Annotated in this window: 107 protein-coding genes, 1 other RNA gene and 2 pseudogenes (2 of these 110 cut by a window edge); 99 read left to right on the top strand and 11 right to left on the bottom strand. The window is 41.6% G+C overall.

Annotation, left to right across the window (positions count from 1 at the left end; translation table 11 throughout):
• The 12 genes from DXB39_RS00315 to DXB39_RS00370 all read left to right on the top strand — a co-directional run.
• Positions 1-82: the 3' portion of a phosphatase PAP2 family protein gene (locus DXB39_RS00315; protein WP_158561831.1), read on the top strand. The gene continues 620 nt to the left of window position 1, outside the view; the window shows 82 of its 702 coding nt (coding positions 621-702); the start codon falls outside the window, past its left edge; it ends in the stop codon at positions 80-82.
• Complete coding sequence (locus DXB39_RS00320) at positions 72-1,112, top strand: lysylphosphatidylglycerol synthase transmembrane domain-containing protein (protein ID WP_117842021.1); 1,041 nt, start codon at positions 72-74, stop codon at positions 1,110-1,112. Before DXB39_RS00315 ends, DXB39_RS00320 begins: the two co-directional genes overlap by 11 nt.
• Before the next feature lie 8 nt (positions 1,113-1,120).
• A complete protein-coding gene (locus tag DXB39_RS00325; protein ID WP_117842020.1) occupies positions 1,121-1,804 on the top strand; it encodes a CDP-alcohol phosphatidyltransferase family protein in 684 nt (227 codons plus the stop codon).
• A 112-nt stretch (positions 1,805-1,916) separates the two neighbouring features.
• The gene (locus DXB39_RS00330; RefSeq protein WP_117842019.1) at positions 1,917-2,801 is read left to right on the top strand and encodes a phosphatidylserine decarboxylase; all 885 of its coding nucleotides are present in this window, start codon (positions 1,917-1,919) and stop codon (positions 2,799-2,801) included.
• Positions 2,780-3,535 carry a nickel pincer cofactor biosynthesis protein LarB gene (gene larB, locus DXB39_RS00335; RefSeq protein ID WP_117842018.1) on the top strand — a complete coding sequence of 252 codons (756 nt, stop codon included), beginning with the start codon at positions 2,780-2,782 and terminating at the stop codon, positions 3,533-3,535. Before DXB39_RS00330 ends, larB begins: the two co-directional genes overlap by 22 nt.
• The gene (larC, locus tag DXB39_RS00340) at positions 3,522-4,838 is read left to right on the top strand and encodes a nickel pincer cofactor biosynthesis protein LarC (RefSeq protein WP_117842017.1); all 1,317 of its coding nucleotides are present in this window, start codon (positions 3,522-3,524) and stop codon (positions 4,836-4,838) included. Before larB ends, larC begins: the two co-directional genes overlap by 14 nt.
• A gap of 27 nt (positions 4,839-4,865) precedes the next feature.
• Positions 4,866-6,212, top strand: coding sequence for an MATE family efflux transporter (locus tag DXB39_RS00345; protein ID WP_117842016.1), 1,347 nt, complete (start codon positions 4,866-4,868; stop codon positions 6,210-6,212).
• Positions 6,209-7,195: a Gfo/Idh/MocA family protein gene (locus tag DXB39_RS00350; RefSeq protein WP_117842015.1), complete on the top strand. Its 987-nt coding sequence runs from the start codon at positions 6,209-6,211 to the stop codon at positions 7,193-7,195. Before DXB39_RS00345 ends, DXB39_RS00350 begins: the two co-directional genes overlap by 4 nt.
• Positions 7,196-7,413: 218 nt before the next feature.
• Positions 7,414-7,629, top strand: coding sequence for a hypothetical protein (locus DXB39_RS14715; RefSeq protein ID WP_117842014.1), 216 nt, complete (start codon positions 7,414-7,416; stop codon positions 7,627-7,629).
• Positions 7,630-7,677: 48 nt separating this feature from the next.
• Positions 7,678-8,970: a C40 family peptidase gene (locus DXB39_RS00360; protein ID WP_117842013.1), complete on the top strand. Its 1,293-nt coding sequence runs from the start codon at positions 7,678-7,680 to the stop codon at positions 8,968-8,970.
• A 94-nt stretch (positions 8,971-9,064) separates the two neighbouring features.
• Positions 9,065-9,514: a winged helix-turn-helix domain-containing protein gene (locus tag DXB39_RS00365; protein ID WP_117842012.1), complete on the top strand. Its 450-nt coding sequence runs from the start codon at positions 9,065-9,067 to the stop codon at positions 9,512-9,514.
• Positions 9,504-10,886 carry an MATE family efflux transporter gene (locus tag DXB39_RS00370; RefSeq protein ID WP_158565928.1) on the top strand — a complete coding sequence of 461 codons (1,383 nt, stop codon included), beginning with the start codon at positions 9,504-9,506 and terminating at the stop codon, positions 10,884-10,886. Before DXB39_RS00365 ends, DXB39_RS00370 begins: the two co-directional genes overlap by 11 nt.
• Before the next feature lie 21 nt (positions 10,887-10,907).
• Here the strand turns inward: DXB39_RS00370 and DXB39_RS15145 are convergent, their stop codons facing one another.
• The gene (locus tag DXB39_RS15145; protein ID WP_022244007.1) at positions 10,908-11,042 is read right to left on the bottom strand and encodes a hypothetical protein; all 135 of its coding nucleotides are present in this window, start codon (positions 11,040-11,042) and stop codon (positions 10,908-10,910) included.
• A 222-nt stretch (positions 11,043-11,264) separates the two neighbouring features.
• Here DXB39_RS15145 and DXB39_RS00375 point away from each other — a divergent pair, with 222 nt between their 5' ends.
• The 3 genes from DXB39_RS00375 (at position 11,265) to DXB39_RS00385 (ending at position 16,284) form a co-directional block, all read left to right on the top strand.
• The gene (locus DXB39_RS00375; protein WP_117842010.1) at positions 11,265-12,053 is read left to right on the top strand and encodes a peptidoglycan recognition protein family protein; all 789 of its coding nucleotides are present in this window, start codon (positions 11,265-11,267) and stop codon (positions 12,051-12,053) included.
• Between the two features lie 86 nt (positions 12,054-12,139).
• Positions 12,140-13,618 (top strand): methyltransferase, encoded by a 1,479-nt coding sequence (locus DXB39_RS00380; protein WP_117842009.1) that lies wholly within the window; start codon positions 12,140-12,142, stop codon positions 13,616-13,618.
• Between the two features lie 5 nt (positions 13,619-13,623).
• The gene (locus DXB39_RS00385; protein ID WP_117842008.1) at positions 13,624-16,284 is read left to right on the top strand and encodes a sensor domain-containing phosphodiesterase; all 2,661 of its coding nucleotides are present in this window, start codon (positions 13,624-13,626) and stop codon (positions 16,282-16,284) included.
• Between the two features lie 56 nt (positions 16,285-16,340).
• Here DXB39_RS00385 and DXB39_RS00390 read toward each other — a convergent pair whose 3' ends face one another.
• Positions 16,341-17,096 (bottom strand): exodeoxyribonuclease III, encoded by a 756-nt coding sequence (locus DXB39_RS00390; protein WP_022244011.1) that lies wholly within the window; start codon positions 17,094-17,096, stop codon positions 16,341-16,343.
• Between the two features lie 117 nt (positions 17,097-17,213).
• Positions 17,214-17,456, bottom strand: coding sequence for a hypothetical protein (locus tag DXB39_RS00395; RefSeq protein ID WP_117698055.1), 243 nt, complete (start codon positions 17,454-17,456; stop codon positions 17,214-17,216).
• A gap of 283 nt (positions 17,457-17,739) precedes the next feature.
• Between DXB39_RS00395 and DXB39_RS00400 the strand changes: the two genes are divergently transcribed.
• The 3 genes from DXB39_RS00400 (at position 17,740) to DXB39_RS00410 (ending at position 20,543) form a co-directional block, all read left to right on the top strand.
• The gene (locus DXB39_RS00400) at positions 17,740-19,296 is read left to right on the top strand and encodes a phosphate--AMP phosphotransferase (RefSeq protein WP_117842007.1); all 1,557 of its coding nucleotides are present in this window, start codon (positions 17,740-17,742) and stop codon (positions 19,294-19,296) included.
• 93 nt (positions 19,297-19,389) lie between these two features.
• Complete coding sequence (locus tag DXB39_RS00405) at positions 19,390-19,851, top strand: LytTR family DNA-binding domain-containing protein (protein WP_117842006.1); 462 nt, start codon at positions 19,390-19,392, stop codon at positions 19,849-19,851.
• Complete coding sequence (locus DXB39_RS00410) at positions 19,848-20,543, top strand: LiaF transmembrane domain-containing protein (RefSeq protein WP_117842005.1); 696 nt, start codon at positions 19,848-19,850, stop codon at positions 20,541-20,543. Before DXB39_RS00405 ends, DXB39_RS00410 begins: the two co-directional genes overlap by 4 nt.
• Before the next feature lie 58 nt (positions 20,544-20,601).
• Here the strand turns inward: DXB39_RS00410 and DXB39_RS00415 are convergent, their stop codons facing one another.
• The gene (locus tag DXB39_RS00415) at positions 20,602-21,945 is read right to left on the bottom strand and encodes an MATE family efflux transporter (RefSeq protein ID WP_117842004.1); all 1,344 of its coding nucleotides are present in this window, start codon (positions 21,943-21,945) and stop codon (positions 20,602-20,604) included.
• 459 nt (positions 21,946-22,404) lie between these two features.
• On the opposite strand from DXB39_RS00415, the gene DXB39_RS00420 reads away from it, so the two are divergent.
• The 48 genes and pseudogenes from DXB39_RS00420 to DXB39_RS00655 form a co-directional block, all read left to right on the top strand.
• Positions 22,405-22,719, top strand: coding sequence for a metal-sensing transcriptional repressor (locus DXB39_RS00420; protein WP_117842003.1), 315 nt, complete (start codon positions 22,405-22,407; stop codon positions 22,717-22,719).
• Between the two features lie 14 nt (positions 22,720-22,733).
• The gene (locus DXB39_RS00425) at positions 22,734-25,367 is read left to right on the top strand and encodes a heavy metal translocating P-type ATPase (protein ID WP_117842002.1); all 2,634 of its coding nucleotides are present in this window, start codon (positions 22,734-22,736) and stop codon (positions 25,365-25,367) included.
• 224 nt (positions 25,368-25,591) lie between these two features.
• Positions 25,592-26,899: an alpha-amylase family glycosyl hydrolase gene (locus DXB39_RS00430; protein ID WP_117698062.1), complete on the top strand. Its 1,308-nt coding sequence runs from the start codon at positions 25,592-25,594 to the stop codon at positions 26,897-26,899.
• Between the two features lie 58 nt (positions 26,900-26,957).
• Positions 26,958-28,292, top strand: coding sequence for a methyl-accepting chemotaxis protein (locus DXB39_RS00435; protein WP_117842001.1), 1,335 nt, complete (start codon positions 26,958-26,960; stop codon positions 28,290-28,292).
• A 91-nt stretch (positions 28,293-28,383) separates the two neighbouring features.
• Positions 28,384-29,127 carry a DUF6062 family protein gene (locus tag DXB39_RS00440; RefSeq protein ID WP_117842000.1) on the top strand — a complete coding sequence of 248 codons (744 nt, stop codon included), beginning with the start codon at positions 28,384-28,386 and terminating at the stop codon, positions 29,125-29,127.
• A gap of 78 nt (positions 29,128-29,205) precedes the next feature.
• A complete protein-coding gene (locus DXB39_RS00445; protein WP_117841999.1) occupies positions 29,206-30,801 on the top strand; it encodes a potassium/proton antiporter in 1,596 nt (531 codons plus the stop codon).
• A 350-nt stretch (positions 30,802-31,151) separates the two neighbouring features.
• A complete protein-coding gene (locus DXB39_RS00450) occupies positions 31,152-31,661 on the top strand; it encodes an RNA polymerase sigma factor (RefSeq protein ID WP_117841998.1) in 510 nt (169 codons plus the stop codon).
• A 65-nt stretch (positions 31,662-31,726) separates the two neighbouring features.
• Complete coding sequence (locus DXB39_RS00455) at positions 31,727-33,865, top strand: beta-propeller domain-containing protein (protein WP_117841997.1); 2,139 nt, start codon at positions 31,727-31,729, stop codon at positions 33,863-33,865.
• Between the two features lie 631 nt (positions 33,866-34,496).
• Positions 34,497-35,675 carry an aldo/keto reductase gene (locus DXB39_RS00460; RefSeq protein ID WP_117841996.1) on the top strand — a complete coding sequence of 393 codons (1,179 nt, stop codon included), beginning with the start codon at positions 34,497-34,499 and terminating at the stop codon, positions 35,673-35,675.
• Between the two features lie 159 nt (positions 35,676-35,834).
• Positions 35,835-36,842, top strand: coding sequence for a deoxyguanosinetriphosphate triphosphohydrolase (locus DXB39_RS00465; protein ID WP_117841995.1), 1,008 nt, complete (start codon positions 35,835-35,837; stop codon positions 36,840-36,842).
• A 3-nt stretch (positions 36,843-36,845) separates the two neighbouring features.
• Positions 36,846-38,627, top strand: a complete 1,782-nt coding sequence (gene dnaG, locus DXB39_RS00470) for a DNA primase (protein ID WP_117841994.1) — start codon at positions 36,846-36,848, stop codon at positions 38,625-38,627.
• Between the two features lie 136 nt (positions 38,628-38,763).
• Positions 38,764-39,876, top strand: coding sequence for an RNA polymerase sigma factor RpoD (rpoD, locus tag DXB39_RS00475; RefSeq protein WP_117842067.1), 1,113 nt, complete (start codon positions 38,764-38,766; stop codon positions 39,874-39,876).
• A 3-nt stretch (positions 39,877-39,879) separates the two neighbouring features.
• The gene (locus DXB39_RS00480) at positions 39,880-40,674 is read left to right on the top strand and encodes a tRNA (adenine(22)-N(1))-methyltransferase (RefSeq protein ID WP_117841993.1); all 795 of its coding nucleotides are present in this window, start codon (positions 39,880-39,882) and stop codon (positions 40,672-40,674) included.
• Positions 40,671-41,456, top strand: coding sequence for a Nif3-like dinuclear metal center hexameric protein (locus DXB39_RS00485; protein ID WP_117841992.1), 786 nt, complete (start codon positions 40,671-40,673; stop codon positions 41,454-41,456). The genes DXB39_RS00480 and DXB39_RS00485 overlap by 4 nt, the downstream gene beginning before the upstream one ends.
• A gap of 28 nt (positions 41,457-41,484) precedes the next feature.
• A complete protein-coding gene (locus DXB39_RS00490) occupies positions 41,485-43,179 on the top strand; it encodes a nucleoside kinase (RefSeq protein WP_117841991.1) in 1,695 nt (564 codons plus the stop codon).
• 223 nt (positions 43,180-43,402) lie between these two features.
• Positions 43,403-45,097, top strand: coding sequence for a GspE/PulE family protein (locus tag DXB39_RS00495; RefSeq protein WP_117841990.1), 1,695 nt, complete (start codon positions 43,403-43,405; stop codon positions 45,095-45,097).
• 20 nt (positions 45,098-45,117) lie between these two features.
• On the top strand, positions 45,118-46,176 hold the full coding sequence (locus DXB39_RS00500) for a type IV pilus twitching motility protein PilT (RefSeq protein WP_117841989.1): 1,059 nt from the start codon (positions 45,118-45,120) through the stop codon (positions 46,174-46,176).
• 118 nt (positions 46,177-46,294) lie between these two features.
• On the top strand, positions 46,295-47,509 hold the full coding sequence (locus DXB39_RS00505) for a type II secretion system F family protein (RefSeq protein ID WP_117841988.1): 1,215 nt from the start codon (positions 46,295-46,297) through the stop codon (positions 47,507-47,509).
• 77 nt (positions 47,510-47,586) lie between these two features.
• Entirely contained in the window at positions 47,587-48,051 is a 465-nt protein-coding gene (locus tag DXB39_RS00510) for a type II secretion system protein (RefSeq protein WP_022244032.1), read from the top strand.
• Between the two features lie 31 nt (positions 48,052-48,082).
• Positions 48,083-48,841 (top strand): prepilin peptidase, encoded by a 759-nt coding sequence (locus tag DXB39_RS00515; RefSeq protein ID WP_330416538.1) that lies wholly within the window; start codon positions 48,083-48,085, stop codon positions 48,839-48,841.
• Positions 48,842-48,918: 77 nt separating this feature from the next.
• Positions 48,919-50,622, top strand: a complete 1,704-nt coding sequence (locus DXB39_RS00520; protein ID WP_117841987.1) for a pilus assembly protein PilM — start codon at positions 48,919-48,921, stop codon at positions 50,620-50,622.
• Entirely contained in the window at positions 50,615-51,382 is a 768-nt protein-coding gene (locus DXB39_RS00525; protein WP_117841986.1) for a hypothetical protein, read from the top strand. Before DXB39_RS00520 ends, DXB39_RS00525 begins: the two co-directional genes overlap by 8 nt.
• Positions 51,383-51,437: 55 nt before the next feature.
• Positions 51,438-52,541 (top strand): type II secretion system protein, encoded by a 1,104-nt coding sequence (locus tag DXB39_RS00530; protein ID WP_117841985.1) that lies wholly within the window; start codon positions 51,438-51,440, stop codon positions 52,539-52,541.
• 12 nt (positions 52,542-52,553) lie between these two features.
• Positions 52,554-54,770: a hypothetical protein gene (locus DXB39_RS00535; protein ID WP_147343708.1), complete on the top strand. Its 2,217-nt coding sequence runs from the start codon at positions 52,554-52,556 to the stop codon at positions 54,768-54,770.
• A 7-nt stretch (positions 54,771-54,777) separates the two neighbouring features.
• Complete coding sequence (locus DXB39_RS00540) at positions 54,778-55,368, top strand: pilus assembly FimT family protein (RefSeq protein WP_117841983.1); 591 nt, start codon at positions 54,778-54,780, stop codon at positions 55,366-55,368.
• A 27-nt stretch (positions 55,369-55,395) separates the two neighbouring features.
• Positions 55,396-57,552 carry a type II secretion system protein gene (locus tag DXB39_RS00545; protein ID WP_117698084.1) on the top strand — a complete coding sequence of 719 codons (2,157 nt, stop codon included), beginning with the start codon at positions 55,396-55,398 and terminating at the stop codon, positions 57,550-57,552.
• Between the two features lie 30 nt (positions 57,553-57,582).
• Complete coding sequence (locus DXB39_RS00550) at positions 57,583-62,328, top strand: DUF5057 domain-containing protein (RefSeq protein ID WP_117841982.1); 4,746 nt, start codon at positions 57,583-57,585, stop codon at positions 62,326-62,328.
• Between the two features lie 126 nt (positions 62,329-62,454).
• Positions 62,455-62,798, top strand: an RNA gene (gene rnpB / locus DXB39_RS00555) — RNase P RNA component class A.
• Positions 62,799-62,997: 199 nt separating this feature from the next.
• Complete coding sequence (locus DXB39_RS00560; protein ID WP_022244041.1) at positions 62,998-63,393, top strand: hypothetical protein; 396 nt, start codon at positions 62,998-63,000, stop codon at positions 63,391-63,393.
• Positions 63,394-63,418: 25 nt separating this feature from the next.
• Positions 63,419-64,318, top strand: coding sequence for a DUF5685 family protein (locus DXB39_RS00565; RefSeq protein WP_117841981.1), 900 nt, complete (start codon positions 63,419-63,421; stop codon positions 64,316-64,318).
• Positions 64,319-64,346: 28 nt separating this feature from the next.
• Positions 64,347-65,009 carry a J domain-containing protein gene (locus DXB39_RS00570; protein WP_022244043.1) on the top strand — a complete coding sequence of 221 codons (663 nt, stop codon included), beginning with the start codon at positions 64,347-64,349 and terminating at the stop codon, positions 65,007-65,009.
• 89 nt (positions 65,010-65,098) lie between these two features.
• Complete coding sequence (locus tag DXB39_RS00575) at positions 65,099-65,638, top strand: hydrolase (RefSeq protein WP_022244044.1); 540 nt, start codon at positions 65,099-65,101, stop codon at positions 65,636-65,638.
• 12 nt (positions 65,639-65,650) lie between these two features.
• Positions 65,651-66,163: a YqeG family HAD IIIA-type phosphatase gene (locus DXB39_RS00580; protein ID WP_117841980.1), complete on the top strand. Its 513-nt coding sequence runs from the start codon at positions 65,651-65,653 to the stop codon at positions 66,161-66,163.
• A complete protein-coding gene (rpiB, locus tag DXB39_RS00585; RefSeq protein WP_022244046.1) occupies positions 66,160-66,600 on the top strand; it encodes a ribose 5-phosphate isomerase B in 441 nt (146 codons plus the stop codon). The genes DXB39_RS00580 and rpiB overlap by 4 nt, the downstream gene beginning before the upstream one ends.
• A 158-nt stretch (positions 66,601-66,758) precedes the next feature.
• A complete protein-coding gene (gene efp / locus DXB39_RS00590) occupies positions 66,759-67,316 on the top strand; it encodes an elongation factor P (protein ID WP_022244047.1) in 558 nt (185 codons plus the stop codon).
• An 84-nt stretch (positions 67,317-67,400) separates the two neighbouring features.
• Complete coding sequence (locus DXB39_RS00595) at positions 67,401-69,299, top strand: sulfatase-like hydrolase/transferase (protein WP_243006035.1); 1,899 nt, start codon at positions 67,401-67,403, stop codon at positions 69,297-69,299.
• A gap of 2 nt (positions 69,300-69,301) precedes the next feature.
• The gene (locus DXB39_RS00600) at positions 69,302-71,785 is read left to right on the top strand and encodes a YfhO family protein (protein ID WP_117841979.1); all 2,484 of its coding nucleotides are present in this window, start codon (positions 69,302-69,304) and stop codon (positions 71,783-71,785) included.
• The gene (locus DXB39_RS00605) at positions 71,782-72,519 is read left to right on the top strand and encodes an ElyC/SanA/YdcF family protein (protein ID WP_117698091.1); all 738 of its coding nucleotides are present in this window, start codon (positions 71,782-71,784) and stop codon (positions 72,517-72,519) included. The genes DXB39_RS00600 and DXB39_RS00605 overlap by 4 nt, the downstream gene beginning before the upstream one ends.
• A 151-nt stretch (positions 72,520-72,670) precedes the next feature.
• A complete protein-coding gene (locus tag DXB39_RS00610; protein ID WP_117841978.1) occupies positions 72,671-73,711 on the top strand; it encodes a zinc ribbon domain-containing protein in 1,041 nt (346 codons plus the stop codon).
• Positions 73,712-73,841: 130 nt separating this feature from the next.
• On the top strand, positions 73,842-74,705 hold the full coding sequence (locus DXB39_RS00615) for a C39 family peptidase (protein WP_242986127.1): 864 nt from the start codon (positions 73,842-73,844) through the stop codon (positions 74,703-74,705).
• A 414-nt stretch (positions 74,706-75,119) separates the two neighbouring features.
• On the top strand, positions 75,120-75,293 hold the full coding sequence (locus DXB39_RS00620; protein WP_117698093.1) for a chorismate--pyruvate lyase: 174 nt from the start codon (positions 75,120-75,122) through the stop codon (positions 75,291-75,293).
• Between the two features lie 21 nt (positions 75,294-75,314).
• A complete protein-coding gene (locus DXB39_RS00625; RefSeq protein ID WP_117698103.1) occupies positions 75,315-75,803 on the top strand; it encodes a zinc ribbon domain-containing protein in 489 nt (162 codons plus the stop codon).
• A gap of 8 nt (positions 75,804-75,811) precedes the next feature.
• Positions 75,812-76,885 carry an alpha/beta hydrolase family protein gene (locus tag DXB39_RS00630; RefSeq protein ID WP_158552040.1) on the top strand — a complete coding sequence of 358 codons (1,074 nt, stop codon included), beginning with the start codon at positions 75,812-75,814 and terminating at the stop codon, positions 76,883-76,885.
• A 224-nt stretch (positions 76,886-77,109) separates the two neighbouring features.
• Positions 77,110-77,694: a hypothetical protein gene (locus DXB39_RS00640; RefSeq protein WP_147337974.1), complete on the top strand. Its 585-nt coding sequence runs from the start codon at positions 77,110-77,112 to the stop codon at positions 77,692-77,694.
• Between the two features lie 285 nt (positions 77,695-77,979).
• On the top strand, positions 77,980-79,233 hold the full coding sequence (locus DXB39_RS00645; RefSeq protein WP_022244062.1) for an ATP-binding protein: 1,254 nt from the start codon (positions 77,980-77,982) through the stop codon (positions 79,231-79,233).
• Between the two features lie 18 nt (positions 79,234-79,251).
• Positions 79,252-79,416 (top strand): hypothetical protein, encoded by a 165-nt coding sequence (locus DXB39_RS14720; protein WP_158561519.1) that lies wholly within the window; start codon positions 79,252-79,254, stop codon positions 79,414-79,416.
• Between the two features lie 230 nt (positions 79,417-79,646).
• Complete coding sequence (locus DXB39_RS00650; RefSeq protein WP_117841975.1) at positions 79,647-81,014, top strand: MATE family efflux transporter; 1,368 nt, start codon at positions 79,647-79,649, stop codon at positions 81,012-81,014.
• 13 nt (positions 81,015-81,027) lie between these two features.
• A pseudogene (locus DXB39_RS00655) lies at positions 81,028-81,120 on the top strand (cytidylate kinase family protein); the annotation flags it as partial.
• Between the two features lie 584 nt (positions 81,121-81,704).
• Here DXB39_RS00655 and DXB39_RS15320 read toward each other — a convergent pair.
• Positions 81,705-81,857, bottom strand: coding sequence for a DUF6774 domain-containing protein (locus DXB39_RS15320; protein ID WP_416390273.1), 153 nt, complete (start codon positions 81,855-81,857; stop codon positions 81,705-81,707).
• Position 81,858: 1 nt separating this feature from the next.
• Between DXB39_RS15320 and DXB39_RS00665 the strand changes: the two genes are divergently transcribed.
• The 5 genes from DXB39_RS00665 (at position 81,859) to DXB39_RS00685 (ending at position 87,079) form a co-directional block, all read left to right on the top strand.
• On the top strand, positions 81,859-83,067 hold the full coding sequence (locus DXB39_RS00665; RefSeq protein WP_330415590.1) for an ROK family transcriptional regulator: 1,209 nt from the start codon (positions 81,859-81,861) through the stop codon (positions 83,065-83,067).
• Between the two features lie 252 nt (positions 83,068-83,319).
• The gene (locus DXB39_RS00670) at positions 83,320-84,348 is read left to right on the top strand and encodes a zinc-dependent alcohol dehydrogenase (RefSeq protein ID WP_117841974.1); all 1,029 of its coding nucleotides are present in this window, start codon (positions 83,320-83,322) and stop codon (positions 84,346-84,348) included.
• Positions 84,349-84,357: 9 nt separating this feature from the next.
• Positions 84,358-84,750, top strand: a complete 393-nt coding sequence (locus tag DXB39_RS00675) for a VOC family protein (RefSeq protein WP_117841973.1) — start codon at positions 84,358-84,360, stop codon at positions 84,748-84,750.
• 18 nt (positions 84,751-84,768) lie between these two features.
• Positions 84,769-86,133, top strand: coding sequence for an MFS transporter (locus DXB39_RS00680; protein ID WP_117841972.1), 1,365 nt, complete (start codon positions 84,769-84,771; stop codon positions 86,131-86,133).
• Complete coding sequence (locus tag DXB39_RS00685; RefSeq protein WP_117841971.1) at positions 86,117-87,079, top strand: carbohydrate kinase family protein; 963 nt, start codon at positions 86,117-86,119, stop codon at positions 87,077-87,079. The genes DXB39_RS00680 and DXB39_RS00685 overlap by 17 nt, the downstream gene beginning before the upstream one ends.
• Before the next feature lie 143 nt (positions 87,080-87,222).
• Here DXB39_RS00685 and DXB39_RS00690 read toward each other — a convergent pair.
• A pseudogene (locus DXB39_RS00690) lies at positions 87,223-87,348 on the bottom strand (DUF6061 family protein); the annotation flags it as partial.
• A 460-nt stretch (positions 87,349-87,808) separates the two neighbouring features.
• Between DXB39_RS00690 and DXB39_RS00700 the strand changes: the two are divergent.
• The 3 genes from DXB39_RS00700 to DXB39_RS00710 are packed head-to-tail and all read left to right on the top strand — an operon-like array spanning position 87,809 to position 89,828.
• The gene (locus DXB39_RS00700) at positions 87,809-88,246 is read left to right on the top strand and encodes a radical SAM mobile pair system MarR family transcriptional regulator (protein WP_117841969.1); all 438 of its coding nucleotides are present in this window, start codon (positions 87,809-87,811) and stop codon (positions 88,244-88,246) included.
• Positions 88,243-88,932 (top strand): radical SAM mobile pair protein A, encoded by a 690-nt coding sequence (locus DXB39_RS00705; RefSeq protein WP_117841968.1) that lies wholly within the window; start codon positions 88,243-88,245, stop codon positions 88,930-88,932. The genes DXB39_RS00700 and DXB39_RS00705 overlap by 4 nt, the downstream gene beginning before the upstream one ends.
• On the top strand, positions 88,920-89,828 hold the full coding sequence (locus DXB39_RS00710) for a radical SAM mobile pair protein B (protein WP_117841967.1): 909 nt from the start codon (positions 88,920-88,922) through the stop codon (positions 89,826-89,828). The genes DXB39_RS00705 and DXB39_RS00710 overlap by 13 nt, the downstream gene beginning before the upstream one ends.
• Before the next feature lie 138 nt (positions 89,829-89,966).
• Here DXB39_RS00710 and DXB39_RS00715 read toward each other — a convergent pair whose 3' ends face one another.
• Both DXB39_RS00715 and DXB39_RS00720 read right to left on the bottom strand, forming a co-directional pair.
• Entirely contained in the window at positions 89,967-91,262 is a 1,296-nt protein-coding gene (locus DXB39_RS00715; RefSeq protein WP_015520977.1) for a tyrosine-type recombinase/integrase, read from the bottom strand.
• Between the two features lie 86 nt (positions 91,263-91,348).
• On the bottom strand, positions 91,349-91,978 hold the full coding sequence (locus DXB39_RS00720; protein WP_015520978.1) for a helix-turn-helix domain-containing protein: 630 nt from the start codon (positions 91,976-91,978) through the stop codon (positions 91,349-91,351).
• Between the two features lie 174 nt (positions 91,979-92,152).
• On the opposite strand from DXB39_RS00720, the gene DXB39_RS00725 reads away from it, so the two are divergent.
• The 11 genes from DXB39_RS00725 (at position 92,153) to DXB39_RS00780 (ending at position 100,348) form a co-directional block, all read left to right on the top strand.
• Positions 92,153-92,383 (top strand): helix-turn-helix domain-containing protein, encoded by a 231-nt coding sequence (locus DXB39_RS00725; protein ID WP_003505382.1) that lies wholly within the window; start codon positions 92,153-92,155, stop codon positions 92,381-92,383.
• Positions 92,384-92,646: 263 nt separating this feature from the next.
• Complete coding sequence (locus DXB39_RS00735) at positions 92,647-92,961, top strand: relaxasome subunit MobC (protein WP_015559870.1); 315 nt, start codon at positions 92,647-92,649, stop codon at positions 92,959-92,961.
• Positions 92,961-93,266 (top strand): hypothetical protein, encoded by a 306-nt coding sequence (locus tag DXB39_RS00740; RefSeq protein ID WP_015559871.1) that lies wholly within the window; start codon positions 92,961-92,963, stop codon positions 93,264-93,266. The genes DXB39_RS00735 and DXB39_RS00740 overlap by 1 nt, the downstream gene beginning before the upstream one ends.
• On the top strand, positions 93,242-94,963 hold the full coding sequence (locus tag DXB39_RS00745) for a MobA/MobL family protein (protein WP_117841966.1): 1,722 nt from the start codon (positions 93,242-93,244) through the stop codon (positions 94,961-94,963). The genes DXB39_RS00740 and DXB39_RS00745 overlap by 25 nt, the downstream gene beginning before the upstream one ends.
• Entirely contained in the window at positions 94,941-95,651 is a 711-nt protein-coding gene (locus tag DXB39_RS00750; protein ID WP_014080632.1) for a DUF6040 family protein, read from the top strand. Before DXB39_RS00745 ends, DXB39_RS00750 begins: the two co-directional genes overlap by 23 nt.
• 202 nt (positions 95,652-95,853) lie before the next feature.
• Positions 95,854-96,432 (top strand): ATP-binding protein, encoded by a 579-nt coding sequence (locus tag DXB39_RS00755; RefSeq protein WP_242865586.1) that lies wholly within the window; start codon positions 95,854-95,856, stop codon positions 96,430-96,432.
• 127 nt (positions 96,433-96,559) lie between these two features.
• Complete coding sequence (locus DXB39_RS00760) at positions 96,560-97,216, top strand: DUF3879 family protein (protein ID WP_117842394.1); 657 nt, start codon at positions 96,560-96,562, stop codon at positions 97,214-97,216.
• A gap of 65 nt (positions 97,217-97,281) precedes the next feature.
• The gene (locus DXB39_RS00765; RefSeq protein WP_055040720.1) at positions 97,282-98,025 is read left to right on the top strand and encodes a hypothetical protein; all 744 of its coding nucleotides are present in this window, start codon (positions 97,282-97,284) and stop codon (positions 98,023-98,025) included.
• 131 nt (positions 98,026-98,156) lie between these two features.
• Positions 98,157-98,906 (top strand): hypothetical protein, encoded by a 750-nt coding sequence (locus tag DXB39_RS00770; RefSeq protein ID WP_117841223.1) that lies wholly within the window; start codon positions 98,157-98,159, stop codon positions 98,904-98,906.
• A gap of 212 nt (positions 98,907-99,118) precedes the next feature.
• On the top strand, positions 99,119-100,018 hold the full coding sequence (locus DXB39_RS00775) for a hypothetical protein (RefSeq protein WP_055307265.1): 900 nt from the start codon (positions 99,119-99,121) through the stop codon (positions 100,016-100,018).
• 27 nt (positions 100,019-100,045) lie between these two features.
• Positions 100,046-100,348, top strand: coding sequence for a hypothetical protein (locus tag DXB39_RS00780; protein WP_199535109.1), 303 nt, complete (start codon positions 100,046-100,048; stop codon positions 100,346-100,348).
• Positions 100,349-100,476: 128 nt separating this feature from the next.
• Here the strand turns inward: DXB39_RS00780 and DXB39_RS00785 are convergent, their stop codons facing one another.
• Positions 100,477-101,598 carry a transposase gene (locus tag DXB39_RS00785; protein WP_243005994.1) on the bottom strand — a complete coding sequence of 374 codons (1,122 nt, stop codon included), beginning with the start codon at positions 101,596-101,598 and terminating at the stop codon, positions 100,477-100,479.
• Between the two features lie 170 nt (positions 101,599-101,768).
• Here DXB39_RS00785 and DXB39_RS00790 point away from each other — a divergent pair, with 170 nt between their 5' ends.
• From DXB39_RS00790 to DXB39_RS00800, 3 genes are all read left to right on the top strand, one after another.
• Entirely contained in the window at positions 101,769-102,554 is a 786-nt protein-coding gene (locus tag DXB39_RS00790) for a hypothetical protein (protein ID WP_243007169.1), read from the top strand.
• 40 nt (positions 102,555-102,594) lie between these two features.
• Entirely contained in the window at positions 102,595-103,275 is a 681-nt protein-coding gene (locus DXB39_RS00795) for a DUF6033 family protein (protein ID WP_117699204.1), read from the top strand.
• A 156-nt stretch (positions 103,276-103,431) separates the two neighbouring features.
• Entirely contained in the window at positions 103,432-103,719 is a 288-nt protein-coding gene (locus tag DXB39_RS00800; RefSeq protein WP_117841221.1) for an HTH domain-containing protein, read from the top strand.
• A 121-nt stretch (positions 103,720-103,840) separates the two neighbouring features.
• On the opposite strand, the gene DXB39_RS00805 is transcribed toward DXB39_RS00800, so the two are convergent.
• Positions 103,841-104,080, bottom strand: a complete 240-nt coding sequence (locus DXB39_RS00805) for a DUF6061 family protein (RefSeq protein WP_055232114.1) — start codon at positions 104,078-104,080, stop codon at positions 103,841-103,843.
• A gap of 494 nt (positions 104,081-104,574) precedes the next feature.
• On the opposite strand from DXB39_RS00805, the gene DXB39_RS00810 reads away from it, so the two are divergent.
• From DXB39_RS00810 to DXB39_RS00820, 3 genes are read left to right on the top strand one after another with little or no spacing between them, the layout of a single operon-like run.
• The gene (locus DXB39_RS00810; protein WP_117698757.1) at positions 104,575-105,216 is read left to right on the top strand and encodes a nitroreductase family protein; all 642 of its coding nucleotides are present in this window, start codon (positions 104,575-104,577) and stop codon (positions 105,214-105,216) included.
• Positions 105,213-105,407, top strand: coding sequence for a hypothetical protein (locus DXB39_RS00815; RefSeq protein WP_147326044.1), 195 nt, complete (start codon positions 105,213-105,215; stop codon positions 105,405-105,407). The genes DXB39_RS00810 and DXB39_RS00815 overlap by 4 nt, the downstream gene beginning before the upstream one ends.
• Positions 105,408-105,412: 5 nt before the next feature.
• A complete protein-coding gene (locus DXB39_RS00820; RefSeq protein ID WP_117841220.1) occupies positions 105,413-105,673 on the top strand; it encodes a DUF3303 domain-containing protein in 261 nt (86 codons plus the stop codon).
• A gap of 424 nt (positions 105,674-106,097) precedes the next feature.
• Here DXB39_RS00820 and DXB39_RS14620 read toward each other — a convergent pair whose 3' ends face one another.
• On the bottom strand, positions 106,098-106,280 hold the full coding sequence (locus tag DXB39_RS14620; RefSeq protein ID WP_117698752.1) for a DUF6774 domain-containing protein: 183 nt from the start codon (positions 106,278-106,280) through the stop codon (positions 106,098-106,100).
• Positions 106,281-106,395: 115 nt separating this feature from the next.
• On the opposite strand from DXB39_RS14620, the gene DXB39_RS00830 reads away from it, so the two are divergent.
• The 8 genes from DXB39_RS00830 to DXB39_RS00865 form a co-directional block, all read left to right on the top strand.
• Entirely contained in the window at positions 106,396-106,899 is a 504-nt protein-coding gene (locus DXB39_RS00830; RefSeq protein WP_117841219.1) for a cysteine hydrolase family protein, read from the top strand.
• Positions 106,900-106,988: 89 nt separating this feature from the next.
• Entirely contained in the window at positions 106,989-107,456 is a 468-nt protein-coding gene (locus tag DXB39_RS00835) for an acyl-CoA thioesterase (RefSeq protein WP_117698750.1), read from the top strand.
• A 6-nt stretch (positions 107,457-107,462) separates the two neighbouring features.
• On the top strand, positions 107,463-110,099 hold the full coding sequence (gene polA, locus DXB39_RS00840) for a DNA polymerase I (RefSeq protein WP_117841218.1): 2,637 nt from the start codon (positions 107,463-107,465) through the stop codon (positions 110,097-110,099).
• A gap of 15 nt (positions 110,100-110,114) precedes the next feature.
• Positions 110,115-110,729, top strand: a complete 615-nt coding sequence (coaE, locus tag DXB39_RS00845; RefSeq protein WP_022244071.1) for a dephospho-CoA kinase — start codon at positions 110,115-110,117, stop codon at positions 110,727-110,729.
• Positions 110,722-112,980, top strand: coding sequence for a cell division FtsA domain-containing protein (locus DXB39_RS00850; RefSeq protein ID WP_117841217.1), 2,259 nt, complete (start codon positions 110,722-110,724; stop codon positions 112,978-112,980). The genes coaE and DXB39_RS00850 overlap by 8 nt, the downstream gene beginning before the upstream one ends.
• Positions 112,981-113,000: 20 nt before the next feature.
• Complete coding sequence (locus DXB39_RS00855; RefSeq protein ID WP_117698746.1) at positions 113,001-113,798, top strand: MBL fold metallo-hydrolase; 798 nt, start codon at positions 113,001-113,003, stop codon at positions 113,796-113,798.
• A gap of 35 nt (positions 113,799-113,833) precedes the next feature.
• The gene (locus DXB39_RS00860) at positions 113,834-114,118 is read left to right on the top strand and encodes an ACT domain-containing protein (protein WP_022244074.1); all 285 of its coding nucleotides are present in this window, start codon (positions 113,834-113,836) and stop codon (positions 114,116-114,118) included.
• A gap of 104 nt (positions 114,119-114,222) precedes the next feature.
• A protein-coding gene (locus DXB39_RS00865) for a PFL family protein (RefSeq protein WP_117698745.1) crosses the window boundary here: on the top strand, positions 114,223-115,343 show its 5' portion. The gene runs 244 nt beyond the window's last position; 1,121 of the gene's 1,365 nt are visible here — the first part of the coding sequence; the start codon lies at positions 114,223-114,225; its stop codon lies off the right edge, out of view.

Raw genomic sequence — 115,343 nt, forward strand, 5'->3', positions numbered from 1 at the left:
TACCGGAATGTACCGTCCGGTAATGAAAGTTTTTGATAAAATCGGAAGAAAGATATTCGGGGTGAAGCATTATGATGAGTAAGAAAAAAGGAATACTAAATGCAGTTTTTCTTATTACCGTATTTGCAATTACCATATATGCAATCTTTCATGGACAGGATTTAGGTGAATTGTTCGGCTATATCCGGAATACGGATTACCGGTACTGGCTTGTTGCGGTGGTCTGCGTGGTATTCTTTATCTGCAGTGAATCTGTTATTATATTTTATATGATGCGAAGCATCCGGCAGAAGATAAAACTTATGCATTGTTTCCTGTATTCCTTTGTTGGATTCTTTTTCAGCTGTATTACACCATCGGCAACCGGAGGACAGCCGGCACAGATTTATTATATGAAAAAGGATAAGCTGTCCATACCGGTATCGACACTGGTTTTAATGATTGTAACCATTACTTATAAACTGGTGCTTGTGGTGATTGGCGCATTGGTTGTAATCATTCGTCCGGCACAGATTATGCATTATCTTGAGCCGGTGCTGGGATGGTGTTATCTGGGACTTTTATTAAATGTCTTTTGTGTGGCATTTATGATGTTTCTGGTTTTCCATCCGACACTGGCAGCTAATATGATGGATGCCATCATAAGAGGACTTGGCAAAATTCATCTGATGAAGCGTACTGAATATTACCGGGAAAAAATGGCAAATGCCATGAAGCAGTATCAGGATGTGGCAGGATATTTCCGTACCCATAAATTGGTCGTAACCAATGTATTTCTGATTACCGTAGTGCAAAGACTGTTACTCTTTTTTGTAACATATCTGACCTGCCGTTCCTTCGGAATCAATGGAACAGGGATGGTAACCATTGTTGTATTACAGGGAATGATTTCCGTTGCGGTGGATATGCTTCCGTTACCGGGAGGAATGGGAATCAGTGAATCACTGTTTTTATCTATTTTTGCACCAATCTGCGGCACACTGACATTGCCGGCGATGGTGGTAAGCAGGGGACTCAGTTATTACACAGAATTAATTTTAAGCGCAGTTATGACAGTCGTAGCACATTTTACGATAGGAAGACCGCATAAACAGAAGAGGGAAGAAAGGTAGAGGGAAAAATGATAGGTTTTTATGATTATACAGTAGTACTTACATATATTAGTCTGATGTGTTCTGTTTTTGGAATTACTCAGGCAATTGGAGGACATTACAGAACAGCAATTATCTGTCTGGCATTATCCGGATTATTTGATATGTTTGATGGAAAGATTGCAAGAACCAAAAAGAACCGTACTGATGATGAAAAATTATTTGGCGTACAGATTGATTCCCTTTGCGATGTAGTCTGCTTTGGTGCGTTCCCGGCAGTAATCTGTTATGTGCTTGGTGTAAGAGGTATTCTTGGAACCATTGTTCTGGCATATTATTGTGTCTGCTCCGTGATTCGTCTTGGATTCTTTAATGTGTTGGAAACCAACCGCCAGAGAGTAGAAGAGGGTGCCAATAAATATTATCACGGACTGCCGATTACAACGATGGCAATCGTACTGCCACTGGCATTTATGCTGAACTTTGTAATTGCAGAGCGTGAATTCAGTGTGTTACTGCTCTTTGTTTTGGCAGTAGTTGGCACCTTATTTATTGTAGATTTTAAATTGAAAAAGCCATCCAATGCATTTCTTGCAGTTTTGGTTATCCTTGTGGCATGTGCAGTAATTGCAATCTTCCTATTCTCAAAATATCATATTTCGCTGTGCTTTCCGGGACTGGAGAATTCCATTTTAGATCGTCTGATGCGGTAGAAATTGTGTCGGATGAGACCAGCATTATGTTCAATGAGCCGGAAATGGGATGTAACGTGACAGAAAATGCGTAACATTTCCTGCAATAAGGAAAAATGAGGAGGAAACGAGGATGCGTTGTGTAGATCGGAATGGAAATGAAATTGGTGAGAATGCAGCACAGGGCAGAGTGTTAAAGGCATTGTATGAGACGGCTGCCGGAAGAATTTTACTTGGAATTTTAGTGAAACCTTTTGTTTCCAAAGCAGGTGGATTCCTTTTGAACCAGCCGGTATCAAAGGCTGCAATTGCACCATTTATAAAAAAGAATCATATAAATATGACAGATTATGAGGAACGGGAATACCGTTCCTATAATGATTTTTTTACCAGAAAAATCAAGCCGGGACACCGGAAATTTGACCGTGTTAAGGAGAATTTCTGTGCACCCTGCGACAGCAGGCTCAGTATATATCCCATTACAGCAGAGGGAAAAGTCCGCGTCAAGGATACGGAATATACCATGGAGAGCCTTTTCCGCAGCGGGAAAATCGCCCGTCATTATGAGGGCGGAACCCTTTGTATTTTCCGTCTGACGGTAGATGATTATCATCATTACAGCTTTGTGGATGATGGCAGAATGGGGTACATCTATAGGATTCCGGGTGTTTTTCATACGGTCAATCCGCTGGCGGGAGAAATATATCCGATTTATAAGGAAAATACCAGAGAATTTTCTGTGCTGAAAAGTCAGCATTTTGGCAATATTTTAATGATGGAAGTGGGCGCACTTATGGTAGGCAGAATCTGTAATGAGAAAGAAAACTGCCCGGTGCACCGTGGAGAAGAAAAAGGTAAATTTGAATTTGGCGGTTCTACGGTAATTTTGTGCCTGGAAAAAGACAGGGTAGAACTGGACGCAGATATTGTGTATAATTCCAATAAAGGAGTCGAGACGAAAGTCCGGCAGGGGGAAAAGATTGGAAGGATGTCAGAATGGAAGCGCATGAAGTATTAGAACAGGTGAAAAGCGGAAAGATGACCGTAGAAGAAGCGGAGCAGTTTTTTAAAAGGGAACCGTTTGAAGAGATGGGCTATGCAAAGATAGACAGCCATCGGAAAATGCGTTCCGGTTTTGCAGAAGTGGTATTCTGTCAGGGAAAACGGGATGAGTTTCTTCTTGAAATCTTTCAGAGAATATACAAGGATGAAGGCGAGGTCATGGGAACCAGGGCGTCTTTGGCACAGTATGAGCTGTTGCACAAGGAATTACCGCAGGTTACCTATGACCCTGTTTCTCGTATATTAAAAATTGAAAAAAAGGATAAAAAACGCAGTGGACTGATAGCGGTATGTACGGCTGGAACGGCAGATATTGCAGTGGCAGAAGAGGCTGCGCAGACGGCAGAGTTTTTCGGAGCCAATGTGGAACGTATTTATGATGTGGGAGTCAGTGGAATTCACCGTCTCCTTTCACGGCTTGAGGTAATCCAGAAAGCCAACTGTGTTGTTGCAGTGGCTGGCATGGAAGGAGCACTGGCAAGCGTTTTAGGCGGACTGGTAAGCAGGCCGGTAATCGGTGTACCAACCTCCGTAGGCTATGGAGCGAATATGGGAGGCATTTCTGCATTGCTTACCATGATTAATTCCTGTGCCAATGGTGTTGCAGTGGTAAATATTGATAATGGTTATGGTGCAGGCTATCTTGCAACACAGATAAACAGACTGGGGGTACATGATGAAGAAGCGTAGTTTATATCTGGACTGCCATACCGGAATCAGTGGTGATATGGTAGTGGCAGCTTTACTGGATGCAGGAGCAGACAGAGAAGTCTTAGAAACTGTTTTAAGGAGCATTCCGGTATCCGGCTTTGGGATTGCAATCAGCAGAGTACAAAAGGCGGCCCTGTCGGCATGTGATTTTAAGGTCATCTTAGATGCCGCCCATGAGAATCATGATCATGATATGAAGTATTTATATGGGAAGGAAGAATCGCACGCACATGGAGGGCATTTCCATTCGGAAGAATCACATACCTATGGAGAGCATTCCCATTCGGAAGAATCATACACCCATGGGGAACATCATCATCACGAACACCGCGGTCTGACGGAAATTTATTCCATAATCGATGGCACGAATATGCTTGATAGTGCCAGGACACTTGCTAAGAAAATATTTAGGATTTTAGCAGAAGCGGAAGCAAAAGCCCATGGTGTTCCGGTGGAAGAAGTACATTTTCATGAAGTGGGAGCCTTGGATTCAATCGTAGATATTATTGCAGCGGCAGTTTGTGTTGATAATCTTGGAGTAGATGAGGTCATTATTCCTGCCCTGTGGGAAGGGGAAGGAACGGTGCGCTGTCAGCATGGAATCCTGCCGGTTCCGGTTCCGGCAGTGACTAACATAGTGATGGAATATGGAATCCTGCTTGGAAAAATCGGTGAACCGGGAGAATATGTGACTCCGACAGGGGCAGCAATTGCAGCGGCTATCTGTACGTCAGGAGAGCTGCCGGAATGTTACCGGATTGTGGGAAACGGACTGGGCGCCGGAAAGCGGGACTATAAGCGGCCGGGACTGCTCCGGGCATTGTTGCTGGAAACAGAAGAACCGGTCTATGAAAGTGATTCTATTTTAAAACTGGAATGTAATATCGATGACTGTACCGGGGAAGCACTGGGCTATGCCATGGAGCTTTTACTGGAAAATGGCGCAAGAGATGTCCATTATATACCGGTCTATATGAAGAAAAACCGCCCGGCATATCAGTTGACAGTAATCTGCAGGAAAGAAGACCGGGAAAAATTGGAAGCAATTATATTTCGTGAGACAACAACCATTGGAATCCGCTATGTAGAAATGGTGCGGACGATTCTGCCAAGAAGGATAGAAAGGCGGCAGACCTCCTACGGTGAGGTGACGGTTAAAATATGTGAGGGTGAAGGAGAAGTGCGTATTACTCCGGAGTATGAATCCATCCGGGAGATATGCAGAGAGAGAGGACTTTCTTTTCAGAAGGTATATGATGATGTATTGCAGGAGTTGAAATAAGGATACGAAAAGGATGAGGTTAAAAGGATGCATACGAAAACAGATTTGTTAAAAGGCAATATTTTAAAATCTTTGATTTTATTTGCAATTCCACTTATTATTTCTAATTTATTTCAGCAGCTCTATAATGCGGCAGATACCATGATAGTAGGTCATTTTCTGGGTGATGAATCGCTGGCAGCAATCGGTGCATGTGCAGCGGTTTATGAACTGCTGGTAGGATTTGCACTGGGTTTTGGAAATGGACTTAGCATGGTAGTGGCAAGAAGCTTTGGTGTAGGAGATAAAAACTTGTTAAAGCGTGCAGTTGCAGGCTCTTTGTTAATTGGAGCAGCGGTGACGGTTGGTGTAATGCTGATTGCACAGATTGGACTTCGTCCGCTTCTGGTTTTGTTACATACACCATCAGAAATCATTGAGGAATCCTATTCTTATATTTATATTGTAACAATCTGTGTTGGAGTAATGTTTGCATATAATCTGTTGTCCGGATTGCTTCGTGCAATTGGAAACAGTTTTATGCCGCTGGCATTTCTGATTATTTCGTCCGCTATCAATATTGTACTGGATGTTCTTTTTATTACACAGTTTCAGATGGGAATCCGCGGTGCAGCAGTGGCAACGGTGGTAGCACAGGGAATTTCTGCAGTATTATGTGCCATTTATATTATGAAAAAATGTAAGATTTTAATACCGGCACGGGAGCATTTTAAAGTAGATGGACCACTTTACCTGGAACTGACAGGCCAGGGGCTTTCCATGGGCTTTATGTTAGCTATTGTATCTGCAGGAACAGTAATCCTGCAATATGCTATCAATCAGCTGGGTTATCTGATTATTGCGGGACATACAGCAGCACGAAAATTAAACAGTTTTTGTTCGATGCCATTAATGCCACTGGCAATGGCAACAGCAACCTTTGTATCCCAGAACCGGGGAGCAGACCAGCGTGACCGTATCCTTAAGGTAGTACGGTATGCCATGATACTGTCTGTTGGCTGGGCAGTATTTATTACCGTTATTGTTGCATTTGCCGCACCTTCCCTGATTGCATTGCTCTCCGGCTCATCCGAAAGTGTAGTTCTTGAAAATGGTGCCAGATATATCCGCTGGAATACACCGTTTTATTCGGTTCTTGGAATTCTGCTGGTACTTCGAAATGTGTTACAGGGACTTGGTAAAAAGGTAGTGCCACTGGTTTCAAGCATGATAGAACTGGTAGGAAAAATTGCATTTGTTTTATTGTTTATCCCAATCTTGAAATATTTTGGTGTAATTATCTGTGAGCCGGTTATCTGGTGCCTGATGTGTATCCAGCTTGTCATATCCTATTACAGAGACCCTTATATCCGTGGAAAGGAAGAAAAGAAATGAAGCTTGGAATCGTAGGAACAGGAACTATCGTAGAAGAAGTACTTCCGGTATTGCAGCAGGTAAAAGGGCTTTCCTGCTATGGAATTTGTGGAACAAAGCGCAGTGAAGCAAAAGCAGAAAAATTAAAAGAACAGTATCAGATGCAGCTTGCAGTAAGTGATTATGAAAAACTTCTGGATTCGGAAATTGATACTGTCTATATTGCTGTGCCAAATCTTTGGCATTTTGAAATGGCAAGAGAAGCTATCCTCCATGGAAAACATGTTATTGTAGAAAAACCCATGACAGCCAATGAAAGACAGGCAGAGGAGCTTTGTGCCCTTGCAAAGAAGCAGGGAGTATTTTTATTTGAAGCTATTACCACACGGTATCAGTCGAACTATCAGTTTATTAAAGAGCAGTTACCGACGATTGGCAAAATTAAAATGGCAGTCTGCAATTTCAGCCAATATTCCAGAAAGTATGACCGTTTCCAGAATGGAGAAAACATTCCTGTTTTTGATGCAAAGCAGGCAGGTGGAGCTTTGATGGATTTAAACTTATATAATATCCAGTATTTAGAAGGCTTCTTTGGAGAACCGCAGTCTGTGCATTATACCGCAAACACGGAAAAAGGAATTGACACCAGCGGTGTTGCAATTTTATCTTATCCCGGCTTTCAGGCAGTTGCAATAGGCGCAAAGGACTGCCAGGGACAGCCGGAATATCGCATTGAAGGAAGTGAAGGCTACATTGCCCAGAACAGCCCGTGTAATGTCTGCGGCGCAGTGACCATCCATTACCGGGATGGAAGAGAGGTATCCTATGATGGAAATGGAGATGCACACCGGATGTATGCAGAGTTTGTTTCCTTTGTAAATGAGATAGCATCAAAGGACACTGAAACCTGCTACGAAATGCTCGACCACAGCCTTGCGGTCAGCCGGATACTGACCCGGGCAAGAGCGGATGCCGGAATTGTATTTCCGTGTGATGAAAATTAGTCAAGTATGATTTAGTCAATCGTACTTGACTAATTTGTATTTGACGAAGGTAATCCTTCCATCTCCACACTATCTCCATATCTATGTAATAAGATGTAACAAGTTCGTAACAACTTGCGAATGATTACATAGGAAATTGCGAGAAGAGAAAATTATTTGAATTTATTTTAGAAAATGAACAATAGCCAGACAGTCCGGCAAAGTGCGAAGGCATTTTCATGGCTGTTAGGGGCACTTGGAATTTCGTATGGGAACAGGCAACGCCGGTACATGGAAGTACCGGCGAGGCGCAGATGAACATGGATGTGAATTTGCACCGCTTGCCGGATAAAAAAGAATACAATCCGAAATTCTTAGTGCCCCTTGCAGTTATGATGCGGTCTTTGCATTTGCCGGACTGCCTGGCTATTTTGCAACTTAGCAAAAATAAATAAAATATTTCTTCCACAATACCTGATGATTACATAGGTAAGGAGACAGATATGAAATACAAAACAGTAAAAAAATTATGGCTTGCAGCCGCAATCCTGACAACCACAACTTCATTATGGACCAATGTCAATGCCATGGAGACACCAGCTGCATCCGGTGCAGGCGTAATCCGGGCACTGAATGAGCAGCGCATTTTATCTGAGCAGTATGCACTGCAGCAGATACAGACAGGAGCTGGTGAACTGGCAGAAGGTGAAGCAGCAGGCGAAGCAGAAATAAATGATGTGGCAGAACTTTCACTTGGAAATGCAGAAGAGAAAATGCCGGCAGCAGACCAGCCGGAACTTGCGGTTGCAATCGCACCGAACTATGTGAATATTCGAAAAGAACCGTCTATAGAAGGAGAAGTGCTTGGAAAACTTTACCGTAATACGGTAGGTGTGATAGAGGCAGCAGAAGAGGGCTGGTATTATATTACTTCCGGTTCAGTCAGCGGATATGTCAGTGCAGAATATGTCTGTGTGGGAGAAGAAGCAAGAGCACTTGCGGAAGAAATTGGCACACAGCTTGCCCGGGTAACTACAACAACTTTAAAAGTGCGTACGGAAGCATCCACAGATGCTGCCGTATTAGGACTGGTACCGGGAGGCGATATACTAACGGTAACAGAGACACTGGATGGCTGGTTAAAGGTTGATGCAGAGGAAGGGGAGGGCTATGTAGCAGCAGATTATGTAGAAACCTATACGGAATATCCCCATGCAGAATCCATTCAGGAAGAAGCAGAACGGTTAGCAAGAGAAGAAGCCGCAAGAAGAGCAGCACAGGAAGCAGAAGCCAGAAGAAAAGCGGCAGAGCAGCAGGCAGCAGCACAAAAGAAGGCAGCAGCGAAGCAGAGCACCAATCATACAACAGCAGGGAATGCAACATCTAAAGCTTCAACATCTGGAAATGCTGCATCCGGAAACAGCGGAACAGGGGCGTATGCATCTGATGTCGGTTTAGGCAGGCAGATTGCAGATTATGGATTGCAGTTTGTAGGAAATCCATATGTATATGGTGGAACCAGTCTTACAAATGGGGCGGATTGTTCCGGCTTCGTGCAGAGTGTATATAGGAATTTTGGAATTAATCTGCCAAGAACCTCCGGTGAGCAGGGAGCCTGCGGAAGCGCAGTGTCATCTTTGGCAGAGGCACAGCCGGGAGATTTAATCTGGTATTCCGGTCATATCGGAATCTATATCGGAAACGGACAGATTGTGCATGCAAGTTCAGCAAAGACCGGAATTAAAGTATCAAATGCAGGCTACCGGACGATTCTTTCTATCCGAAGAATTGTATAAAGAGAATAAAAATTTTTATCCGTGGAGATACTGACTACAATAGAAAAGATTATAAATTAGTAGAAAAGATTGTAGCAGGAAGGATAGAAGATATATGGGAACAAAGGGAACCATTATCATTCAGGAGTCAGAAGGAAGGATGCCCCAGGAACTCTGCCAGCAGCTTTTAGAAGAGGGCTACCGCATTGTATACGAAGAAGACAGGCGGGCAGGAAGTCAGATTGAAATTGGAACGGCCTGTATCTTAGAAGTAGACAATCATTGTATCAGAAGAGGCAGGAAAAAGATTCATCTGACACCTAATGAATATAAAATTTTATATACCATGGTGAAATCTCCCCACCGGGTATATAGCAGAAACCAGTTGATTACTTATGCGTTAGAGGATGCCTTTGATGGCTATGACAGAACCATAGATTCCTATATTAAGAGTATCCGGAAGAAAATTGAAAAGAATCCCAGACGGCCGCGTTATATCATAACGGTGCACGGAGTCGGATATAAATATGTTCCATCAGACAGTGAGGGCACTCATGGAGAATAAGAGCCTGGAACAGAGGATGGAAACAGAACCGGTGCATCGTGTGATTTTGTCACTGGCGGCACCTACGGTATTTAGTATGCTGGTAATTTCTGCTTACAGTATCGTGGATACCTTCTTTGTAACAAGATTTGGAAGCAGGGCAACCGGAGCGGTCGGAATTACATTTGCACTGGTGGCATGGATACAGGCAGTGGGCTATACTGTTGGCATGGGAGCGGGAAGCCTTGTTTCAAGGCTCCTTGGAAAGAAAGAAAAAGAGCAGGCAGAGCAGATTGCAATTTCGGCAATTATGTCAGGGCTGCTGCTTGGACTTATAAGTCTGGGGGCAGGTCTGATTTTTTTGACACCTTTGCTGAAGCTTTCCGGTGCAACAACAGAGCTGCTTCCATATGCAAGGGAATATGCCCTCTTTGTATTGCTGTCGGCACCCTTTACCATAGAGACACTGGTACTTGGTACGCTTCTTCGGGCACAAGGCAGGGCGAAAGCATCCATGGCAGGAATGGTAACCGGTGGAATTCTTGATATTATACTGACACCGGTGTTTCTGTTTGTCTTAAATCTTGGAGTAAAAGGAGCCGCATTAGCGGCATTTATCGGACAGGCAGTGGCAGCGATGGTACTGGGAGGCTGTTTCTGGCATGGCAGACTGAAATTGAATGGAAAGAAACAAAGTAAAAATTTTTTCAAAATAAAGGACTATGGTAGCATTATAAAAAATGGTCTGCCGTCGCTTTGCAGGCAGGGATTTGCCAGCGTGGCAGCCGTATTGTTAAACCGGCAGGCGGTAGGATATGGAGATGCGGCAGTAGCAGCAATGTCTGTAGACGGACGGTTATTTATGGTATTTTTCAGCCTTTTTATCGGATATGGTCAGGGTTTTCAGCCGGTGGCAGGGTATCAGTTTGGAGCTGAAAATAAAAAAAAGTTAAAGCAGGCATTTATTTTTACTTTATGGAGCAGCATCATAGCGGCGGCAGGAATTGGTCTGGCAGGATTCCTTTTCGCACCGATGACCATGAGCTTCTTTTTAAAAGAAGATATGGCAGCACGAATCGGCATTTTTACTTTTCGAAGCCAGTGCCTGATTTTTCCGCTGATTCCCATAGGAATTTTAAGTAATATGCTGTTTCAGGGAATCGGGCAGCAGGGGAAGGCGGCATTTCTATCAGCGTGCCGTCAGGGAATTGTATTTCTTCCGTTGATTTTCCTTTTACCGGAATGGATCGGGCTGGCGGGAGTTGAGATTGCGCAGGCGTTGTCAGATGGGCTGACTGCAATCATCAGCATTCCATTTGTGTTTTGTTATTTCCAAAAGAGTGAGAAAAAAAGAACAAAAAAAAAGACCAGTGACGGAAAGCGGCGGCTATGAAGCGCCGTTTGGTCAACTGGTCTACTGAACCATTTCTACCAGATAAGCTAACATGGTAACAGGTTCTTTCTTCTGTGCTTTCATCTCTCTTACATATGCTTCGTATTTTGCTACGAACCTGGAAAGACCCAGCACTGCATCCTGCTCTAAGAACATACAAATCCCTCCTTATGCAATTTATTATCTGAACAAACCTCTTTGTTCATTTAATATTATATACTTACCTTTGGTAAATGTCAACAAAAAAGATGCGAAAAAATTGTGTAAAATTACCATAAAAGAAAATTAAGTTTTTGTTAATAAAATGTAAGGAACATTTGGTGTATGATGATAAGGAATGAAATAACAGATAACGCATATAGGAGCAGATAAAAATAAATGAGACAGACCGGAAGAGGAAAGAGAAAAACAGGAAGAAAAAAATATACATATGAGAAACCACATACAGCAGCAGAATACCGGCGCAGAAGAAGACAGCAGCAGGTGCGGATTCAGAGAATGCTGCTGCTTTTAGGAATTGTTCTTGTAGTAATTTTCATATTTGTATTAGGTGGGAAATTGCTCCGCTGGATAAGGGGAAAACATTTGGCAGCAGCAGATGTGCCGGCAGCCGTTACCAAAGTGGTAGAAAATCCGCCGGATTATGATGTGCAGCTTCTTACGATAAATGATTATTCCAGACCGGGACTTGCAATTGATCAGGTAAATGGCATTGTGGTGCATTATACTGCAAATCCGGGAACCACAGCGCAGCAGAACCGTGATTATTTTGAAGGCTTAAAGGACAGCCATGAAACACATGCCAGCAGTCATTTTGTCATCGGACTGGATGGTGAACTGATTCAATGCATCCCATGCAAAGAGATTTCCTATGCATCCAATGACAGGAACAGTGATACTATTTCCATCGAATGCTGTATCCCGGACGATACCGGAAGATTCAACGATGCCACCTACCAGACATTAGTGCATCTGGTGGCATGGCTTTGTGGCAGATATGATCTGACCATGGATGATGTCATCCGTCATTATGACGTAACCGGAAAAAACTGCCCGAAATATTATGTGGAACACGAGGATGCCTGGAAGCAGTTTAAGGTAGATGTGACAGATTATATAGAAAAGAATGGAGTTGCCCCGGAAAATCTAAAAAATGACAAGGAGTAAGTCTTGCCAAATCTTCTGATTTCAAGTAATATTAAATCATTGATAGTGGAGAGACGAAAAGTCCACTGGTTGTAAGAAGGAAAAACATGTTAGAAGAGATTTGTAAGGCACTGACCGAAGAGACGAATATACGTGAAAATCTGATAGAATTAAAGAAAAGCATAAAAAATCAGGATGCATTGAAGGAATGGAAAGAATACCATGCAACGCATCCGGTTTTGTATGCTTTTTTGAGTTCCGAAGATGCTAAAATCCGGAAAAATGCAGCACTTATTCTGGGTGAGACAAATGAATCAGGGGCGGCAAAAGCACTGTTTGAGGCATACCAGAGGGAGAATACACGCTTTGTGAAAAGTTCTTATCTTACTGCAATGAATGGACTTGATATAGAGATTTATCAGGACGCATTCGGGAAGCGTTACAAGGAATTGTTAGCAGAAGTTCCGGCAGAAAGCGAAAAGAAGCACAGAACGGAAGAACTGCATGCTCTGGATAAATTGTTAGGTGGGCTGAACCAGAATAAGAAGCATCGTTTTACTGGATATGAAGAAGAGGTAGAAGTGCTTCTGACAACCAATCCTGCATATCGTGAGATTACGGCAGAACAGATAAAAAAAGATCGTCCGGTGCTGGTTCCGGCAGGTGTAAAAGTAAAGACAACACATCTCAGGGATGTGATAAAGATTCGTACTTTCCGGGAGATGCTGTTGCTGTTGTCCGGGGGACACCGGATTGCTGCAGAACCGGAAGCGGTAGCAGAGGCATATGCAAAATCAAATCTTATGGAGTTATTAAACAGGCTGCATGAGGGCAATCCACCATTTCGCTTCCGCATGGAAGTAAGGGGCATTGCTCCGGAAGAAAAAGGCAGCTTTATCCGGAAAGCGGCAGCAGCATTAGAAGATTTAACCGGACATCAGCTGTTAAATACGGTAGATGGCTATGAAATAGAATTGCGGCTTACGAAGAATATGGATGGCACATTATATCCATCCTGTAAATTATTTACAATTCCAATGCGGAGATTTTCTTACCGGAAGGAAGCAGTTGCAGCATCCATTCATCCGGCAAATGCAGCATTATTTATGAAACTGGCAGAACCTTATCTGAAAAAGGGTGCACAGGTATTGGATCCGTGCTGCGGAGTTGGTACCATGTTAATAGAACGTGACCTTCTGGTGCCGGCGGGAGATATGTACGGACTGGATATTTTTGGAGAGGCTGTGATAAAGGCAAGAGAGAATGCCAAAGCGGCAGGAAGGCAGATTAATTATATTAATCGTGATTTTTTTGATTTTACACATAAATACCTTTTTGATGAAATCATTTCCAATATGCCATTGAGAGGGAAGAAAACAAGAGAAGAACAGGATGCCTTTTATAGTCAGTTCTTTGATTGTGCAGGAAAATTCCTGAAAAATGGTGGTCATATGATTTTATATTCCAATGAGGGCGGCTTTGTAAAGAAACAGCTGCGGAGACATATGGAATATCGTCTATTAGACGAGTTCTGTATACGGGAAAAAGAAGGTTTTTATTTATTTATAGTCGGTAAAAAGGGGTAACAAAAATGAAGCAGAAGTTGGACATGCAGGGGAGTAATGAGTTAATGTTTGGAGCGGAATTACTCGACGGAAGAGTGCTTCAGGGATTACAGGACCGTTTCTGTGCCTGCAATAATTTATATTGTGTATGCTTAAGCCAGATGCAGGGGGTTGTGACCAAGGCATATGGTTCCAAGGAAGAACTGAATTATCTTCATGAAAAAGTCGGTATGGCACGCCATATTGTGCTGCTGAACAGACTGATTACCTCTGAGATGGAAGATGTAGTGGAAGAACCATTGGAAGAGGATTATTTGAAAATGAACGGTGTTGCAATCCGTGTAGGCGGTAAGATTGCAGCAATCTGGATTGTCATTGGTGTGCTTTCTGATATAGCCGCACCAGAACAGGAGATTCCGGAGAATATCCAGAAGACTACGACAAAGCAGTATTACAATTCACTTGATTTTTTAACCTATATATCCAAACAGTATTTTGCTACAAAGTTGGATGAGCTTCTGGCACAGGAAGCATTTGCCAAAAATAGGGAAAGCCAGGAGCAGATTAAGACAGAATTACAGCGTACAGAGGTCATGACTTCTATCGTGAAAATGCTGGAGAGTGAAAATGGCTTTTCCAAAATTGCAGACGAAATTCTGACAGATGTATGCAACTATCTGAAAATCAGTAATGCAGCATTGCTTCGTATTAACCGGGATGGCGAGACTGCGGATATGATAAGTGAATGCTGTCTGGAGGAAGAGGATGCATTGATTGCAAAATGCCAGGGCATTTCCACTTCAGAATTTCCTTTTACCAATGGCAAGCCTTATATGATTTCAGCAGATTCCTTACTGCCGCCCGCATTTGCACAGTTTTTTGAAAAATGGAATATTCAGGCGGCAATCAGCCTGCCGGTAGAGATTAACGGGGAAGCTGCCATGTATTTATGCTTCTTTGAACTGCGGAAACGCCGTATCTGGGATGTTTCCGATATTAAATTTTTAAATGAAGTAAAACAGATTGTGCAGAGTATTTTGATTAAGCGGATTACAAAGAATTCGCTGGCAAGTTCTTATGCATCCTTAGAGGCAATCCTTGAAAATGTAGGCTGTGGAATCTGTGTAAGGGATATGCTTTCGGAGAAGATTCTTTATACGAACCAGCAGTTTCACAGGTTATTTGCAGATGGCCGGTTTGAAAAGCAGCAGGATGAGATTTTCCGTTCCGGTAATAAGCGTTATGGAAATGGTAATTTTGTAGAATATTATTCCAAAGAGGATAACCGGTATTTTGACATTTATCATACCCAGATTAACTGGGTGGATGGCAGAAGGGTTATGCTGCTGACGGTTTATGATGTGACGGATAAAAAGCTTTATCAGCAGAAGATTGAACGCCAGGCGAATAATGATTTCCTGACGGGACTTTATAACAGAATGCGTTGTGAGCATGATGTGGAAATCTATATCCAGAGAGCCAGGGAACAGGGTGGCAAGGGAGCACTCTGCTATATTGACCTGGATGACTTTAAGCATATTAATGATGGTCTGGGACATCAGTATGGGGATATTCTGCTGCAGACGATTTCAAGAAGCCTGCAGGGAGTGACCGGACTGGATTCTACCTGCTACCGCATGGGTGGTGATGAGTTTATCATCATTGTTAATCAGGAAGAATATCAGCGTCTGGATGAGATTTTAACAGAGATTAGGAATATTTTCTCCAAGCCGTGGTTCTTAAAAGGTGGAGATTACTACTGTACCATGAGTATGGGGGTGGTACGTTTCCCGGATGACGGAGACAATGTACAGGAATTAATCAAAAAAGCAGATATTGCTTTATACGAAGCAAAAAAAGGCGGTAAAAACCGTATAGAATTCTATGATGAGAATGTAGAAGCAACATCCTTTAAGCGGCTTGATTTAGAGAAGAATATGCGTTATGCCACTACAAATTCCTGCCAGGAATTTGAGGTGTATTATCAGCCGATTGTGGATATTTCCAGACCGGGAGATCCATGTAGTGGAGCAGAGGCACTTATCCGCTGGAATTCCGAGGCAATGGGGATGATTTCCCCGTCTGAATTTATTCCACTGGCAGAATATTTAGGACTTATCAATCCAATCGGAAGCTTTGCATTGAAAGAAGCCTGCCACCGTTGTAAATACTGGAATGACATGGGACATCCGGAGTATCATGTCAATGTAAATCTTTCGGTGGTACAGCTATTGCAGAATGATATGAAAGAAAAAGTCAGGGAAGTGTTGGAAGAGACAAAGATGGATCCGGCAAACCTTACCCTTGAAGTAACAGAGAGCCTTGCAATTAACGATATGAAGCGTATGAAGAGGATTCTTTCGGATATCAAGAGCCTTGGCGTAAAGGTTGCACTGGACGATTTTGGAACAGGCTATTCTTCCTTGAACCATATCCGTGAGCTGCCGATTGACATTATCAAGATAGACCGCTGCTTTATCATTGACATTGGAAAAGATGAGTATGCAGAGGCCTTTGTAAAGATGGTATCAGAACTGGCAGAGACCATCGGAGTACGGATTTGTGTAGAGGGGGTAGAGGAAACGGAACAGGTGGAGAAGCTCCGCAGCATGAAGGTGCAGTATATTCAGGGTTATTATTATGGTAAGCCAATGCGTGCAGAGGACTTTGAAAAGAAGTATCTGTAGAAATAAAAGAATGAGTAAAAAGCTGATGGAAGGAAAGCTTTTTACTCATTTTAAGTTTAGCAGTCTATCTCTAGTTCTACCGGACAATGGTCGGAACCAGGAACTTCCGTATGAATGGCAGCTCCCTTTAACTTCTCTTTTAAGGACTGGGAAACCAGAAAATAATCAATACGCCATCCGGCATTCTTTTCCCTTGCGTGGAAACGGTAGGACCACCAGGAGTAGATGCCTTCCTGTTCCGGGTAGAAATAACGGAAGGTATCGATAAAACCATTCTCTAAAAGAACAGAGAATTTTTCCCGTTCTTCATCTGTAAATCCGGCATTTTTACGGTTGGTTTTCGGATTCTTCAAATCAATTTCTTTGTGGGCAACATTCAGGTCACCGCAGAAAATAACCGGTTTCTTTTCTTCTAATCCCTTTAAATACTGTAAAAAAGCATCTTCCCATTCCATACGGTAGGAAAGCCTTGCCAGTTCGCTCTGGGAGTTTGGCGTGTAGCAGGTGATGAGATAGTAGTTTTCATATTCTAATGTGATAACACGTCCTTCTTCATCATGCTCCGGGATGCCAATGCCATAGCTTACAGAAAGAGGTTCCTTTTTGGTAAAGATGGCAGTGCCGGAATAGCCTTTTTTCTTCGCATAATTCCAGTACTGGTAATAGCCCGGAAGGGAAAGGTCAATCTGTCCTTCCTGCAGTTTAGTCTCCTGAATACAGAATGCATCTGCATTGATTTCATGGAAGAAATCTAAAAATCCTTTATTGACACAGGCACGTAAGCCATTTACATTCCAGGAAATAAATTTCATAGTGAGTCTCCTTTTTATTGATACATATCGGTGATTGCGAAAAAGCGGTGTTTTTATTTGAAAAAGGTCTGTATTCGAAGAATTGGTGGCTTATGTGATGTGAAATGCCAGCAATTCTTAGCTGCATATTTTTCTTAATGGTAAACTGTCTTTCCGTTGCTTTGACCGGATGCCGTCACTGTCCGCCAGGTGCGGATGCCACATAATAACTGCAAGGGGCACTAAGAATTTCGAGACATATTTTGTCAGGTCCGGCAACCGGCACAAATTCACATCCATGTTCATATGTGCCTCGCTGGCACGTCCCTGTGCCAGCGTTGCCGGGTGCCGGACGAAATTCCAAGTGCCCCTAACAGCCATTAAAAGGCATCCGTACTCCGGCGGACAGTACCGGCATCTTGTCAAACATTGGAAAGACTGCTTTCTATCACAAAAAGAAAAATATGCAGCTTAGAACTGCGGTATTTCATGTCAAAGCCACTGTGCTTCGAATACAGCCTTTTGAAATAATAATTTCTTTTCGCAATCACATATTTGTTTCATTATACCCATTAGACTGGATATTCTTCAAGAAAAATATTATACTATTTCTATATATAAAAATGCAACGTATTGTGGAGTTATAAGCGAAGGAGGATATGCGATGTTAGAGAAGGTAGATTTAAACCGGAAGATGGGGAAAAAGGAATATAAGGAGTGGATGGACGATTTGCAGCCAAAGTTATCCTATCTGCAGAGAGCCTGTAAGGAACAGAAGATTCCGGTCATGATTGTATTTGAGGGATTTGGTGCAGCAGGAAAAGGAACATTGATTAATAAAATCATTGAGCCTTTAGACCCGAGGGGATTTTCGGTATACGCTACTGCAGTGGAGACCAAGGAAGAGAAAATGCATCCGTTCCTGTGGCGTTTCTGGACGAAGATTCCATCCCAGGGAAGAATTGCAATTTTTGACAGAAGCTGGTACCGGAGAGTGTTGGTGGACCGCTTTGACGGTGTGACCACAAAGGAGCAGCTTGATTATGCGTTCGGAGAAATCTGTTCCTTTGAAAAACAGCTGACGGATGATGGCATGGTAATTATTAAGCTGTTCGCAGATGTGTCAAAGAAGGAGCAGAAGAAGCGTTTTGATAAGCTTCTGGAAGATAAGAAGACTGCATGGCGGGTAACAAAGGACGATTTGGCGAGAAATAAGCATTATGAAGAATATCTTGCCATGAATGAAGAAATGCTGGAAAAGACGGATTCTGAATATGCACCGTGGCATATTTTAGAGTGCACCGACCGGGAATATGCGGCAGCAAAAATGACGGAAATCGTAGTTTCTGTGTTGGAGCAGGCAATCGCAGATAAGAAAGCCGAACAGGAGAAGAGGGAGCAGGAGAAAACAAAGGCGCAGGAAATAAAACAGGAAAAGGATACTTTGCAGGAAGCAGGAGCCGCATCACAAAAGGAGCAGGTACTTAAGAGCTCCGTACTGGCAGGAGTAGACCTTTCAAAGAAGATGGAAAAAGAGGAGTACAAAAAAGAACTTGCACGTCTTCAGGCAAGACTTTCCGAGCTTCATAATGAACTTTATAAATACCGGATTCCGGTGGTGCTGGCATTTGAAGGCTGGGATGCCGGTGGAAAAGGCGGAGCCATCAAACGGCTGACCCAGGCATTGGATCCAAGGGGGTATCAGGTAAATCCGGTGGCAGCACCCAATGATGCAGAAAAAACACATCATTATCTGTGGCGTTTCTGGAAACAGTTTCCAAAGGATGGTCATGTAGCAATATTTGACCGTTCCTGGTATGGCCGCGTTATGGTTGAGAGAATCGAAGGCTTCTGTCAGGAAGAAGAATGGAAGCGTGCTTACCATGAGATGAACGAAATGGAAGAGCAGCTGGCGCATCATGGAACCATTGTTTTAAAATTCTGGATGCACATTGATAAGGATGAGCAGGAGCGTCGTTTTAAGGAGCGTATGGAAAACCCGGCAAAGCAGTGGAAGATTACCGATGAGGACTGGCGCAACCGTGAGAAATGGGATGCTTATGAAAAGGCAGTGGATGAAATGCTGATTCGTACCTCTACCACTTATGCACCATGGATTTTAGTAGAGGCAGACTGCAAGTATTATGCCAGAATTAAAGTGCTTCGTACGGTGGTAGAAGCAATTGAGAAGCGTCTGAAAGAAGAAAAAGAACGGAAATAATTACCACTTGGTTCGTATTTCTTACCACTTATTCCAAAGGCATTTACAGAAAAATGTGTTTGTGTATAATGAGTGACATAGGAAGGAACGACAATGAAGATACGGATTGAATTAGACGAAAACTTAATAGAGGATGAAGTGCTGATTCGCTGCAGATCCTTAGATGAAAATGTAAGGAAAATACAGGAAACCGTGTCACAGGTGCTTACCGGAAAACAGCAGTTAATCTGTTATAAGGAAGATACGGAATACTATCTGTCTTTGGATGAAATCCTGTTTTTTGAGACAGAGACCAAAGAGGTATGGGTGCATACAACAGATAAGATGTATCAGACCAGATATAAACTGTATGAGCTGGAAGAACTGTTGCCGGGACATTTTATGAGGGTTTCCAAATCCACGATTTTAAATACCAACCGGATTTACTCCATTACAAGAAATCTTACGGCATCAAGTGTGGTGGAATTTATGGGAAGCCATAAACAGGTATATGTATCAAGATATTACTACAAACCATTAAAATGTAAACTGGAAGAAAAGAGGATAAGAAAATGAAAAAAGAGAGAATCTTCTGGGGACTGTTTCTGATTTTTGGAGCTGTATTCCTGATTGTAAGCAAACTGGGACTGGTGGAAGGCATTGGCTTCTGGACGGTAATCGGAACAATATTTTTCGGTTGTATTTTATTAAGCAGCCTGATAAAGCTTCGATTTACCGGAATCTTTTTTTCATTGGCATTTCTTGGAATTATTTATGATGAACAGCTTGGCATACAGGCGATTACACCATGGCCGATACTTGGAGCGGCACTGCTTTTATCCATCGGCTTCGGTATCATTTTTAAGAAGAATACCACAAAATGTTGGAAAAAGAAAAAAGATACGGACTATGAGACCATTATAGATGAAGAGGATGGTAACCGGATTTCTTTCGATACCTCCTTTGGCGCATCCATCAAATATGTGAATACGGATGATTTCCAGTCTGCTTCCTTGGACTGCAGCTTTGGCAGCATGAAAGTGTATTTTGATAATGCGATGATGCAGCAGCCACAGGCAACGATTTATCTGGATGCATCCTTTTCCGGAGTAGAGCTTTATATTCCAAAGAGCTGGGCAATGATAAATAAAGTCCATGCAGCATTTGGTGCAGTGGAAGAGAAAAATCGGAATGTACCGGATGGTGTGCACAGTGTGATACTTACTGGAGAATGTAATTTTTCCGGCGTAACAATTATATATGTATAAGAAATAGCATAGAGAAAGCTGTCAGCAAAATTTTGCTGGCAGCTTTCTCTATGCTATTTTATGCCTGTGTGCCCGGAAGCCGGAGGCTTGATTTCATCAGCAGGGCTGCAATTGCGGCAGTGAGAATTTCCGTAATCCAGAAAGCATGGAATACGCACTGTGGACCAAAGGCTTTGCAGAGAACAAAAGCAAGCGGAATGATAAAAAGGATATAACGGAGCAGTGAAATAATTAAGGACTGTCCGCCCTTTGAAAGCCCTTCCAAAGCACCGGAGGCAGTAATGGATACGGTGGAAATCAGGAAACCACAGCAGATAATCCGAAGGGCATTGCTTCCCGCGGAAATTGTGGTGGCATTGTCTGTAAACATTCCGATAAGGTAAGGTGATGCAGTAAAGCAGATAATCATACCAAGAAGCATAATGACACCGTTCATACAGAGGGTAAGATGATAGATTTTCTTCACACGCTTTATTTCACCGGCACCGTAATTGAAGCCCACCAGCGGACGCATCCCCTGGATAATTCCATTGGCAGGAAGGTAGAGGAAGGTCTGCAGTTTGTAATAGATTCCGACGACTACCACATAACACTGGTCATATGTGGCAAGGAGTCCGTTTAAAAATGAGATCAGTAAGGACGGCAGAGCCAGATTTAAGATGGCAGGGATGCCGATACCATATAATTTCAAATCAAGATGTTTATCCAGGATAAGATATTTTCTGCTAATCCGTACATTGATTGGACGCAGAAAATAGGCAAAGAGATAAAAAATAAGAGTCAGAAGCTGTCCGATACCGGTGGCAAGGGCAGCTCCGCGCATTCCCATTTTCGGGAAGAAGCCAATTCCGAAAATCAAAAGCGGGTCTAAAATGATATTGGCAATACAGCCTAGCATCAGTCCAATCATGGAGACATTCATTCTGCCGACAGACTGAAAGACCTTTTCAAAGGTTAAATTCATCATAATAATGATACTGAATACAAATACAATATTTGCATATTCTACACCTGACTTAAGAACATTACTGTCGGTGGTAAAGCGGCTTAAAAACGTAGGAATCAGGGCAATGCTTCCAATCGTTAAAATGACACCATGCAAAATAGAAAAGAAGAACCCATGGGTTGCAGCAATATTGGCTTTTTCCCCTTCTTTTGCACCAAGGTGAAAAGAAATTAAAGCATTAATTCCGACACCAAATCCAATTGCCACAGCATTGATAAAATTCTGCACCGGATAGACCAGGGAAAGGGCAGTCATGGCATCTTCACTGATTTTAGCCACAAACAGACTGTCTATAATATTATAAAGAGAATTTACCAGCATGGAGATAACCATAGGAAGTGCCATGGTAGTCAGCAGTGGTAAAATCGGTTTTTCTTTCATAAAATCTTCATTCATAATAATTGCTCCTTTTTTTCTTTTTTCTCACTAATCCAAAGTGTGAGAAAGAACAAAGAATGTGCCTTGGCACATTCTCGCGCCTGCGGCGGTCGCTTGCGACATCTACCTTATACGCCGAAGTGTGCATCCTCGCGGAGCGTTTTTTACTTTACAGGAAAGCAATTTCCTGTAAAGTAAAAAACGCCACACAATTATCGCAAGGATAATTGTGTGGCGAAAAGTAGTCAGACTAGAAAAATCCACACCAGTTTTAGCGTTATGAAAATAGCATAAATCATAGGAAAAGTCAAGATAATATCATAGAGCGGAAGAAGATGGCTTGAATATGAATTGGAACATTCAATGGAAAAATGATTGACAAATACCCTATGGGGGTATAATATAAGCATACCGGTAGGGGGTATATGACTATCGGGAAATGTGTATTGGAATGTGAAGATAGAAGGGAGCCTGACTATGGCAGAAGAAAAAGAGATGTGTCCATCCTGCTGCGAACGGAAGAAGCACAGACAGGAAGCAGAATATCAGGATTTATTAAAACGCTTGAACCGGATTGAAGGACAGGTGCGGGGTGTAAAGAAAATGTTGGAAGAAGACCGTTACTGCGTGGATATTTTAACGCAGGTGTCTGCAATTAATTCTGCACTGAACTCCTTTAATAAAGTGTTATTAGCGGAGCATATCAAATCCTGTGTGGTGGATGACATCCGTGCCGGAAAGGAAGAAGCGGTGGATGAGCTTTGTGCGACCCTTCAGAAACTGATGAAATAGAGGAGGACAAAAGTGTGAAACAGGAACGTTATGAAGTCACAGGTATGACGTGTTCTGCATGCTCTTCCCGTGTGGAAAAGTGTGTGTCAAAGATTGACGGAGTGGAAAATGTATCCGTAAATCTGCTGACCAACAGTATGCAGGTGTCCTATGACGAGAATAAGGTCAATGAAGATATCATTGTATCAGAAGTAGAGAAGGCAGGTTATGGTGCTGCACTGGCAAATGCCGGAAATGAGAAACGTACCGGCAAAGGGAAAAAGATAAATAAGGCAGAGCAGGAAATTCATGAGATGAAAATCCGTCTGATCTGGTCTGTTATTTTTCTGATTCCGATGATGTATATTTCCATGCACCATATGTTTTATGAATGGTTTGGAATTCCGGTACCGGGATTTATCAAGGCTGCATTTCACGGAGATGAGAATGCACTGGCATTTTCCTTTTCCCAGTTTTTATTGCTGCTTCCGATTATGTATCTGAACCGGAAATATTTTATTGTAGGATTTAAAAATCTTTTTGTACACAGAAGCCCGAATATGGATTCGCTGATTGCACTTGGGGCATCGGCTTCCGTTATCTATGGTGTATTTGCCATTTTCCGGATTGGTTATGGCCTGGGACATCAGGATATGGCACTGGTAAGCCGGTACAGCATGGATATTTATTTTGAGTCTGCAGGAATGATTCTGACATTGATTACAGTTGGAAAATATTTAGAGAGCCGTTCCAAAGGAAAGACCAGTGAAGCTATTGAGAAGCTGATGGACTTGGCTCCGAAGCAGGCAAATGTCTTAAGAGATGGCAAAGAAGTTATGGTCCCGGTAGAGGAACTGGTAAAAGGTGATTTAGTATTGGTGCGTCCCGGCGAGACGGTTCCGGTGGACGGAGTAATTGAAGAGGGACAGTCAAGTCTCGATGAATCTGCCATTACCGGGGAGAGCATTCCGGTATATAAGGAAGTGGGGGATACTGCAATTTCCGCAACCATTAACCAGAATGGCTTCTTGAAAATCCGTGCATCCAAGGTCGGGGAAGATACCACCATCAGCCAGATTATTCATCTGGTGGAAGAAGCTGGATCCAGTAAAGCACCGATTGCCAAGATGGCAGATAAGATTGCAGGAGTATTTGTGCCGGTGGTTATTACAATTGCCCTAATTGCTGCAATCATCTGGCTCATCAGTGGGGCAACCTTTGAATTTGCACTTTCTATTGGAATCGCGGTGCTGGTTATTTCCTGTCCGTGTGCCCTTGGACTTGCGACACCGGTAGCTATTATGGTAGGAACCGGAAAAGGTGCAGAAAACGGAATCCTGATTAAGTCCGGCGAAGCACTGGAAACGGCGCACAGTATCGATACTGTAGTTATGGATAAGACCGGAACCATAACAGAAGGTAAGCCAAGGGTTACAGATGTGAGTGTTGGAACCACAGAATTAAACGAAAAAGAATTTGTGGCAATTGCAGCAGGCGTTGAGCAGGGAAGCGGGCATCCACTGGCACAGGCAATTCTGCAGTATGCGAAAGAGCAGGAGATTATGCCCCTTGCCATGAAGAATTTTAAGACAATTCTGGGCAGAGGAATTGAGGCAGAAGACGAAAATGCATCTTATTATGCGGGAAACGAAGCCTTTATGAAAGAAAAGGGAGTGTCATTGGATGACCTTGGAGATACTCTGGACAAGCTGGCAGAAGAAGGAAAGACTCCATTAATCTTTGCGAAAAACAACAGCCTTCTGGGTATCATTGCAGCAGCAGATGTGGAAAAGAAAACCAGCCGCTATGCTATTGAAGCATTCCGTAAGATGCACATTGAGGTAGTAATGCTGACCGGAGACCATAAACGTACCGCCGAAGCTATTCGTAAGAAGCTTGGAATTCCAAAAGTAATTGCAGAAGTATTGCCGGAGGATAAGGAACGGCATATTGCCAAACTGCAGCAGCAGGGACATAAGGTTGCCATGATTGGAGACGGAATCAATGATGCACCGGCACTGGCAAGAGCTGATGTAGGAATTGCCATTGGAGCAGGAACAGATGTGGCAATCGAAAGTGCAGATGCGGTACTGATGCGGAATGATCTGATGGATGCCGTAACAGCCATCCGGTTAAGCAAAGCGGTTATCCGCAATATCAAGGAGAACCTGTTCTGGGCATTCTTCTATAACAGCATTGGAATTCCACTGGCAGCAGGCGTTTTATACCCGGCATTTCATATTAAATTAAATCCGATGTTCGGTGCAGCCGCCATGAGTTTAAGCAGCGTCTGTGTTGTTTGCAATGCTCTCCGGTTAAAGCTTTTTAAGCCGCAGCGATTAGAGCAGACGGCAGGAAATGTGGCAGAACAGATAGCGGAAAAAGCAGCAGGAAGTCAGATAGAACAGTCAGCAGAAAAAGTGACAGATAATAATGAAAATTATAAGGAGGATAATAAAATGAAAGAAACACTTAAAATTGAGGGAATGATGTGTGAACACTGCAAGAAACATGTGGAAGAAGCATTAAATGCCATGGAAGGAGTACAGGCAGCTGTCAACCTTGAGACAAAGAGTGCTGAAGTAACCATGGACAAAGAGATTCCGGAAACTGAATTTGCAGAAGTGATTGAAAAAGCAGGGTATCAGCTTACCGGTGTTGAAAAATAACAAAATAACGTTATGAAAATCAAAAAAAATTAGGAAAAATGCAAGAAAAAAATTCCCTTATGCTATAAAGTTATGTTATAATAAGTGTAATTGAAACAGCATGGGCGAAGGCAGAGGGAAGAAGTTAGGAGGACGGTTCCCGCAAAAGGAACCGTCCTCTTTTATTTACGCGAGTAGCGGGAAAAACCACAGCACATGATGGACAGACAGGAGGAACAGTTTTTATGTGGTCATATGACAGTGTATTTTATCAGATTTCAACATTGGGATTTTGCGGAGCACCAACAGAAAATGATGGTGTTCTGGCTCATCGGATAAAGAAAGTGGAAGACTGGATTCCGCATATGGTAAAGCTTGGAGTGGATGCAATATATTTCTGTCCGGTTTTTGAATCAGACCGTCACGGTTATGATACCAGGGATTATACAAAGTTAGATGTAAGACTTGGAACCAATGAGGACTTTAAAGAAGTATGTGGAAAATTACATGACAACAATATCAAAGTAGTGTTGGACGGAGTGTTTAATCATGTGGGAAGAGGCTTCTTTGCATTTCAGGATTTACTGAAAAACAGAGAAAATTCTCCATATAAGGACTGGTTCACAAATGTGAATTTTGGCTGGAATAATAATTATAACGACGGACTTTCCTATGAAGGCTGGGAAGGACATAATGAGCTGGTAAAGCTGAATTTGCGGAATGAAGAAGTAATCCGGCATATCTTTTCAGCAGTAGAGGGATGGATAAAAGAATTTGATATTGACGGACTGCGTCTGGATGTTGCATACAGTCTGGATATGGATTTTGTAAGAAGATTACGTCAGTTCGTAGATTCGAAAAAGGATGATTTTTATCTCCTGGGCGAGATGATTCATGGTGATTATAACCGTCTTCTGGATGAACAGAATATGCTGCACAGTGTAACAAATTATCAGGCATATAAGGGAATGTGGTCCAGCTTTAATGACCGCAACCTCTTTGAAATCAATTATACCCTGGAGCAGCATTTCTGTGGAATGTATCAGGGCAAACATTTATTAAATTTTCTGGATAACCATGATGTGAACCGTCTGGCAAGCACTTTAAAGGAAAAAGAACATCTTCCACTGGTATATGCAATGCTGTTTGCAATTCCTGGCATTCCATGTGTCTATTATGGCGGTGAATGGGCAGCAGAGGGAAAGAAGGAAAATGGCGGGGATGAAGCACTCCGTCCTTCCTTTGAAGCACCGGAATGGAATGAACTTACCGATTATATTTCCAGACTGGCGAAGGTTCATAAATCGGAAAAAGCACTTTGCTATGGCAGCTACCGAAAGGTATTCTTAACAAACCGGCAGATTGTATTTGAGAGAAGCTTTGAAGGTGAGCGGATTCTTGTAGCAATCAATCTGGAAGAGAATCCCTTCCATGCATCCTTTGATGCAGGAGCAGCAGAAGCAGTTGACCTGCTGACCGGAGAAAAAGCGGTATTTCAGGGTGGTCTCGATATGCCGGCATTTTCCGCAGCTTATTTAAAGATAACCGGATAAAAAGATAATACATAAGAATAAGAATAAGAGATAAGAGCTATAAGGAGGAAGTGCAGTAATGGCAGAAAAACGTAAATCTTCAGAAAAAAGTAATATAGGAAAGAAACTGGCACTTGGATTAATTGCAGTAATTTCACTCCCGATTCTTCTGGTTGGACTTGCCGGAATTATCATAATGCATCTGGTACAGAATACAGCATTAAATGCAGGTGTGGGAACGATTATTTTAATTGTGGTTTTAGCGGTATTTGTGGCAGGTTCCCTGTGGCTTGCAGTAGCAATTGCCGGAAAACTGAAAGCTGTAATTGGGAGTATGGATAAGATTGCGGATGGAAGCCTTCAGTTAGAAGAACCAAAACATAATGAAAAAAATGATGAAATCAGCAAATTGTTAGGCTCTGCCAATGATTTGGTAAGAAGCTTTGCACAGATTGTAACCGGAATCCGTAGAGCCAGCAGGGAATTAAGCGAACTGTCTACGACATTCAGCCAGTCCTTTGACACTATGAATGAAGCGTTGGATCAGGTGAGCGGTGAAGTTGCTTCCATTACAGATAATACCGTTTCACAGGCAGAGAAAACACAGCATGTACAGCAGAAAGTAGCAGAAATCGGTAATGCCATTGAAGTGATTGCCAGCAATATTACACTTCTTTCGGACAGTGCATTAAAAATGAAAGACTGCAATGAATCAGCAGAGGTGATTATGCAGCAGCTGGTGGAAATCAGCAGACAGAACAGGCAGTCTATTGATGAAGTGCAGAGCCAGACAGACAGAACCAATCAGTCTGCCTTACAGATTCGTACTGCAACAGAGATTATTGCAGGAATTGCAAGCCAGACAAATCTGCTTGCTTTAAATGCAAGTATTGAAGCTGCACGGGCAGGAGAACAGGGAAAAGGATTTGCCGTAGTTGCAGAAGAAATCCGTACCTTGGCAGACCAGTCCAGAGAGTCTTCAGAGCAGATTAATAAAATTGTTAATGAACTGATTGATAATTCTAATGTCAGTGTAGACATTACCGGAAAAGTATCAGAAGCATTTGAACAGCAGAATGCAAAGATTCGCGAGACAGAGACAATCTTTACTGCCTTGAATCATGAAATTGAAAGTGTCAGCACTTCTATTCAGGGAATCAATTCAGAAGTCGGTGGCTTGAATGAACATAAGAGTGCCATTGAAGAGAAAATGGATTCGCTTGCTGCAGCAGCAGAGACAAATACAACAAGTGCCAGAGATACATCTGAGGCAATGAATGAGTTTGAAGCTTTGGTAGAAGAATGTAAGAATGCAACTGCCAGAATTACTTCTGTAGTAGCAGAACTGGATGAAAATATCCGTAAGTTTAATGTTTCTTCCATGAAAGAAGAAGTAGAGAAAAACATGATGTAATAAACGGTATACAATTGCAAAGAGAAGGGTATTCCACAGGCCGAAGGAGTGCATATGGAATACCCTTTTGTGTATCTTTAAGGAGATTAAAATGAAAACAGAGATTTATACGATACCAATACAGGATGCATTTGCAGAGGAAAGCGAATGTCCGGTCTGCAGAATGTATCAGAAATTAGAAGAAAATGCTATCAATTATACCATTGGACCGGGTGCAAGTTATATGGAGGGAGATATCCGGGAGCAGAGCGATGAACAGGGCTTCTGTCAGAAGCATTTGGAAATGTTATATGAATATCCGAATAAATTAGGACTTGCCATGATGTTAAAGACCCATATGGATAAGACAGCTAAGGAGTTAAAAAAAGCAATGAAAGCACCACTGCCTCAGGCAGCTGTACTTTTCAGGAAAAAGAGCCAGACGGTCCATCCGGTGATTACCTTTGTGGAAGAAAAAGAGAAAAAGTGCTTTGTGTGTGATTACATTAATCACAGCTTTACAAATTATATCAATACCATTTACTATTTATATGAAAAAGAAGAGGACTTCCGCAAACAGTTTGCAGCATCCAAAGGCTTTTGTGTAAATCATTATAAAGTTCTGTTTTCCGGTGCCCCGGAATATATGGGTAAGAAATACCTGAATGAATTTCTGATGACTTTAAATGAGACTTTTATTAACGGATATGAGAGGGTGCGGGATGATTTAGAATGGTTCATCTGTAAGAATGATTACCGTTATAAGGAGCAGCCTTGGAAGAATGCAAGGGATGCACTGCAGAGAGGACTGGTAAAGGCAGGAAGTATCATGGAGGCAGAAGAAAAGAAGGAATAGGTAGAGGTAATAAAAGAAAAGGGGATAGAAGAAGACGTAAGAGCAACAGGTAAATAAAAACAGGAAAGAGAGGTATTTATGACAAGTTATATTTTACTGGTAGCAGCAGTGATTTTATTGTGCCTGTCATTGAATAAAATGTCCAACAAACTGGGAATTCCAATGCTGTTGGCATATATTCTTCTTGGCATGATGTTTGGAACAGATGGAATTTTAAAGATTCCTTTTGATAATTTTACGATTGCCGAACAGATTTGTACGGTGTCCTTAATCTTTATCATGTTTTACGGTGGATTTGGAACCAACTGGAAACAGGCAAAGCCGGTGGCTGGTAAAGCAGTATTATTATCAACAGTGGGTGTTATACTGACCGCAGTAACAACCGGAGCATTCTGTCATTTTATATTGAAAATGGATTTCTGGGAAAGTATGCTGATTGGCTCTGTAATCAGTTCTACGGATGCGGCATCGGTCTTTTCAATCCTTCGTTCCAGACGGCTGAATCTTAAGAACAATACTGCATCCATGCTGGAGGTGGAAAGTGGTAGTAATGACCCATGTTCTTATATGCTGACCGTAATTATATTAACAATAATGAGCGGAGAATTAAGTGGTTCTTCGCTGGTTGTCATGATATTCTCGCAGATTATTTTTGGCATATTAGTGGGGGTAGTTGTGGCACTGGCAGCAGCATTCATTTTAAAAAAAGTGAATTTTGCAACGGATGGATTTGATACGATATTTGTATTCAGTATGGCACTGGTATCCTACGCCGGAGCATCCATGATAAATGGAAATGGTTATCTGGCAGCATACATTGCCGGAATTATCCTTGGCAACACTCCACTTCATCACAAAAAATCACTGGTGCATTTCTTTGATGGAATCACCGGATTGATGCAGATGCTGATTTTCTTCCTGCTTGGTCTGCTGGCATATCCATCCCAGCTGCCGAAGATATTGCCGATTGCACTGGCAATTGCGGTATTTTTAACATTTGTGGCAAGGCCGGTTTCTGTATTTGCTATCCTGATGCCATTCCGCTGCCCGGTAAAGCAGCAGCTTCTGGTGTCCTGGGCTGGGCTTCGTGGAGCGGCATCTATAGTATTTGCAATTATGGCAACAGTAAGTCCGGCATATACGAAAAATGATTTGTTCCACATAGTTATTTTCATTGTCCTGTTCTCTATCAGTATTCAGGGTACACTGCTTGGACTGGTGGCAAAGAAGCTTGACATGATAGACGAAAATGGCAACGTCATGAAGACCTTCAGTGACTACTCCGATGAAATGCCGGTGGAGTTTGTTAAAATCAGCATCAAGGCGGGACATCCATGGGAGAACCGCAAGATAAAAGACCTTGCTTCCCTGCCGGATTTATTACTGGTGCTGATTCTAAGGGGCGAGGAGCGTATCATTCCAAATGGCAACACGGTAGTGCTTGCCGGAGACAAGATTGTCTTAAGTGCTTTATCTCCGGAAGAAAATCTTGGCATCTGTCTGACAGAAATCCCAATCGAAAAAGACAGCAAGTGGATTGGAAAGCCATTATCCAGAATAAAACTGGGAGAAGAGAAGCTGGTTCTTGTTCTAAAGCGGAATGAGAAGGTTGTGATACCGAACGGAAATACTGTGATTCGTGAAAATGATGTGCTGGTAATCAGCCAGTTATAAATATGTTTTTTTGAATTTTGAAGAATAGCAGGAGTGTTCGCCGAAGTGCAGATGCATTTTAAGGGCTGTTAAGGGCACTTGGAATTTCGTTAGATATTAGGCAATGCCGGCACAAGGATGTGCCGGCAAGGTGCATAGGAACATGGATGTGACTTTGCACCTTGCCGGATATAAAAATGATTTTTCGAAATTCTTAGTGCCCTTTACAGCACTTAGACAGCATCTGTATTCGGTGAAGAGTACTGCTATTTTTAAAAATTTAAAAATATATGCAACAGAATGGAATTCAGCGACACTATATATATGAGACCGGTCAAAGGAAAGGACATAGGAAGGTATAGGGTGAGCATATGGAGCAGGAACTGCAGCTGGTGCGCAGGGCACAAAGTGGGGATACTGGTGCATTTGCACAATTATATGAAGGCGTTTATCAGGACTTGTATCGCTTTGCGTTATATGTGCTGAAGCATCCGCAGGATGCACAGGATGTGGTCAGCGATACCGTGACAGATGCATTTGCACAAATCGGGGAGCTTCGAAAGACAGAAGCGTTCCGGGCGTGGATATTCCGTATTTTAAGTAATAAGTGCAAACGTAAATTAAAAGAGTATGCGACCCGTCCGGAAGAGCTGACACCGGAGCTTTTAGAGCATCTGGGAAAATCCGGAATGGATGAGCATGCAGCAGTCCGGAGCCTGTTCTTTGAGCTGCCTTCCGAGGAACGAATGATTATCGCCATGCATTTATTCTGTGGGTATAGCAGCAAGGAAATCGGAAAACTGTTAGACCTTAACGAAAATACCGTCCGCTCAAAAGAGAGCCGGGGAATAAAGAAAATGGTGGAGAAATATTGGAAGTGAGAAACGGAAGATATGCAAAAAGTCTGAAAAACAACAGAAAATTCAGATGAGATGGAGGTGCCGGTATGAATGAACAGGAGATTTTAACCCAGTTAAGAAAAGCGGCGGAAGAGATAGAAATACCAGAGACTCTGAAACCGGAACAGATAGAAAAACAATTACAGGAACAGAAAGCAAAACAGCAGCAGGAAAATCAGCACTTGGAACCGAAAAAATCGAAGAAAATAATTCCATGGCGCAGACTTGGAAGTATGGTGGCAGTGCTGGCACTGGTAGTATGCAGCGGAATTTATATAACAGTGACCCGTTTCGATAAGAATTCCGGTACAGGGCAGACGGATTCCGTAGCAATGACAGATACGCAGCAGACTGTGGGAGAAGCAGATGAAACAGGGTATGTGGATGTGGCAGCTCTTGGAACAATGTATCATCCTGCATCGGATTATAAGGAGGTATATCAGACCCTTCTTAAGGGGTATCAGCAGAATTGGATAGAAGATCTGGAAACAAGTGCGGAGACAAGCGAAGCTGCATCGGGAGCAATGAATTCCGGCAGTGACGAATATTACTACAGTGATGAAGCTAAGTACGGAAGTGCCGATGCCGATTTGCTGGAGAGCAGCAAGGAAGGCGGAAAAGATTATTCTACGACAAATCTGCAGATGGAAGGTGTAGACGAGAGTGATATTGCTAAAATTGATGGCAGTTACATTTATACGGTAGAGGATAAATACATTGTTATAACGGATATCCGGGATGGAAAATTAGAAGAAGTAACACGATTTCTCCCGAAAGACTGTGGCGCAGCAGACCGGGTGATGGAAATTTATGTGGATGGAGACCAGCTGATTCTGGTTGTGCAGGGCTATGAGACATCCTTGGGCGAAAGCAGCAAAGCTGGCTCTGATAAGGAAAACTCAGATAAAGAAAGCTCAGATGAAGAAATTGCTGTATCAGATGCTTCTGAAGACAGTGCATTCTGCTATAAAATGAATGGAAAAAGCACCACACAGATTCAGGTATACAGTATCGTAGACCGCAGGAATCCGGAATTTGAAGGAAGATTAATCCAGGATGGTTATTATAATACTTCCCGGAAAATCGGAGATGTAGTCTATCTTTTTACACAGTATCATATGACATCCGATGTGGTGGGATATGTAGAAAAGGAATATACCTCAGTGATTCCGAAGGTAAATGGAGAAAAGGTTGCCGCCGGTGAAATTTATCTGCCGGAGTCATCAGGAGAAAGTGGTATACTGGTTTCTTCACTGGATGTAAATAAGCCGGATAAAGTGCTGGACAGTAAGCTTGTAATCTCTGGATGTGCCCAGACTTATATCAGCAAAGATGCCCTGTATTTATATGAGGAAGATTATGATGGGGCAATGATTACCAATATTGCAAAATTTGCACTGGATGAGGGCAGAATCAGTGGTGTGGCGGCAACGGCAGTAAGGGGTTATGTCAGAGATACCTTTGCAATCAATGCCAGTGATGGATATCTCAGGGTATTGACCACCGATTATAGTACAGAGGATGAGGTGAATGCACTTTATATTCTGGATGAGAACTTGAAATTAACCGGACAGTTGACGGGCATTGCACCGGGAGAAGAAATCTATGCTGCCCGTTTTATGGGAAACACTGGTTACTTTGTAACCTACCGGAATACTGACCCGCTGTTTACCGTGGATTTATCAGACTCGGCAAAACCGGAAATTATCGGCGAACTCAAGGTGACCGGCTTCTCCGAATATCTGCATTTCTGGGATGATACACACTTACTGGGAATCGGCTACGAATCTGATGAGAAGACCGGAAATATAGAAAACATTAAGATTTCCATGTTTAATATAGAAAATCCGGGAGAAGTAACCGAAGAGGCAAAGCTGGTATTAAAGGATGTAGATTATAGCGAAGCATTATATGATTATAAGAGTGTCATCATTTCAAAGGATAAGAATTTAATCGGTCTGGTTTGTGAGGATTATAGCGGCAGCGGAATAAAACAGACCTATCAGATATATTCCTATGAAAACGGAGCCTTTAAGAAACAGGCAGAAATTCCGGGTATTAACGGAGCCAATTACGAGAATGTCCGTGGAATGTATAGTGGCAATGTATTTTACCTCTGGATTAATGATAACATTACATCCTATGACATGGCCGATGGATTTAAAAAGATAAAGGAGCGGGAGTGATTCTTGCAAAACTTTCCCGATAGCTTTATAATGACAGTATATGTGCCGGGTGGTGGTATGAAAATATCATCACCCGGCAACTTATGCAGAATCGGTGACTGCGAACTGGAGAAATGATAAAAAAGATGGCAATCAATCCTAAGACACGAATATTTGATGATTGATACAGAATGTATTGTAATTCTTAGGATGCGTGTGTGTCTGATGTGAGGATGTCTTACCGCTGCTTTGACTGGATACGCCTTTTGTACGCCTGTAGCGAATACTGCTCCAGCTGCAAGGGGCTCTAAGAATTTTGAAAAAGCTATTTTATATATGGCAAACGGTGCAAAGTCACATCCATGTTCCTCTGCACCTCGCTGGTACATCCTTGTACCAGCGTTGCCGGGTTTTGCCAAAATTCTAAGAGCCCCTAACAGTCTGCACAAATGTATTCGCCTACAGGCGAACAGAAGGCAGTATCTTGTCAAACATTGGGAAGACAGACGCTCATAAACAAAGACACACACGTGTCATTAGAATTACAACATTCTGTAGTATAAAGCAAATATTTGCGTCTTAGGATGAATGCGTATATTTATCATTAAGCATTTCGCAGCAGCCATAACAACAAGTGCAAGGGAGAATAAACATGCAATATAGAGAAAATCCGGGAAACAAAGACCAGCTGTCCATCTTAGGCTATGGCTGCCTGCGTTATTCTAAGAAGGGAACCGCAATCGACCAGGAAAAGGCAGAGCGGGAGATGGCAGCGGCAGTGGAAGCCGGGGTCAATTATTTTGATACCGCATATACTTACGGTGGAAGTGAAGCCTGTCTGGGAAAATTTTTGGCAAAAGGCTATCGGGATAAAGTGAAGATTGCGACCAAACTGCCGCATTATTACATAAAAGCAGAAGGGGATATGGAACGGTATTTTAAGGAGCAGTTAGAACGCCTTCAGACGGATCATGTGGAATATTATCTGATGCATATGTTAAATGATATTGCAGCATGGGAGCGTCTTACAGAACTTGGTATACAGGACTGGATTGCAGAGAAGAAACAATCAGGACAGATTGGAAATATCGGTTTTTCTTTCCATGGAGGAGCAAATCAGTTTAAGAAGATTATAGATGCTTATGACTGGGATTTCTGCCAGATACAGTATAACTATATGGATGAGCATACCCAGGCAGGAACAGAAGGCTTAAAATATGCAGCAGCAAAGGGAATTCCGGTGATTATCATGGAACCGCTGCGGGGAGGCAGACTGGTCAACGCACTGCCAAAGGATGCCAGAGCCATATTTGCATCCGCAGAACCACATCGTTCCCCGGCAGAATGGGGACTCCGCTGGATATGGAATCATCCGGAAGTAACTGTGGTACTTTCCGGAATGAATGATATTGCACAGGTAGAAGAAAATGTGCGGATAGCATCAGATGCCACAGCAAATGCACTGACAGAAGAAGAACTGGAAATTTTTGAAAAAGTGAAGAAGTCAATTAATCAGCATATGAAAGTGCCATGTACCGGCTGCGGCTACTGTATGCCATGCCCTCATGGAGTAGATATTCCGACCTGTTTTGCAGCATATAATACACGCTATACCGACAGCTTTTATTCCGGTATGAAGGCATATATTATGTGTACCACTTTAAAGACAAATCCGACCAATGCTTCAAAATGCCGTCAGTGCGGAAAATGTGAGAAACACTGCCCGCAGTCCATTGCCATCCGACAGGAATTAAAACAGGTGGCAAAGAAGATGGAGAATCCGGTTTATAAGGTAGCAAGGGCGATTTCGAAGCGCATTGGAAAGTATTAGAAAAAATATTATGAAATTTTGTAAAAAATAAAGGAAATTTGAAGGTGGACACAGAATTATAATAGCAGAGGTCGAATGACGTCCTCATAATGGTAAAGATGATGGCAGTGCATTTACATCATGAAATGGTGATGTGACAGGAAGGGAGAAGATAAGGATATGACAATTCGGGAACGGATGGAGCGCATGGAGCATGAGATGTTAAGCCCTTATGCAGCATTAAGCGAGAATTCCAAAGGACGGGATTATCCGGAGGCACCTTGTGATATACGTCCCGTATACCAGAGAGACAGAGACCGTATTCTCCACTGTAAGGCATTCCGCCGTCTGAAGAATAAGACGCAGGTGTTCTTAACACCGAAGGGTGACCATTATCGTACCCGTATGTCGCATACCTTAGAGGTATCACAGAATGCCAGAACCATTGCAAAGGCACTGCGGCTGAATGAAGATCTGGTGGAAGCCATTGCATTAGGGCATGATTTGGGACATACGCCATTTGGTCATGCCGGAGAGCGGGTGTTAAATGAACTTTGCTCCGGTGGTTTTAAACATAATAAACAGAGCGTACGTATCGTAGAGAAATTGGAAAAAGGCGGACAGGGACTGAACCTGACCTGGGAAGTGCGGGATGGCATTTTAAATCATCAGACCAGTACGATGCCGCATACACTGGAAGGCAAAATCGTCCGTTTCTCCGATAAAATCGCCTATATTCATCATGATATCGATGATGCGGTGCGTGGAAAGATAATGGTGGAAGAAGATATTCCAATTGAGATACGGAAGGTATTGGGAAAGAATTCGGCAGACCGGCTGGATACACTGATTCATGATATTATAACCAACAGCATGGATAAGCCGGATATCATTATGTCCGATGAAATTTTCCAGGCAATGCAGGATTTACGGAAGTTCATGTTTGTAAGCGTATATACCAATCCCATTGCCAAAGGAGAAGAGACAAAGGCAGAAGGATTACTCAGCAAACTGTTTACATATTATATGGAACATCCGATGACAATGCCGGCGCAGTATACCGATATGATTGCGGAAGGCGAGGAGGAAGAACGGGTAGTATGTGATTATATCGCAGGAATGACCGACCAGTATGCAATTGCCAAATTCTCAGAATATTTTGTACCGAAGGCTTGGCAGGTGAATTAAGGAATGGCATATTATTCAGATGAATTAATAGAAGAAGTACGTTCCAGAAATGATATTGTAGATGTGATTTCCGGATATGTACGGTTGACAAAAAAAGGCAGCACGTATTTTGGACTGTGCCCCTTCCATAATGAAAAGACCGGTTCTTTTTCCGTATCACCGAATAAGCAGATGTATTACTGCTTTGGATGCGGAGCAGGCGGAAATGTATTTACCTTTCTGATGCAGTATGAGAACTTTTCATTCCCGGAAGCGATGGAGGCATTGGCAGAGCGTGCCGGAATCGAACTGCCGAAGCAGGAAATGAGTGCCCAGGCAAAGAAAGAAGCAGACAAACGCCAGATTCTGTTAGAGATTAACAAGGCAGCCGGCAAATATTATTATATGCTGCTGCGGAGTGGACACGGAAAACAGGCGTATGAATATTTTAAAAAGAGAGAATTATCGGATGCCACCATGCAGAAGTTTGGGCTTGGCTATTCGGATAAATACAGTGATGATTTGTACCGCTATTTAAGAAAGCTTGGATATGATGATGCAATCTTAAAGGAATCCGGTCTTGTGTCCATTGACGAAGTCCGGGGCGGACATGATAAATTCTGGAATCGTGCCATGTTTCCGATTATGGATGTGCATAATAAAGTAATCGGATTTGGTGGACGAGTCATGGGGGATGGCGAACCGAAGTATCTGAATTCGCCGGAGACCAAAATCTTTGATAAGAGCCGGAATCTGTATGCATTGAATTTTGCAAGACAGACCAAGAAACCGCAGATGCTCTTATGTGAAGGCTATATGGATGTAATTGCGCTGCATCAGGCAGGCTTTGACAATGCAGTGGCATCCTTAGGAACCGCGTTTACCAGTGGACATGCCAGTCTGCTGAAACGATATACGAAGGAGGTTTATCTTACCTTTGACAGCGACGGTGCCGGAATTAAGGCGGCACTTCGTGCAATCCCGATTTTAAAAGAAGTAGGGCTGACAGCCAAAGTCATCAACATGAAGCCGTACAAAGACCCGGATGAATTCATCAAGGCACTTGGAGCGGAAGAATACCAGAAGCGGATTGATGCGGCAGAAAACAGCTTTATGTTTGAAATCAGGATTTTAGAGCAGAAATATGATATGAAGGACCCGGAAGGAAAGACCGCATTCCAGACAGAAGTGGCAAAGAAACTGCTTGATTTTACCACGGAACTGGAACGGAACAATTATATGGAAGCTGTGGCGGATAAATATCATATGAGCTTTGAAGCACTCCGAAATCTGGTAAACCAGCTGGGCACCCAGGGAGGACTTGTAAAAGAGCGGACACCGCTTAAGAGTGGGCTGAATGAGAAGAAGCATAAGAAAGAGGACGGCATGAAGCAGTCCCAGAAATTGCTTTTGACCTGGCTCATAGAATATGATAATCTGTACGATAAAATCAAAGATATCATTACACCGGAAGATTTTACGGAAGACATTTTCCGTAAGGTGGCAGAGCTTCTCTACGAGCAGAAGAAGTCGGGTACTGTCAATCCGGCACAGATTATCAGTTTATTTGCAGAAGAAGAGGAACAGCGGGAAGTTGCAGAGCTCTTCCATGCGAGAATTCATGAAGTGGATTCTGCTGCAGAGCGGGATAAGGCGTTAAAAGAGACGATTCTGCGGGTGAAGGATAACAGCATCTCCTATCGTTCGGCGCACTTAGAACCTACGGATATGCAGGGCTTGCAACAGATTGTGGCAGATAAGAGAACCTTGCAGAATATGGAGAAAATGCATATTTCTATAGATTGAGGACAAAATACTATTTAGTCCCGTTTATATGACGAATCATGAGAGGATGAACAAGAAAATGGATGAAAAGATGGAAAAGACTACGAAAAAGACAACAAAAGCTGCAAAAAGTGCTCCGGCAGCAAAAGACGAAAAGATGAGCATTGAGGAGAAAAAAGCAAAATTGCAGGAAAAACTCCAGGAACTCCTTGCACTGGCAAAGAAGAAAAAGAACAGCCTTGAGTATCAGGAAATCAGCGAGTTCTTCAAGGACATGGAACTGGATGCAGATGAGTTTGAGAAAATCCTAGACTTCCTTGAGACCAATAACATTGATGTGCTTCGAATCATGGATGATGACGATATCGATGACGATATCATCTTAGATGACGAAGACGAGGTAGAGGTAGAAAAGATTGATTTATCGGTACCGGACGGCGTATCCATTGAGGACCCGGTTCGTATGTATTTAAAGGAAATCGGTAAAGTACCTCTTTTAAGTGCAGAGGAAGAAATCGAACTGGCAAAGAGGATGGAATTAGGAGACCAGGAAGCAAAGAAACGTCTGGCAGAAGCCAACCTCCGTCTGGTGGTAAGTATTGCAAAACGTTATGTAGGACGTGGCATGTTATTCTTAGACCTGATTCAGGAAGGTAACTTAGGTCTGATTAAAGCTGTTGAGAAATTCGATTACCGGAAAGGCTATAAGTTCTCCACCTATGCAACATGGTGGATTCGTCAGGCAATCACAAGAGCCATTGCAGACCAGGCAAGAACCATCCGTATCCCGGTTCATATGGTTGAGACCATCAACAAGCTGATTCGCGTTTCCAGACAGTTGCTGCAGGAGTTGGGACGTGAACCGACCCCGGAAGAGATTGCAGAAGAAATGAATATGCCGGTAGACCGTGTACGTGAAATCTTAAAGATTTCCCAGGAGCCGGTTTCTTTAGAGACTCCAATCGGTGAAGAGGAAGATTCCCATTTAGGAGACTTCATTCAGGATGATAATGTACCGGTACCTGCTGATGCAGCAGCATTTACCCTGTTGAAAGAGCAGTTAGAGGAAGTGCTTGGAACACTGACCGAGCGGGAGCAGAAGGTATTAACCCTTCGTTTTGGCCTGGAAGATGGACGTGCCCGTACACTGGAAGAAGTTGGAAAAGAATTCAATGTAACCAGGGAGCGTATCCGTCAGATTGAAGCAAAGGCACTCCGTAAACTGCGTCATCCAAGCAGAAGCCGCAAATTAAAGGACTATCTGGAGTAATATATGAATAAACTTTCAAAAAGAATGCAGGCAGTTGCAGCATTGGTTCAGAATACCATCTGCCTTGCAGATGTAGGATGTGACCATGGTTATGTTCCGATTTATCTGATCCAGTCAGAACGTATTGGGCATGCCATTGCAATGGATGTGAACCGGGGTCCGCTTCTTCGGGCAGAGGAGCATATCCGGGAAGTTCATTTAGAAGATTACATAGAAACCAGATTGTCCGATGGACTTACAGCGTTGGCTCCATCCGAAGCCGATGGTGTGGTAATCGCCGGAATGGGTGGAGCGTTGACGAAACGGATTCTTACAGAACATCCGGAAGTCTGGAAGAAGATGAACAATCTTGTGTTACAGCCACAGTCTGAAATAGAAGAGGTACGCCGTTATATTTATGCGGAAGGCTTTCACATTGAAGAAGAAGATATGGTGGAAGAAGAAGGCAAATATTACGTGATGTTAAGATGTGTACCGGGAAAAGCAGCACCGTTGACGGATGTTGCTTTTCGTTATGGTGGATATTTATTACAGACGAAAAACGAAATATTAAAACAATATTTAATAAAACAGAGACAGCAGTTCTCGGAAATCTTAAAGAAACTTGAAATCCAGAAGCTTATGCCGGAGCAAACTGTATTGCAGAAACCAGAATTGCTGCAACAATCTGCAACGCAACAGGATGAATTGCAGCAGAAAGAAGATGGCAGTACAAGACGCTTTGAACGGCAGAAAGAACTGGAAGAGAAACTTGCAATGATAGAAGAAGCAGAGCGTATCATGGGAGAAAATATATGAAGTGTGAACAGATACGGGAAATATTAGAGACACTTGCTCCTGTAGCAATGGCCTGTGAATGGGATAATCCGGGATTTCAGGTCTGCAGATGGGAGAAAGAGATAAACAGTATCTATCTGGCGGTGGATGCAACCGATGAAGTAATTGCGGAAGCAAAAGAACTTAAGGCTGATATGATACTGACGCATCATCCGTTAATCTTTGGTGGAATCAAAAATGTTCTTACCAGTGATTTTATCGGCAGAAGAATTTATGGACTGGCACAGCAGGATATGGTTTACTGTGCGATGCATACGAATTTTGATATCTGCGTCATGGCGGACCTTGCAGCAGATTACCTGGAACTAATGGAGACAGAACCATTGGAAGTAACCGGGGAGTGGCAGGGAAAATCCTGTGGTATCGGCAAAGTGGGAATGCTGCCAGAGGAGATAAGTCTAGGGGATTGCGGCAGGATTGTAAAAAGCCGGTTTCAGACAGAAGCGGTAAAAGTATTTGGTGATACCAGCCGCATGGTACAGCGTGCAGCAATTTGCCCCGGCTCCGGAAAGAGTGAAGTGGATGAAGCGATTGCAAAGGGTGCCCAGGTGTTGATAACGGGAGATATTGACCACCATACGGGAATCGACGCAGCGGCCAGAGGCTTAAGTATCTTAGATGCAGGACATTATGGATTGGAGCATATTTTTGTAACCTATATGGCAGAATATTTCAAGGAAAAATTACCGGAACTGAACATATACAGCCAGAAGTTACAATCTCCGTTTTCCTATATTGTATAAATAGTAATCAAAGAAATGGGGGACTACTATGGAAGAAATTAAATGTAGAATTAATATTCATGGAAATGTAAGGGAGTATGTGCCGGAAACCACATACAAGCAGCTTGCCAAGGAATATCAGAAACAGTTTCCTGATGATATTGTCCTGGTGCTGGTGAACAACCGCCTGCGGGAGCTGCGTGAGAAGGTAGAATCGGGAAATCTTACCTTTATTACAACAGCAGACAAGGATGGAAGGAAAGCATACCGGAGAAGTACGGCGCTACTGATGCAGAAGGCAGTGCATAATCTTTATGGGGAAGAAAAGATTACGGTCCGCATCATGCATTCCATTGCCCAGGGATATTATTGCGAACTGAAGCGGAATGAGGAAAAGAACGGAACATCAGAGCAGGCAGAATGGGTAGCTGTCGATGAACAGATGTTAAGGGATTTAAAGCAGGAGATGCAGCGTCTGGTAGAAGCCGATTTTCCGATTGAAAAGCACAGTCTGCCGACGGCAGATGCAGTAGAACTCTTCCGGAGACTGGGAATGACCGATAAAGAAAGACTGTTCCGCTACCGGAGAAACTCAAGGGTCAATATCTATGAGCTGGATCATTACAAAGATTATTTCTATGGATATATGGTGCCGTCTACCGGTTATCTGAAATATTTTGACCTGACATTGTATAAAGAAGGTTTTATGCTGCTCTTTCCGGGAAAAGATACCAGGACGGTGGATGTTTTTGTTCCATCGGATAAACTGTACCTGACACTGGAAGAAGCGTCAGAGTGGGGACATACCATGGGAGTAGGAACCATAGGAGCTTTGAATGATGCAGTTTCTGCAGGCAGAATACAGGAAATTATTCTGATACAGGAAGCCCTGATGGAACAGAAAATAGGACAGCTGGCAGAGCAGATTAAAGAAGGACATCATAAGAAATTCATTATGATAGCAGGTCCGTCCTCTTCCGGGAAGACAACGTTTTCCCACAGGCTGTCCATACAGCTTGCCGCCCATGGCATGAAACCGCATCCGGTTCCGCTGGATGATTTTTATGTAGACCGGGATAAGACACCGAAAGATGCAGATGGAAAACTGGATTTCGAATGCCTGGAGGCATTGGATATTGACCGTTTTAACAATGATATGACAAGTCTTTTAAACGGAGATGCAACGGAACTGCCGGTATTTAATTTTAAAACCGGAAAGCGGGAAGCAAAAGGAAGAATGATGCAGCTTGGAGAGGAAGATGTACTTGTTATTGAAGGCATCCATGGACTGAATGACAGGCTTTCCTTCTCTCTGCCGCAGGAAAGCAAATTCCGTATTTATATCAGTGCGCTGACCCAGCTGGATATTGATGAACATAACTGCCTGCCGACGACAGATGGCAGACTGATCCGGAGAATCGTAAGGGACGCAAGAACCAGGGCTACATCAGCAAGGGAGACCATAGCCATGTGGGATTCGGTAAGGCGGGGAGAAGAAAAAAATATCTTCCCATTTCAGGAAGGTGCTGATGTAATGTTTAATTCAGCCTTAATTTATGAACTTGCTGTGCTAAAACAGTATGCAGAGCCATTGCTGTTTGCAATTGAACGGGACTGCCCGGAGTATCTTGAAGCGAAGCGGCTGCTGAAGTTCTTAGATTATTTCCTTCCGGTACCGGCAGATAATATCAATAACAATTCGATTATCCGTGAGTTTATCGGTGGAAGCTGTTTTAATGTCTGATATAGAAGCTATATGAGGGATAGACCGTGTTTCTTGTACAAAAGAGACATTTGTCTATCCCTGAATTTTACTTAAAAACACAAAAAAATAGACAAAAATTACGAAAAAAAGCGAATAAAAATAGAAATTTTGTTGAAAAGCATATAAAGAATGGCTATAATAAAATAATGATGATTTTTGTCACATCATGATATGTGAAGAATGATTTGGAGAGTGGCAGAGAATGGAAAGCAGACAGAAGAAACGTCTGGGGGATATGCTGATTGAGGAACAGATTATTACAGATGAGCAGCTCTCAGATGCATTAGAGAAGAAAAAGGGGACTACAAAGCGGCTGGGTGAGGTTCTGGTAGAGCTGGGTTATACCAATGAGACGGATATTGCCAAGGCACTGTCAAGCCAGCTTGGACTGGAAATAGTCTCGCTTAGTGGAATACAGATAGAAGAAAATGTGCTAAAGCTGGTGGACGTGGCAGTTCTGAGAAAATATGTCATGGTACCAATTGGCTTTTCACCGAATAATATGAATGAAGTCCGTGTGGCAATGGCCGACCCGATGGATATGCGTGGAATTGATGATTTTTCTATTATTACTAATCTGCAGGTCGCACCGGTAATTGCCACAACCCATGATATTATGCTTACCCTTGACCGTTTCTATGGAAGCAGTGAAGCAAGGAAGGTGGCTGAGGCATATGCACTGGAGCGCCGGCAGGAAGAGCAGAGGGAACAGGAGAAGGAGAATGATGAAGATATTGCAAATTCCCCGATTGTCCTTCTGGTAAATGCCATGATTGAGCAGGCAGCAAGACAGCGTGCCAGTGATATACATATAGAAGCATTGGAAAGCCGTGTAAGAATCCGCTACAGGATTGATGGTGTGTTATATGAGAAGGCGAGCTACGACATCCGGCTTCTGAATGCAATTACAGCACGTATCAAGATTATTGGCGGCATGGATATATCAGAAAAAAGAAAACCACAGGATGGACGAATTACCCTTGTGGTAGATCGTGTGGAATATGATATCCGTGTATCAATCCTGCCAACGGTTTATGGAGAGAAGTGTGTACTTCGTCTTGCACAGAAGAAAGCACTGACCAAGGATAAGAGGGAACTTGGATTTACCCCGGGGGAGCTGGAAAGCTTTGATCGTATGTTAAAGCATCCGAATGGAATCCTTTTGGTAACAGGACCAACCGGAAGTGGTAAATCAACGACGCTTTACACAGCACTTTCTGAACTGAATACAGAGGATATTAATATTATCACAGTAGAAGACCCGGTAGAGGCGAATCTGGACGGCGTCAATCAGGTACAGGTAAATGCCAAAGCGGATATGACCTTTGCATCTGCACTGCGTTCAATCCTGCGACAGGATCCGGATATTATCATGATTGGAGAGATCCGAGACGAAGAAACTGCAGAGATTGCGGTACAGGCTTCTATTACTGGACATCTGGTAGTAAGTACCCTGCATACCAACAGTGCGGCAGGAACCATTACCCGAATGTTAAATATGGGCGTAGAGGGATACCTCCTTGCGGATTCCGTAATTGGTGTAATTGCCCAGCGTCTGGTGCGGAGACTCTGTCCGAACTGTAAACAGCCGCATAAGCCGACAGAATACGAACGCAAGCTTCTGAATCTGGATGATTTGGATGAGACGATGATTTTTGAAGCAAAGGGCTGCCCGATGTGTGCCAATACAGGATATAAGGGCAGAATCGGTGTCTATGAGATGATGGAAATCAGCACGGAAATGAAAGACGCTATAGCAAAAGATGCTTCCACTGCCGAAATCAAACATCTGGCAGTAGAAAATGGAATGGAAACTCTTGCAGCGGGAGCCAGACGTAAAGTTTTAGAAGGAATTACTTCTGTGTCAGAGCTGGTGGGAGTATCTGCTGAGGATTAAGGAGAACTGGGGATTTTACAATGAACAGAATAGAAATGTTTTTGCGGGAAGGAAATGAAAAAGGGGCATCCGATATCCATCTTGCACCGGGAAGCCCGGTGATGTTCCGGATTGATGGAGAACTGGTTCCTGCATCAGATGAGAAGATAAAACCATTTGAAATAGAAGAAATGATAGAACCGCTGTTGACGGAAGAGCAGAAGGCAGAGCTGAAGGAAAATGGAGAACTGGATTTTGCGTATTCTATCGCAGGCTTTCACAGGGTGCGTTTTAATGTGTTCCGTCAGAGAGGTACTTATGCGGTAGCACTCCGTATACTCTCGTTTGAGATACCGGAAGCAAAGCGGCTTGGTATTCCACCATCTGTGGTTGACCTGACCAACCGCAAGCGTGGGCTGGTATTGGTAACAGGACCGACCGGAAGTGGTAAATCTACCACACTGGCGTCTTTGATACATATTATTTCTGAAACATATGCTAAGACAATTATTACACTGGAAGACCCGATTGAGTATTTGCATCCTCACAGCAAGTCAATTGTATTGCAGAGGGAAATCGGTTACGACAGTAAGAGTTATGCGTCAGCACTTCGCGCCGCATTGCGTGAAGACCCGGATGTAATTCTGGTGGGGGAGATGCGTGACCTAGAAACAATCAGTATTGCGATTACGGCGGCAGAAACCGGACATCTGGTATTTTCAACCCTGCATACCAACAGTGCAGCAGCAACCATTGACCGTGTCATTGACGTGTTTCCACCGCATCAGCAGCAGCAGACCAGGATACAGCTGTCAGGTGTTATTGAAGGAATTATCGCCCAGCAGCTTCTTCCAAAGGAAGGCGGCGGACGTGTGGCGGCTTACGAGGTCATGCTTGCCACTCCGGCAATCCGTAACCTGATACGTGAAGGAAAGAGCTTCCAGATACAGTCTATGATACAGACCAGCAAGAAGCTTGGCATGCAGGCAATGGATGATGCCATTTATGACCTTTATATGCAGAATAAGATATCCGCAGAAGATGCCGTAAGCTTCGCACAGGAGCCGGCAGTTATGCAGCAGAAGGTAACGCTATTCTAAACTGCGGAGCATCTGCAGGGAACTGTTAACAGCAGCTTCCGTGGATACCGTAGAATGAGAAAAATGGTTAACAAATTTGAAATTTAACCGATAAATATACTGTAAGGGGGATGAGAAGGTGCCCAGTTATTCATATATAGCAGTGGATGCCATGGGAAAAGAGAAGAAGGCAACCATTGATGCAGAAAATCAGGACAAGGCAGCAGCCCGGCTTAAGAAAAACGGACTTACTTTAATATCCATAAAGGAAGTCGGAATGTTGGAAAAGGATATTAAATTAAGCTTTGGGCGGAAAGTAAAACCAAGGGATTTAAGCGTGTTCTGCCGGCAGTTTGTCAGTATGATAGAAGCCGGGGTTACGGTAATTGATGCCCTTGGAATGTTAGAGGAACAGACGGAAAACAAGAGACTTTCCGCTGCACTTCATGAAGTGCGTACCGAAGTGGAGAAAGGACAGACACTATCCGAAGCCATGGGACATCAGGGAGAGATTTTCCCGGAAATGCTAGTGAATATGGTGGCGGCAGGAGAGACCTCCGGTAATATCGAGCTTTCCTTCAGCCGTATGGCAGTGCAGTTTGATAAGACGGCAAAACTGTCCGGCTTAATGAAAAAATCACTGGCTTATCCGGTAGTACTGCTGATTGTGGCAGTATTAATCGTCATTCTGATGGTAGTAAAGGTAATACCGGGATATGCAGCAACCTTTGAGCAGGCAGGCATGCAGCTGCCGGGCATCACCCGGGCAATGATGAGCATGAGCCATGTAATTACAAAATTCTGGTATCTTTTCGTGGGAGGAATCCTGCTGATTGCGCTTGGTATCCGGGAATGGCGCAAGACAGAGAGCGGAAAGCTGTTCTTTGGCAAAATAGCCATGAAGCTTCCAATGTTTGGTAAGTTAAACATAAAGACATATTCTTCACAGTTTGCCCGTACATTAAGTACTTTAATGTATGCAGGAATTCCATTGATTCATGGAATTGATGCAGTCACCAAGCTGATGAAGAACCGTCACTTCCAGCTGCAATTGCAGTCAGCAAGAGAGGAAGTGGCAAAGGGTGTTCCGTTATCAGAACCGCTGCGGAAGGGCGGACTGTTTCCGCCTATGGTAATCCACATGCTTTCTATCGGCGAGGAAACCGGTGATATTGAGGGCATGTTAGACAAGCTGGCCGATTATTATGATGAAGAGGTTGAGATGACTACCCAGACGGTTATGGCGGCAATGGAACCAATGATTATCGTAGTAATGGCAATTATCGTAGTCATTCTGATTGCAGCAATATATGCGCCGATGCTTTCTATGTACAACCAGCTCGGCAACATGTAAAACGAATTAAGATTCCGTAATAGGGGCGGAATTTTAAGATAAAATATTTATATTTATACAAGAAGGAGAATAGCATTATGAACAAGATTAGAAACAGAAAGAACAACAAAGGCTTTTCATTAGTTGAGTTAATCATCGTTATTGCCATCATGGCAATCTTAGCAGGAATCTTAATTCCTCAGTTTGTTAAGTACATCAGCAGCTCCAAAGTATCCGGAGATATCCAGCAGGCAGAGAACATCTACAATGCAGTAGCAGCTCAGTACGCAGATTCTCAGGGGAATGCACCAACAGGTATGACTTATGATGGAAACAAGCATATAGTAGACAAAGATGTTGCAGAGGCATTAGATATGGGAAAAGCAGCACCTACATGTAAAGTAGATTCCACCTATAAATTTATGTATAGCTGTGATGACAAGGGTACGGTTGCTGTATATCTTGCACCAGAAAGCTCGGATGGTTCAGCATATAGTGCTACTACCGATACCAAGATATCTCCATCCATCGAAGGTAAAGATGCAGATAAGTGGAAAAAATAATCCACTGAGTTAAGAAAGGACACTACATACCATGACACCAATGCCTGCACTCATTACAGTATTTATTTTCATATATGGAATCGTCATCGGAAGCTTCTTAAATGTCTGTATCTACCGGATACCGCAGAAAGAAGATATCGTCCGGGAGAGTTCCCACTGTATGAGCTGCGGGCACCGGTTGAAATGGTATGATTTAGTGCCGCTGTTCAGTTATCTTTTCTTAAAGGGAAAATGCCGTTACTGTGGTTCGAAGCTGTCAAAGCAGTACCCTATCGTCGAAGCACTCAATGGAATCCTTTATGTAGTTGTATTTTATGCAACAGATTTTAGCTGGGACAGTATTTTATACTGCCTTATGACTTCTGCGTTAATCGTACTTAGTGTGATAGATTACCGCACCTATGAGATTCCTTTTGGAATCAATGTGTTCCTGTTTGTACTGGGGGTTATCCGGTGCGTATTTGGGAAAGGGGACAGAGGAACCTTGATGATTGGTTTCTTTGCAGTGAGCTTGTTCTTGCTGTTATTATCACTTCTTACCAGAGGAGCAGCAATCGGTGGTGGAGACATCAAGTTGATGGCGGCTGCCGGGCTGCTTCTCGGATGGAAGTTGATTATTCTTGCATTTGTGATGGGATGTATTGCGGGCTCTGTGGTGCATCTGTTCCGGATGAAGGCATGTGGTGCCGGCAGAATGCTGGCGCTGGGTCCATACTTATCGGTCGGGATATTTATTGCCGCCCTGTGGGGGAATGGGATGATAGACTGGTATCTGGGACTTTTTATGTAGAAAAGAGTGATTATAAGTGGAAAGTGTATGAAGCATAGGTATGCTTTCCAGTTATAATCACGAAAGGTGAGTGAAGGATGAAGATATTAAGTATAGAAATAGGTGTTGATGTAACCCATGTATTGGAGATGGATTACCGGGTGAAGAATCCGAAAGTATATCGAAGCTTTAGCTTTCAGACTCCGGTAGGTGTAATTGGAGAAGCCGGTGTGCGTAAGAGTGAGGAATTCCGCACAGCCTTACATAAGCTTCTGGATGCAAATAAGATTAAGACACGGAAAACTTTATTCGTAGTTAATTCCGGTAAGATAGCAAGCCGTGAAGTGCTGATTCCGATGATAAAAGAAAACCGTATCAAGGATTTCCTGAATACAAATTCAGCAGATTTCTTCCCGGTAGATTTATCCCGGTACCAGCTGGTATACCGGAATGAAGGTGTGGTACAGCAGGACACGGTAAAGAAGAGAAAATTATATGTATTTGCTGTGCCGGGAGATCTGGTACAGTCTTATGAAGAGCTGGCAGATTTCTGCTCCCTGGAACTTACAGCACTTGATTATGTGGGAAACAGTATTTTCCAGATGATACATAAAGCGGTAGGAAATAATATCTGCTGTTCTGTAAAATTAGACAATAATGCAACCATGATTACGATTATCAATCAGGGAATGGTTGTATTACAAAGAACAGTATTTTATGGCTTTGAAGAAGTAGAGAAGGTTGTAGTGGATTCCGGTCTTTTCCCGAAGGAACAGTATCCGGCAGCGATGGATATATTACAGCAGACAGACTGTCTGGATACAAACCAGGCGGCACCGGAAGATGCCATGAATGCCATGCGGGCAGAAGCGGTAGAAGCACTGCGTCCGATGATTGGCAATATCCGGCGTGTATTAGATTATTATCAGTCCAGAAATAATGGGGCAGAAGTAAAAGAGTGTTTCCTGATTGGTAACGGAGCTTATATCAAGGGACTGGACAGGCTGATGTCCATGGAATTGAATCTTCCGGTACATTTACAGGAAAAAGATGTTTTAAACGGTTTCCGTACATCCGGAGGCAGATTTGATGCCATGTATGAAGCCTGCTATGGAGCAGCAATACAGCCATTAGACTTTGTGTTTGGTTCGGCACAGACTGCAAAGATTATAGAAGAGAAGAAAAAACGCGAATTGCTTGCGGCAAAGCTGATTGGTCTGCTTTGCGTGGCATGTGCTGTGATATTGCTGGCATTATCCGGAGTACAGAGGATTGCATTATCCCACGAACTGAATACTCTGAATAAGCAGAAGGATGAACTGGAATATATACAGGATATTTATAATGCATATGTGGATACCAAGAGCCAGTATGATGATGTGACAAAAATGAATGGCAAGACAGAGACAGTCAGTGATGCACTGGCAGATGCCATTGAAGAAATGGAAGAAAAATTCCCATCCGGTGTAAAGGTAACAAGCCTTACCAGTAATGGAGAGGGAATTTCCATGGACATTGAAGTATCTACAAAGGAAGAAGCAGCAAAGATTTTGCAGAATCTTGCAACCTTCGATGCTTTCCGCAGTGTAACGACCAACGGAATTACAGAATCCACAGATGAGAACGGTAAAATTACGGTAACATTTTCAGTGATGTGTACCTATGTAAATGGTACAGCAGATGATTCCATTGATACCGAGACCACACCGGAAGAAGATGTCGAGACCTATATGAATGGTGACCAGTATATTTATCCGGATATGGAAGGCAGTACCGAAAGTGGGGAGGCAGACAATGAATAAGGAAAATAAGAAAGTAAACGACAGGGAATTAAAACTGATATTTGTATTAGGCGGCATAGTATTATTTTTCTTAATCTACCAGTTTGGATATCTGAATGTCCAGAAGGCAAATAAAAATTTAAAGAGCCAGGTAGATGAGGTGCGTGGAGAAGTAAAGGTTATGCAGACCATGAAGCAGAACGAGGAGACTTATAAGGCATATACAGATTCCATGACACAGGAAATGCAGGAGGTAATGGATGCAATTCCATCAGAGATCCGTTCGGAGGATAAGATTATGTTTGCCAGAAGCCTTGAAAAAGAGTATGGCTTTCATGTTACCGGTGTAGGTCTTCAGTCAGACGAAATGGTTTATGAAATGAATGAAGATGGAAGCAATCCGGCAGATGATGGTAAATTGTTATATCGTACCGTGGTAAATCTTGACTGTGACTGTGATTATACACAGCTTAAGAACTGCCTGCGTGGATTAAAGAAGAATAATTTCAAGATGTCTGTGGATACAGCAAGCTTCGGTCCGGATGAAGAAACCGGAAAACTGAAAGGAAACATGACGGTAAATATGTATTATCTTTACGGAAGTGAGAAACCATATGAACCATTAACTATTGATGGGGTATCCTTAGGAACAGATAATATTTTTGGAACGGGAACGATTACTCCGTCAGCTCCATCGGATGCCGCAGGTACGGAAGATACCACAGGAACAACAGGTACTACAGGAACAGCAGGTACCACAGGAACGGATACCAGGCGGTAAGAAAAGCCGGACAGTATAGAAGAAAATGTGAAAAGCAGAAAGGAGCAGAGACAGTATGAGCGGTTATAATAGCAGAAAGTTAAAACATAAATTAAAACGTAATTTAAATAACCGGGGATTTTCATTAGTGGAAATTCTGATTGCCGTAGCGATTCTCGTACTGTGTGCAGTTCCTTTGCTGAAAGCATTTGTAACATCTGCCCAGACCAATGCCAGGGCAAGACAGAATTTAAATGCGACTACGCTGGCTGAAAATATTATGGAAGAAATAAAAGCAGCAGGTGTTGAAGGCTATGGTGTGAAATCGGGAGACACGGTTACGATAGATGGTGTGGAGCTTCCGGTTTATGAGGCTGAGTATAGCAATTACAGCTTTGATGGCAGGGCATATGATGTTAAGGCAGTAATGACACCATCGCAGGAGACCTATCTGGATGGTACGGATGAAAAAGCATATAATGCACAGGGTATCCCGGAGATTTCTGTTATGGATGACAGCCGGGATGCTGTTTATGTAGAGGACAAGAATGCAAGATTTGACATAATAGATGAAAATGCGGATTCGCTGGGCATGAAGGCGGAAGAACTGCTGAATGCATGCAGAACGGAATATCGCTTTGCAGTAAAGGAAAATCACGGCAGATATACCGTTACCCAGACGGTAACATACAGTGATGCTTCCGGAAATACAATCGGAACACCCCAGACCCTGACCATATTTGATTCGGTGCTGACCGGAGCAGATCTCAGAAGTCTTTATGTGTGCTATATTCCGGCACTTCGAACAGCCGGTGATATGTACAGAACGCAGGAGAAGGTGGTAATCGAAAACAGACAGGATATTCCGGTTGATGTATATCTTATCCGTCAGGGCTCGCAGGATACACCACTTGCAGTCAGTATTATAGAAAGTGCTCCATCAACAGTGGCAGCAACACAGATTCATACAAATCTTTCTGTAGATGATAAGACAGACATCGGTAGTATAGAACGAAATGGAAGCAGTATTACAGCAGCTACAGCTAAAAGCGCCTTTGGTTTTCAGAAGATGGGCGAGGCTGCAAAGGCAGATGCAGCCAGACTTTATACAGTAGAAGTAACCGTTAAACCGGTAGATTCGGAAAAATCAATTACCTTAACAGGAACGGCAATGAAGTAAGGCGGGAAAACAATGAACAGATGGAAGAAATCACGGGACAATCGAGGAATGTCACTGGTCATGGTCATTGGAACAGTGGCACTGGTAAGCATACTGGTGGTTATAGTACTGTCTCTTTCTCTGATGAATATACAGATGAAGTCAGTATATAAGAAGTCTGCGGATAATTTCTATGATGCAGAAGCAGCAATGGATGAGATACGTACCGGTCTGCAGCAGGATGTAGCAGATGCAGCAACCACGGCATATCTTTCTGTTATGTCACAATATTCTGCCAGCAGTTATCAGGATGCTGTGCGCCAGAGCACCTTCCGGGAATTGTACCGGAAGGAGTTAAAGAAGAAAATCGGGCAGACCATGGATGATACCCATTATGATATCGGCTATCTTGAGAATTATATCGGTGCGTCCCACCGTTATGAAGCAGCAACCGGTACCGGAGCCAGACTTACAACACAGGATGGCAAAGATGCAGATTTTGTGGTAACACAGTCCGGTCTTGTGATTATGAATCTGGAGCTTTCTTATAAGGATGCAGATGCTTATGAGTCAGTTGTAGATACAGATCTTGTATTAAGCTATCCACAGGTAAACTTTATCCAGTCAACATCAGTACCGGATTTGCTGAATTACTGTGTGGTAGCAGATGAAGGTGTCTGGGTAAACAATGGAAACCGCACACTTACCATGAATGGCAATGTATACGCAGGCGATTATTATACCGGGAGCAGCAGTGACCGGAATGGATTCCACATTGATAACAGTGGAAGTGTAATGCTTGGACTGCGCAAGACGCTGATTACCAGAGGTGGACTTACGGTAGAAAACCAAGGCTCTTTTACAACAGATACCAAAGCTACGATATGGGCAGATAATCTCAATGTTTACAGCAACGCAGCCCTGTCCTTATCCGGCAGTACATATGTATCGGATGATTTGACGATTACCGGAAGCGGTGATGTTACCTTGCGTGGAGAATATTATGGCTACGGTAATCCGGAGACTGCCAAGGCAGCGGCATCTGTAGTTACAGAAGAAGTCAATGCCAATAAGGCGGCATACAGCAGTGCCATGATTATCAATGGAATTGCAGACAGTGGCAAGGCAAGTATCCGCATGAATGGATTAAAGACATTGATGTTAGCAGGAAATGCCTATATCGGAAGCGGCAATGCCATGATGGGAGAATCCCTGGCTGTAAAGAGCAGCCAGACGGCATATCTTGCACCGGCAGACTGTTTTCTTATAAATACTACCAATCCCACAACGGTAGCGGAAGATTTTATGGCAAAGAGTGATTTTGCAGCAGCTCCGGAAAAATATATTAATTATGAAGTGTTAAAAAATTATCATGCTTTGGATATCACACCATTATATAAAGATGGTCTGGTTTATTATTTCTTAAAATTCGAGAATGCAAAGGAAGCTGCGGCATTTGACCTTGCATACTACAATGATGCAGACCATGCAGCCACAAGGCAGCAGTACCTGTCTCTTTATGTGGATGACGCAGAATTATCTATCCGGGAGAGCAGCACTGTGGAGAAGATTACCAACGGAAGCATTCTTGTCTGGGATACAAAAGGAATCCGAACCATTGAGCCGACAACCATAAGTAATGGATTAGACGATATTTACGAGGATGGTTATTATGCCGGACTGCAGAGCGGCTGGCAGGATATGTATGCTTCTTATAATATTTCACTGACAAAGGATTATGAGAGGCTTACAACGGAGCAGAAAGCAGCCACTGTGTTTGAAAATCTGGTGGATGTAGACGGACTGAAAAAAATTACCGGCACATCCGGAGCAGTAGAATTTGAATTTACCGATGGGGATGGAGTCCGGCAGGTGGCATACGTAACAGATAATGAAGGTGCATCAGCATTGGAGGTGGATGCTTCATTTCTGGGTGGAAAGAATGTACCGCTTATCATTGCAACCGGAGATGTGAAGGTTACAGCAGATTACTCCGGCACAATTTTAAGTGGTGGCCAGGTGACCTTTGGCATGCCGGGAAGCAGCAGTTCAACAGTGTCATCTGATATGCAGGATGCTGCCAGAGTCATTCAGAATGCCGAATATAAGAAGGGGTCAGATACCTATATTCTGTCACAGGTATTGAAGAACAGCCAGTACTATGTAGGCAGTATTGGAAAGGCATATACCGGAGAGGATGCCGTGGATGTAACGAAGCTTGTAACCTATCAGAACTGGTCAAAGGAGTAAAGATAAGATGCAGAAAGGGAATCGTATAAGCGGAAAAAAGAATAGTGGATTTTCGATGGTAGAGCTGATTGTTACCGTGGCGATTCTTGCAATTATTTCTGTGGGAGCGTTTCTGCTTACCGGCTCACAGAATGGATGGAAACTGCGTCATGCTGCGGAAAGACTGGATTCGGCACTGGATAAAGCTATGGTTCAGTCTATGAGTAAGAGTGATACTGCAGGTCTTATTGTCTATGAATTAAATGGAGAATATTATGCAGCAATGATAAAGGAATCCTGCCGGGACGGAAATATTTACCGTGTAACTGAGGACAAGGTGCTGGAAAAGTATTCACTTGGAAAAGAACCGTTGACGATTACGCTAAGTTATAAAGGAAAAGACGGGACAGCAGTATCAGATGTTACATTATCCAATCAGGGCAGTGAGAGTAATTTAAGCAGTGCGGCAGAATTTCTCTATGACAGAAGTACGGGGGCGGTTAAGACCGTAAAGGTAAACAGTGTGGAAAGCTATTATACTGGTATATATTTGAAGTTGTCAGACCGTGATATGCAGATAAAAATAAGTGCTGCCACCGGCAGACATGAGATACAGTAAGCAAAAAGCAGGGAGGAGGAAAACAAAGTGGACCACAGGAAAGCTTCAAAGAAGTATTGTGAAATCAGAAAATGCGGGATATATGATAATAAAGGATTTACGCTGGTTGAACTGCTGGTGGGAATTGCGATTGTGGCAATTGTCGGTGGATTAATCGGCACATTTTTGATTTTCTCCACAAGAACATATGGAAAAGTAACCGATGAAGCAGACTTACAGGAGGATGCACAGATTCTCCTATCCCAGATGGATAGTTATATTATCGATACAGACAGTGCACTTCGTTATTATGCAGATGTATCAGAGAGTGGAAGCGGCACGGAAATTTTAAAGGACAGCCTTTATCCGGGTGGAGCAGCAGGACTGACCAGAAAATGGCTGGAGATTTATAAGACCACCGATACCGGATATACAAAAGAGACCGTTTTGTGGACAAAATCCACAGAGAAGCTGACATATAAGCAGGAGACTATTGATGCGGCAGGAACGGTAACTGAAAATATAGAAGAACAGGATCTGGCAACGCATGTAACAGATTTTTCCATTGATCTGACGAAAGTAACTTCACTGCGTCAGGTAACAGTGTCTGTTGCTCTTGCCAGTGGAGAGAAAAGTTATGGAGCGGATACTACAGTGTATCTGCGTAACCAGATTGTAGTAAATGGGGAACCTTATACACCGGATGCAGCACCGGTCATTTCATCCGTACTCAGCGTTAAGGTTCTGCCACAGACGGTTATGATGCGGCCTGGCGGAAGAAAGGCATTTCAGGCAATTGTTTATGGTAATAATTCACCATCCCAGGAGGTAACCTGGAGTCTTTCCGGAAATACGTCTTCCCTTACCACTATTTCAGCGGATGGACTGCTGTGGATCAGCATGGATGAGAAGGCAAAGACCTTAACGGTAACAGCAACATCGGTACAGGATACCACCAAGTCAGGAACGGCGGAAGTAACAGTAGTACATGGCAAGAAGCTGTCTTTAGGCCAGATTCGGAAATACTGGCTGCAAAGAGGAAAATCAATGTATATCTATGCAAGGGTGAATGGAACATTAAGTGGTTCTATTACCTGGGAAAGTAATCCATTGGATTTACTTTCGGTGAATCCCGCAGATTCTGTAACAGTTGCAGGAGGATATCCATCATTGGATTTGATGAATGCGAGATGTGTGAAAACAGAGTATCCGGGGACACCTTTAGGAGAATATACAGTGAAGATTAGCGGTATAGTAGATGGTCAGCCGTATGAAGATATGGTTTATATAGAGGTGGTGGATTCGCCTGAAATAGCTGGAGCAGGTGATGTTGTATATTTTGATAAATCAAATGGTTTGGATTATTGGGTACATCCTGGAGACACCGTGAATTTGTCTACAGCATTAAAGAGGTTCGATATTGGAACAAAACGTAGTTATGAATTTAAAGAAGGCGGGAATATAAATAAGGATTCCTATACTTTTGAGACCTCTGGAACAGATGATGAAAAGATAAAAATAAGTATTGATGAAACAGCTGAGGATGGTGAAATTTATGTTACAGTCAAAGCTGGAAATCAATGGCATACAGGCTATGATTCTGTTACAATTCATGTGGCGGAGGAATTGGATTTCCCATATATTGTGGAAACAACATATTTTCCAGATCAGGAGAACTGGTTCTGGTCAAGTGTACATTGCAGGGGACCGGTAATGATAGCAGATTCAACATTACAATTTACGAATCTTACTTCCGGAATCAATGGGTTGATAGCAAATACCGGCGAGCCGCATAAACTTACACCATCGGAGCAGCATACAGGTGAGAATGAGCGTACGCTGTCTGGCGTAAATGAATTTACACAGGACGGACCGGGAAGGTATGAAAGTTCTAAGATACTTAATTTAGAGGGAATTATTATTATTGATAAAGATGTTGAACTTGATGCACCTTTTATTTGTTGTAATAGTGATACGGTGATTTATATAAAGGGAGAACATAGCTTGAAATTCAAAGGAATTACTACTTTTGACGGGCTGATTTATGCACCGGAAGGAGATGTTTATTTTGAAGGTCAGGCGGGTTATTGCCGGGGTGTTGTAATAGCAAAAAATTTGCATGTAAATAGTCGGGGAGACAGGGAGTTCTCCTTTATGGAAAAAAGCAGTGTAATGGATCTGGTTAATACATTGAAGGCAAACTAGCTTGTTGAGAAGTAAAAGAGGACAGGATATATGAAACGGAAGAATTCTTTGAAAAATTCCAGAAAGAGAATCATTCAGGCAACGGTAGCAGCAGTAGCAGGTATAACAGTTGCGGTTGCTGCATTCCGGCCGGTAGAGACTTCAGCAAACGGAGTACTGCCGGGGGTGGAAAGTATCGTTGCACAGAAGATGGCAACAGAAGATAAGACCTATCGGATTTTAGAGATTATGCCGGATGGAGCAGAAAGTGAAATGGGCTATCTTGCAGCGGGCAGTGAGCCGGTAGCCCTAGCAGCAGATGGAATGCTGGCTTACTTTGCAGAGAATGGTATCGAAAATACGCAGCAGGAGAGAATGAATTATATCAACAGCTTAAAGCAGCGTTTGGAGGACGGGAAGATAGCTTCCGGTGATACATCTAAGACACCACTTTATGCAGAAGCTTATGAGGAGACTTTTTTCCCGACAGAGGAGCAGCAGAAGGACTACAAGAAGCTGGTATTTCCGGAAGAACAGTATGAGACAATTACTGCTGAGGGACATTATGCTTACCGGCAGGATTATGACGGAAACTATAATCCCAATGTAGTTTCCTTCTCTTATAATGCAACTGGGGATTATGCAGTAGAATTTGAACGGAGAACACCACTTAGGGATGAAGCACCATATAACCAGCCATATGAGTACCGGGATAATGGAACAGATGGTTATTATGAAGCAGTTGAAAATCCTATGACAGGTGGTAATTATTACTATATTTCAGATTTTTACTACGTTGGAGCAGATTCAGAACATGGGCATTATCTGGCACAGTTAGATGCTGTAAAACCATATTCATATACTGCATCAGGGGATGGTGCATTTGCATTTGTACCGGGAACAGCGGAAGAGGACAGTGCAAATCAGTCCTGTCAGGTGGAGATGGGTTCTGTCTGGTATACCGGTGGACTTTATAATAATAACCTGTTCCGGGACTATGTATTAGGAGCATTGTCCAAGGATGATTTAAAGGTGGAAGTAACGGCAGTGACAGAGTCTGGACTTGCTTCTGTAGATGTATCCAGTATGGATTTTATTTATATCGGCGGACAGGGTTATGATACCGGAATGAAATATCAGCTTTCTTCTCCGGAGCTTCTTGCACAGGTGGATAAAATATATAAGAAAATTTTAGGAAAAGCACCGGTTCTTATTGATTCCACTGTCTTAGAAAGTGCACTTACTGATTATAATACTTCTGATATTGCAAAGCTTGTGGTGTGGAGCATCCAGAAGGAGTTAAAGGATGACCCGCAGTCTGTGGATGCGGCAGAATTATGTGATACCGCTTCTTTAAACAGCAATTACACCGGCAATGATACTAATTATGCGGAAAATAATGTTTACTGCATGAAAATGACAGATGCAGACGGGGTACGTCAGCATGTATTTACCGGTCTGCTGGAAGCTTTTCCACAGGAGCTGCAGGAGGCGGAGGGATTTGCATCCGTCCGGGCATTGATTGAACAGGAGAATACCCTCCGTACATCAGCGGATGCGATTGATACCACGCTTTCAAAGAACATGGTCTTACAGTATATTTTAAATTATCCGTATGAGAGAACCTTTAGTGATAAAGAGGAGCTGCGGGTGCTGGATATCGAACCGGCAATGGGCGCACTGTATCTTGATGAAAATACAGCTGATGACAGGATTCTTACCAAAAAGAAGCTGGCAGACTGGACAGGTGTTGCCATTGAAAATATCAGCATTACCCGGATGACTTCAGCGGAGTTTATTGGTAAAATCGAAGACATGAATATGAAATACGACCTGGTTTACTTTGGGCTTGGTTATGCCGGAGAGAATGGAAATTCTGATGCAAAGCTTCAGGGGGATTATATGAACCGTGATGCTGAAGGAAATACGGTTTATAATGATTCGCTGATGAACGGACTGGTCTATGCACATACCGGGGATGCATTCTTAAGAAAGGCTATTCTTGGCGGACTTTTAGATACCGATTATGTAGATAATAATACATCGAATTATCTCTATGGAGGCAATCCGGACAGCTCAAGAGACCCATACGGTGACCGGGATGAGTGGGACAGCGGATTAGGTAAGCTCGTTACCGCAACAAAGACCATCAGTGGTTTCCAGTATGATAATCCAAAGAATAGAAATGACCGTCAGGAAATTACCGTTACAGTAGGAAATGTAGGAGTATACCGTGCCAGCGGAAATGATATAACAGAGAGCAAGAAACGTGATCTGGAAGAATTCCTCGGAGCGAAATATCCGGTTCTTTTTGCACAGAATTTTGTGACCACAGAAGGTGAAATCAATGCAAAGGTGGTAGATAATTCTTCTGTTTTATATCAGTTCGCAAAGGAAAATCTGGCACAGGATAATGTCTTTTACCTGGATACCGAAGGCAAGCCAAATGATGAGAGCAGCTTCCGGTACTATATTAATATGCCAAAGGTTAAACTTGCCATGCTCAATCCGTCTACCGGAGTAGAAGAGAGTGATACGGCATTAAGTACAGGAACAGCACGTACTACGGATAACAATTATGGCAATAAAATAGTAGAAATCCGTACCGATAAGAAGGATTCCGGAGTCTATACGCTGCGTTACCGCTTCCGGATTGACAGTTCCGTAGATGCCAGTGCGGCTACGGTATATCATGCAGGACTTTATTTTGATATGAATGCCGATGGTAAATTTATCGAAAATGATACCTATTCCGAACGGCAGAAGGACTGCATCATTTTTGATGCTTCCGGCAATGAAGTCAACCGGGATGCAGCAGGAGAATATCAGTTAAGCAGCGGACAGGAGTACTATCTTGAGAAAGACATTCCAGGTGACTATCGTGGTATGCTGACCTGGAAACTGGAACTGACCCAGACCACCAATGCCTATATCCGTACGGCTAAGACAGGTTATACGATTGTATCAAGACCAGCTGGTGATGACAGTGTACAGGTTGTTAAGGTACTTCAGATTATGGGAAATAATAATGAATGGGGCGGTTACTTTAATCTTTCTCAAGATAGAGACATGCAGGATTTTATCAGCAATTTTGAAAATACAGAGGGAGTCCGGTTTGAAATTACCGCCATTCCAATGCGCAATTTCGATGGCAAATATACATCCTTTGAACAGCTGAAGGATTATCAGATGTTAATCTTTGGTTTCCAGGACAGTTATTCGGATATGACCAATGCTGACACGCTGGCAGCAGTAGATGATTATATAGTCAGCGGACGGAGTGTATTGTTTACCCATGATACCTCTTCCTTTGTCAATGTGGCAACCGAGCAGATGTACTGTCAGGATAATCCGGATGGCGATAATGGATGGAACCCGGGCTGGCTTAGCAACCAGGGTAATGCAGGAGATTTTAACCAGGTAGAACGTCACTGGGGCTATACGGTAAACCGGAAATTCCGTGGTGTTCTTGGAATGGACCGTTATGGAATTACTTATAATGAGAGGACTTCCAAAGACCCGCAGGCGGCACAGCTTCGTTCCCTGCTATTAAAGGAAGGACAGCTTTTAGACATCAGTACTACTACAGATGCCTCCGGCAATGAGATAACAACCGGAACCATTGATACGGCACATGGTGGTGTAACGACACGGGAGAATCCGGATGGCAGCGGGGCACTGACTTCTGCAGTATTAGGAAGTGATAAGGATATTGCGTATGTACCGGGAACGAATCAGAAGCAGTCCTATGGACAGTCACAGGGTTATACTTATGGTGCAATCAATTTCCATTATTATTATAATGCTCCGTGGCAGTGTACAACGGAAGCAAAGTATGCTTATAACCAGTACATGATGTGGCGTACACTTCCGTTACCAACACAAAGAAATGATGTTTCTCTTGGAAACCTGAAAAACAATGCCAGCATGTATGCAACCCAGGTAAATGATGGACAGATTACCCATTATCCATATGAGATTGGCAGTCAGATTACGATAGCTAATACCCATTACCAGTATTATCAGCTGAATATGGATGAGGATATGGATGGAGATGAAAACAGTGATATTGTAGTGTGGTACTGTCTGGGTGCATCCGGTGATGGTTCGGCGATATATACCAGTTCCCCGAATGATGTGCGGAACAATTATTATATTTACAACATTGGAAATATTACCTATTCCGGTGTGGGACACAGTACAATAAGTAACGTGAATGAGAAGCAGTTATTCTTTAATACCATTGTTGCAGCGTACAAGACAAGAATCAAAGATCCGGTAGTAAAGCTTTTAGAGAATGGAAGCCGTACTTCAGCAGAAAAGGAAGCTGTTTATGTACATACTGATAATGCCATCGGAAATAAGGCACTGGAAAATGAAGTAAATTTTTATTATACCGTAACAGATTCGAATCTCGTCACATCAGATAAGGAAATCAGTGTGGATTATTCCATGGTAGATAAAAATGGCAGCAGTATTGCAATTCCGGTACAGGTAGCAGAAAATCAGGTGTATATCACAACAGAAGCAGTAAACGGAGATACGGTTACGACAGATTCTGCCGGAAGACTGAGAGGCTTAAAGAGCGGGGAAGTGTATAAAGTCACAGTTCATAATCTGACGGATACAAAAGTACAGGAGGCAATTACCAATGGTAATATGCGGATTGCAGTTCATGCAGTCAGTACCTTTGACTATTATGGAGACAGCTATGGTCTGGGTGAAAATGCCCAGGGCATTCCACAGAGCAGTGCATCTATGAAAATATTAGGAACAACGCTGTTTGATTTGGATTAGAACAAAAGAAAAAAATTTTATTGGAAAAATGGGAACGAAATCGTATAAGACCGGAAAAGCAATTCGTAAAATCAAAAAAAGGTTGAAAAACTGGTAACGTTACCATATAATAAAACCATGAAGAACCAAGTAGGGTGAATGGTCGCGGCTGCATTGTCGAAAGACATACAGACGAGGAAAGTCCGGGCTTCGCAGGGCAGGATGCCGGATAACGTCCGGTGGAGGCAACTCCAAGGAAAGTGCAACAGAAATGTACCGCCAGGTAACTGGTAAGGGTGGAAAGGCAGTGTAAGAGACTACCGCATCTCTGGTAACAGAGATGGCTCTGTAAACCCCATTCGAAGCAAGACCAGATTTAAGCATTGACGTGGCCCGCCAGCTTAAGGTAGGTTGCTTGAGGCGGTTGGCAACAGCCGTCCTAGATAGATGACCATTTTCAACATAACCCGGCTTACAGCCCTGCTTGGTTTCTTACTATCAAATCTAATGTAATTCTAAAATGTTTCTTAAAAGACAATAACTCTGTTGACACAGAAAAGCAGGGGACTTAAGATGAATATCAGGGTATGGTGATATGTGAACATACATATCACCATATTTTTGCGTAAGCATCCGTAAGGAACTGCCGGTGGCAGGTGCGTAGATATAAAAAGAAGAGAGGTCTTATATTTGAAAGAGAAGTTAGCGAGATTTATGTCAGGAAGATATGGAGTAGATCAGTTATCAAGATTATATCTTGGAATTGCACTGATATTACTGGTAGTTTCAATTTTTAGTCACCTTGGTATATTTTATATAGCTGGAATTGTTCTTCTGGTGTATACTTATTATCGTATGTTTTCGAAGAACATTTCCAAGATGTATGCACAGAATCAGAAGTATTTGAATGCAAAATATCGTGCGGTGGTAAAAAAGGATGCATGGAAGAAACAGTGGCAGCAGCGTAAGATTTACCGGTTTTATCGTTGTCCGGGATGTAAACAGAAGGTTCGTGTTCCAAAAGGAAAAGGTAAAATCTGCATTACCTGTCCAAAATGCAGAATGGAATTCATAAAGAAAAGTTAAGCTGTAGCTATTTGGAGGAAGCAGTATGTTTGGATATGTAAATATCAATCGTAATGAATTATCAGATGAAAATAAAAAGATTTACCAGGGTTATTACTGCGGACTTTGTCAGAAACTAAAGGAGGTTTCCGGCCGTAAAGGCCAGATGCTTTTAAACTATGACATGACATTTCTGGTAGTGCTTCTGACCGGACTTTATGAGCTGGAGGATAAAAGCACAGATTTTGTATGTGCGCTGCATCCGACGAAAAAACGGACAGCCAGAATCAATGAGGCAACAGAATATGCTGCTGATATGAATATTATTCTTTCCTACCAGAATTTTGAAGATGACTGGAGAGACAATCGTTCTTATTCGAAAAAAGCATTTGCCAGAATGCTGGGAAAAGATTATAATCGCATCATGGCAAAATACCCAAGACAGGTAAAGGCAGTAGAAACCTATATCGAAGAACTGGGTAAGGCAGAGGATGCACAGGAATCCAATATTGATAAAATATCAGGACTGACAGGAACCATGCTGGGCGAAATTTTTGCATGGCGGGAAGATATATGGGCAGAAGAACTCAGATATTTTGGATTTTATTTAGGAAAGTTTGTTTATCTGATGGATGCCTATGAGGATTTTGAAACAGATAAGCGTAAAAATGCATACAATGTTTTCAGGGTACAGCGGAAAGAGGATATGCAGAATCTGGATACCTTTGTGAAGCTGTTGCTGACCAGTATGATGTCAGAGTGTGCCAAGTCCTTTGAACGTCTGCCAATTCTTATGCATGCAGACATTCTGCGGAATGTATTATATTCCGGAGTCTGGACGAAATATGAGTACAACAGACTGAAACGTGAGCGGAAGCAGCAGAGGCTTCTTGAAAAACAGAAAGCCGAAAAACAGAAGGCAGACAGGAAAAGTGCAACAAAGTGAAGTTAAGAATTAAGAAGGAGTAAGTAGTATGGACCCATACAAGGTGCTGGGCATAGCTCCGGGAGCAACAGATGAAGAAATCAAACGGGCATACCGGAATCTGAGCCGCAAATATCATCCGGATGCCAATGTAAATAATCCTGACCGTGCACAGGCAGAAGAAAAATTTAAAGAAGTACAGATGGCTTATGACCAGATTATGAAACAGAAACAGCAGGGTTACAGCTATGGAAGCGGTTACGGCGGCGGTGGCGCCTACGGTTATGGTGGTTTTGGCTATGGCAGAACCAATGGTGCATATGGAAACAGCGGTTATGGCAGCAGTGCTTCCGGTGAATCGGTAGAGATGCAGGCGGCTGCAAATTACATCCGGAATCGTTGTTTTAAAGAAGCGTTGCATGTGTTAGATGGCATTTCGGACAGAACGGCACGCTGGTATTATTACAGTGCAATTGCCAATGCCGGAAGCGGTAATAATGTAACGGCAAAGGAGCATGCCAGTCAGGCTGTCAATATGGAACCGAGTAATATGGAATATCGTCAGCTGCAGCAGCAGTTAGAGTTTGGCGGAACCTGGTATCAGAGCAGAGGCGGTGAATATGAACGGCCATATTCCGGCAGCAGCGGCTGGTGCATGAGTATGCTGTTATTGAATCTTTTATGTAACTGTTGTTGTTTCAGACCATATTAGAAAATCATATTTTAGAAGTTCTTTTTTATTTGCAAGAATGAAAACTTCTGCTATACTGTAGAATGAAAAAACAGAAATGGAGATTAGAAATGAGAATTTTAGCTGAAAATACATCATGTATCGTAATTGACTATCAGGAGAAGATTTTGCCGGCAATGTCAGGCAGAGAGGAACTTGTGGCAAATTCTGCTGCATTATTAAAGGGATTGAACTTATTGGAAATTCCGATGGTATTGACCACACAGTATGCCAAGGGATTAGGAAATAATATTCCAGAGATTTGTGAAGCAATTGGAAGTGATGTGGCATATGACAAGACCACATTTTCTGCATATGAAACAGAAGCTGTATATGAAGCAATGGATAAAGAGCGTAAAAATGTCCTGATTTGCGGAATTGAAGCACATATCTGTGTACTTCAGACAGCCATTGATTTAAAGGCAGCAGGATATCAGCCGGTTATCGTAGCAGACTGTGTATCTTCAAGAAAAGAACTGGATAAGGAACTTGGTTTAAAGAGAGCAGAACAGGAAGGCATTCTGATTACATCTAAGGAAGCTATTTTATTTGAATTGACACGTAAGGCAGGCGGACCGGTATTTAAACAGATTTCTGCACTGATTAAATAAAGGAGACAGGATATGCTGCAAAGATTTTATCCCGATGAATATCTGGATTCTACCTATGTCATAGACTTTGATAAACTTTATGAAGAGGGATACCGGGGCATTATTTTTGATATTGATAATACGCTTGTTCCACACGGAGCACCGGCGGATGAGCGGGCAAAAAAGCTGTTTGCTCATTTAAAAGAGCTGGGTTATCATTGTATGCTGTTATCGAATAACAAGGAACCACGGGTGAAGATGTTCAATGATGCGGTAAATGTTTCTTATATTTACAAGGCAGGAAAACCGTCAACGAAAAATTATCTTAAGGCAATGGAAGAGATGGGAACCACCACGGAGAATACGTTATTTGTGGGAGACCAGATATTTACGGATGTGTATGGGGCAAACCATGCGGGAATCCGTACAATTCTGGTAAAACCGATACATCCGAAAGAAGAAATACAGATTGTTTTAAAGAGATACCTGGAGAAAATTGTGTTATTTTTTTATACAAGGAAGAGAAAGAAGGAAGAAAAATTATGAAAATCGGAATTGGAAATGACCACAGTGCAGTCGAAATGAAATTCGCAATTAAAAAGTATTTAGAGGAAATGGGACATGAAGTTGTAAATTACGGAACAGATTCTACCGAGAGCTGTGACTATCCGGAGTATGGTGAAAAAGTAGGACGTGCAGTTGCAGCCGGAGAAGTAGACTGTGGCGTATTAATCTGTGGTACCGGGGTTGGAATCTCTTTGGCTGCCAATAAGGTAAAAGGTGTCCGTGCAGCAGTATGTTCTGATGTAACAACTGCGCATCTGGTAAAAGAACATAACAATGCCAATATCATCGCATTTGGAGCAAGAATTGTTGGAATCGAGAAGGCAAAAGATATTGTAAAAGCATACCTGAATGCAGAATTTCAGGGTGGCAGACATGAAAAACGTATTGCCATGATTCACGAAATTGAATCAAGATAGGGTAAAGTCACAAAAAAAGGTTGAAAAATGGCTTGTTTTATTATAGAATAGAACGAGTGAGTGACAAGTTTGGAATGAGAATTTTTTCCAATACCCGTAAGAACCTGCCGATGGCAGCGTCTTATGGTGCTTAGCAACGAAAATTAGGAGGAATATCGATGATTTCAGCAGGAGATTTCAGAAACGGAATTACAATCGAATTAGAAGGAAATATTTATCAGATTATTGAATTCCAGCACGTTAAACCTGGAAAGGGTGCTGCATTTGTCAGAACCAAATTAAAGAATATCAAGAGTGGCGGTGTAGTTGAGAAAACTTTCCGTCCAACAGAGAAATGCCCACAGGCACGTATCGACCGTAAAGATATGCAGTATTTATATTCTGACGGAGATTTGTATTACTTCATGGATGTTGAAAACTATGAGCAGATTGCTTTAGATAAGACAACCATCGGTGATACCTTAAAATTTGTAAAAGAGAACGAAATGTGTAAAATCTGTTCTCACAATGGCAACGTATTTGCTGTTGAACCACCATTGTTTGTTGAACTTCAGATTACAGAGACAGAACCTGGATTCAAGGGTGATACTGCAACAGGTGCAACAAAACCTGCAACTGTTGAGACTGGTGCAACTGTAATGGTTCCATTATTCGTAGAGCAGGATGATGTCATTAAAATCGATACAAGAACTGGTGAGTATTTATCCAGAGTATAATTTCATGCGAAATATGTGGGAGTTTCAAAACAGTTGTTTTGAAACTCCTTTTTCTGTTGCCGGGTATTTAGGAAAGAACTGTCAGTGGCAGTACCAGCAGGTTATGGCAATGAGAATGGAAAGTTGAGGAAACAGGTTATGCAGGAAGAAAGCAGAAAAGAGAAAAATTTCATAAAAAGGATTTATCATGCAGAAGCACCAAAGTGGTTGAAATATGCGATATTATTCGGATATCCGGTTCTGCTTTTTTATATTACTGCATTTATGACATATAATCCTTTTGTAAGAACCAGGTGGAGAGCACAAATTCTAAATCTCCTTTTATTTGAGGCTTTTGTGTGGCTGCTGCTGGCGATTACCGGAAGTGCAGTGATTGCACTTCGCATGGAGACAATTCTTGGAATTGCACTGAGCATTGCGAATTATTATGTCATTTCCTTCCGTGGTTCTCCGGTGGTTCCGTGGGATTTATTGTCTCTTGGAACGGCAGCCAGTGTTGCCGGAGGCTATGATTATACTTTGCCGCCCCGTCAGATTGCATTGATTCTTCTGATGCTCTTTCTGGCATTTACGGAGTGTTATGCAAAGATTCATATTTCACGGAAAAAGATATTGCTCCGTGCAGGCAGTGCTGTGATTTCTATTGCCTGTATGGCAGGAATTGGCTGGATGGTACAGGATGATGCAATGGTAAGTGAATTACAGCTTTATCCGTTCCTTTTTACGCCTACAGTCATGTATGAACGAAATGGCTTTGCAGTGACGTTTCTTATGGATATGCAGTATCTTAAGGTGGAGAAGCCGGAAGGATATTCTGTTGAAAAGGCAAAGAAATTATTAGAAAATGAGGATGGTCTTGAATGGACGGCATCTGACCAGAGAAATAATGTTGGAAAGGAATTCGCAAATCAGAAAGAAACAACAGGCCAGCTTCCGAATGTTATCGTCATTATGGATGAAGCCTTTTCCGATTTGGGGGTCCTGTCCGATGAGGCACTTCCGGTAAATGAAGACTATATGCCATTTATTCACAGCCTGCAACAGGGGGCAGAAAATACCCAGACCGGATATTTGAATGTATCGGTGAAGGGTGGAAATACAGCAAATACGGAATTTGAATTTTTAACGGGAGATACCATGGCATTTCTTCCGGCTGGTAGTATTCCGTATCAGCAGTATATTACGAAGGACACACCAAGCATGGCATCCTATCTAAAGAGCTTGGGCTATGAGACCTATGCCATGCATCCGTATTATGCGTCCGGCTGGAACCGGGATAAGATATATCCGCTGCTGGGATTTGACAGCTTTTATTCTTCCACGGATTTCTATGGTTCCACCTATGAGCGGGGCTATATTGATGATTCATCCTGTGTGGATAAGATTATTGAGACATATGAGAAGAAGGATGCAGGAACGCCGGCATTTATCTTTAATGTAACCATGCAGAATCACAGCCCATATACCGACGGCTATCAGAATCTTCAGGGAAATGTTACAGTAGATGGAACGGTATCTGCCCAGTTATCGGAATATCTGACACTGGTAAAATTATCGGATGCTGCATTGGAAAAGCTGATTGATTATTTTGAGACACAGGACGAACCTACGGTTATCGTATTCTTTGGTGACCACCAGCCGACAGATGCAGTGGTGGAGCCAATCTGGAATTTAGAAGGCAAATCATCCTCTGATTTAACAGAAGAAGAAAATCAGCTTCGTTATAAGGTGCCTTATGTTATCTGGGCAAATTATGATATTGATGAGGCGGTAAATCAGGAGAGCAGTGCCAACTATCTGGGGGCACAGATGATGGAAGCAGCAGGAGTTCCGTTGTCGGATTATCAGAATTATTTACTGGAACAAAAGAAGGAGATGCCATTGATTTCCACGCAGCATACGGAAGCAGAAGGCAGTGATGCATGGCTTAATTATCAGACGCTGCAGTATTATCTTTTATTTGACTGGGATGGAGAAAAATAGAAATGAAGGAAAGATTACTTCGAATCAAAAACAATAAGAAGATGCCGTTAATACTGGCTTTTTGCATTCCGTTTTTTCTTGCACTGGGAGTCTGTATCGGCCATGAGATTTATCCTTTTGGCGATCAGTGTTTTCTGCATATTGATATGTATCACCAGTATGTACCGTTTTTTACGGAATTCATGAATAAGTTAAAGAGCGGAAGCGGGTTATTATATACATGGAATCTGGGGCTTGGTACAGATTTTGTATCCCTGATGGCATATTATCTTTCCAGTCCTTTTAACTGGCTGTTATTATTATGTCCGTCTAATCTGGTAATCGAATTTATGACGGTATTGATTCTAATTAAGATTGGACTTAGCGGACTTACTTTTGCATTTTACTTAAACCGGCATTATAAAGATAATGGATATCGCATTGCTTTATTTGCGGTATTCTATGCGTTATCCGGGTTTATGTGTGCTTATAACTGGGATATTATGTGGCTGGATACGGTGGTGTTATTGCCGCTTATTTTGCTGGGTCTGGAAAGATTGGTAGAAGGAAAGAAGATGACGCTTTATGTGGTAACACTGGCGGTTTCGATTCTTTCAAACTACTATATTTCCATTATGGTCTGTATCTATCTGGTGCTTTATTTTGTGATTCTGATATTAGAGCAGAAAAGCGGAATAGGAAAAGCAATTCTTAAATTTGCGACCGGCTCCATCCTGGCAGGCGGTATGGGAGCAATACTGATTCTGCCGGAGATTGTGGCGTTAAGCGGGAGTGGTTCCGGTGGAATCTCTTTTCCGGAAAAAATGGAGTGGTATTTTGGCCTGCTGGATGAAGCAGCAAGGTTCTGCATTGGTGTCGAGCCGTCTTCTACGGTAGGACATATGCCAAATCTTTACTGCGGAGCGGCAATTTTATTATTATTATTCCTTTATCTTTTGAATCGCAGGATCCGAATTGGTGCAAAGATTCCAAGACTCTTACTGGTGGCCTTTTTCTTTGTGAGCTTTGCAAATAATAAACTGGATTTTATCTGGCATGGCTTTCATTTTCCGGATGGACTTCCGGCAAGACAGACCTTTTTATTTGCATTTTTACTGTTGACCTTAGGTTATGAAGCAGTGCGGGAAGAAAGAGGCAATAGCATTTTTAAAATCCTATTTGCATTCCTGTTAGCGGAGCTGGTATTGGTTTTATGTTTCCGGTTTACAGATTTAGAGCAGGTGACACCGGAGCAGATGCTTTTAACAGGACTTTTGATTTTAGGTTATGCACTTCTGCTGTTATTCTATCGGCGGAAGGATAAGACGATGCGGACTATCGTATCGATATTTGCGGTGATTCTGGTATGTGCCGAGGCAGGCGTAAATCTTGACACGACCAGTATTTCTACTACCAGCCGGACGCTGTATACCCAGCATTTAGAGGATTATAAAACACTGGCGGAGACAGCAGGAGCAGAGGGTGACGGTTTCTTCCGTATGGATAAGTTTAACCGGATGACGAAGAATGAGTCGGCACTTTCAAACTATGCATCCGCATCTATTTTTTCTTCTCTTATAAATAAAGATGTGGCAGATTTCTACCGGGAGATGGGAATGGAAGGCGGCAAGAATTATTACTGCTATAATGGTGCAACGATGCTTACTTCCTCGCTGCTTTCGGTAAAATATATCCTGACGGACAGTGCAGAAGAGGAAAGTCCGTATCGAAGTCTGATATCAGAACAGAATGGCATATACTTATATGAAAATACTTATACACTGCCACTTGGTTTTATGGTAGATAGTGATTTGACGGAAAAGTGGGATTTTACCCTTGGAACACCGATAATGGCACAGAATGAACTCGCCTATGCCCTTGGTGCAACGGAGAATCTTTTAGAGCCGGTGGATGCAGAATTACATGATGGCAAAACCGTGATTCAGGTAACGGAAACCGGCTATTATTATGGTTATTATACGATGAAGGATGCCAAAACCATTACCGCAACCACTGGAAACCGCACGCGGACATTTTCTAAATGTGACCATGTCTATTTACTGGATTTGGGCTATTGTGAGGCTGGGGAAGATATTACGCTGACTTCTGCCGATACGGATCAGATACTGGTGCAGGGCTACCGGTTAAATGATGCAGCATTTCAGGCAGCATATCATACATTATCCCAGCAGACCATGGAGTTAAAATCCTACAGTGACAGCAGAATCGAAGGCAGCATCAACGTAAAAAAAGCCGGAACTCTTTTGCTGTCCGTGCCGGATGATGAAGGCTGGCATGTCTTTGTGGATGGGGAAGAAGTGGATTATGAGCATTTCTGCGATGCGTTTATCAGCATTCCATTAAAAGAAGGCAGCCATGATATTATATTAAAATATACAACACCGAATCTGAAACTGGGAGCATTGCTTTCCGGTGGAGCATTGTTCTTATTCCTTTGTATTACCTGGATACCGGTTGTTGTGAGAAAACGAGGAGAGAGGGCATGAAGAAAAAAATAACATTTCTGATATTTACGGTACTGGCGCTACTTTGTGTTGTTTATTCGGGGATGGTACTGGCAACGGGTTCCGGAACATCATTTTTTCTTGTGTGGATTGGGCTGGCGGTACTTTTCTTCCTGTTTGGGTATTCTGTCTGGAAATCTTTCTGGAAGAAAGTTCCCCGGCTGGTTAAGGGAATCTGTATTGCTGTCGTTGCAGTGGGATTTACAGCATTTTTCATCGTAGAAGGCTGTATCATAAGTCAGATGCATGAAAAAGGCGAAGCGGGACTTGACTATATTATTGTGCTGGGGGCACAGGTGAGGGAAAGCGGACCAAGTGCTGCGTTAAAATACCGACTGGATGAGGCAGTGGAATATTTAGAGGATAATCCAAAGACAATCTGTATCGTATCCGGTGGACAGGGTGCAAATGAACCATATTCCGAAGCCGAAGGAATGGCACAGTATTTAAAAGAACAGGGGATTGATGCGTCCCGGATTCTCTTAGAGGATAAGTCCTTAAATACAGAGCAGAATATGGAGTACAGCAAGGCACTGATAAAAGATGGGGCATCCGTTGGAATTATCACCAATGATTTTCATCTGTTCCGGGCAAAGCAGATTGCACGAAAATATGGACTGGACAATATCTGTGGGATAGCAGCAAAGTCTACACCGGTTTATCTTCCAAATAATATGCTGCGGGAATTTTTAGCAGAGATAAAATTTTTGCTGTAATTATGCGGATGAATGGAAAAGTCAAAGACTGACCGGAGACTTTGATGTGTGCCAAGGCACATTCTTTGTTCTAAATGGGCTTGCATCGGGTGGAAGAATAGAATAGTATAAAAAGTAACAGGAGTTTTATGGAGAAAGGGCTTATATAGCTATGGAGATTAAATGCGAATACTGTGGCTCCATCATTAAGGAAACAGATGAGAAATGTCCTTACTGTGGAGCCACCAATCAGGCAGTAAAGCGTACTGCAGACCATACGCCAAAGACTATTGAAGAATTGCAGCAGTGGTATCAGGCACGGAATCTGCCGCCGTATGAAGTGACGAGATTCTTTATCGGAATCAATTACACACAGCCCAAAGCCTTTGGTATTTACCGGGAAGGACAGAATGTTATTGTCTATAAGAACAAGGCAAACGGCGAGCGGGCAATCCGCTATCAGGGAACGGATGAAGCCTATGCGGTAAATGAACTGTATCTTAAGTTAAAAGAGGAAATCTTAAACCAGAAGGAACATAATCGGGCTGGAAATGTAAGAAGCAGTTATGGAAATAACAGAAAGCCAATGTCAACAGGAAAGGTAATAGGAAGAACCTTTGCCGGGATTGGAGCATTCTTTCTTTTCTTCTTTGGATCCTTTGTACTCTTTGTGTTAGATACATTATACCGGGGAATTGGAACTGCACTTTTTATTGCACTGATTGCCGCAGCACCTGTGGCAGTGATATTAGACCTTATTGTTTGTGGGTTAAGGGAAAAAAGCATGGTATTTGAAAAGATATATCAGGGATTTTCCGGAAAGAAATTCTTAACCTGTGCCGTTTGTTTCCTGATGTGCTTTTTAATCGTTCTGATTCCGATACATAATTACAAGAAGGCAAGTTATTACCAGTACCAAAATACGGTCTATGTACACAGCCACAATAACTGGTTCGAGTATGATGGTTATGACTATGATAAGGTAGACAGTGATGAGGTACCGGATGATATTTTAAATAACCGTTCTGATTATGAAATGACTTATCAGAATGGCTATGACTGGGATAACAGCATTACCAATTTTGAAGACAGCAGATATTATGAAGAGCATTATGGCTCAGACAGCTCGGACAGCAGTTCAGACAGTGGATATGACTGGGATTCCAATGACAGCTGGGATTCTAATTCATCTGACTGGGATAGCGACTGGTAAATATTAATATATCATTTAGAAATTTATTTTTCTGTTAAGAATAATCTAAGAAATGAAATAGAATATCTTTAAGAACACTCTTTTTTCGTGTGCTTTACTAAGAGTAAAGAATGAAAAAGGGGTGTTTTTTATGATGCAGTCAGAACAGGAAGGACAACGAAATTTACAACAATCAGGAGCAGCCGGACAGCGGAATACACAACATGCAACGAACATAAAAAAGCGGAGCATGCGCCGGAAAAAAGCAAGAAGAATGCGAAGAATCAAAAGAATATTTGTGGCAGCAGTAATTCTGCTGGTAGTTTTTTCCGCGGGCAGAACATCATTTGTGCAAGGCTTCTTAAATCACTGGAATGTAAAATCAGAGGCAACACTTACGGCAGAGGGGTATCCGGAAAGCCTGGTACAACTTTACGAGAAAAATGAAGAAGCAAGACAGTTTGTGCTTGATTATAAGAAGAATGGAAACAACGAGCAGCCGATTGATATTTCATCGGATGTAACAGATGGTAAAATACCGCTTTTCCTTCAGTGGGACGAGCGTTGGGGCTATAGAACCTATGGAGATAATTTCCTTGCAATTACAGGATGTGGTCCGACGGCATTGTCCATGGTCTATGTGGGACTGACCGGAGATACTTCCATGAATCCTTATGCCGTTGCCCAGATGGCACAGGAGGATGGCTTCTATGTCAATGGAAGCGGATCTTCCTGGAGTATGATGACGGAACTTGCCACAAAGCTTGGCTTATCCGCGCAGGAACTGAGCTTAAATGAAGACAGCATCCGGCAGGAATTATCCCAGGGACATCCGATTATCTGTATCATGGGACCGGGAGATTTTACCACATCCGGACATTTTGTTGTTTTAACAGGAGTAGATTCCGAAGGAAAAATAACAGTGAATGATTCCAATAGTAAAAAGAACAGTAATAAGGCATGGAAGATAGAAGACCTTATGAGCCAGATCCGGGATTTGTGGGTGTATCAGTAGAAGTGGCATTCTTTACGAAAATCTGCTATAATTCTTGATAAAATGATTCGAAAGGCGAGTGGGAAAGAGACTGGTGGTAATCTTTCGACGGTAGTGTTTGAATATCCACAGCATTTGCCGGATGTGAATGTTGCATAAAAACTGTAAGGGGTACTAAGAATTTTGATTTAAATTTTATTTTTTTTCTGGCAACCGGTGCAAATTCGCATCCATGCTCAGATGCACCTCGCTGGCACATCCCTGTGCCAGCGTTGCCTGATGTGAGACAAAATTCCAAGTGCCCCTAACAGTCTTTATCATGCATCCACATTCCGGTAAATACTGTGGATATTACATCACATTCCGCCGGAAGAAAACCGGCATCACATTTCCCACTCCTTTACAAATATTTTAACAAGAAGGGAGCTATAGAATATGGGAACATGGTATTATGAAGTTGTATCCATCGATGGAGACTATGCAAATTTAAAGAGGACAGACATTGCTTCAGATGATTTGAAACTTGTGGCAAGAGCGCTTCTTCCGGCAGAAATTATGGAGGGAAGCAAGTTAAAATACGAACTGATGCAGTATGAGATTATAGAATAGAGGATAAAGGAGTTAGGGAAGATGAAAATCGAAGCATTAAACTGTCCGAACTGTGGAGCACCATTTCAGCCGGAGCAAAAAAACTGTGCGTATTGTGGAAGCTATATTATTGTGTCTGAGGAAAACTATGTGGATTTAAGCAATGTTGCGATTCATACAGAGATAAAGCAGCAGGAAAAATACCCTGGGGTATATGTGTATGGACGTTTATTGGGACAGGGAGAGAAACCACTGGCACTTGGTGCTGCAAATTTTTCTTCCGGGCTTGTATCAACCGGTGGCAAATTGCTGCTGACCACAGAAAGCCTGTCTTTTAGTGCACATGCATTTAATATTGGAGAAAAGGCAGTAACGATTCCATTGAAGCAGGTTACAGAGGTGAAAATGGGAAGCAATTTCCTGATTTCACAGAGTATTCTTGTGTCAACACCGCAACAGCAGTATAAATTTGTGGTATATCATGGAAAAGAATGGGTGGCAAAAATCGAAGCGGCAAGGCGGGAGGTTTAGCAAAAATTATGAAAAAGGAAAAGGTTATTGGAATTGGGGTTCTGCTTGGAGTCATTATTCTGGCAGTGATTGTAGTTGTAGTGGCAGGAAATCGGGGAAAAAATAAAACGAAGACTGAGACAGGAAATAAAACGGAAACAGAGACGCAGATGGAATCAGACTCAGAATCAGAAACAGAAACTGCACCTGCGGATAAAGAGCCTTTGGACGCAGACGAGCTGGTAGAAGAGAACTTTCGTCAGGCTGGAATTACAGAATATGAAAAAATAGATCTGGAAGATTATGAGAGCCAGGCAGGAATCGATTTATCAGAATATGTATCTTATCGGTTTTATTATGATAGCGATGGACTGAAAATTGAAGGATATTTCAGTGCACCAAAAGATTTACTGGATGGACAAAAGACTTCCTGTCTTATTTATAATCATGGTGGAAATCAGGATTACGGAGCATTGGAAAATATAGAAACCTGCTTTTATGCCTATCAGCTTCATACCATTTGCATTGCATCAAACTACAGGGGATGTGGAAGCAGTGAAGGAGAAGATCAGTTTGGCGGAGCAGATGTGGATGATGTTATCCGGCTTTTAGACTTGTGTAAACAATTTTCCTATATTGATAAGGATGCCATAAATATGATGGGTATTTCCAGAGGCGGAATGATGACTTATGAAGTGTTAAGAAGGGATGAGCGGGTGCATAAGGCAGTTGTCGTATCTGGCCTTTCCGATTGCTTTATGTCATATGAGGAAAGAAGTGATATGCAGACCATATTCGATTCTTTGGTAGGCGGTTCCCCGGAAGAGATACCGGAGGAATATGAGAAACGTTCTGCAACCTATTGGGCGGATGAAATTAATACACCGCTGCTTATCACTCATGCCACCGGAGATGAAAAAGTATCCGTTGCACAGGCAGATAAATTAACGGAAGCATTAGAGCAGGCAGGAAAGACCTACGAATATATTACCTTTGATGGAAATTCCCACGGAGAAATCCGGGCAGAAGATGGTGAGAAGATAAAGGCGTTTCTGGAAGGACAGGAGCAGGAAGAAGATAGTGAAAAGAATAATGTAAAATAGTGAAAAAATAGTGTATTATTTCCTTCGCATGGTACTGTTGTATTCAAATAAGGTTTGTGAATTGCCGGAGAGCTCAAACAGCGAAAAATTGGAGGGAAGCCTTTCGTATCTAAAAAGTAGAGAAAAAGAATTGCTCTTGCTGCTCATGAAGAACTACAAAAGAGAGTTCACGCCTATCGAAGTCAGCAAAGAACTTAAGGTTACCAATAAGACGGTAACAAACTATGCAAAATGGGATGATTGATTTATATGTGAGAGGTAATAATTCTGTAGCTTATTCAGAGATATATTCATCGTTTGCATCAGAAAAAAATAGTTATATTTCTGATTTGTTGTTGCTGGTTATCAATAATGACAGCTCTAAGGTACGAAAACATGGAGAAACATATGAAGTTGCAGGTGTTCGATTTACAGCAGACCAGATTCCTAAAATAGATACAAATAAGTTATTAGAAATAAAAGCTTGTAACAATATAATTGATTTCGGACAGAATCATTACTTCAAATATGTTTCTTCAGACGGAAAAGAGCATGCATTATTTACAAATGACAAGGGTGTTGGGGTTCCCTACTCGGAACATATGCGGGGAGCAGAGCATGATGCAGTTGCTCAGAGATATGCTCTTTTTTGGCGGTATATGATGAACGATGATCCTGTATATGTAGGATTGACTTATTCTAATGATGATATTGATGAATTTATGAAACATGCAGGCATAGAAAATGGCTTCTTTACTGTTAGAATGGGGAATCAGGAAGCAACACAATATTATACCAAAAGCGAAAACCATACTTTGGATATTCCATAAGGAGAAGATTTGTGGTGTTTGGAATACCCGTCAAATTATAGATTTTGGGAAAAATTGATTAATCTCTGAGAGTCTATTTATATGTGTTGTAGTTATCAAGCAAAGGGATACTTATATCGTGTTACAGGACATGGTGTAGGTATCCTTTTTGCATATTATCTATAATCATTACATAAAAAAGTGCAAATGCACAAAAAATAGTAATGGTTATTGAAGTGAAAATAATTTAGTGATAAAATAACATTACCAAAATTCGTGCAATGCACAAAAATAAGGAGTGACACTATGGAGATTAAGAGAGATTCATACCTTGAACAGTTAAAGATAAGAAAAGATAACGGAATGATTAAGATTATCACAGGAATCAGGAGATGCGGCAAATCATTCCTGTTATTTGTGTTGTTTAAGAAGTATTTACTGGAGAGTGGCATAGATAATGACCACATCATTGAGATTGCTTTAGATGGCATTGAAAATGAGGAACTGAGAGATCCAAAGAAGTGTTATCAGCATATTAAAGAACGGGTGGAAGATGACCGGAAGTATTATCTGCTCTTGGACGAAGTACAGTTTATGCCACGATTTGAGGAAGTGCTGAACAGTTTGCTTCGTATCAGTAACATTGATGTGTATGTAACCGGCAGTAATTCTAAATTTTTATCTAGTGACATTGTAACTGAATTTAGAGGCAGAGGAGATGAAATAAGAATTTATCCGTTGTCTTTTGCAGAGTTCTATGCGGCTTATGATGGAGATTATGATGATGCTTGGGAAGAATATATGATATACGGTGGTTTACCACAAGTGGCACAATTTTCTGTAGAACGCCAGAAGGCTGAGTATCTTAAAAATATTTTTACCAATGTTTATATCAAGGATGTGGTAGAGCGGAATAAAATTCAAAATGTTGATGAGATTGGAACTTTGGTGGACATTCTTGCTTCTGCCATAGGAGCACCTACCAATCCAACAAAAATATCAAATACTTTCAAAAGTGAGAGAGGTATCAATTACAGTAATAAAACTATATCCAATCATATTGATTATTTGGCAGAGGCATTTTTGATTTCTAAAGCGGACCGGTATGATATTAAGGGGAGAAAATATGTAGGAGCCAATCTGAAATACTATTTTTCGGATATAGGACTTAGAAATGCCAGACTAAACTTCAGACAGCAGGAGCCGACTCATATTATGGAGAACATTGTTTATAATGAGTTGCTTGTGCGTGGTTACAATGTAGATGTTGGTATTGTGGATGTATTTGCAAAGAATAGTGACGGAAAGAGAGTTCATAAGCAGCTAGAGGTTGATTTTGTAGTAAACCAGGGCAGTCAGAGATATTACATTCAGGTGGCTTATGATATGACTTCTGAGGAAAAACAAACACAGGAACTTAATTCACTCCGAAATATTCCGGATTCATTTAAGAAGATTGTTATAGTAAATGGAACAAAAAAGCCTTGGAGAAATGAGGAAGGCTTTGTGATCATGGGCATGAAATATTTTCTGCTCAATGAGGATAGTTTGGAGTTTTAGTATGGAAGGAGATGATAAGTGTTCTTTGGTGATAGATCCGAAATAAATAATAGTAAGTACTTTGAGATTTTGGATAAGGAAATAATGAGAAAGGTAAGTGGAGGTTACAATTTAGGCATGGCTTACGTTGAAAATTGCATATATGGTGGAACATGGGATGAGTATAAAACGAGAGAAAAATAATTTGACTTTTTCCAAAAAGAAAAATATAATGACTTTTGAACGAGTAGCAAAATTGCGTAAATCCAGTTTTGCTGCTCGTTTTTGTAATTTTATAATGCAATGAAAAAGTGTGTAGCTTATCAGCGTAAGTCCAACTTATAAGATAGGTGCGCACTTTTTATATTGCCAAATATCCGTAAGAAGCTGCCAGTGGCAGCTTCTGCAGGTGGAAAAAGGAGGATTAAGTTAAGATGGCAGAAAGTAACAAGATGAAGGAAATGCCGGTAAATAAGCTTATGGTGCAGATGGGAATACTGATGATTTTATCTATGGCATTGCAGGCGGTTTATAACATTGTAGACAGTGCCTTTGTAGGAAACATGAAATCAGGAAGTGAGGCAGCACTTAATGCACTTACACTGGTGTTTCCGGTTCAGATGCTTATGGTAGCAGTGGGAATCGGAACAGGTGTGGGAACCAATGCACTTCTCGCGAGAACACTGGGAGAGGGAAAAAGTAAAAAAGCTGCAAAAGTTGCAGGAAACAGTTTATTTCTTGGAGTGATTATTTATGCAGTATGTCTGCTGTTTGGAATGTTTGGAGTAAAAGCATACATCTCATCCCAGACCGTTGATGCGGAAGTCATTGCAATGGGGACAAGCTATTTAAGAATATGCTGTGTGATTTCATTTGGAATTATTTCCTTCTCGCTATTTGAGAAACTGTTACAGGCAACCGGGCGTTCCATTTATTCAACAATTGGTCAGGTTGTGGGAGCAGTGGTAAATATTATTCTTGACCCAATTATGATTTATGGCATCGGACCGGTTCCTGAAATGGGAGTAGAAGGCGCAGCCTATGCAACCGTAATCGGACAGGTGGTATCAGCAGCATTGTTATTTATTTTCCATGTAAAATTAAATAAGGAATTTGAGCATGGTGTAAAGTTTATGAAACCAGAGGGCAGAATTATCAGGGAAATCTATGCAATCGGACTTCCGGCAATTATTGGACAGGCGCTTATGTCTATTATGGTTTATGTGATGAATCTGATTTTAAAATTCAGTCCTTCGGCTCAGACCGCATATGGATTGTTCTATAAAGTACAGCAGTTTGTACTCTTCCTTGCCTTTGGACTTAGAGATGCAATCACGCCGATTATTGCATTTGCCTATGGAATGCATAGCAAGAAGAGGATTCAGGATGGAATCAGATATGGCTTAATCTATACGATTGTGCTTATGATTGTGGGTGTGGCGATTACAGAAATTTTCCCTGGGGCTTTTGCAACTTTATTTAATGCAGGACAGTCAAGGGAATATTTTATCGGAGCCATGAGAATTATTTCTATCAGCTTTATTTTCGCCGGAATCAATGTAGCATATCAGGGAATTTATCAGGCATTGGACGGTGGCATGGAATCGCTTGTGATTTCACTGCTCAGGCAGCTTGTAATCATATTGCCACTGGCAGGTGTTTTCTCCAGTTTGGTCAGAAATGGACAGATGGACGTTTCCTTAATCTGGTGGGCATTCCCGATAACAGAGATTGCTGCATGCCTTGTAGGATATGTATTTTTAAAGAGAATCCGGAAGAATAAAGTGGAAAGTTTAAGTTAAGGAGGAGTCAGCTATGGCAAAAAGAATCATTACAATCAGCAGAGAGTTTGGAAGCGGCGGTCGATTTATCGGGGAAGAAGTGGCAAAAAACTTGGTACTGTATTTTTGCAGTACCTTTTCTTTTTCTGGAAAGTGAAGTATGATACAGAGGAAGAGTAGCTGCTTGACGACAGAAGAATTGGGTAACATAAGAAAAATGTGGAGGTAAATAAAAGGCATGCTGAATGTGAAAAATGCTGAAATAGCAGATTTAGAGCAAATTATTAAAATTTACAGATATGCACAGGATTATATGATAAAGTCCGGAAATCCGACTCAATGGGGACATTTTTACCCGGATGCAGATCTGATAAAATCTGATATTGATAAAAATGCATGTAAGGTAATATATGACAAGAATGGAATCCACGGGGTATTTGCATTGTTTGATGGTACAGAACCTACTTATAAGCATATTGAGGGCGGTAACTGGCTGAATGAAGAACCATATCTGACGATTCACAGGCTTGCCGGAGATGGTCAGGTACATGGCTTGTTTCCGTGTGCTTTAAACTATTGTAAAAAGATTTCTTTAAATATCAGGGTAGATACTCATGCGGATAATAAAACTATGCAAAGGCTGATTGAAAAGAATGGTTTTATAAAATGCGGTACGATATATGTAAAAAATGGAACAGCAAGAATAGCATATCAAAGGACTGATTTTCGGGCAGCAAGATTTGCAAGCATATCACTTAATACCACTAGGTCTGCGGCAAGAAGCGTAAGCTCATCGGTCGACAGGCATTCGGACAACTGGCAGGAAATTGTGGAGAGGTAAAAAAGATTTGTACAGTTTGACATAGTGGTTGTCCATAAGATATTTAGCGTTAACGGATCGTCCCTTTACAAACAGAATAAAAAAGCATATAATTCTTTTATAAAATATTTAATAAAAGAGGACAAAAAAACGGAAAATAAAGATAAAAGAAATATAGCAAGAAAAAAAATCATCAATTATGTGCTGAATCATCCGGTTATGTCCAAAGCGGAGCTCGCGAAAGAATTAAATCTGAGTATGCCGACTGTGTTAGCAAACGTAAATGACCTGTTGGAGAAAAGACTGTTAGAAGAAGTGGGCGAGTATGCGTCGACAGGCGGACGAAAGGCAAAAAGTATAGGAATTAATAAGTCATATTGTCATGCAATGGGGCTTTTGATCACTGCGAATCATATCGAAATGGTACTGGTAAATCTTGGAGATGAGATCGTAAAAAAAGACCGCATCCGTTTAAAATTTACGGCAGAATTATCCTACTGTACAGAGGTGGCACAAAAGGTTGAAACTTTTCTGGCAGACGAGCCTGCGAAGGAGACACTGCTTGGAATTGGTATTGCGATCCCGGGAATTATCGATCAGAAAGAACGGATTGTTTTAAAATCCCACGCGTTAGGGATAGAGAACTATAGTCTCCGCTTTTTAGAGCAGGCTGTAGGAATGCCGGTGTATTTTGAAAATGATGCCAATGCAGCCATGCTTGCAGAAAAAAAGCAGAAGTATCCCAATGCGATATATCTGTCTTTGAATCATACATTAGGCGGTGCTTTCTGCATAGATGGAAAGTTGTATCGCGGACAAAACCAGAAAGCAGGAGAGTTTGGTCATATGATACTTGTTCCCGGTGGAAAAAAATGTTATTGTGGTAAATCAGGATGCGCGGATGCATATTGTGCTGCAAGTGTACTGACGGAAGATAACAGGCAGTCGCTGGATGCATTTATGGAAAATCTTGAAAGTGGAGATAAAAAGGTTTTACAGATATGGAATGAGTATCTGGATCATCTTGCTGTTTTGATATCAAATCTACGGATGGCATATGATATGGATATCATACTGGGGGGCGATGTCGGAGGTGTACTCTCAGATTATATGATACCTTTGGGAGAAAAAGTGATGGCATATAATGGTTTTGAACATGATGTTTCATACCTGAAGAACTGTTCGTACAGGAAAGAAGCGTCGGCTGTTGGAGCTGCGAAATATTTTTTTGCGGAACATATGATGGAAATATAAATTATTATAGTGTGAAAACAGAGTGAAGTGTGAGCAAAAAAACGGAAAGGAAACGATAAGTGAGGTTTTCTTTCCGTTTTTTTGTGCGTTGATTAGAAAATATATACAAAAAGCATATCTGCAAATTGTGCAATGCGTAAAATTGAGAGAAATATATTGACAAAATATGTTTAAAGGATGATAATGTAATTACTTTAATAAAACATTTAATAAAACATAAAATAAAACAATACAAAAAAGGAGGAAGCAATTATGTTACAGCAGGTAATGACAAATCCAGGAGAAATTATTTTCAGAGAGGTTCCGGTTCCGGAGGTAAAGGAAAATCAGGTTTTGGTAAAGATTATGAATATTGGTGTCTGTGGATCAGATATTCATGTTTATCATGGAAAACATCCGTTTACAAAATATCCGGTAACACAGGGACATGAGGTTTCCGGTGAGATCACAGAACTTGGAAAAAATGTCACAGAGTTTCATGTGGGACAGAAGGTGACGATAGAGCCACAGGTATATTGTGGACACTGCTATCCATGCCGTCATGGAAAGTATAATCTCTGTGAGGAATTAAAAGTAATGGGATTTCAAACGACAGGAACAGCATCTGAGTATTTTGCAGTGGATGCATCTAAAGTAACACCTATTCCAGAAGATATGTCCTATGAAGAAGGAGCTATGATCGAACCTCTTGCTGTGGCAGTTCATGGTGTAAAACAGATGGGTGATGTGGCTGGCATGAATATTGCAGTCCTTGGAGCGGGACCGATCGGAAATCTTGTAGCACAGGCAGCAAAAGGAATGGGGGCAGCGAAAGTGATGATCACAGATATCAGTGATCTTAGACTGGCAAAGGCAAAAGAATGTGGAATTGATGTGTGTGTGAATACCAAAGATAAAGACTTTGGTGAGGCAATGATCGAAGCATTTGGACCGGATAAGGCGGATGTAATCTACGACTGTGCCGGAAACAATATCACAATGGGACAGGCAATTAAATATGCAAGAAAAGGAAGCACGATTGTACTGGTGGCTGTTTTTGCAGGAATGGCAGAAGTAGATCTTGCAGTGGCAAATGACCACGAACTTGACATTAAGAGCACGATGATGTACCGCCATGATGATTATATAGATGGAATCAGACTGGTAAATGAGGGCAAAGTTCATTTGAAACCGCTTATCTCAAAGACATTTGCTTTTAAAGATTATCTGAAGGCATACCAGTATATTGATGATAACCGCGAGACAACGATGAAAGTAATTATCAACGTCAGTGAAAAGTAAGGAGTTCGTATGGAAAATAAATATGGAATTGTCGGAGTTGCCCATGTCGGGCTTCCGACAAACGATTTACAGAAAACAGTTGAGTTTTATAGGGGTCTTGGATTTGAAGTAATTATGCAGACTTATAATGAAAAAGCAGGGGAAAAAGTGGCATTTTTACAGATAAAAAATTACTGTATAGAGACTTTTGAAAATGGGCAGGCGGCAATGTCAGACGGTGCATACCAGCATGTTGCTCTTGATGTGGAAGACATTGAGAGTATATATCAGAAAATCTGCAATGAAAAATACACAGTTATCACAGACGGAATCGAAGAACTGCCATTTTGGGAAAATGGTGTGAAGTTTTTTATGATTAAGGGACCAAATGAGGAAAGAATAGAGTTCTGTCAGAAACTCTGATAAAAACAGGAGGGACATATGGGAAGCGAAAACAAAAATGGAAAAGTACCGCTGATCAGTAAGATTGCATATGGGTTTGGTGATGTTGGATGTAATTTCAGCTGGATGTTTGTCAGTAATTTCCTGATGATATTTTATACAGACGTGTTCGGAATCAGTATGGCGGCTGTGTCAGCACTTATGCTTTTTTCAAGATTCTGGGATGCAATCAATGATCCAATCGTCGGGGGACTTACAGATAAAACAAAATCGAGATGGGGACGGTACCGTCCATGGTTGTTAGTAGCGGCACCAATCACAGCGATTCTTCTTGTTATGACATTCTGGGCAAGACCCGACTGGCCGCAGAATGGAAAGATTATTTATATGGTAATTACATATTGTCTGCTGGTTTTGGGGTATACCTGTGTGAATATTCCATATGGAACCTTGTGTGGTGCTATGACACAGGATATTGATGAACGTGCAAAAATAAATACATCCCGTTCGGTTGCAGCGATGATTGCAATTGGTGTGTTAAATATTATCACAGTTCCACTGCTCAGCAAATTCGGCAGTCATAGTGCAAAGACAGGATATCTGACGGTTGCGGTCATATATGGATGTATTTTTACAGCCTGTCATTTCTTCTGCTTTGCGAAGACGAAAGAGGCAGTGATTACTCCGGAAAAAGAAAAAATTTCTGTAAAGGTTCAGTTGAAAGCGGTTATGCAGAACAGACCATATCTTCTTGCATTGGCAGGACAGATATTATTTGGATTTACACTGTACGGTAGAAACGCAGATATTCTGTATTACTTTACATATGTGGAAGGGAATGCCTCCTACTACACAACTTATTCGATGTGCATCATTATTCCTTCTATCATCGGGGCAGCCTGTTTTCAACCATTATTCCGCAAGTTGAATAACAAAGGAAGAACAGCATCTCTCTTTGCTTTATTTACAGGAATTTCCATGTTGTCTATGTTTTTCTTTAATGCCAAAGAATCACCGGCTATTTTTTATGCTTTATCTGGTCTGACACAGTTTTTCTTCTCTGGATTTAATACTGCAATCTATGCAATTATTCCAGACTGTGTGGAATATGGGGAGTGGAAAACCGGACTTAGAAATGATGGTTTTCAGTATGCATTTATTTCACTTGGAAATAAAATCGGAATGGCAGTTGGAACAGCACTTTTAGCAGGATTACTTGGAAAATGTGGCTATATTGCAAATCAGACACAGAATGCGGCTGTACTTTCAATTATGAAACATGCATTTACGACGATTCCGGGTGCACTGTGGATTGTGACTGCGGTTGTATTATTTTTCTACCGGTTAAATAAAAAACGTTATAACGAGATTGTGGAGGAACTGAAAAATGGAAGAAAAAGTTGATATCGTGGCATTGGGAGAATTGCTGATTGATTTTACGGAAGCAGGACACAGTCAGGATGGGAGAAAATTGTTCGAACAGAATCCCGGCGGTGCTCCGGCAAATCTTCTAACCGTTGCAAGCCACTTTGGGTATCGCACATCTTTTATTGGAAAAGTTGGAAACGATATGCATGGTAAATTTTTAAAGAAGACATTGCAAAAGGAAGGAATCAATACAGATGCTATTGTTGAAGACCCGGGTTATTTTACAACGTTGGCATTTGTGGAAATCGGTGAAAGTGGAGAACGGAATTTTTCTTTTGCAAGAAAACCAGGTGCAGATACACAGTTAAAAAAAGAAGAACTGGATCAGACATTAATTTCAGGTTGTAGAATTTTTCATTTTGGATCATTATCGCTGACAGATGAACCGGCAGAAAGTACAACGATTGAAGCGGTAAAAATGGCAAAAGCAGCGGGTGCACTTATTTCCTATGATCCGAATTATCGACCGTCTCTTTGGAAGAGCAAAGAGGATGCAGTGAAAAAAATGAGATCTGTCATAGAATTGGTAGATGTCATGAAGGTATCGGATGAAGAGAGTATTTTGTTGACAGAGGCCGAAAGTTATGAGCAGGCCGCAGACCAACTCCTTGCTATGGGACCAAAGCTGGTAGCCATTACATTGGGAGAACAGGGTGTTCTTATGGCAACAAAAAGCAGAAAAGAAATCATCAAAGCATTTCAGATACATGCGGTCGACACGACTGGGGCAGGTGATTCATTCTGGGGAGGCGTATTATGCAGTATCCTTTCCATGAATAAGAATGTTGAAAAAATGAAATGGGAAGAAATCAAAAAGTGTGCTGTTTTGGGAAATGCAGTTGCTGGATTGTGTGTGCAAAAGAGAGGTGGCATCCCTGCGATTCCGACAAAAGAAGCAGTGTTTGAATTTATGCAGAAATAATGAATGTATATGACAAAATTGGGGCTATAAAAACGCCCCTATTTTTAACAAAAATATAAGCAGGACAACTTTCGATATTTGCTCCTGCTTGTATTTTATGTAAATTACGATAAGTTTTATTCCCTGTGTTCTTCGCCCCATGTACAGTCTGATTCTGGTGTAGTCTTTAAATGCTTTTCTGATTCCCAACAATCAATGCGGAGCATATAGCCAGCAGATATATAAACATCAATACTATTAAGCTGTGGATTGTATTCTGCAAATATTATTCTCGTCGTATTTTATCTCCTTATCATTCAATCAATCATTTGTTACAAAAATCAGAAGCATTTCAATCAGTTCACCATGTCACTTTCATTTTGTGTTATAATGTGTTATCAGATTTCTTGGTCTCCGCTGCCGCTTCGGTCGGCACAGAGCAGAGGTCCACTGGACCTCTTGTGCCCTTGTATTTGCCCTTATCAGAGTTCGTAAACACTGGTGCGATGATATAATACAAGGGAAACAATAAGGGAAAGCTCACCTGCGATAAATTCAGTATTTTCAAGGGTTTGCGGAGAATTTAATAACAAAATATAACAGTTATTAAATCTCTTAAAACAGGTGAAATCTCAATTCCAGTTTGGAGAATTGAAAAAAACGGAATTTACCTATTAAGACATATAAACTCTTGACAATAAAGCTCCTATATAGTATGTTTTTAATAAACTACTATATAGGAGCTTTTGTATGGAAATGAATGGAGGATTTCTTGTCACCAAAATAAAACAGCTTGGAGACCGGATTTTCGAGAAGATTCTCAGTGAAAAGGATATTGATGCGTTTAATGGAGCTCAGGGACGTATTCTTTATGTGCTGTGGCAGGAGGATGGTATCTCAATCAGGTCACTCTCGACTAAATGCGGATTAGCGATAACATCTCTTACTACGATGCTGGAAAGAATGGAAAATCAAGGGCTGATAAGCCGTGTTCAGTCTGAAACGGACAAAAGGAAAACACTCCTGTTTCTGACTGAGAAAGCACATGCCTTAAAGGGCGAGTACGATTCTGTATCTGATGAGATGGGCAGTATTTACTACAAAGGTTTTTCAGAGGAAGAAATTACCCGGTTTGAGGAATGCCTTGACCGCATCAGAAAGAATCTTGAGGAGTGGCAGAAGTCATGAGTATTTGTATCAAAGATCAGATTCAGAACATGAATATCGTCATTGGCTGCACAGTGGGGTGTGCATATTGCTATGCCCGCAACAACGTGAAACGCTGGCATATGATTGATGACTTCACTGACCCTGAATTCTTTCCGGGTAAGCTCAAGATGATGGAAAAGAAACGTCCGCAGAACTTTCTTCTTACCGGCATGAGCGATCTCTCTGGATGGAAGCCGGAATGGAGAGACGAGGTATTTGCAAAGATCCGTGAAAATCCACAGCATCAGTTCCTGTTCCTTACCAAGCGACCTGATTTGCTGGATTTTGATACCGATCTGGAAAACGCATGGTTTGGCGTTACGGTGACGAGGAAAGCAGAACGGTGGCGTATCGACGCCCTTCGGAAAAACGTTAGAGCAAAACATTACCATGTTACCTTTGAGCCGTTATTCGATGATCCCGGCACAGTTGACCTTTCTGGAATCAAGTGGATCGTTGTCGGCACCATGACCGGAGCTCAGAGCAGGAAGATTCATACGGAGCCGGAATGGGCATGGTCTCTGACGGACCAGGCACATAAGCTCGGCATTCCGGTGTTTATGAAGGAAGACCTTGTCCCTATCATAGGGGATGAAAATATGATTCAGGAAATGCCGGAAGAATTTAATAAAGTGTTAGAGGTACAGAAATCATGGAAGAAGTAATAAATGGAATCCTCATTCGTGAGGTGGAAACAAAGAACATCATGACTAAGTCTAGTCTGCCGGTAGGCGGTTACTCGGTCAATCCCTATGTGGGCTGTACACATGCCTGCAAGTATTGCTATGCTTCTTTTATGAAGCGCTTTACCGGGCACAAGGAGGAATGGGGCACTTTCCTTGATGTGAAGCATTGGCCGGAAATTAAAAATCCGAAGAAATATGCCGGACAGCGGGTGGTCATCGGTTCTGTGACAGATGGCTACAATCCACAGGAGGAGCAATTCGGGAATACCGGAAAACTTCTGGAGCAGCTGATCGGCAGTGACGCAGATATTCTGATTTGCACAAAGTCGGATCTTGTGGTACGGGATATTGATCTGCTGAAGAAGCTTGGACGTGTAACCGTTTCATGGTCGATCAACACACTAGATGAAAATTTCAAGAACGATATGGACTCTGCTTCGAGCATTGAGCGCCGTATCTCTGCTATGAAGCAGGTATATGAAGCAGGTATCCGTACAGTCTGTTTCGTATCCCCGGTATTCCCCGGTATCACGGATTTTGAAGCAATCTTTGAGCGGGTAAAGAATCAGTGCGATCTGTTCTGGCTCGAAAATCTCAATCTTCGAGGCGGTTTCAAAAAGACAATTATGGATTATATCGCCGGAAAATATCCTGATCTTGTACCACTTTACGACGAGATCTATAACAAGCATAATCGCAGCTACTTTGAAGCACTTGAAGTAAAAGCTGAGAAAATGGCTAAGAAGTATGATTGTGCCTTTGTGGATAATGAAATGCCTTATGGCAGAGTCCCGCAGGGGCATCCGGTGATCGTAGATTATTTCTATCATGAGGAAATCCGTGGGACAGAGAATACCGGAAAAAGAAATCGCTAAATTCCAGTTTGCCGAAATATATTTCTAACTTTCCCTATTTTACAGACATTCCAGCCCATTCATTAGTGAAATGATATGTATTTTCCCTTATTTTTGCCCTTATGAGATAATCGTAAGGGAAATAAGGGAAAGTTTTATTTAGTCGTTGCCTGCCACTTTATCAAGTAACTTTGCGGATTCCCGCTTGGCTTTTCTTGTGGAATGGGCGTAGACATTCATTGTGGTACTGACATCTGAGTGTCCTAACAGTTCCTGTACATCTTTCGGAGCTGCTCCATTTGCCAGAAGGTTGCTTGTGTAGGTGTGTCGCAACTGGTGAAAATGAAATCCTTCAAATCCATCCAGTTTCTGAGCAATCTTCCTGCAAACAATTCCTAACGTGCTTGGCAGTTCCAAACTTCCATCCGGTCTTAAGCAGACAAAGGATATTTCCTTATAATCTTCTGGAACATTCTCTGTTCCGTCCAAATGATAGAACTCATAGTAAACTCTGTTTTTGTCTTTTACTTCTCTGTAGTAGTTTTTGTGGTAAAGTTCTCCGTACTGCATTCGGTTTTTAAGCTGTTCCTTTTGGGCATTACGAAGAATCTCTGCCAGTGTATCTCCAAAATCAACAATCCTTACCTTTTTTCGTTTGGTTGGTCCGATGATATTCTTGTGCCTTGAACCATCATAGCGGATACTGCGTCTGATTGTAAGGCACTGTTCTTCAAGATTTACATCCTGCCATGCCAGACCACAGGCTTCACCGATACGAAGTCCTGCATAATAAGCTATCTGGATTGGAAGTATTGCCGGTGGATTGTAATCCTGTAGAAATTCAATCAGTCTTTCATAATCCTCTCGTGGAATTGGCTGTATATCGCCATCCATGTCATCATCAGAAAACAGGTCAACCTCATCCGTCTGGTATTTCAGCTTAATATACTGCATCGGATTGAAAGTGATATATTGCTTTGGTGATACTGCAAACCGGAATGACTGCTGTAATACTGCCGAGAAAGAACGAATGTAATCTTTGCTATAACCTTTTCTTTCTGAACCATCTGGATAAGTGCCACCAAAGGAAAGCAGATCGAAGAAGGCTTGTAAATGCTCAGATGTTACATTTTTCAACTTTCTCTCTGAAATTGGATGCTTCTTGATGTTGGTAATTGCACCGAGGTAATTCTGGACTGTCCCATTACTGAGAGTACCGGTCTTTAATTCTTCCTCTGCCCATATATCAAGTAATTCTCCAACTGTAATATTTTCCGACTTTGCAATGAATTTTTTGCTTTCGTAATCGTCCATTGCCTGACGGAGCAGTTTTTCCGTTTCACTTTTGCTTTCTGTTCCAGCGTATTCTTTCTGAACTAGATTGCCGCTTGCATCTTCTACATAGAAGCGGTAGTACCATTTCTTTCCTTTTTTTCTTACAGATCCTTTTGCCATAATCGTGTGTCTCCTTTCGATATCAGACAATCGGAACTGATGAAATGCTTCTTGCGTGTAAGTATATCATAACTCCGGTTGTCGTTCTATACCGAATCGGAATCTTCATACAAAACTTCTGATAAAAGATTTTCAAGCCTTTGTTCTGCCATTTCCGGTTTCTTGGAATAGAGCCTTACAATATCTGCCATGTCATTAAAGGCATTAACAGTATGGGTGATCTCCCGGAGAAACATAATCTCGTTATATTCATCATTCGATTCAAACCCCATTACCTTTGCAATATCCGATTCATTCGTGCTGCCCTTGTAATTCTTGCAGGCAAACTGGAATGATTCCAGAAACAGGTTATATTGCTTTAACATTAACAGCAGTAAATCTTTTGAAAAAGCATCTTCCTTTTTACTAAGGTCGAGAGGTAGCTGTTTGAGAATATCGCCCATTGCATCACGAATCTGTAATTCTTTCTTATCCGTAATATCGGTTTCGTATTCATCGGTTTCACCTCTGAGCCATTCAATAGATACATGAAGTGCTTCCGAAAGACCTTCCAGCACCATCTTTTTGGTATTGTCAATCGAACCATTCTCATAACGCAGGATTGTGGAAGCTGTAACTCCCATCTTCTCTGCAACATAAGGCTGTGTCAGATTTAATTCCAGACGACGCTGTTTTGCCCTGCTGCCTATCAGCTTGCGTAGTTCTTTATCTTTCATGCTGATTGCCTCCTTTTTCGGTATGTATGAATTATAGCATGTACCTCACATAATTGCAATATGCAATATAATAATTATTTTTAAAATTTCATAACGCTTGACAACACAATATAAAACCGCTATACTAACAGCACAACAAAAATTGCATAATGCAATTTATAAGGAGGTGACAAGATGACGGAAAGAAAGATTGCATTATCCATCGAGGAAGCAGCCGACTATACAGGAATTGGCAGAAACACTTTGAGAAAGCTGGTTGAATGGAAGAAGCTTCCGGTATTAAAGGTCGGAAGAAAAGTCCTTATTAAAACTGACATTCTGGAAAAGTTCATGGAAGCCAACGAGGGGCGTGATCTGAGGGATAAAGGAAATGTAAAAGCTGTCACAAGAAATGTGGCAACTTAAAAAGGCGGCTTCCTAAGAAACCGCCAAAGGTTCTATCAGACCGAAGCCATGATATACCTACACGCAAGAGGATTATACCATGTGCTTCTCCTGATATGCAACCGGGAACTAATGTTTATCTTGCCGGAAAAACATCGACAAGATAATGCTCCGCAAGGATGCACCACGATTCTGATTGGAATTATGTCAACAGAGCTGACCAGAATCGTGTGCCAAATCTTAGCAGAGCAAGATTTGATTATAAGAGAAAGGATGAAGACGATATGGCGAAATCAACAAAGACTTATGAAGAAAGAATACGTGCATTAGAGAAAAAGGAACAGGAAAGCATCGAAGCTACCAAAAAGCTCATTGCACAGCGAAAGGAACTGGAAAAGAGAAAGAAAGCCGAGGAAAGTAAAAAACGAACCCACAGGCTCTGTCAGATTGGCGGTGCGGTGGAATCGGTTCTTGGCTGTCCGATTGAAGAGGAAGATTTACCAAAGCTGATAGGCTTCTTAAAAAGGCAGGAAACAAACGGAAAGTTTTTCTCAAAGGCGATGCAAAAAGAACCATTTACAGACATGGAGGAAGTGTGATGGCAGATGGAGTGGGTTTTCCATTCCCTTCATTGCTTTTGAATGAAGGGCGCACTTATGGACAACCAGAGGTCGTCCTTATAAGTTTGCCACAAGTGGCAACCGGTCTGCGCTTACGCTTGCCGGGCTCGTTCCGTCGGCGGGGCTTTCAGCCAGACCTGCTCATGCCGCAGGAGGCACTCTTGCGCAGAGGGCGTTTCGACAGCTTCACTCCTGCAAAACCAGAAGAAGATGCTGTCGGAAATCAATGCCGGATACGGCAGAAAGGGGGAATCGTATCATGGCGATATTTCACTTTACAGTAAAGATTGTCGGACGCAGTAAAGGAAAATCTGTCATATCCGCATCTGCATATCTTAACGGAGATGTAATGAAAAATGAGGAAACAGGCAGGATCAGCTACTACACTTCCAAAAAGGAAGTCGTCTACACCAGTCTGATGATGTGCGAAAATGCACCTCTGGAATGGCTGCAGGTATCGGAAGAAAATATAAAAAGGTTTCAACAGTCTATCCGTTATAAAAGGGCAGGCGATAAGGAAGCCGCACTGGAAAAGTTTAAAATCACATTTCAGAAACAGCGGTTATGGAATGAGGTATTGAAGATAGAAAAAAATGCAGATGCACAGCTTGGACGCTCATTTGAATTTTCCCTGCCGAAAGAATGGAGCAGACAGGAACAGATTGATTATACAACCGAATATATTCAAAAGACTTTCGTGGACGAGGGAATGTGTGCCGACTGGAGCATACACGATAAGGGCGACGGGAACCCACATGTGCATTTACTTGTAACCATGCGACCATTCAATCCAGACCACTCATGGGGCAACAAGGAAGTCAAGGACTGGGATTTTGTCAGAGATACTGACGGAAATATCGTGGTTGATGAATCCCACCCGGACTGGTGGCAGGATAAGAAAAATCCAGACCGTCATGGAATCCGTATTCCGGTACTTGATGAAAACGGAGTACAGAAAGTCGGGGCAAGAAACAGAAAACAATGGAAAAGGGTTCTGACTGACGCTACCGGCTGGAACAATCCAAAGAATTGTGAGTTATGGCGAAGCGAATGGGCAAAGATGTGTAGCCGGCATTTATCCATAGACAATCTGATTGACCACCGCTCTTATGAAAGACAGGGCAAATTGAAAGTCCCTACGATTCATGAGGGTGCAGATGCAAGGAAGATTGAGGAAAAATATCTCACCGGGCAGATAAGGAAAGGTTCATGGAAGATCGAGGAAAACCAGATGATAAAAAAACAAAATGCACTGCTGCAAAAGGTAATTGCAACCTTTGGTAAGGTATCCGGTGCATTGTCGATGTGGAGGGAGTGGTTGAATGACATTAGAAGAAAGCAAAGAAGTAATTCCCATGATGGAAGCAATGATTACACAGATAGAGGAACAGCAGAATATCATGGCAGAGATGCTTCAGGAGATACAGGAAAAGGACGAGAAGCTGATGTGCTTTCAGGAGCAGGAAGAACGATTGCAGCAATTAGAGAAAGAATTGTCAGAGCTGCTACAAATCTTACCGGATACAGAAGAACTGTTGATGCTTCTGGAAGAAAAGACAGACCAGATACAGAAACTCACAGACGAAAATCAGCAATGGCAGGAATTGGCACAGAAATTAAACAGCGAGAACCGGCTATTGCAGAAACAGAACAGCGAATTACTGAACTTGAACAGCAATTAGAGAAAGGAAGGTTGATTGATGAACGAATTAAGAAACTCAAAGAGCGACGATCAACTGGAAGAGTTGCTTCTGCTGACAGAGCAGATGCAGGAAGAACTCGACCAGAAAGACCGGACTATCAGGGAACTGAAAGTGCAGCTCGACGAATCGCTGACCTTGAACGAGAAGTTAAACAGCGAGAACAAAACAGAGAACATTCAAGCCTTAAAGAACGACTTGAGGAAAACAAAAGAATTGTTGCAGAGCGAGAAAGAGAAAACACACACCGTCCAAGCCATGATAGAGGAATGTCGAGATAAGCAGAGACAGGCAGAACAGGAACGGGATTATGCACTCTCCCATCAGAAAAAAGTAGAGATACCGGTTGAAAAGCCGGTACTCTATCAAAAGTGCGGGAATTGTAAACAGACAGCTTATCTGAAAGCTAAGGAAAAGTATGATATGCAGAGGGAAAAACTGGCAGGCAGATATAAAACAAAAACAGCCATGTATGAAGCATTGATGTTTCTGCTGATATGGTATTCCGTATCAACTACTCTTTTTCAGATGATAAGGTCAAAAATATTTATTTCTGATTGCGTGGTATTCTTTGATACAATCGCAACTTTCACACAGACCATTGCTGGCTGGGTTGTACTGGCAGGAAAGAACGTGGCACAGATTAGTGATGGAATATCCAATCCTGTCGTTGCCGGAATTATAAACTGGCTGATAAGAATATTGATTTGCGGTGGATGTCTGGTGGGTGTGGGAATACTTTTGGCATTTATCGAAATAAAGATTGCAGGGCTATATAAGAAATACTGTTGGGATATGATTACCATAATGGTGATACTTGTAAGTATGGCAATAGCTATCTACTTTGGGGATTGGATAAAGGAAGTATTGCCAATCAATCTGCTATTTCTCTTATTATTCGTGCAACTGGTATATGTTGGAATCAGGTGGTATGTAAAGGGATGGCGGGAAAACAGAGGTTATGTTTAAAAATAAAAAAATTGTCTGAGACGCAGCGAAGTAAATAAAATGAGTAGTATTATAGGAAGTCAGCAGTGCGTGAATAAACTGCTGGCTTCTTTTTTGATAGATACAGTCACTCCCAGAGAGTGTGCAGGATAGTAAAGTAATAATATCAACATGACGATATAGAAAATGCAGGGAACAGGCAAAGGTACAATACGAATACTATTTGACGCAGACAAAAAAATATGATCAAACCGTCCACATATTACATGATGTAAATAAGCATATTAAAGCAATCGAAGGATTATATGGTGCAGAGCAGGGGAATACGGCAGGAGAATATGCAGCGGAAATCAGAGAACTGTTAAAGCCACTCATTCCGGTTCAATACACAGAAAATCCAATATTAAACATTCTTCTTACCGATAAAGAATCCGTTATGAGGGAAAAAGGTATTTCAGTAACCATAAAGGTGGATAATGTGAATCTGAATTTCCTTGCACCAATCGACATTACAACTATTTTTGGAAATTTATTAGATAATGCGATTGAGGCAGCAGAGAAGCTGGAAGGAGAGAAATATATTTCGATTAAGATTGGCTCATACCATAAAATGATAGCTGCCAGCATCGAAAATAACTGCGGAGAGGTAAAGTGGAAAAATGGTTTTCCGGTATCAGCGAAAGGAAAAGGCGGTGGAATAGGACTGCTGAATGTTCAGAGCAGTGTAAAAAAATATGATGGAAATTTAATATTGAAAAGTGATGGAAATAAATTTATTGCTGAGTTATTCCTCAATTCATAAAAAGTCTTACTTCGTGCAAAAAAATCGTACTTGGTGCAGAAAAGGTAAAATATCAGAAGGAGTGTGTCGATATAAAAAATAAAATGGATGATACATATAAAAAATTTAATGATGGGAGGTTTCGCTTATGTCAAGAATTACGGACTACGGTTTTTTATTTCAAACGACATTTGGAACATCAAAAACAAATTTAGTCAACAATATTCAGTTGTCTCAAATGAACAGCAGTTCTGTACAGAAACAATTAAAAGCAGCAGGGATTGACACAAACAGTAAAAAGTATAAAGCAGCATTGAGTGAGATGATGAAGAATGGAAACGGTGCAATGTTTACAAATGTTCAGACAATTAAGAACCTGATGAGCCAATATGACAAAAATGGAGACTGGATTGATCCGAATACCGGATTAACAGGACTTGCGGTAACGGATGAGAACAGAAACAGTTATAAACATATCATTTCTATTCCAGAGAGCAGCCGGGAAGAAATGTTTGAACTGGCAAAGAAAGAATTCTTAAATGAAAATGGTACTCTAAATGGTGATACTACCAAAAGGGAGAGTGTATATAACAATTTATACAGAAAAATGGATAAGGATGACCGCTTATCAGCAGGCTGGACAATGGAACAATATGAACATCAATACAGACAGGCATTTGCAAAAGCAGCAAAAGCTGCTGATCCTACATGGAAAGCGGGTAAACCAATACCGGCTGGTGCATTGGATGGTATTACGAGAGAGTCTGTTGAGAGTGGAAAGAAGTCAGTAGATATAAAGTTATAGATAGATTTATTTGTGAGCCACGAGGTGAAACTAAGATAATGGGTTTTAAGGAGGAAAAATAGGATATGAAAATATCTAATTACATGAATAATACGAATTCAATAATGGAAAAAAATACTGATAAAGTACAGAAAGGAAATAGTCAGACAAACGAAAAACATACAGTGGGGCAATCAGTGAAGCTTTCGATTTCTAATGAGGGATTGGAGTATTATCGTAATCGTATACAGCAGAGTGGACAGGAAAAATATGATGATGTGGTTCAAAGAAAGGAACTGTTAGCGAGTAAAAAAATCAGTGATATTGATTATAGTTATGAAATTCAAAAGAAGGCAGCACAGCAGAATCAAAATGTTGATACAGGAAAAAGTGCCTTAAATATTACTGACAAGGCAAATAATTATGTTAAAGCATACGCAGAATTATATGATGAAATTGTGAAGGGCTATGAAAATGGAACCAGAGAAATATATGTAGCTGATGAAAATGGACCTCGTAAGCTTACAAAGGATGAAGAGTTAAGCAATTTAGATGCTGCATATAAAAAAACAGTGGATGACTTTGTGACAATGGAGACAACCAATCAGCATGCCCGTGGAATTATTGGTGAAGAAATGAATAAAATTTCAAAAATTACCACAAGGTCAACTTTGGCATCGGCTTACATTGAGGAGCAAAAAACCAGGGGAAAGGACGAAATCCCAGAAAATTTAACTGAGAAAATGTATGGTGCAATTACCTCATTTAAGGAGAAATATACAATGATTCAGCCTAATAGAGAGCAGTTATTGATGAGCATTAAGATTTGATGATGTTAGTACTATGATTTACAAATAAAAATAGTAATTACATATCATATTGAGGCTGAGAGAAATTAAATATCCAAGTCGTTCAATATAATAGAAATTATTTTAAGTTTCAATAACAGGGAGGTAGGATTATGGCAATTACAGGTATCAATAACAGCAGTTGCACATCGTATTATGCTTCAAATTACAAGAATACTGTTAAAAAAACAGATAGTGAAAAGGATAGTACAAATACAAAAGACGGCAACGTGACAACAAGTACAGTTGAATTAAAAACATCACGTCCCGGTGTGACAAAAACAGAGCAGATTAAGACAGGGTATAGCAATGTAAATGATTATTCAAAATACTTGCAAGGAAAATACCATTATATGAATACGGGAACGACTTCAATGCAAGGGGTTCCGACAACAGTATCCGTTTCAAGTGCATTTTTACAGAAGTGTATGAATGATCCAGAAAAAGCAAAGTATCTGGAGGAAAACTTAGCAGCCATTCCAGATTGTGCAAAAAGTGCGGTGAATGGATGTTTGGGCACTTTGACAAATCTGAGTTATATGATTGATGCAAACGGAAATATTTCGGTGGCAATATCTGGTACAAATGATCCAGATGGGAAAATAGCGAAAGAGAATGCTGAACGAAAGGCAAAAGAGAACAGAGAAAAAGAGGAAAAGGTAAAAGAAAAAAGAGCTGCTAAAAAAGCAGAGGAAGAAAAAGCTGCAAAGAAACGTGCAGAAAAATCGGCAGAAGGAAAAGAAACGGGTGATTATACCTTATCCGTAACTGGTAATGATGTAAAAAGTATGACACAGAGTCTTGTAGCAGAATCTGTGAGTATTTCTGCACCTGATAGATCAAGTTTTGATATTAAGGCATAAGAGGATTCGATAAAAGGAAAATATCAAATTGGTGCATTGGATGGCATCACCAGAGAGTAGAGTGGCAGAAAGTCAGTAGATATAAATCGTTTTATTGGTTCATTGAGCAATGACAGTGATGTAGATTACCTGAAAATAGATGCAGGTTCTTTGACATCGAGCAAGATAGATAAAGAAGTATAGAAAGTGTGGACTAACTTAAGGAGGTTGCTATGAAAGTTCAAGGAAATAGGTATATTAATAATCCAGAGATGATAAAAAATAAGGTTGAGAAGAAAACAACTGTTCCTCAGAATATTATTTCGGAGGATGATGTGAAAATCAGTGATTCAGCAAGAAAGTTAGTTGAGACTGCTCGTAATAAGGTATCGGATTTTCATACAATGCATTTTTCATCTATTATGGGAGAGATAAGAGAGATACCAGCAGAATATAAATGTGAAAATTTATTCAAATTAGATTTGAAAGCAGCTTCCATTTCTGGAGAACAAAGTGCGTTTGAAGGCTGTTCGGAAAATCAGTCAGAGGTTTTTGAAAAATGGCTGGACGAAAATGCTTCTGAATATTTGACAGAAGATGAAATGAAAGATTTAAAAGAGAAGATTAATGCAATGACAGCAGATGTAGATTCTTTGAATGCTCAGGAGGGATATAGAGGAACTTCTTATGAATCTGTATTTTTGTTAAGTGCAAGTGAAGCTGGGCTAAGGAAAGTAAATGAAATGTATGTTCCAGAGCAATTTCAAGCTGGTTTTTCAGACATGATTGACGAATATGTTCATTTTAATGATTCAGCACGTAATTCCATCATGGAGAGAATGACACCAGATTACATGGTTGTTGGAATTGGAAGCAAAACAGAATCTTATAAGTACAAGTCAGAAATAATCTCAGATGAGACAGCTTTTTATACAAATGAGAAGAAAGAGATAAGTGGTATCTGCAATCAGTTTTTAAATGGTAAAACAGATCAAAAATTATTTTGTAATGAGATGAAAGACCGTTTAAATGATTACTATGGAAGCAGGTATGAATTAAGGAATCAGCCAGAAGCTGTTGAAGGCAGAGTAAATAATATGCTGGACAAATTGCAGCATATGTTTGGCGTTTAATGTTGAAAAAGGGTTTGGAGAATAATTATGAAGACAGTAACAGATGTAAACACAGTAAACCAGCTGTTGACATATTCAAAGCAGGCAGAGGCAGGAATACACCAAAAAGCAATACAGATGTTGCTTGGAGCAGGAAATAATAAAAAACAGGACAGTTTAAGTATTTCTGATGCTGCACGAGGCTTTTCAAAGCAATCCATAGCTGCACTGATAGATAAAAATGCGAATATTTCTAACAGTGAATTAGCTTATTATTTTGCAAACTATAATAATTCAAGTGCTATTTTGGATGCAATCAATTTTGGGGAGAATCAGGGATTTCGCTTTTAACTTTTTTATCTATGCATTTTTATAAATAATCCAGTTATCAGCATTCCATCTGCGGTTACCCTTCGTTCCTAGTCAATACGCGCAAAATTCCCCCTGCTTTTTCCCTATATATTTTTTCTGCTGATTTTCTATCCGCCTTTTTCACATAAAATCTGTTTCACTTTTTCTGTTAGCAGATCATCGCAAAAAATCCGGTTTATGCTCTTTCGGCTTATACCACTTCCTGCAAAGTTCCGGCTTCTTCGGTACAAATATAACTCTCTTACATTAAAGCCTATGATTATCAGATTAAATATGGTTTCAACCGCATCTCGACAGTAACAGTGCTTTGCGTGGTAATACGTTTTCAATTGATGGAAACCATTCTCCTCAATGTCCCACCTGCGGTGCATCATTTCCCATAAGACTCGGTAGTCTGCCGCTTCCAGAGTCGTTACAAGCCACATGAAACGCTCTGTTTCTTTTCCATTTTCTTCCCACTGCTCATGATACCGCACCACACGCAGTTTATATGGACACCCTTCCATCTTAAAACCAGAAAGATCCCATACTTCAATCTTCTTTTTCCCTTTCCAGAAAGATGCCTTTTTTCCCTCATCCTGTTTGAACAGACGCTCTGCATCCTGAAAAATCATTCTTCTTTCGTCTTTCAGGCGTATCACCCCTTCCAGACCATTTTCCTTCAGAGTGTTGATAAATGGAGCATTCAGATATAACGCATCCGCCACAATCACATCCGCAAAATGTCCATGCCGTTTCTTCAGCCGCTCAATCAACCTTTTTCCGCCTGTCAGTTCTCCTTCGTCTTTCCCAGAACCATCCCTTGGTTTTAACATTTCCTGCCCCAGAATTACGTGTGGCGATTTACCTATAATCATGCACACCACACTCCGGTAAAAGTATTCGGTTTCCCCTGTGTGTTTTTTTCGGCTCAGACAGTTCGGACAGGATTTTTTTGTACTGCTGAATAATTCCACACCATCGAGACCTGCCACAACATATCCGCCTATCGTTCCTTCCCGGAATACCCGGTTACGTTTTATGATATCAATCATTTCTTCATGTATGCTGCGTATTTCATCCGGGTTTATTCTGGAGAGAAGGTCGCGGACTGCATCAACTTTTGGAATCCTTCCACTGATACAGTTTTTCAGTCTTTTCGACATGCTTTCAGGGGCTGAAAAAATGGTATGGAAACTTTCATACTGCAGCATCAGAAAAAGCAGTACCGGCATGACAATGTTAAACAATGGAATAGATTTTCTTTTTCTTTCGTCCGTTAAACACTTGATTTTTTGCGGGATTTTATATACACTCTTCATATAAGTTAGCAGTTTCTTCAATGCTAATTTTTCATTCAGGACACCTTCTTTCGTATGTTTTGTTCCATAACATAATTATACAATAAAAGGTGTCCTTTTTGAGTGATTATACAGAAAAAAACAGTAATTTGATACCCAAAATTGATATCCCCTGCTTTGCCTGGAATTCACAGGCAGAACAGGGGCTTTTATTTTTTAAAGCGAAATCTCTGGGGGAGAATGTTTCCTGTGGATATAATTCTGATTTTAAGGAGTACGGGGTTATTTCCTTTGACCTTAATGGGAGCAGACAGGTAGTACCTAATTATGCAGTACCGAAAATGAATACAAGCACCATGTCAGGCATTTGTGCTGCGAATAATTCTCTGGTACTAAGTAATAAAAGTTATTATGCATGGACAACATCAAGTGGCGGTAAATATACATGGACGGTCAATAATGGAAGAATAGGCTGGGCAGCCTCGGAATCGTTGCTTGCAGAGAATACAAATCAAAAAGGAACAAATTATAAGTGGGAAATGTGTAAGGCAGGCAATATCCTGTCTGATCTGGCACAGGGAAAGAGTGTGTGGGGGTATCTCTACAGCAATGAGGAGGTATTGTCCGTCTGTGAGAAAGTCGGGATTTCTCCGGGATTCTTTTCTATAGATGCGGGAGCAGGAAAACACACTTATTTATTGCAGGAATCAGGAAATACCATAAATGTTGACGCAAAGATAAAACAGTTAAATGATATAAACTGGATAGAAATCGGATATAAAGAAGGAGATACGTTTTCCGTTTATGGTAAAGAGTATGCTATTGACAGCAGTGGGCATATCAATGTTTCGGCGGAAGATGAATTTACATCAACGGAAATTAAATATCCAAGTCGTTCAATATAATAGAAATTATTTTAAGTTTCAATAACAGGGAGGTAGGATTATGGCAATTACAGGTATCAATAACAGCAGTTACACATCGTATTATGCATCAGGTTACAAGAACACGGTTAAAAAGGCAGCTTGTGATATTCAAAAAACAAAGGAAAATTCACAGGTGAGCAAAACAGAAGAGAGTCAGGAAGATTATGTAAAAAAATTGCAGGAAAAAAATCCTCAAATAGATATTGTGGCAGGAAGTTCGGATAAAAATGTAAAAACAGCTAATCGTACAGGAAAAACAGATGTGAGGATTGCTCCTGAGATTTTAAATAGGATGATGAGTAATCCAGAGGTTGCCACAAAATATGAAAATATGTTGTCAAAAATTCCAGCATTAGATAGATGGGCTGACTCAATGATTAAATCAATGACTGGTAGTGAAGTTAAGTATCGTCAGGTATGGATAGATAAGGATGGTAATATGGGCTCCATGGTTATTACAGGACCAAGCGAAGAACAAAAAAAGGCTGATGAAGATAGAAAAATCGAGAAAAAGAAAGAAAATGAACAAAAACTTGCAGAACGGAGAGCTGAAAGAAAAGAGCAGATGAAGAAAATTCAGGAAGATAGACGCACAATATTTGCAATTGGTACGGATATGAAAAGCATTACAGAGAATGTTGTAGCACAGGCAGTAGGTACAGCTCCATCTATCGGAGGAAGTTGTGATGTTAAGGCATAAAAGGATTCGGTAAAAGGGAAATATCAAATTGGTGCATAGGATGGCATCACCAGAGAGTAGAGTGGCAGAAAGTCAGTAGATATAAAGTTATAGATAGATTTATTTATGAACCGTGAGGTGGATTTATGGGAATCTCTTTTTCAAATATAGGAACAGTTGGAAGGGAAGGATAGGCAATTAAGCGGTTTTTTGGAAGTGCTTGTTTCCTATCATGGCATATCCAAGCTAACGATAGCAAAAATGGCTGGTGTTGAGGAAAATGATATTGACAGGCTTTTAGCCAATCCACCAGAAAAGATTGAAATCGAAGTAAAGTATAAAATTGTTGTGACGGTTATGGAGGGAGTATCCCAAACAATATTAAAAAAGGTAATCTTAGTGCTGTTGAAAATAAGCCGGATGATCAAGAGTAAATGTACGTTCAGATTTTCTGGGTGCTCTTGACATACCGGCTTATTTTTGCTATTAAATAAACAACGGCTTAACAACAGAAAACTGCTGTTAAGCCGCATCAATTATCATAGAAGATCTGAATTTACAGAAAAAATTTCACACCGTCGAAAAATCACCATAGTTCTAATGAATCTTCTGCATCTACCCACATCTGCATATTCCCGTCCAAATATAATCGTACATATTCAAGTGGTTCATCAATAGCAAGTGCGTTTAATGCACAGTCTGATCCGGGTGTAGTTTTTAAATTCTTTTCAGCTTCCCAGCAATCAATGCGGAGCATATAGCCAGCAGAGGTGTAAACATCAATACTATTGCGCTGTGGATTGTATTCTGCAAATATTGTTCTCATCGTATCTTATCTCTCCTTATCATTCAATCAATTATCAGTTACAAAAATCAGAAGCATTTCAATCAGTTCACCATGTCACTTTTATTTTGTGTTATACTGTTTTATAGATTTTTCTTGCCCTTGTATTTGCCCTTATCAGAGTTCGTAAACACTGATGGGACGATATAACACAAGGGAAACAATAAGGAAAAGCTCACCTGCGATAAATCCAGTGTTTTCAAGGGCTTGTGGAGAATTTAATAACAAAATATAACAGTTATTAAATCTCTTAAAACAGGTGAAATCTCAATTCAAGTTTATGGAATTGGAAAACCGGAAGTTGTATGTTTTATCAATTACAGGTTCTAAAACTGAATAAATCAGAAATTAAGAGTAGATAACCTGAAATATGGTTATCTATTTTTAATCGTCTTGATTTTCTTTACCATTGAATTTTTTATGGGAAGATATGATATACTTGATTTAATTAGATGAACGAAAGCGAGGATATTGTAATGGATATATTAGAAATTATGAAAGAAAGACACAGCGTAAGACAGTATAAAAATCAGACTATCGAACCATCGAAAAGAGAAGAAATCAACTCTTTGATAAATGACGTCAATGCTGAGAGTAAATTATCAATTCAGGCTTTTTATGACGAACCGAAGTGCTTTAATTCCTTTATGGCTCATTATGGGAAGTTTGAAAATGTGAAGAATTATATTGCCATTGTTGGAAATAAGAATGATCAGGAAAAGGCGGGATATTATGGTGAGAAGATTGTTTTGAAATGTCAGGAACTTGGTCTTAATACCTGCTGGGTAGCAATGACGCATGGTAAATCAAAAGCAGAAATAGAAAGAGGACAGAAACTGTTAATCATTATTTCACTGGGATATGGAAAAACACAGGGAGTTCCACATAAAAGTAAGAGTATAGTGGAACTTGGAAAGGCAGACCAGAGTACAGAATGGTTTGACAGAGGTATGGAAGCAGTAAGTCTTGCACCTACTGCCGTAAACCAGCAGAAGTTTCAGTTGGAACTGAAAAATGGAAAAGTTACAGCAAAAAATCTTGGAGGATTTTATTCTAAGATAGATCTTGGAATTGTCAAATATCACTTTGAAGCAGTAACTGGACATGAGGTAAAATGATGCATACAAAGAAAGATATAGATAAGCTGGCGGCAGATTTTGAACAATGCCAGAAAATTCTGCTTGCACTGGGAGATGAAAATAGACAGCATATGATTTTGGAAATGATGAAAATGGGGGATTGTAACGAGGTGCGTGTAAATGAGATTACAGAGGAGTTGAGTAAAGTAGAAAGTCTGATTTGGAGGTAGGAACTATGCTATATATGGTAATTGAAAAATATAAAGACAAAGAAGCTGTTTACAGGAGATTTCATGAAAAAGGGCGGATGATGCCAACAGGTGTAACCTATGTCAACAGTCGGGTTGCAGAAGACGGTAATACCTGTTATCAAATCAATGAAGCTGAAAGTTTGGAAGTGTTGCGGGAGTGGGCTTCGAATTGGAATGATGTTACTGATTTTACATTTATACCGGTAATAAGTAGCCATGAAATGAGCGAAAAAATGAAGAAGTAGACAATTCAGGTTTGGAGGAACAATATGGTACGAAAAGCAGAAAAATAGGATTTAGAAATACTGGCAAATTTAGCAGTACAAATGTGGGACAGCCATTCGGTCAGTGAACTGATTACTGAATTCTCAGAAATTATGGAAAAAAGAAACACTCAATTTTTTTGAAATATGAAAATGATATTCCAATTGGCTTTGCACAATGCCAGTTGCGGTATGATTATGTAGAAGGAACAAAAACCAGTCCGGTTGGATACTATAGATAGTGTTCTATTTCATAAAGCAATGAATTTTACAGAAGCAAACAGAATTATTTGCTTTACCAAGACATTATAAAAGAATGCAGAGAAGTAGTTTATAGAGATACTTCTCTGCATTTTTGCTGTCGGGCATCCGAAAGAGGCTGCCGGTGGCAAGTCCGGTAGGTAAGTTATGGTACATCTTCCGCAGAAGCAGCAGGCTCACAGATTGATTTCCGGGTGGCAAGATTTGCAAGCATATCACTTAATACCACCAGGTCTGCAGCAAGGAGCGTAAGTTCATCGGTCGACAGGCATTCGGACAACTGGCAGGAAATTGTGGAGAGGTAAAAAAGATTTGTACAGTTTGACATAGCGGTTGACCATAAGATATTTATGATATGGTATGCAACTGTCAGAGAAAATGTGTATAATAAAAGAAATAACTTCCGATAGATAATTGGTAAAAGGGAATGAAAGGAATCAAATATGAAAACACTGATTGTAGTAGATATGCAGAATGACTTTATCGATGGTTCACTTGGAACCAGAGAGGCACAAGAAATTGTACCGAAGGTAAAAGAGAAAATCAAAGAGTATCAGGAGCGTGGGGACGAGATCATTTTTACCAGGGATACCCATCAGTCAGATTATCTTAGTACACCGGAGGGAAAGAAGCTTCCGGTGGAGCATTGCATTGAAGGAACAAAGGGCTGGGAGATTGCAGAAGGCTTGGAGGTGCCGGGATGCAGCTGTATTAATAAACCGACCTTTGGATGGACACACTGGTCGGAGAGAAACTTTGAAGAAATAGAATTATGCGGTCTTTGTACGGATATCTGTGTGGTATCCAATGCCTTGATTTTGAAAGCAGAATTTCCGGATGTAGAGATTACGGTAGATGCTACATGTTGTGCCGGAGTGACGCCGGAATCCCATGAGGCAGCGCTTACCACTATGAAAATGTGTCAGATTCAGGTAATTGGAGAGTAGAAAGGCGTAATAATTCGAAAAGAATCCCTTCGACGCTTGAACGTCGTTCGTTTTTTGAGTATAATCGTTTCGTAAGGAAGGTGACAGATATGAAGGATACAAGAGTTGATATTTATCATGGAGTAACACCAATTAAGGTAAAACCGTATGAGCATAATGTAAAATATTATGAGACAGACCAGATGGGGATTGTGCATCACTCCAATTATATCCGTTGGATGGAAGAGGCACGCATGGACTTGATGGATCAGATGGGCTTCAGCTATAAACAGATGGAAGACCAGGAAATTATCAGTCCGGTGCTGTCGGTACAGTGTGAATATAAGAGCATGGTGCGATTTGGGGATACCGTTGTCATTGAAACAGCCATTGCAGGTTACAATGGAATCAAACTCAGTGTCCGCTATCGTATGACAGATAAAGCGACCGGAGAGCTTCGTACCATTGCAGCCAGTGAGCACTGCTTCTTAGATCGTAATGGTAAGCCGATTTCCTTGAAACGGTCATACCCTGAAATAGATACAAAATTCTTCCAGATGATGGATGAGGAAAGTTAGGATAAGATGAGCGAAAAATTAGTTCTGATCGATGGACACAGTATATTAAACCGGGCATTTTTTGGATTACCGGATTTGACCAATGCAGAGGGACTTCATACCAATGCAGTATATGGTTTCTTAAACATTTTATTTAAAATATTAGAGGAAGAGCAGCCGGAGTATCTTACGGTTGCTTTTGATGTGCATGCACCAACATTCCGTCATAAGATGTTTGATGCATACAAGGGAACGAGAAAACCGATGGCAGAAGAATTGCGGCAGCAGGTACCGCTGATGAAAGAAATGCTGCGTGCCATGGGAGTTACGGTAATTGAAAAAGAAGGCTTGGAAGCAGACGACCTATTGGGAACCATAGCAAAGCGCAGTGAAGCAGCAGGCTATGAAGTGTCTGTAGTGTCCGGAGACCGGGACTTATTGCAGCTTGCCAGTGACCACATTAAGATCCGGATTCCAAAGACCAGGCGGACCGGAACGGAAATCGAAGATTATAATACCAAAGAGGTATTGGAAAAATATCAGGTTACACCATTGCAGTTTATTGATGTAAAGGCGCTGATGGGCGATACCGCAGATAATATTCCGGGTGTACCGGGAATCGGCGAAAAGACAGCCACGAACCTGATTGTGGCGTATGGCAGCATTGAAAATGCATATGCCCATGTAGAAGAGATTAAGCCAAACCGTGCGAAAGAGATGTTAAAAGAGCATTATGATATGGCACAGTTGAGTAAGACACTGGCGACCATTAAGATAGATGCAGACATCCCATATGATATCAACGAGGCAAGAATTGGCAATTTATATACACCGGAAGCTTATATGATGTGTAAGCGTCTGGAATTTAAGAATCTTTTGAAACGGTTTGAAGTGGACACACCGGTAAATACCGGAGAGGAAAACTTTAAACGAATCGAGGATTTTGCTGGGGTAGAAGATTTTTTTGCAAAGGCAAAGAAGCAGCAGGCAGCAGGCGTCCAGTTGATTTATGAAAAGGATGTTGTGCTTGGACTTGCAGTTGCATGCACAAAAGAAGATGTGGCATATATTCCGGTTGCGGGATTTGTGACAGAGCAGTATCTATTCGAACAGAGCAGACAGCTTCTTGCAGCAGGCACAGAGATTCGCACCTTTGATTTAAAACCACAGCTTAAATGGATAGAAGCCGATGAAAAGAGTCATATTTTTGATGTGAAAATAGCAGCTTATTTATTAAATCCATTGAAAAATGACTATGCTTATGAAGATATTGCAAAAGACTATCTTGATTTGATGGTGCCATCGAGAGAGGATTATCTTGGAAAGAAAGATTTTGTCACATCATCGGAAGAAAAGCCGGAAGAATTCTTGAAAATGGCATGTTATCAGGCATATATTAATTTAATGGCAAAAGAGCCGCTGGCAAAGCAGTTAGAAGAAGAGGGCATGAAAGAACTCTTTGATAAAATAGAAATGCCGCTGGTATATACCTTATCTGATATGGAAAAGGAAGGTATTGCTATTGATGCAGATGCCTTAAAAGAATATGGAGAGAATCTTGCAGTATCCATAGATGAAATTGAAAAAGAAATCTATGAAGAAGCCGGTGAGACCTTTAATATCAATTCACCAAAACAGCTTGGTGTGATTCTTTTTGAAAAATTGCAGATGCCAAATGGCAAGAAGACCAAGACCGGATATTCTACTGCAGCAGATGTACTGGAAAAGCTGGCACCGGATTATCCGATTGTATCAAAAATATTAGAGTACCGTCAGCTGACCAAATTAAAATCCACATATGCCGACGGACTGGCTGCATTTATTGCAGAGGATGGACGGATTCACAGTACATTCCAGCAGACCATAACAGCCACCGGACGTTTAAGCAGTACAGACCCGAATTTACAGAACATTCCAATCCGGATGGAATTGGGACGGCTGATTCGTAAAGTGTTTTTACCGAGAGAAGGTTATGTATTCTTAGATGCGGATTATTCCCAGATAGAGCTTCGTCTGCTGGCACATATGTCAGGAGATAAAAATCTGATTGATGCATATAAGCATGCAGAAGATATTCATGCGATTACTGCATCCAAGGTATTTCATGTGCCGTTCGAAGAAGTAACACCACTGCAGCGAAGAAATGCAAAGGCGGTAAACTTTGGTATTGTCTATGGAATCAGTTCCTTCGGATTAAGTCAGGATTTAAGTATTACAAGAAAAGAAGCAGAACAGTATATTAAGAGCTATTTTGAAACCTATCCGGGAATCAAGACATTCTTAGACGGACTGGTAGAGGATGGCAGGACAAAAGGCTATGTCACAACAATGTTTGGCAGAAGAAGACCGGTGCCGGAGTTATCCTCCAGTAATTTCATGCAGCGTTCCTTTGGAGAACGTGTGGCAATGAATGCACCGATTCAGGGTTCTGCAGCAGATATTATTAAAATAGCCATGATTCATGTGCATGACCGCCTGAAAGAGGAAGGCTTGAAATCAAAACTGATTTTACAGGTACATGACGAACTTTTGGTTGAGACCTGTAAAGAAGAACAGCAGCAGGTAGAGAAGATTTTGAAAGAAGAAATGCTTCATGCAGCAGACCTTGCGGTAACCTTAGAGGTAGATATGCATGCCGGAAATAACTGGTACGAAGCAAAATAGGATAAGGCAGAAATTATGAAATTTATCGGAATTACCGGAGGCGTAGGAGCCGGAAAAACAGAAATATTAAAATACCTTGCCGGCAGAGAAGATACGAAAGTAATGCTGGCGGATGATATCGCAAGAGAACTTTCTGAGCCGGGACAGTCCTGTAACGAAAAATTGCAGGAGCTGTTTGCGGGAACAGATGTTTTTGATGAAAAGGGGAAGATGAACCGTCCGAAGGCGGCAGCCATTATTTTCAAGGATGAAGCAAGGCGGAATGGAATGAATGAGATTTTGCATCCGGCAGTAAAGGAATATGTGCTTCATGTATTAGAGCAGGAAAAGGAAGAAGGCAGGCTTCGTTATCTGGTATTGGAAGCGGCATTATTAATCGAAGAACATTATGATGAAATTTGTGATGAATTATGGTATATTTATACTTCAGAGGAGAATCGCAGAGCAAGGCTGAAGCAGTCGAGAGGCTACAGTGATGAAAAAATCAGTGAAATGTTTGAAAGCCAGCTTTGCGAGAACGAATATCGCAGACATTGCAAAGTGGTAATTGATAATAATGGTACGACGGAAGAAACCATTGCACAGGTAAGAACGATAATAGAGAATGAGGGAGAAAATACCAATGGATAATGCAGAACAGAATGCAAATCAATTTGTATTTGGCTTGGATATCGGAACAAGAAACGTAGTTGGAACAGTTGGATATCGGGAAGGCAAAGACTTCTATGTGGCAGCCCAGTATATGAAAGAGCATGAAACCAGAGCTATGCTGGATGGTCAGATTCATGACATCGGAAGAGTAGGCAGAACAATTGCAGAAGTAAAGGCAGAATTAGAAGGGCAGTTAGAGGCCAAGCTTACCGATGTCTGCATTGCTGCCGCTGGCCGTGTACTGAAAACCGTGACCACCAGCGTGGAATATGAATTCGTAGAAGAGACCGTAGTAACTGCAGAACATATACATACTCTGGATTTACTGGGAGTAGACCATGCCCAGCAGATTTTAAAAGAGAGGAATGATACCCGTTACAAATTTTACTGTGTGGGATATTCCGTTGTAAAATATTATATCAATGATGAAGTCTTTTCCAATATCGAAGGACATAAGGCAGAGAAAATTTCGGAGGATGTTATCGTAACCTTCCTGCCGGAGGACGTTGTAGATGGTCTGTATTCCGCAGTAGGGCAGGCTGGATTAAATGTTGCCAATCTGACTTTGGAGCCTATTGCTGCAATCAACGTAGCAATTCCGGAGGCCTTTCGAATGTTAAATATTGCACTGGTTGATGTGGGAGCCGGAACATCCGACATCTGTATCACCAGAGATGGAAGCATTATTGCATATGGCATGATTCCTTATGCCGGAGATGAGCTGACCGAATTAATTGTACAGCATTATCTGGTGGATTTTAATATGGCAGAACATATGAAGCTGACATCCGGTATGGCGGATGAAGTGGAATTTACCGATATCATGAGCATTACCCATACGATTCCATCCGAAGAAATCTGGGATTTAACCCATGATACGGTAGATAAGATTACTACTGAGGTAGCAGAGAAAATCAAAGAGTTAAATGGTGATAAATCGGTCAGTGCAGCCTTCGTAGTTGGCGGCGGCGGCAAAATCCACGGATTTACGGAAATGCTTGCAGACAAGCTTGAAATTCCAAGAGAGCGTGTGGCATTACGTGGAGAAGAAGTTTTAAAAGAGGTTCATTTTGCACAGGAAGAGATTAAGAAAGACCCATTACTGGTAACACCGATTGGAATCTGTCTTAATTATTATGACCAGAAGAATAATTTCATTATGGTCCGGTTTAACGGAGAACGCTTAAAGCTATATGATAACAGCCATCTTACCATTGTGGACGCTGCATTGCAGGCGGGCTTCCCGAATGAAGCACTGTTCCCAAGACGGGGCAAGGCAGTGGAGTTTACCGTAAATGGAAAGCCGAGAATCGTCCGTGGAGAACCGGGAGAATCAGCCATTGTTAAAGTGGACGGAAGAGTAGTCAGCATCAATACACCACTGGTTCCGAATTCCGAGATTACCATAGAAGCCTCTACCATTGGAAAAGAAGCCGTATCTACGATTGAACAGTTAGATGAATATACATCCTCCACCATTACCTTCCAGGTCAATGGCATCAATATTACCTGCCCGAAATTTGTTCAGGTCAATGGAAGCCTTGAACCTTCTAATTATGTTATTCAGGAAGGGGACGAAATCGAAACCAGAAACTTCTATACCATTGGACAGCTGGCAGAGTTTATGGATGTGCGGATTGATGAAGAAGCCGGAATTATCTTAAATGGAAAACCGGCAGATATGGGATCTCTTTGTTATGAGAACTTTGAAATCGAATGGAGTGCTTCTGCCTATGAAAGCGGTGAACGTCATATTTCCTATGGACAGGCAGACCACAGATTTGATGCCGGACCGGAAGAAGTTTCAACAGAAGAAAGCGCAGACAGTGCAGCTGAAGTTCATGAGACAGAAGCTTCTGTGGCAGCTGAATCTGTGACAGACGAAAATGCTGCGGATGAAAATGCAGCAGATGGCATTCAAACGGCAGGTGCAGAGCCGGCAGTTGAAACGAATACAGATTCTGCAGCAGAAGCAGCAGCCGATGCACCGGTGCAGAAACCGACAGAGCCGGAAAGCAAAGAATTACATATTATTGCAAACAATCAGGAAATTACTTTAAGTGGCAAAGAAGAATATGTATTCGTGGATATTTTTGATTATATTGATTTTGATTTGTCAGCATCCCACGGAAGAGCAATTGTAACTTTAATCAATGGCGTGGATGCCCAGTATACACAGGTATTGCAGGACGGCGATAAAATTGAAGTGTACTGGAAAGAGAATTACTAAATAGAAAGAGACATAAGAAAATGGAATTATGCAGTATTGCAAGTGGAAGCAGTGGAAACTGTATCTACGCAGGAACAGAAAGCAGCCATCTGATGATTGATGCCGGAATCAGTGGAAAGCGCATTGAAGCAGGATTAAACAGTATCGGTTTGAAAACCGCGGAAATGCAGGCACTGCTTGTGACCCACGAACATTCAGATCACATTTCCGGTCTTGGCGTGGTAGCAAGAAAATATGGAATTCCAATCTATGCCACGGCAGAGACCATTGAGGCAGTCAAAGGGATTTCCAGTGTAGGAAAAGTAGATGAGACATTGTTTCATCCTATCGAAGCCGGAGTGGAATTTCAGATTGGAGATATTACGGTGGAGCCGGTATCCATTTCCCATGATGCCGCAAATCCGGTGGCATACATCATGAAACAGTCAGATAAAAAGATGGCGGTCATTACCGATTTAGGGAAATATGACAATTATCTTATAGACAAGCTGCAGGATTTAGATGTATTATTGTTAGAAGCAAATCATGATGTGCGTATGCTTCAGGTGGGCAGTTATCCTTATCCTCTGAAACAGCGGATATTAGGGGACAGAGGACATCTTTCCAATGAGAGCAGTGGACAATTTTTAGGGCAGCTTCTGCATGATAAGTTTAAAAAAGTAGTATTGGGGCATCTGAGCAAGGAAAATAATCTGGCAGAACTGGCATATGAGACAGTGCGCCAGGAAGTAGAACAGGGTGAGAACCCGTACCACGGAAATGATTTTCCAATCCAGGTAGCAAAGCGGGACGAAGTGTCTGAGCTTATCCGGATTTAAGAATATTAAGAAAGCAAAAATAAGAGGAGAACAAAATGGAAAAGACACAGAGCAAGACAATTATTACTGTAGTAGGAAAAGATACTGTAGGAATTATCGCAAAAGTTTGTACTTATTTATCAGAACAGCATATCAATGTACTGGATATTTCACAGACTATCATTGACGGATTCTTCAATATGATGATGATTGTTGATTTAAATACATCCAAAACACCATTTGCTGAGTGTTCTGCAGCACTGGAAAAATTAGGTGAGGAAATCGGTGTTACCATCAAATGTCAGAGAGAAGAAATCTTTGATATGATGCACAGAATTTAATACGACTTACATAAAAGGGAACTGCTGTTGGCAGGTCACTAAGGCGTATCAATGAAAATACAGGAAATGAGCTGCGTAGAAAGGCAGAATATAGGAGACAAAAAATGATTAATATAATGGAAGTAAGCGAAACCAATAAAATGGTGGAGCATGAGAACTTAGATGTCCGTACCATTACCATTGGAATCAGTCTTTTGGATTGTATTGATTCTGATTTAAAGAAGTTAAACGATAACATTTATAAGAAAATTACTACAGTGGCAAAGGATCTGGTATCAGCAGGAAATCAGATTGAGCAGGAATTTGGAATCCCAATCGTAAATAAAAGAATTTCCGTTACACCAATTGCACTGGTTGGCGGGGCAGCCTGCAAGACACCGGAAGATTTTGCAACCATCGCAGATACTATGGATGCAGCAGCCAAAGCAGTAGGAGTAAACCTGATTGGTGGATATTCTGCACTGGTATCCAAGGGAATGACAAAGGCAGATGAGCTTTTAATCCGTTCTATTCCAATGGCACTTTGCCGTACCGAAAGAGTCTGCAGTTCTGTAAATCTTGCATCCACAAAAACCGGAATTAACATGGATGCTGTAAAATTAATGGGAGAGATTCTCTTAGAGGTGGCAGAGCAGTCTAAGGACAGAGATTCTGTAGACTGTATGAAACTGGTTGTATTCTGTAATGCACCGGATGACAACCCGTTTATGGCAGGCGCATTCCATGGTGTAACAGAGGCAGATGCGGTAATCAATGTTGGTGTCAGCGGACCGGGTGTTGTAAAGACTGCATTGGAAAAAGTCCGTGGAGAGAACTTTGAAGTATTATGTGAGACCATCAAGAAGACTGCATTTAAAGTAACCCGTGTAGGTCAGCTTGTAGCACAGGAAGCGTCGAGAATTTTAAATATTCCATTTGGTATTGTAGATTTATCTCTGGCACCAACTCCTGCAATCGGAGACAGTGTAGCAGATATTCTTTGTGAAATTGGTCTGGAATATGCAGGTGCACCGGGAACGACAGCAGCCCTTGCTCTTTTAAATGACCAGGTTAAGAAGGGCGGCGTAATGGCATCTTCTTATGTCGGTGGTTTAAGTGGTGCATTTATTCCGGTCAGCGAAGACCAGGGAATGATTAATGCAGTACAGGCAAATGCCATTACACTGGAGAAATTAGAAGCAATGACCTGTGTATGTTCCGTAGGTCTCGATATGATTGCAATTCC

Origin of the sequence: Roseburia sp. OM03-7AC, assembly GCF_003462625.1 — a bacterium.
Taxonomy (GTDB): domain Bacteria; phylum Bacillota; class Clostridia; order Lachnospirales; family Lachnospiraceae; genus Roseburia_C; species Roseburia_C amylophila.

Coding starts and splice junctions, on each gene's coding strand:
- DXB39_RS00570 (WP_022244043.1), top strand. CDS start 64,347: ATGGACCCATACAAGGTGCTGGGCATAGCTCCGGGAGCAACAGATGAA.
- DXB39_RS00650 (WP_117841975.1), top strand. CDS start 79,647: ATGGCAGAAAGTAACAAGATGAAGGAAATGCCGGTAAATAAGCTTATG.
- DXB39_RS00780 (WP_199535109.1), top strand. CDS start 100,046: ATGAAGACAGTAACAGATGTAAACACAGTAAACCAGCTGTTGACATAT.
- DXB39_RS00705 (WP_117841968.1), top strand. CDS start 88,243: ATGAGTATTTGTATCAAAGATCAGATTCAGAACATGAATATCGTCATT.
- coaE (WP_022244071.1), top strand. CDS start 110,115: ATGAAATTTATCGGAATTACCGGAGGCGTAGGAGCCGGAAAAACAGAA.
- DXB39_RS00480 (WP_117841993.1), top strand. CDS start 39,880: ATGAATAAACTTTCAAAAAGAATGCAGGCAGTTGCAGCATTGGTTCAG.
- DXB39_RS00390 (WP_022244011.1), bottom strand. CDS start 17,096: ATGAAATTTATTTCCTGGAATGTAAATGGCTTACGTGCCTGTGTCAAT.
- DXB39_RS00385 (WP_117842008.1), top strand. CDS start 13,624: ATGAAGCAGAAGTTGGACATGCAGGGGAGTAATGAGTTAATGTTTGGA.
- DXB39_RS00530 (WP_117841985.1), top strand. CDS start 51,438: ATGAGCGGTTATAATAGCAGAAAGTTAAAACATAAATTAAAACGTAAT.
- DXB39_RS00600 (WP_117841979.1), top strand. CDS start 69,302: ATGAAGGAAAGATTACTTCGAATCAAAAACAATAAGAAGATGCCGTTA.
- DXB39_RS00350 (WP_117842015.1), top strand. CDS start 6,209: ATGAAGCTTGGAATCGTAGGAACAGGAACTATCGTAGAAGAAGTACTT.
- DXB39_RS00360 (WP_117842013.1), top strand. CDS start 7,678: ATGAAATACAAAACAGTAAAAAAATTATGGCTTGCAGCCGCAATCCTG.
- DXB39_RS00455 (WP_117841997.1), top strand. CDS start 31,727: ATGAATGAACAGGAGATTTTAACCCAGTTAAGAAAAGCGGCGGAAGAG.
- DXB39_RS00400 (WP_117842007.1), top strand. CDS start 17,740: ATGTTAGAGAAGGTAGATTTAAACCGGAAGATGGGGAAAAAGGAATAT.
- DXB39_RS00610 (WP_117841978.1), top strand. CDS start 72,671: ATGGAGATTAAATGCGAATACTGTGGCTCCATCATTAAGGAAACAGAT.
- DXB39_RS00550 (WP_117841982.1), top strand. CDS start 57,583: ATGAAACGGAAGAATTCTTTGAAAAATTCCAGAAAGAGAATCATTCAG.
- DXB39_RS14620 (WP_117698752.1), bottom strand. CDS start 106,280: ATGTCAAACTGTACAAATCTTTTTTACCTCTCCACAATTTCCTGCCAG.
- DXB39_RS00760 (WP_117842394.1), top strand. CDS start 96,560: ATGTCAAGAATTACGGACTACGGTTTTTTATTTCAAACGACATTTGGA.
- DXB39_RS00580 (WP_117841980.1), top strand. CDS start 65,651: ATGCTGCAAAGATTTTATCCCGATGAATATCTGGATTCTACCTATGTC.
- DXB39_RS00820 (WP_117841220.1), top strand. CDS start 105,413: ATGCTATATATGGTAATTGAAAAATATAAAGACAAAGAAGCTGTTTAC.
- DXB39_RS00405 (WP_117842006.1), top strand. CDS start 19,390: ATGAAGATACGGATTGAATTAGACGAAAACTTAATAGAGGATGAAGTG.
- efp (WP_022244047.1), top strand. CDS start 66,759: ATGATTTCAGCAGGAGATTTCAGAAACGGAATTACAATCGAATTAGAA.
- DXB39_RS00675 (WP_117841973.1), top strand. CDS start 84,358: ATGGAAAATAAATATGGAATTGTCGGAGTTGCCCATGTCGGGCTTCCG.
- DXB39_RS00465 (WP_117841995.1), top strand. CDS start 35,835: ATGACAATTCGGGAACGGATGGAGCGCATGGAGCATGAGATGTTAAGC.
- DXB39_RS00445 (WP_117841999.1), top strand. CDS start 29,206: ATGACAAGTTATATTTTACTGGTAGCAGCAGTGATTTTATTGTGCCTG.
- DXB39_RS00855 (WP_117698746.1), top strand. CDS start 113,001: ATGGAATTATGCAGTATTGCAAGTGGAAGCAGTGGAAACTGTATCTAC.
- DXB39_RS00575 (WP_022244044.1), top strand. CDS start 65,099: ATGAGAATTTTAGCTGAAAATACATCATGTATCGTAATTGACTATCAG.
- DXB39_RS00670 (WP_117841974.1), top strand. CDS start 83,320: ATGTTACAGCAGGTAATGACAAATCCAGGAGAAATTATTTTCAGAGAG.
- DXB39_RS00500 (WP_117841989.1), top strand. CDS start 45,118: ATGAACAGAATAGAAATGTTTTTGCGGGAAGGAAATGAAAAAGGGGCA.
- polA (WP_117841218.1), top strand. CDS start 107,463: ATGAGCGAAAAATTAGTTCTGATCGATGGACACAGTATATTAAACCGG.
- DXB39_RS00765 (WP_055040720.1), top strand. CDS start 97,282: ATGAAAATATCTAATTACATGAATAATACGAATTCAATAATGGAAAAA.
- DXB39_RS00330 (WP_117842019.1), top strand. CDS start 1,917: ATGCGTTGTGTAGATCGGAATGGAAATGAAATTGGTGAGAATGCAGCA.
- DXB39_RS00745 (WP_117841966.1), top strand. CDS start 93,242: ATGGCGATATTTCACTTTACAGTAAAGATTGTCGGACGCAGTAAAGGA.
- DXB39_RS00410 (WP_117842005.1), top strand. CDS start 19,848: ATGAAAAAAGAGAGAATCTTCTGGGGACTGTTTCTGATTTTTGGAGCT.
- DXB39_RS15145 (WP_022244007.1), bottom strand. CDS start 11,042: ATGTTCTTAGAGCAGGATGCAGTGCTGGGTCTTTCCAGGTTCGTAGCA.
- DXB39_RS00715 (WP_015520977.1), bottom strand. CDS start 91,262: ATGGCAAAAGGATCTGTAAGAAAAAAAGGAAAGAAATGGTACTACCGC.
- DXB39_RS00735 (WP_015559870.1), top strand. CDS start 92,647: ATGGCGAAATCAACAAAGACTTATGAAGAAAGAATACGTGCATTAGAG.
- rpiB (WP_022244046.1), top strand. CDS start 66,160: ATGAAAATCGGAATTGGAAATGACCACAGTGCAGTCGAAATGAAATTC.
- DXB39_RS00815 (WP_147326044.1), top strand. CDS start 105,213: ATGATGCATACAAAGAAAGATATAGATAAGCTGGCGGCAGATTTTGAA.
- DXB39_RS00440 (WP_117842000.1), top strand. CDS start 28,384: ATGAAAACAGAGATTTATACGATACCAATACAGGATGCATTTGCAGAG.
- DXB39_RS00835 (WP_117698750.1), top strand. CDS start 106,989: ATGAAGGATACAAGAGTTGATATTTATCATGGAGTAACACCAATTAAG.
- DXB39_RS14715 (WP_117842014.1), top strand. CDS start 7,414: ATGGCTGTTAGGGGCACTTGGAATTTCGTATGGGAACAGGCAACGCCG.
- DXB39_RS00325 (WP_117842020.1), top strand. CDS start 1,121: ATGATAGGTTTTTATGATTATACAGTAGTACTTACATATATTAGTCTG.
- DXB39_RS00710 (WP_117841967.1), top strand. CDS start 88,920: ATGGAAGAAGTAATAAATGGAATCCTCATTCGTGAGGTGGAAACAAAG.
- DXB39_RS00685 (WP_117841971.1), top strand. CDS start 86,117: ATGGAAGAAAAAGTTGATATCGTGGCATTGGGAGAATTGCTGATTGAT.
- rpoD (WP_117842067.1), top strand. CDS start 38,764: ATGAGCATTGAGGAGAAAAAAGCAAAATTGCAGGAAAAACTCCAGGAA.
- DXB39_RS00320 (WP_117842021.1), top strand. CDS start 72: ATGATGAGTAAGAAAAAAGGAATACTAAATGCAGTTTTTCTTATTACC.
- DXB39_RS00795 (WP_117699204.1), top strand. CDS start 102,595: ATGGCAATTACAGGTATCAATAACAGCAGTTACACATCGTATTATGCA.
- DXB39_RS00625 (WP_117698103.1), top strand. CDS start 75,315: ATGAAAATCGAAGCATTAAACTGTCCGAACTGTGGAGCACCATTTCAG.
- DXB39_RS00450 (WP_117841998.1), top strand. CDS start 31,152: ATGGAGCAGGAACTGCAGCTGGTGCGCAGGGCACAAAGTGGGGATACT.
- DXB39_RS00740 (WP_015559871.1), top strand. CDS start 92,961: ATGGCAGATGGAGTGGGTTTTCCATTCCCTTCATTGCTTTTGAATGAA.
- DXB39_RS00810 (WP_117698757.1), top strand. CDS start 104,575: ATGGATATATTAGAAATTATGAAAGAAAGACACAGCGTAAGACAGTAT.
- DXB39_RS00750 (WP_014080632.1), top strand. CDS start 94,941: ATGATAGAGGAATGTCGAGATAAGCAGAGACAGGCAGAACAGGAACGG.
- DXB39_RS15320 (WP_416390273.1), bottom strand. CDS start 81,857: ATGTCAAACTGTACAAATCTTTTTTACCTCTCCACAATTTCCTGCCAG.
- DXB39_RS00720 (WP_015520978.1), bottom strand. CDS start 91,978: ATGAAAGATAAAGAACTACGCAAGCTGATAGGCAGCAGGGCAAAACAG.
- larC (WP_117842017.1), top strand. CDS start 3,522: ATGAAGAAGCGTAGTTTATATCTGGACTGCCATACCGGAATCAGTGGT.
- DXB39_RS00375 (WP_117842010.1), top strand. CDS start 11,265: ATGAGACAGACCGGAAGAGGAAAGAGAAAAACAGGAAGAAAAAAATAT.
- DXB39_RS00380 (WP_117842009.1), top strand. CDS start 12,140: ATGTTAGAAGAGATTTGTAAGGCACTGACCGAAGAGACGAATATACGT.
- DXB39_RS00460 (WP_117841996.1), top strand. CDS start 34,497: ATGCAATATAGAGAAAATCCGGGAAACAAAGACCAGCTGTCCATCTTA.
- DXB39_RS00420 (WP_117842003.1), top strand. CDS start 22,405: ATGGCAGAAGAAAAAGAGATGTGTCCATCCTGCTGCGAACGGAAGAAG.
- DXB39_RS00540 (WP_117841983.1), top strand. CDS start 54,778: ATGCAGAAAGGGAATCGTATAAGCGGAAAAAAGAATAGTGGATTTTCG.
- DXB39_RS00415 (WP_117842004.1), bottom strand. CDS start 21,945: ATGAATGAAGATTTTATGAAAGAAAAACCGATTTTACCACTGCTGACT.
- DXB39_RS00525 (WP_117841986.1), top strand. CDS start 50,615: ATGAATAAGGAAAATAAGAAAGTAAACGACAGGGAATTAAAACTGATA.
- DXB39_RS00520 (WP_117841987.1), top strand. CDS start 48,919: ATGAAGATATTAAGTATAGAAATAGGTGTTGATGTAACCCATGTATTG.
- DXB39_RS00365 (WP_117842012.1), top strand. CDS start 9,065: ATGGGAACAAAGGGAACCATTATCATTCAGGAGTCAGAAGGAAGGATG.
- DXB39_RS00850 (WP_117841217.1), top strand. CDS start 110,722: ATGGATAATGCAGAACAGAATGCAAATCAATTTGTATTTGGCTTGGAT.
- dnaG (WP_117841994.1), top strand. CDS start 36,846: ATGGCATATTATTCAGATGAATTAATAGAAGAAGTACGTTCCAGAAAT.
- DXB39_RS00630 (WP_158552040.1), top strand. CDS start 75,812: ATGAAAAAGGAAAAGGTTATTGGAATTGGGGTTCTGCTTGGAGTCATT.
- DXB39_RS00510 (WP_022244032.1), top strand. CDS start 47,587: ATGAACAAGATTAGAAACAGAAAGAACAACAAAGGCTTTTCATTAGTT.
- DXB39_RS00775 (WP_055307265.1), top strand. CDS start 99,119: ATGAAAGTTCAAGGAAATAGGTATATTAATAATCCAGAGATGATAAAA.
- DXB39_RS00435 (WP_117842001.1), top strand. CDS start 26,958: ATGGCAGAAAAACGTAAATCTTCAGAAAAAAGTAATATAGGAAAGAAA.
- DXB39_RS00515 (WP_330416538.1), top strand. CDS start 48,083: ATGACACCAATGCCTGCACTCATTACAGTATTTATTTTCATATATGGA.
- DXB39_RS00535 (WP_147343708.1), top strand. CDS start 52,554: ATGAACAGATGGAAGAAATCACGGGACAATCGAGGAATGTCACTGGTC.
- DXB39_RS00805 (WP_055232114.1), bottom strand. CDS start 104,080: ATGAGAACAATATTTGCAGAATACAATCCACAGCGCAATAGTATTGAT.
- DXB39_RS00345 (WP_117842016.1), top strand. CDS start 4,866: ATGCATACGAAAACAGATTTGTTAAAAGGCAATATTTTAAAATCTTTG.
- DXB39_RS00700 (WP_117841969.1), top strand. CDS start 87,809: ATGGAAATGAATGGAGGATTTCTTGTCACCAAAATAAAACAGCTTGGA.
- DXB39_RS00860 (WP_022244074.1), top strand. CDS start 113,834: ATGGAAAAGACACAGAGCAAGACAATTATTACTGTAGTAGGAAAAGAT.
- DXB39_RS00725 (WP_003505382.1), top strand. CDS start 92,153: ATGACGGAAAGAAAGATTGCATTATCCATCGAGGAAGCAGCCGACTAT.
- DXB39_RS00495 (WP_117841990.1), top strand. CDS start 43,403: ATGGAAAGCAGACAGAAGAAACGTCTGGGGGATATGCTGATTGAGGAA.
- larB (WP_117842018.1), top strand. CDS start 2,780: ATGGAAGCGCATGAAGTATTAGAACAGGTGAAAAGCGGAAAGATGACC.
- DXB39_RS00830 (WP_117841219.1), top strand. CDS start 106,396: ATGAAAACACTGATTGTAGTAGATATGCAGAATGACTTTATCGATGGT.
- DXB39_RS00430 (WP_117698062.1), top strand. CDS start 25,592: ATGTGGTCATATGACAGTGTATTTTATCAGATTTCAACATTGGGATTT.
- DXB39_RS00680 (WP_117841972.1), top strand. CDS start 84,769: ATGGGAAGCGAAAACAAAAATGGAAAAGTACCGCTGATCAGTAAGATT.
- DXB39_RS00620 (WP_117698093.1), top strand. CDS start 75,120: ATGGGAACATGGTATTATGAAGTTGTATCCATCGATGGAGACTATGCA.
- DXB39_RS00640 (WP_147337974.1), top strand. CDS start 77,110: ATGCAAAATGGGATGATTGATTTATATGTGAGAGGTAATAATTCTGTA.
- DXB39_RS00565 (WP_117841981.1), top strand. CDS start 63,419: ATGTTTGGATATGTAAATATCAATCGTAATGAATTATCAGATGAAAAT.
- DXB39_RS00605 (WP_117698091.1), top strand. CDS start 71,782: ATGAAGAAAAAAATAACATTTCTGATATTTACGGTACTGGCGCTACTT.
- DXB39_RS00615 (WP_242986127.1), top strand. CDS start 73,842: ATGATGCAGTCAGAACAGGAAGGACAACGAAATTTACAACAATCAGGA.
- DXB39_RS00485 (WP_117841992.1), top strand. CDS start 40,671: ATGAAGTGTGAACAGATACGGGAAATATTAGAGACACTTGCTCCTGTA.
- DXB39_RS00645 (WP_022244062.1), top strand. CDS start 77,980: ATGGAGATTAAGAGAGATTCATACCTTGAACAGTTAAAGATAAGAAAA.
- DXB39_RS00770 (WP_117841223.1), top strand. CDS start 98,157: ATGGCAATTACAGGTATCAATAACAGCAGTTGCACATCGTATTATGCT.
- DXB39_RS00370 (WP_158565928.1), top strand. CDS start 9,504: ATGGAGAATAAGAGCCTGGAACAGAGGATGGAAACAGAACCGGTGCAT.
- DXB39_RS00395 (WP_117698055.1), bottom strand. CDS start 17,456: ATGGCTGTTAGGGGCACTTGGAATTTCGTCCGGCACCCGGCAACGCTG.
- DXB39_RS00490 (WP_117841991.1), top strand. CDS start 41,485: ATGGAAGAAATTAAATGTAGAATTAATATTCATGGAAATGTAAGGGAG.